We start from the raw sequence: 115,343 nt of genomic DNA, 5'->3' as shown, positions 1-115,343 counted from the left end.
TTAATTATAGTAGCCTGTAACACGGCAACTACAAATGCCATTTCCTATTTAAGACAACATTATAGCGTCCCTTTTATAGGTATTGAACCCGCCATAAAACCAGCCTCATTAAATTCGAAAACCAAAGCTGTAGGTATATTGGCTACTAAAGGCACTTTATCCAGCCAGTTATTTTATAATACAGCTAATATATATGGTTCTGATGTAAAAATAATAGAACAGATTGGAGAAGGGATAGTTCCGTTAATAGAATCGGGACAAACCTTGAGTGAAGAGATGAAAACCCTTTTAAAAGCCTATTTAAAGCCGATGCTACAGGCTAATATCGATTATCTTGTACTTGGTTGTACCCATTATCCTTATCTCCTCCCATTACTTCTGGAATTACTTCCTCCTCAAGTTAAAATTATCGATTCCGGAGAAGCAGTAGCACGACAAACCAAAACAGTTTTAGAACAGCAAAATCTATTAAATACCTCTCTAAAACAAGGAAAGCATCAGTTTTACACTAATGCTTCCGTTACCGTTATGGCTGACTTATTAGGAGCCGACTATAAAGTTGACTTTTTAAGGTTTTAAAAACCATAAAACCTACTCTTTAAACCACCCAGAATATTTTACGTAATTATCTGCAATTCTATTAATCTCTCCCGAGATTAATTCCTCACTAATATCTTTCACTTTCACTGCAGGCACACCGGCATAAATACTACCGGATTCGACATGAGTATTTTTTGTAACTACGGCCCCTGCTGCAATAATAGAATTACTTTCTATAACACAGTCATCCATAATTATACTTCCCATCCCTACAAGAACATTATCATGAATCGTACAACCATGTACAATGGCGTTATGACCTATAGAAACATTATTACCAATAGTAGTAGGCGATTTCTGGTAGGTAGCATGTATTACTGCCCCATCCTGAATATTTACTTTATTGCCCATTTTTATAAAATGAACATCACCTCGAATTACGGCATTAAACCATACACTACAGTTTTCGCCCATGCTTACCTCGCCGACTATTGTAGCGTTTTCCGCAACAAAACAATCCTCTGGAATCTGAGGCATATTTCCGTTTACTGCTTTTATAATCATAACATTAATTTTGTGAATTTTAATTTACCGAAGGACAATCACATTCGTACTTAACCTTTCTACAATTAAAATTAAATCCTAATGTAAATTGATGGAAACCACCATTATCGAAAACTATAGAATTGGCCTGATACATATAGGTATAAGCAAACATAAATTGTCCGTAATGTACTCCTAATACCGGAGACAAATACTGTGCTTTTTCATTCACAATTTCTGTGCCATCAAAGTAATCGGCACCATCAATACTTCTTCTGTATGACAATGCAAAAAACAATTCAGCCACGTCAAATTGCTGATACATTTTTACGTTCAAATCAAATAAAGACTCTTTAGTTCCTTCCTTGTACTGATATAATACAGAAGGCTCTATACTTAAACCGTCCCACCCAATTCGAAACACAGAACCAGCAGAAAACAAGTAACGTCTTAAATTATTGGTAATTTCTATATCATTATTTACGCCATCATTTTTTAATAAATTTTTCACGGTTAAATGAAAGTAAGTACTTAAATAATGGTAAGACGCCCCTATATCGACATTAAAATTAGTGGTGCTTTGCTCTATACCCGAGATAATAGGATCGTATCCGCCATTTACAAATGTAGTTTCATCCAGTTTATACTGAATAGCTCCGGCACTTAATCCAAAGGACAGCATTTCTAAATCCAGTTCATTTCTGGAAAACATAATGTGGTGCGCATAAGTAGCATAGCCCCCAACCTGAGAATGATAGCCGTTTTTATCGGTATAAAGGATTCCTCCCAGAGCAGAAGGCGATTCGCCTATACGTCCGTTGTAACTCAAAGTTAATAACTGCGGAGCACTATCTGTCCCCAACCATTGCTGTCTTCCTGTTGCTCTAACTTTTGCACATCGTGCCGCACCTGCCATGGACGGGTGAATCAGATAGTAATTATCGGTTAAATAATCGGAATAAATTGGAAGCCCTTCCTGGGCATTACAAAAAGAAATGGTTAGTATAAAAAAAAGGAAAAACCTAAATGTTTTAAATTTCATCTGAATGTTAATGTTAGCTTTTAGTAGGTATTAGGGGTTGAAGATAGGATTAATTTTATTCCCATCTTGTTTGTAAATATAAAAATTAATACCAATAGATTTCAGATATATTTTATCGATATTACGCAAATCCTAAAGCAAATTAAATATCCAACAAATCCTTACCCCCTTAATAACGAATTAATTGAACAAAAACTTACTTACTCCATTGTTATAATTAGAAACCTACCTATGAGACCAATAGTTTTCGTATTTTTGTGAAAAATTTTAAGTAATGAAAACATTTAGTGTTTCTGTACAGGAAACCACCAATCCAGCAATTATAAAATTTGAATTAAATCAATTCATAACTAAATATCAAAGTTTCGAATACAACAATATCGACGAAGCAAAATCGTCTCCACTAGCTCAGCAGTTATTTTATCTGCCTTTTGTAAAAAAGGTGTATATATCTGCCAATTTTATAGCTGTAGAACGTTATAATATTGTAAGCTGGCCAGATGTACAGGCTGAAGTAGCTACACAAATTGAAGACTATCTCAATACAGGTGGTGTTGTGGTTACCGAAACTGAGGCTCCTAAAAAAACGGCCGTTACGGTATATGCCGAAAGCACGCCAAATCCAGCCGTTCAAAAATTTGTAGCTAATAAAAAACTTGTTCCGGCGATGTTTGAATTCACCTCCATAGACGAGGCTAAATTATCGCCATTAGCTACAGAGTTGTTTCACTTTCCGTTTGTAAAAAGTGTTTTTATAGATCATAATTACGTATCTATTACTAAATATGATATGGCCGAGTGGCAGGATATTTCTATGGAACTGCGTGAATTTATAAGACAATTTATAGAACAAGGTAAAGACGTTGTTCGACCTGAAGCTTCGGAAAAATTAGAAAAAACCACGGCTCAGGTAGATCAAAAATTTGAAGCGTTAGATGATACATCGAAGGAGATTATAAATATTCTTGAAGAATATGTAAAACCTGCCGTTGCCAGTGATGGTGGAAATATAGAATTTCAGGATTACAATGCTGAAACCAAAACGGTAAAAGTAATACTCCAAGGGGCATGTAGCGGTTGTCCGTCATCGACATTCACGCTTAAAAATGGAATTGAAAACATGTTAAAAGAAATGTTGGCCGATAAGGTACAGACAGTAGAAGCCATTAACGGTTAATACGCTTTAACACTTCATTACCATCGAAGTATAGTTTTAATTTGTAACTTTAAGACAACCACTTAAAATTACATATTATGTCTATACTAAAAGTTATCGAAATACTTGCAAACTCAGGTAAAAGCTGGGAAGATGCCACGCAAAAAGCTGTTGCACAAGCGGCCGAAACTGTAAAAAACATTAAGTCTGTTTATGTAAAGGAACAGAGCGCAACAGTTAAAGATGGCAAATTAGATCAATTTCGGGTAAACGTAAAAATAACCTTCGAAGTGGATCAATAATTTAGCACCTTATAATATTCAACAAATCAGAGCCGATTAACATCTTGTTAATCGGCTTTAATTTTTACAAGTATTTTTATCCAGAATTAACTTTAATTCTTTAAACATTTAGAATTGTATTTTTTAGTTTTGTGATACATTTAAAATCAACACATATGGAAAATCTTGAATTTATTGATTCTTTTAAACATGCTTTGTTTCAATACGCCCCAAAAATAATTACGGCTTTAATTATTTTAGTTGTCGGTATATTTATTATCAACACGATAATACGACTGACTAAAAAAATAATGGAAAAACGCGATGTAGATATTACATTACGTAAATTCCTTTCCAATTTACTTAACTGGATTTTAAAAGCGCTTTTATTTATTGTAGTTGCCGCTAAGTTAGGTGTAGAAACCACTTCTTTCGCTGCAATAATAGCTTCAGCCGGTTTAGCCGTAGGTTTAGCACTACAAGGTTCTTTAGCCAACTTTGCCGGAGGTGTTTTAATTATGCTATTTAAACCCTTTAAAGTCGGTGATTATATAGAAGCCCAAGGTGAAGCTGGAACAGTTAAAGAAATACAAATATTCACCACCTTATTAAATACGCCTCAAAACAGACTTGTTATTGTTCCTAACGGACAATTATCTAATGGCAATATTACAAATTACAGTGCCGAAGAAAAAATTCGTCTGGACATGGTTGTAGGTGTAAGCTACGATGATGACATTAAGAAAACCAAAGAGGTTTTAATGAGTGTTTTAACAGGAAACAGCAAAGTTTTAAAGGAACCGGCTCCTATGGTTGCAGTAACCGAATTAGGCGATAGTTCTGTTAATTTTGCCGTTAGAGGTTGGGTAAAAACAGCCGATTACTGGGACGTGTATTTTGAAAACACCGAAAGTATTAAATTAGCTCTTGATGCTGCCGGAATAGAGATTCCTTATCCGCACTCGGTTGAAATTCAAAAACAAGCCTAATTTTATTTAGACTTAGGTTTTAAAGCCACAAAATCCTTTAAATAGTAAGGTTCAAAATAAGCGACATCTTCGATGTCGTTTTTTTTGTACTTTACCTCAGCTATTGTTCCCATTTCGCGAGCAGATGGCAGTTTATCCGCTATAAAAACAGCGTTAGGGTGCTGGATAACAGTTTTGGATTTTTCCACACCATTTCCAACAAAATAGACTTTACCCTGCTCTAAATATTCAATAAACGAGTTTTCGGTTAAAACTTCGGCCTGTATTCCTCTAACCGCGTCAAAACCGGTACTGAATACCGCTGAATACACTTCCATACGTCTGGCGTCTAACATGGCTACAATTACCCCGTCTTTACGATTTACCTGATGCGCTAGGGCTTCTAAAGTAGAAACCGCCACTAAAGGTTTATTCAAAGCATAACACAAGCCCTTAGCCGATGATACTCCAATACGCAATCCTGTATAAGACCCTGGGCCTTTACTTACTGCAACAGCATCCAAATGTTCGGGCTGCAAATTATTCTCTTTTAATATATCCTCAATATAGGTATGCAAACGTTCTGCATGAGAATAATTTTTATCGTTATCTTCTTTTAACGCAAAAGTCTCACCATCTTTAGATAATGAGACCGAACAGTTTGTTGTTGCCGTTTCTATATTTAAAATTAATGCCACCTGTCTTAATCTGCTTTAGTTTCCTCTACTTTTTCTTCTACTTTATCGCCACTGTTTAATGACTTTGTAACCGTATTGTAAGGTCCTATAATAACCTGCTCGCCTTCGTTTAAGCCCGATAAAATTTCAATATTAGAATTGTCCTGAATTCCGGTTTCAACTACTCTTATTTTTGCTACATCTCCTTCTTTAACAAATACACATTCGTATTTTTCATCAGAATCGGCAATTACGGGTTTTGGTGCCCCAGGTTTCACTGGCGTGGTATCGTTCTTAACTACTATGGCACTAATTGGTACTCCTATAACGTCCTTTCTTTTTTCTGTAATTATATCTACAGTAGCAGTCATTCCTGGTCGAAACGGAGAATAAGAAGCCGGTTTACCTTTAATCAAATCTGCATAGGACTCTTCCAGTATTCTAACCTTTACCTTAAAATTAGTAACCTGATCAGACGTTAATTCACCATCGGCTGAATTCGCAATCTCGGTAACTATTCCTTTAAACTGCTTTTTTAAATAGGCGTCTACTTCTACTATCGTTGAATCCCCAATTTCTACTTTAACAATATCATTTTCATTCACATCGACCTCAACCTCCATGTTGTTTAAATTGGCAACACGCATAATTTCGGTTCCCGCCATCTGCTGTGTTCCTACTACTCGCTCTCCTAGTTCTGCATCTAATTTAGAAATTGTACCACTCATTGGAGCATAAATAGTAGTTCTGTTTAAATTGTCGTTCGCCTCGGTTACTGTAGCTCCTGCACTTTGCACGCTATAATATGCCGCTGCCTTATTGGCTTCTGCGATTTCATAAGTAGAAACAGCCTTATCCCAGTCGGCTTTAGAGATTATCCCTTTATCAAACAATTGTTTATTACGCTGGTAATTGGCCTTTGCTTCTTTTAAAGATGCTTCAGCCTGATTTAAACCAGATTTAGCATTTTGAAGTGTAGCCTGAGAACGATTTACACTGGACTGATAAATATCCGGATTAATACGGACCAATAAATCTCCCTTTTTAATTTCCTGACCTTCGCGAACAGGTAACTCTATAATTTCCCCGGAAACCTCACTGGATAATTTAACCTCTACCTCGGGTTGAATTTTCCCTGTTGCCGATACGGTTTCGTTAATATCCAACTTGGTAAGTTTACTGGTTTCTACTGCTTTAAAATTACCTTGTTTACCAAACCAGCCTGCTTTTTTACCTACAATAAGTAAGGCAAGAATAACTGCAATAACTGCAATTAATACAATTAGTTTTTTCCTGTTCATAGTTTATGGTTAGTTAATCTGGTCGATTGGTATACCAAAATAAAATTCCAATACTTTTAATTTAAATATGTATTCGTATTTGGATCTTACCAAATCGGACTGTGCATTTTCGTATTGAATAGACGACTGATTAAAATCAAAAGCATTAGACAAGCCAACGGTATAACGCTCTTCGGCATACTCGTAAGCTAATTGTCTTGCCTCCACGGTTTGCTTTGCTGCTTCGAATGCTAATTTAGCAGATTTTGCGTCATTGTAGGCCTGATATACTGTAGATTCTAAATCTAAATTAGCCTGTTCTAATAAATACTTGGAACGCTCTACATTAACCTGACTGCGTTTTACATTATTACGCGTGGTTAAACGGTTAAAAATTGGCACATTTAACTGAATACCTAATGAGGTACCATCAAACGTATATAACTGCTCTATAAAAGGAATATCTTCTCCTGTAATAAAGTTTGTATTGGTACTAGACCATCTTGTATTATAACCCATAAATGCTGAAATTGTAGGATAATAGTTTGTTCTGGTGAGTTCCAGATCCTTTTGGGCAATTTCGTAATTTAATTCAGCAATTTTAATATCGTTTAATTCCTCTTTTGCTTTAGCAATAATCACAGAAGCGTCTTTATGTAATATCTCATCAGACAAAATTCCGTAATCTTCTTCTGCAACATCAAAACTCTGGTAGTCTTCTATCTGTAACAACTGTGCTAAACCAACTTTAGAAATAAACAAATCGTTTTCAGCTGCAATTATTTGCTGGTTTTGTGTAGCATCTGTCGCTTTAATTTCTAACAAATCGCCTTGCGGTAAAGATCCGGCATTAACAAGTTCCTGAGTACGATTTAAGTTTTCTTTGGTAATCTTATTTTGAGCTTGTAATACTTTTAACTGCTCTTTATTAAATAGAATCTGAACAAAAGCATTAGCTACAAAAATTGAAATATCATCTTTCATTTTATCTAACTGATACTGATTGGCAATGATATTTAATTTTGACCGTTGTAAATTCTTCCAGTTTTGCAAACCCGAAAACAAATTAACTCCAGAGCTTACACCCCCACTAACCGATTTAAAAGTCTGATTTTCGAACTGGTTAGTAGCCGGGTTAATGTTAGACCCCGTATTTATATTATAAGATGTATTGGCTGTTAAATTAGGCAGAAAATTCATGACTGCCTGGTTCTTATCTATTTCAGCCAGATTGCTATCTAATTCCGATTGTTTTATAGAGATATTATTTTCCAATGCGTAATCTACGCATTCTCTAATGGTCCATTTTTTATAGTCCTGGGCGTGTAAAGAAATTCCTAATAAAAGAAAAGCGCCTATTACAGTAGTTTTTTTCATATTCATGTTATATGTCTAAACAAGTTTTAAAGTGTTACACAAAAGCCTGATAATTATTGTGCATATTTTGGAGTTCCCTGAATCTGATTCCAAACTTTAATTTTGTCAGCTTTAGTAAGTCCGTCTTTAACTTCAACAAAAATGCCGTCGCTAATCCCTAAAGTAACATCCTTTCTTTTAAACTCCTGCTCTCCTACTTCTACCTCTACATACGGAGATTTTGTTTTATCATCGTATTGTACCAAAGCTTCATTTATTGCTAAAACATTTTCTGCTTTATCCAGAATTATAGATGCATTAGCACTTAAACCAGCACGTATAAAAGTACTGTCTATCTTTTTTAAACTTCCTTTTATTTCAAACTGAATCGCTCCATTTTCTTCAACACCTTTAGGAGCTATATAATCTAGAATTGCATCAAATTTTTCATTTTCTATGGCGCCTACGGTAATTTCTAATGGTAAATTTTCCTTAATTTTCCCTACTTCACTTTCATCAACCTTACCTTCAAAAATCATTTTATTCACATCGGCTAACGAAGCAATTGAAGTCCCCTCGTTAAAATTATTCGCTTCAATAACCTGATTCCCTTCTTTAACAGGCACGTCTAACACCATACCTGAAACCGTCGAACGAATTAAGGTCTGAGCAATATTACCTAGTCCCGTAGTTGTCCCTGTTTTAATAATATCGTAGTTCTGCTGCGCCGATTTTAAATTAATTTCGGCTTGAGACACGGCTTGCTTCGTCTGCAAATAGGTGTTTTTAATGCCTTCAAAGTCATTTTCTGAAATCACACCTTTTTCGTATAATGCTTTCTGACGCTGGTAATTTGATTCCTGAGTTCCCAAATTAATCTTAGCCGTTTGTAAAGCAGTTTCATTAGTAGAAATCGAGTTTTTGGCACTGGCTAAAGACGACACGTTAGGAATAACTCTGATTTTTGCAATAAGATCTCCAGTTTTTACATATTCACCAGCTTCAATATAAATTTCTTCGATAACCCCTGAAATATTGGGTTTGATTAATACTTCCTCCTTTGGAACAATATTTCCTGTTGCAACAGTTTTAACCACTATAGTCTGCTCTACAGGGGTTTCAGTTGTATACGTTATGGGATCCTGCTGATTCTTCTTCCACAAGTAGAATAAGGATACTCCAAATACTGCAACAATAAGTACTAATACGATAACGGTAGTTGTTCTTTTCATTTTATGATACTTCTTATTTTCTTTTAATCTAATCTTAAAGCGTCTACTGGTTTCATTTTTGTGGCGCTATTAGCCGGTATTAAGCCTGCTAATAATCCGGAAACCACTAATATTATTAAGGCTGTAAAAACCACAGACATCCCCACACTTGGATTTACAAAATTTTCTACAGGTCCCACTTTATCCAACATGTAATTCATAAGCCAGATTACTCCTGCAGCAAAGGAAATCCCCACCATTCCAGAAATAATAGTAAGTATTAAACTTTCCTGTAAGATCTGAGATTTAATAGTCCATGGAGATGCCCCTAAAGCGCGTCTTACACCAATTTCTTTGGTACGTTCTTTTACAACGATTAGCATAATATTACTAATTCCTATTATTCCCGACATAAGCACCAAGGCACCAACAAAATACCCAACAAAACTTAGGATCGAAAACAAGCCATTAACACGACCAAAAGCTTCTGACAAGTCGAAATGCCCTATAGCCCGATCGTCTTTGGGATCGATTTTATGCCTGGATTTTATTATTTCAAATACTTTAGGCTTAAGATCAGTTATACTAATTTCATCTTTTCCGGTAATAGCCATCCAGTCTACATTATCGCCACTATTAAACGCCTGTCCAAAAGACGTAAACGGAATAAATATTGTATTAGCATCTTCTTCCTGGTCGCCCTGATTATTAGCCGATTGAAATGTACCAACTACCATAAAGTTAACTCCGTTTATTTTTATATACGTCCCGATAGGATCTTCAAACTTATCGTACAACCCCTTTACAACATCTTTACCTATAACACAGGTTTTACGTTTTGCATTAATATCTGAATAACTAATAAAACGTCCGCTTGTAATATCCATAGGCTGCTGATTAATAAACTCGGGATAATCGCCATTAACCTGAAAAGCTCCTGTTTTTGTACCACGTGTTACATTATTATCACCATTAAACCCACCCAATTGACATCTTGGAGACACATACTTTAGTTCTGGAATTTGTGCCTTTAGAGCTTCAACATCGGCCAATTTGTAATTAAACGAACGCCCCTTAGGCAGCCCTTTATATGAAATTGAAGTGCGTTGAGCCCACATGAACATGGAATTGGTTGCAAAATTTCCAAAACCGGATGTCACACCATTCTTCAACCCATTAGTTAAAGCCAGTAATAGTACTAAAATTGTAATACCCCAGAACACGCCGAACGCTGTTAAAAAGGTTCTGAATTTATTAGCACTTAAGGCTTCTAATATTTCATTCCATCTATCTTTATTAAACATATTACTCGTCTCTTAAAGCTATTATTGGTTTTATCTGTGCTGCGCGGTAAGCTGGAAAAAATCCTGCTAAGGCCCCTGCAAATACCAAAATGAAAACTGTGGTTAAAGCGGTATTAAAATCTACCTGCGGATATTTTATAAAATCACTTTCTATAAGTGGTCCTACCAGTTCCAGTAAGCCAAGTCCCAGAATTAAACCGAATAATCCTGAAAACATGGTTACAAATACCGATTCCTGTAAAATCATACCAACGATAGACATTGGCTGAGCTCCTAAAGCCTTACGTATACCAATTTCTTTAGTTCGTTCTTTTACAATAATGAGCATAATATTCCCCACACCAACTACTCCGGCAATTATGGTCCCGATACCTACAAACCAGAAAACTGCAGAAATTGTACTTATCAGCGTGTAAATTTGTTTCGCTTCCTCCATGGTATTATACACCCGAATAGCGTTAGTATCATCGGGAGCCACAATGTGTCTTAACTTTAAATCGTTCTCTATCGCTTTTGTAATTTGCTCAGAAGCCGCTACCGCCTCATCAAAATTATCGGAGATATTTAAAGTAAACATCATATTTCTAATGTTATCGGCCCCATTAAAAGCTCTTTGCGCAGAAGACAAAGGCAAAAACACTTTACTTTCATCGCGTTCTCCTCCCGGATCGAAAAACACACCTACTACTTTATAACTAATACCATATAACGATATTTCTTTATTTATAGGATCCTCATCTTTAAACAAATCACGTTTAACTCTGTTTCCGATTACAGCCACTTTCTTAGCTCCTTCCACATCGGCATTATTAATAAACCGCCCCTGACCTATATCGGCATTTTCTATAAATTGATTCCCCGGAAGTATACCCTGAATCCGGTAATTTCCAGATTCATTTTTATAATTAACCAGACCACCCCAAATCGTGTAAAAGGACGACTTGTGCTCTATATTTGTTGCGTACTTTCGGGAAACCGCATCAAAATCGTTATTTTTAAAATGAATTTGTCGCCCCGGATTAAGGCCTTTATATTCCTTGGTTGTACTACCAGCCCAGATACTTATTAAGTTTGAAGCATCCCTTTGAAATTGCGACGTAACCCCATTCTGAATTCCGCGACTAAACCCCAAAAGTATAACCAAAATAAATATTCCGGATGCCACAGAAAGCCCCGTAAGAAAAGTTCTTAATTTATTTTTTCTTAAGGTCTCAAAAATTTCTTGCCAACGTTCAATATCAAACATTTGCCATTGCCCTTACTTGTTCTACTTTAGTATCGTTAATGATTAAACCGTCTTTAAGGTTTACAATCCGCTTTGTCATTTGCGCAATATCATGTTCATGCGTAACAATAAGAATGGTTTTACCTTCTTCATTAATCCCCTGAATCAGATCCATAACTTCATAAGAGGTTTTAGTATCTAAAGCTCCCGTAGGTTCATCGGCCAGTAACACTTTAGGATCGCTGGCTAAAGCTCTAGCAATAGCTACACGCTGTTTTTGCCCTCCAGACATTTCATTTGGTAAATGATGAGACCATTCTGCTAGCCCTACTTTTTCAAGATAATGAGCCGCTTTTTCCATACGTTCCTTTCTCTTAATCCCTTGATAATACAAAGGCATAGCAACATTATCTAATGCCGATTTATAATTAATAAGATTGAAGGACTGGAAAATAAAACCGAGAAATTTATTGCGATAGTTCGCTGCAATTTTTTCATTTAGGTTTTTAATAGAAACACCATCCAGCGTATAGGAACCAGAATCTGCTTCATCAAGCATACCAAGAATATTCAATAAGGTAGATTTACCCGAACCGGAAGACCCCATAATAGAAACGAGCTCTCCTTCTTTTACATTAAAATTTATACCTTTTAAAACATGAAGCGAATTACTGCCCATGTGATACGATTTGTGTAAATCTTTAATCTCTATCATTTCACTTGGTTATATATACAATGTTACACAAATCACATCTTAAAATATCCTAAAAATATGTTAAGACTTAATGAGTAACACTACTATTAAGACTGATAGATCACCAAGTTGTTACAAAAAAAATGTATTATTTTTTAGCAGCGTAAAATTTTCTGTAGAGCGCAAACCCTATTCCGGCAATAAGCAAGTACGGAATAGCCATTAAATACACAATGCCGTCATTAATTCCCTTTGCCGTACTTTGTCCTTCCTCCGACTCTAACACCGCACGACACATAGCGCACTGCGCATCTACAGGCAAAGTTAAAACCAACAATAAAACAAATAGAATATAATGCCTGCCTTTCATAACTACACGTAATAAGGAGAAATTAAAATATAAACCAAAACACCGGTAACAGCCACATACAACCACAACGGAAATGTAATTTTAGCTATTTTTCTGTGGCGAGCAATATCATTGGTTATCCCTCTAACATAAGTTATTAAAACAAACGGTATAACCACTATAGAAAGTATAATATGCGTAATTAAAATAAAGTAATATCCATATTTAATAAAACCTTCTCCCCCGAATTTAGTAGAATCGCTAGTCATATGGTAAGCGACATACATAACTAAAAACAATAATGAAAGTCCCATAGCCACCTTAATTAGAGTTTCGTGCAATTGCACGTTCTTTTTCTTTATAGCTAAAAACGCTCCAATAAGTATACAAGCTGTTAAAGCATTTGTTGCAGCATAAATTGGAGGTAAAAAACTTAAAGGTTCAACATTTGGTATACGTACACCAAATAAAACTGCTACAGCAATTGGGATTACTACCGATAAAACAATAATCCACTTGTTGTACTTTGCCGCCTTTACAGCATCTATAGATTGGTTTGCACTACTCATTTAATAGCTTTTTAATGTCTTCTTTTAATTGACTGATTTCTTCCTCTTCCCCTTCCTCGTTGAACTTGGCAGCCTCAGTAATGGTTCCGCGGTAATATATTTTTGGATTGCCATAGGCATCTTTGCGAGAGCGAATAAAGCCATTTTTATCCACTAAAGCAAAGTTTCCAGAGTGTTCAAATCCGCCTGCTGCCGAATCATCCTGTGCAGTATATAAATTAAAACCTAAATTGGCTAAATCGTAAATCGCATCACGATCTCCTGTTAACAGATTCCAGTTAGGATTGGTTATTTTATATTTTTCGGCATATTCTTTAAGGACTTCTGGCGTATCATGGCTCGGGTTTATGGTAAAAGAAGCCACACCAAAATCTTTAATTCCTTTAAAGCGTTCACTGACCTGAACAAGATTCTGATTCATAATCGGACAAATAGTAGGACAGGTTGTAAAGAAAAATTCGATAACATACACCTTTCCTAAATAATCTTTGTTAGTGATTACTTTTCCATCCTGATTTACAAAGCTAAAATCGGGTACCTTTTTTGGTTCACCGTTAATCTCCAGAAACGCTAATTTTTCTGTATTCGAAAAATTGTTATCCGGCACATTACTCATTCTGTCACTACGAGTTATATCGTTGTTCTTGATTCTATCCACAATTTTTGGAATAAATATGATACCAAAAACCAATATGATAAACGCTATCCCTACGTAAGAATAATTAGATTTATTACTCATGATTTCCTTTTAATTCGTTTTCTCTTCGCGAAGAAGAATCGAAATTTCCTTTACGTTTCTGACGATATTCAGTAAACAAAATTCGTACATCTTCACTCATTTTATTTTTAAGATCAGCTACTTTAATAATGTCATAAGAACGTTTTTCATAAACTGCGGCCTGTTTAGCCAGTTCATTATCGCTCCTGTCGTCTAAGCGCCCTCTTAAATTCCGTTCCTTATCTATTATAAATACAAAATCTGTAGCAAGATCGTCTCCCAAAGGGTTAGGTGAATTTAAACTGGAATACACCTCCTGAATGTCCTGTGGAGATCCGAAAGCAAAATGCCAGAATTTTAGTTCTTCATACTTCATTAACTCCCGCTTTAATTCTGCCGCATCGGCTCTTGCCGATTCTGGTAACAGAATTACAATCTGGAAGGTTTTAAACCCTTTAAATTTATCGTAGATTAATTCCTTAAGATTCGATGCTCCGGTAAGCGATTCTAAAGGCTGATATCCAAAAAAACCAAGAACTGTTAGATGGTCTTCCAGTTTTACAGGACTATCTTCTTCTGGAGAAAATTGAGTTAACTCTTCAACATCTTTACCAATAATATCTAAAGTATTGTAATTATGCTTTGCCGGATATAGTAGTAATAAAAACGTAACGGGTAAAAAAAACAGTATTCCTAATACTGCATATCTTTTTATTTTTTTACTATCCATAATGCTTTTGTGACCGCTCTGACTAAGTTACTGAGCTTGTTTAAATTTGCTGCAAAAATAAAAAAGACGGTTTAATAAACCGTCCTTATATATTGTTTTAACACTAGTATGTTATTAAAAATCGCGTGTAATATAACCAGAATTATATACATCGTTAATATAGCCTCCTTCTTGTAAAAGGATAAATACTAAATAACAAATTAAGAAGATTCCTGTCCAAACCACAGCTCTTCTTAAACCTGCAGTTTCATCACGCATATGCATAAAATCCCATGCAATATAATACGCTTTTACTACAGTTAAGATGATGAAAATCCAGTTTAAAATTTTCATTCCGAAAATGTGTCCTGCTAAAAATTCCGGTTTATAAATACCTAGAACAACTTCTACTGCTGTAATTACAGACAACAGAATTAATACACCCCAGATTTTCTGAGTATTAGACTTAAATTTTAATGTTCCTCTAAATATTTCTAATTTATGATCGTGTGCCATTTTTGTTTCGTTTTAAATCTAAAAATTAAACCAGGTAGAAGAATGTAAATACAAATACCCAAACTAAATCTACAAAGTGCCAGTAAAGACCAACTTTCTCAACCATTTCGTAGCTACCACGACGCTCATACGTTCCTAAAATAACATTAAAGAAAATAATGATATTAAGAACTATACCAGAGAATACGTGGAAACCGTGGAATCCTGTAATAAAGAAGAAAAAGTCTGCAAAAATTGGCGCGCCATATTCATTTACATGAAGATTAGCACCTTCTACTACTAATTTTCCGTTGTTCTTTAATTGTGCAATAGATTCGCTTCTAGACAATACTGTTTTATGTCCGTGTTCGTCTAAAAGTTCAGTTCTTACTAAAACGTTATCGTTAGCCTCTAAACCTTTAACAACTTCCTCAACAGTATAAGAAGGTAAAGACCCTTCGTTTACGAACCATAATCCGCTTTTACGCTCGTGTTGTGTTCTTTCAGCATGTGAATCTGCTACCGCAAAATCTCTGATTGCTACACGGTGTCCTTCTGCATCTACAAACTGTAATAAATTTCCAGCTTTTGTTTGAACAGCACCATAATCACCTTTAATAAAAGTAGCCCATTCCCAAGCCTGAGACCCAACGAAAATGATACCCCCGATAATGGTTAAGAACATATACCAGGTTACTTTCTTTTTATTTAAATGATGTCCTGCATCTACAGCCAATACCATAGTTACAGACGACATAATTAAAACAAACGTCATGAAAGCAACGTAAATCATAGGTAAATCCTGACCATGAAGAAACGGAACGTGAGTAAAAACCTCATCCGCAATTGGCCAAGTTTCCATAAATTTAAATCTTGAAAATCCATAGGCTGCAATAAAGCCTGAAAAAGTTAAAGCATCTGATAAGATGAAAAACCACATCATCATTTTACCATAACTTGCACGAAGTGGTTCGTTTCCACCTCCCCAAATTTTACCTTCGGTTCCAGTGTTTACAACTGTAGTACTCATATTAGGTGTTTAGTTTTTAATATTAGGCAAAAGTAAACAAATATTTTATCTAAAGAAATATAAAAACAAAAAGAGGTAAATCCAAAGCACATCGACAAAATGCCAAAAGGTACTTGCTAATTCAAAGCCTAGCATTTTGTTTGCATTATACTTTCCTCTTAAGTGATTATAAATAACTACCAGTAAACAAATTAAACCAACTACAACGTGTAGAATATGCATTAGTGCTATAACGTACACGTAAGACATCGTTATATTACTGGTAGGGCCGGTAAAATTATAACCTGCATCTATAATTTCCTTAAAACCGGCAAACTGATTATAAACAAACGCTATTCCTAAAGCAAAAGTTAACAGCAATAAGCCTGTAGTTGCCCCTCTATTACCTTTAACTAAAGCTTTTTTAGCGAAAAATATAGTTACACTACTAATTAAAATCAAAATAGTGCTAGCAATAAAAGCATTTGGAATGACAAAGTCACTTAACCAATCCGGACGCGAGCTACTTACAATAAAGGCACTGGTCCAACCTGCAAAAGTCATGATTAACGAAATAATCCCGAACCATAACATAATTTTTTTGGCACGTATTGTTTTCTCTTCTAAAGTTCCCTGAGTTAAATCCATCTCCTATCTTAAAAATTTATCCAGTACATAAATAATTTGCACCAGAGTAATGTACGACACACTTGCAAGCATTAATTGTCTGGCTGCTACCGCGGTCATTTTTTTAAATAACTGAAACGCATAATACAGCATAACCAAACCAAACAAGAATACAATTACAGCAGCTATAGGCGTTAAGTACAAACGTCCTGTAAATCCAAATACGGGTACTATTGAAACCAAAATGGTCCAGACCGTATACATAATTACCTGTACGGCCGTTCCACGATCCTGCTTTCCTGTTGGCAACATAAAAAAGCCCCCCTTCTTATAATCGTCGTATAAGAACCAACCAATGGCCCAAAAATGAGGGAACTGCCAGAAAAACTGCAACATAAAAAGTGTTCCAGGCTCTATGCCAAAGTTATTAGTAGCAGCTACCCAACCCAACATAAACGGAATTGCTCCCGGAATAGCCCCTACAAACACAGACAGTGGTGTCTTGGTTTTTAAAGGTGTATATACGCTGGTATATAAGAATATAGACACTGCTCCAAACATGGCCGTTTTAGGATTTATAGTATACAATACCACGATGCCTGAAACTGTAAAAATTGTAGCAATAATAAAAGCTGTATTTACAGACATACGTCCGGCAGGAATAGGACGATTTTTGGTACGCTGCATTAAGGCATCCAAATCCTTTTCAATAATCTGATTAAAGGCATTCGATGCCCCTACCATAAAATACCCGCCTAAAGCTAAAAGCACTAAAGTTTGAAGATTTACACTATCCACTCCCAGTAAATATCCTGCCAAAGAAGAAAACACGACACTTAAAGATAAGCGCATTTTAGTTATTTCTTTAAAATCTGAAACCAGGGAATGTGTTCTAACGGGCGTTTCTGTACTGCTCAATGTATCGATAACTTAACGCATTATTTTTTTGCGTGGGCAAATATACTTTGAAAAGTTAATTCTACAAATCAAAATACCAATTAAATAGGTCACTTCGCAATCCTAAATTAAACCAAAGCGTATGGTTTTCAAAGGTTGTAACAGTAGTAACTTCCGGATTAAAGTTACGATAACTAATCTGCCCGAATACTTTTAGATTAGAAGATGGATTAATTAAATATCCAGCCTGCAATTGGGCATTTATGGTTTTGGTTTTTATACCCTGACCTATTTTTACATTTGTATCGTAAGGTCGTTCGTTATAGTTTCTATAAATATCTCCACCATAACTATAATCATCGGCTTCAGTATTAAAATCCAGACCACGAACACCAAATATTAGTTTAGTATCGGCAAACCAGCGTTGGTAATTATATCGGCCTATTAGTACTAATTCTCTAAAATTAGACCCCCATAAATGCGCCATAGACTGATTATTATGCCCGTAATTTAGTATAATGGTATTATGAGAATAAGCATATGGCCTAACTTGATTATACTCTGCCTGTAACAACAGGTTATCCACATTAAAGGCATTATAATATTTATATCCCAACTGATACCCAAATTTATTCTTCCAGCTTTGTTCACCTCCAAACACATGACTTGATGAGAATTCATCTATTATAAACTGACCATACAAATTCATGGCGTTATTCAATTTATACTTCGCCGTAAACCCTATCAACGCATTTCCTGCACCCTGACCTGTTTGAAATTCTATTGCTCTTAAGAATATTAAAGGATTAAGATAGTTCACATCAAAGCCTCTATCGTTGGTATTATGCCATAATACAGATTCGAATAACCCAATATTTAATCGCTTACTCACATTTAAGCTGAGATAATGATTGGCCATGTATTTTGACAGATAGGTTTTATCTTCTACTACGTCGGCACGCACATCTTTCAACCATAACCAGGTACTCGTATATTTAATTTTCCAGAAGGATACATTTACTTTTAAATAAGGAGAAGGACTTGCAACATCGCTAACTAATAAAGAACGATATCCATCCCCAATAAAATTTTTACCATAGCCAAACTGAGCATTCACAAACTTTGCAGGAGAATAGGACATAAAAGCATCGGCAACCGGATAATCGAAAGCATCTGTTTTATAGCGTTTTGCGATTCCGCGCCCAGGAATAATTGCAGGATCAGAACCCCAGGCCGCAATACTCTCGGCATACCGATTGAAATATTCAGGAAAGCGCCCCTGACTCTCGTAAAATGAAGTCGAAAAGGTAAAATGTTTCCCTAATCCTCCTTGTACAACAATGCCTCTGGTATTATTGTAAGTTACACCAAAATCAGATTGAGTATCTTTTCCTAACTGTAAATCGGCAATAGGATCAAATAAAAACCAGTAATCCTTACCTTCCAGTTCAACAAAATGTTCATTCCAGAATTTACGTCCTAACCAGGTTCTTTTACTTTTTTCAAGTGCTTTATATTCTGTTTCGAAATCATAGTATTTTGATACATCTGTATACATTAACGGCTTTGAAGCAGTATGTGCATTCACACCGAGCTTATTCATATTCTGATCGAATTTCGCGTAGTAACTATGAGAAAACGGAATATTTAACGTACTGTTAAACTGCCTTTTTGTACGATGCTTAACTGAATTACTGATGCTATCTAACTCATTACTCACAGGGTCTACTAAAGCACTAACCTCTTGGACACCGCTATCTACGAATTGTTCTTGCAAAGGAATAGGAATGCTCACAGAATATTGTTTAAAAATTGGCTTACCGTTATAAGTAGCAGGTTTCACCTTTGGCATCAATCCAAAAACACGTCTTCCTTCCTCTTTTAAGTCATCGTAAAGAGCATCGGCATAAATAAATTTAAACTCCCCTGACGGATTAATCTCAAAAAGCACAACAACTGTACCCTGAAAATTATTTGTAGTTAAATATTCGGGAACTTTAAAATTGGAACTAACAACATGATAAACCTCACGATTAAAACAAGACTGAAGTGTTTCGGAATTGCCGGATTCGCACGCGGGAAACACAGGTGGATTTTCATAGAGCGAAACGTTTTGTGCAAACATGTTTATGGTTAAAACAAACAAAAACACGGCAATACAGTTCTTCATAAATTGGAGGCGGCGGTTAATTTTAAGTGTAATATAGCATTTTTTTAGTAACAGCTATAAAAAAACCGTTACATCTAAAGACATAACGGTTAACTGGTTAAGACATAACTTTAATTTTGAATTTTAAAGACTATTGGCATGGTATAAATCACACTCACATTTTTATCTCGCTGCTTCCCTGGTGTCATATCTGGAATTTTCCCTATAATGCGTTTGGCTTCACGCTCCAGACTTACATTAGGTGCTCTGGCTAAAACATCTGTAACCTGTCCTTTTGAGTCTATTTTAAATTGCACCTGTATTTTCTGAATTCCGGACAAACCATCCTCTGCACCTAAACTCGTATCAAATTCCCTTTGAATCAATCTGGAAATCTTTTCCGACATACACTGCTTACGCGCTTCATTTGAATTGTACTTTTCACAACCCGGATATACAGGTACAACTTCAACACCCAGCATATTAAAAACCTCATCGATATCTTCAGGACGGTCTTCAAGTTTTATATCAGAAGATTTAAGATTTGTGTTCGTTTCCGGCTCTGTAATAACGTCTTTTAAATCAGACTCCGATTCACTTGTATTAGGAACCACCTCTGGAATAGACGTAAGTAATTTAGGCTTTACAGTTTTCGATTTAGGTAGTTTAACCGGTTCTTTATATATAGTAATATCGGGCATTACATACTCCTCCTGCAATTCCTGTTGTGTATTCATCAAAGCACTAACTTCCAAAGTTTGCTTTTTAAAGCTGGATTCTAATAAAACATAGACTAAAAGCAAACACAATACCAGACCTATCTGAAAATAGATAAGGGTATTAAACTTACGGCGCTCGCCCGGATTTCGAATTTCTTTCTCCTTTAGAGCATTCAAAACAAACAAACTCTTAAATTTTCTTAATTTTTTCATGATTACTGATTTTTATTGTTAATATTTTATTAAAAATCAATAAACGTGCCGAAATTGAGCATAAAAAAAATCCGATGCCTAAACATCGGATTTTAATATCTTAAAACTTAAAAATTAATCTTGAACCTGGAATACTATTGGTAAAGAGTAAGGAACTATTACCGGCTTTCCTCTTTGCATACCTGGTTTCATTTTTGGTAATTTATTAATTACACGAGCAGCTTCCTCTTCTAATTTTGGATGCGGAGCTCTTGCACGTACACCTGTAATTTCTCCGTTTTTGTCAATTTTGAAAATTACGTTTATACGTTGTCTTCCTGATAATCCTAATTCTCCGGCTAGATCTGTATCGAAGTTTCTACCTACGAATTGAGAAATTTTATCAGACATACATTTCTTTTTATCAGCATTGCTTCCTTTTTCACAACCTGGAAAAACCGGAACGTTTTCAATAATAGAGAAAGGTACCTCTACATCTTCTTCTACTTCTTCTACCTCTACTTCTTCTACTTCAACAATCTCTTCTTCCTGACTCGTTTCTGTAGATTCAATTACAGTTTCTTCTACCTCTACCTCATCTTTTACAACTTCAATAACTTCTGGAGCTGCTGGTGGTGGTGGTGGCGGTGGCGGTGTTTGTAATTGCTCTGTAATTGGCACTTCTTCTTCCAATTCTGCATCCATACTTACCATACCAATATCGATTACCTCTTTATCGTATGTCTTATAATTAATTGCAAAATTAGTTAAAGCTAACATTAATGCTAAACCAATTGCAAAGTATAAAGCACTGTTGCGACCAACATTTGCTTTAGGATTTTTCTTCAGTTCCATAATATATAGTTTTCAGGATTGCTAAAATAACCATTTATTTGGCAAAAAAGCAAACGATTATATTTTTTTGTAATTAGTTTTTTGCTTGAACACTAATACTAAGAGGGTTAAAAACACTCCCGAAGTATTGGCTAAAACATCTAACATATCGAAATGTCGCGTTGCTGTAAATGTCCCTTGTAAAATTTCGACTAAAAGCCCAAAGGAAATCGAAAATACACTGGCATTTATTAAGGCCTTTTTGAATGACCAATTAAAACTCTTGGTAAAGGCCAGGTACCAAACTAACATCAACAAACAATATGCCAAAAAATGAAAGATTTTATCGCTGTTACTTGGCGCATGTTCTGTTATAGGCCCCAGTTTTATTAAGCACAGTGCTAATAATCCCAGGGTATAGAAAATCGCCAGCAGTATTGCGAAACCTTTTTTACGCACCTATTAAGGCTTTATAATCTTCGTCTGACAATAATGAATCCAATTCTTCCGGATTAGAAAACTTAATTTTAATCATCCATCCAGCTCCATAAGGATCGCTGTTTACAACTTCTGGTTCATCTTCCAAACCTTCGTTAAATTCAATAATCTCACCAGATAATGGTAAAAATAAATCTGAAACAGTTTTAACCGCTTCTACCGTACCAAACACTTCTTCTATATCTAAAGTTTCATCTACAGTTTCTACTTCTACATACACGATGTCTCCTAGCTCACTCTGTGCGAAATCTGTAATACCTACAGTGGCTACATCACCTTCAACTTTTACCCATTCGTGGTCTTTTGTGTATTTTAATTCTGATGGAATATTCATGCTATTTTGTTTTAAATTAGATTTAGCAAATGTATTTATTAGTGTTTTAAATTCAAACACTTATTTATTAATTACCAAAATTATATCTAATCGTTAATCCGGTACGTAAAGTCGTCTGTGGGAAAGCCGTAGAAATTGCATATTCAGAGAACGTATAATCGCAGTAGAATATAGCTGTCAGGTTTTTACTAAAGGCATAATCTGCGGTATATTTTAATCCCCAGATGGTTTGCCCGGAAGTCACCTGATTGTTCTCCAGATCTAAATATCGGATAATCGTTTTATTATCTCTAACCGATACATCTGCTTTCATATTAATATCGCTGACAATGGTTTTGTTAGGACCAGCCAGTTTCGATTTCATACGTACATCTTTTATACGATATCCTAAACCTAATACATATTCATTCCCCAGAATCTCCGTCATTAAGTTATTGTCGAAACTTAAGGATAACATACGATCTTTTCTTATCTCGGCTAATATCTTAACGGAGTTCTGCATTTCAAAATCCAATCTGATTAACGGACTGAACATCTCTGTTAAGTTTATATTACTATATACATTTTCATTTTTATAATCTCCGGACTGATTTAAAACATCGCTTGGCTGATCTACATAATCCTCACTAAAATCAATTGGGTTATAATCTAAATTTGTTCGGAACTGATTTATGGTATAAGCAGATCTATAACCATGACCAATGGAGAAGCGCTTAAAGTTCTTTTTAAACCAGGCCATTTTCATAAAACCGGTATATTTTAAATCCCAGTTTGGCAATGGTGTATTTCTAAACGCTCCAAGACTTACACCTTTGGCATCCTGACCGTGATAGGCTGCTAGAAACGATGGTAATAATACGCGCTGACTTGTTTTTCCAAATCCTAGCGGATAACTGGCCACATCTCCGTTTTCAAAATTATCTGGATTTGTCATATCTACCCCTGATTTTTCTGCCAGACGTCTTGCAATCACCAAACGATTCGCTCTAAACTCATCGAAAGCAGCAGAGCTTGTTTCATCGCTTTTCCCAAAAGCTGTCTTTAATAATACGGTTGATATATTAAAGTTACCATAGGTGTTTGGTGTTAACGACTGATATTCCAGATTAGACTGATCTACAAGGAAATTTTCCGTTAGTGTTTCTGAGTATAATCTATTAAAAATTAAATCGATTTTTAAATCGTTAATCGGCTCTAAATTGGCAGAAATATCTAACTGGCGATTATGCGTTTCTGTATACTGTTCGTTAAAACTCTGGTACGTAGTTAACCAGCCGTTTCTTGCAGCCAAATAACGAATATCGCTTTGACTTCCTAAAGTATATCCAAACGTTGGCTTAAGCGTTCCTATAAACCCTGGCGTTTGAAGATACCCCGGCAAATATGTTCCGTTGTTTTCCTGATAATTTACCTGAATACGCTTTACCATAGTTACCAGATCTATACCTGCGTTTAAAAGCGTATGCTTTTTTGGCTTGGCATCAGGAATTGCATCCTCACCATTATCCAGTCCGCTTTTACTTCTTGCCGGTGGAGTCCTTTTATCCGTCTTTTTAACCAGGCCTAAATATTTATATAACTTGGTCATATCCATAGAAGAATTTATGGTATGAGTATTTGCATTCTGTATGGTATTACCTAAGTCGTAAGTAACGCCATCAACCTCAAGATCGCCATATAAATCGGATCCTTTTTGCCACTGAAAATCCCCGGTATATGAATAAGTAGCCTGCAAAAAGCTTAACGTCGGAATTTTATACAATGGCAATTCGTAGTTAATTCCTAACTGCTGATATTGTCTGTTTGGATCTCCAAAATCAAGAAAACCATCCCAAACATCCAAAGTAGGATCCTGCTCACCATTGATAATATTATCTTTAAAATAATTTCTTACAATATTATTGTTTGATGCTGTAAAGTTAACCTGAAGTGCTTTTGTAATGTTATAGCTGAAATTATACTGAAAATCGAACGTATAGTTTCTTCTAAATAATTCCTCTATTTCAATATTACCTTCACCAAGTTCTACTTCTCTAAACTTTTGTTTGTTGTAATTTCTTAAAATATTAGAACTAACAGTAAAGGTCGTTGGCAAATAATTAAAGTTAAAATCTTTTAAAATTTTCCAGTATTTCCCTGTGAATAACGAATCGTTCTTTTTAAAAGGTTCTACCGGTTTAGGCGTAAAATTGTAAACATAGTTTGCCCCCAGTTTTACATTTTTATCCACAGAATTTTCTATTTCAAAATCGCGGTGTTCCGTTTTATTATAAGAATAATTAAAGGTAAAGTTTTCTACATCGTAAAAATGAGGTTTAGCTTCATTAGTTCTTATTTTCCTAACTCCTATAAAATTGATACTTTTTCTCTTGGTGTAATTCTCATTAACATTTAATACAGAGTCCTTGTTGGTTGTATTGTCTAATTGCTGATCCAGTTGAATATCTCTGTAATACTCGTCGTATTTCGGTGTAATGGTTTCTTCGCTTTGTCCGTAATTAAACGGAATTTGAACCCCCCAGTTTTTTGGTAATAATTGTCCAACATTTACATTGGTTACCACATCGTACTGTTGCACATCTTCCAGACTGCGCTCACTTGGTCCTTGTTCTATTGTTCCAAAACCGGAAGTACTTTGTCTACCTGTTGCACTCACATTGGCGAAATCGGCGATATTAGAATCCATACTTACCACTGCTGCCCAGCCTCCTTCGTTATCCATATCGGATAAACGCAACTCGTTAAACCAGAATTCACCACAGGATTCGGTGCCCGAAGCATTTTTAATACCGAGCATTAAAGTTCTGATATCTCCAAAGTTAGGATTTCCTTTAACCCCTATACGCTGTTGTCCCAACTCGTATCCGCTAAACGGATCTGACACTTCCTGCAATTCGCTTCCTAAAACATCGTAAAACGTAGGATCTTCGTTAGACAAACTTCCATTAGATAGCCCGATAGATTTAATTTCCTGAAGTAACTCCAAAGGCAAGTTAATTTCGTTCTCTTCCGGCCATAAAGCTGTTCTGGATGTTCCTTCGCTAACTTTTAACGGAATTTCTATCTGATAGTAATTCTGGGTTAAATCATTACCCATTCTTATAAATGCTACCGGATAATCTCGTAATCCCACAGCGCCTTCCTCTTCAGCATGTATAAACATTCTTAAACGTTTATACTGACGCATATCTACATTTATATTCTTATAAACAGCCCTTGAATCTTCAGGCTCTAGCCCACAAACATTCACCACTAAAGACTGCTCGTTCTGATCTATAACCGTGTTATTATTGAATAACTGCTCCGGCACCACACCTGGTGGCGATTCGTAAATGCCATTATTTTCAATAGTTCCGATAATTCCTACAGAAAGTTCAGTTTGAGGGTCGTCTGGAGTTACATCATCCTTATCTAAAGCCAGCGTATAACGTCTCCAGTCGCTACGCACTAAATCTAAAGTTCCAAAACGAAATACAGTTTGTTCTGTAAAATCTTTAACATACATACGTGCAAAACGTACCGAACGCAGATCTGTAATGCCATTTACTGCTTTTGCCTTAGATCCATTAACCGGAATTCTAATCTGATACCATCTTACATTGGCCGACTGTCCGTTTGGAAACTGTCTTGGTTCCACCTTAATATCCTTAATGTATTCCTTAAGCGGATTGGAATCCGGGATATTATTTAAATCGGAAGGATTTAATGGTAAATTCTGACGTGTTAATTCCAGTTCGTACTCGTAATAACTGTCTATGGTATTCATAGTATTATCACGATTTATATCTTCTACATCTGGTTGCGTCGTCGAACCGCGATTGGTATCGGTAAAGGTTTCCGGCGAGTTTCCATCAACCCCGTTGTATTGCTTATAACGATCAAAAATTCCTCCACTGGTATTTAAAAAATAGGTATAATTATCGTTTGCCGGATCCGGACCAAATTCAGATCCGAATATGGCGGCTTCCTCTTCATCATTAAATCCGTCATATCCAACATCCTGATTGGTTCGCTCCTGCCCCTGACTATCGAAAGCATATACCAAAGATTGATTTTGAGGCACTACTGTTCCCCATTCCGTAGTTGGTAATAAAGAAGAATTTCCGTCTCTAGGCAAGCCATTTTCATATTGCTTTCTTCCATCCTTTAAAATATCTTCAGAAATATTTCCTAAGTTGAACACCAGTTTCCCTCCAGGATTATTGGCATTTTCCTGAAATGGATCCTGTAACCAGAACTCAATATATTCCACATTAGCTTGCTCAAAATCTGTAGATGTTAAGGCTCTTGTTATCCCCGCCCAGCTATTCTGCGGATCTGGAATTACACCACTTGTCGTGTTAGGATCAAAATTATAAGGCCCTCTTTCCTGTGGATAATACACTAGATCTAAAGTATTCAATACTGTAGATTGCCCTTGAGCAATACCCTGATTCGGGAATAATTCCTTTATAAACACACGACTGGTATATAATCCAGACATTTCGTTATCTGATATTCCCGCTGGTCGCTGACTTGAATAAAAAATAGGGTCTATCATATACCAGTTTAACATGGCACGCTGATAGCCGTTTTGCATACCATTTTGATCTTCGTTCGGGTTTGAAACGACCCCAAGACCTACCGGTCTACTGGATAAAAACCAGGATTGCTGCGATTTTAATTCAATAGCATTTTGAGAGCCTTCAAAATCATCCACATAAGCTGTGGCCTCCCCGTTAAAATTAGTTCCTTTAGGAGCTCCGGGTTTTAAATACGCAAACTCCCCTCGCACAGAAACATTAGAAGCTACATCGGTATCTATATTCGGAAGTTTATTAACCAAACGGGTTAAAAATGGTACTTCGGTTGAATAGTTTCCGTTAAAGCCGAAAATACTGTTATTAATTGGCTCGGTACTATAATTTGCTTTTTGAGTAATCGGACGTTCATGAAGATTTAAAAAGGTTGCTCCCAATACAAACTTATCGCTAAACTGATGCTCGACATTCACCCCCATAAATCTTTTGGTTTGCTGACCAAAAACCGCATTGTTTTCGGTAGACACCTGAATTGGAGTATTAGAAGCTTTTAAGGCTTCATCTAAAATCTGAACCTGACCTAACTGATAATTCACGGTATAATCGATACCTTCTACCAGCACACGCCCTCCTGCTGTAACAGTAACAGAACCTCTTGGCACATTAAATGCTCCGATAGAAATACCTTCTCCTCCGGTAGACTTATAACGTCCTTTTAACTGGAACTTGTTTTTTTCGGTATAATCTAAAGCTTTCGTCTTGGTTACTTCGTAAAGCTCATTAAATACATATTTTTTCTGGTTCGGGTTATAGGTCGTCGGATCGTTGTAATCTTCATTTTCCGAAGGTATATCCAATACGTCAAATAAATATTCCCCAAAAGGCTCGGCTTTGGTAAAGATAATTTTACCGTTTTCGGGAATCACCGTTATGTTGCGAACAAAGTCGAAAAATCCATCTCCGTTAGCCTGTGGATCTCCGTTATAGTTCAGTTTATCTAAGTTGAATAATCGTAATAAAGGCACCTCCTGAATGGCCTGTCCGTTAAAAGTCGTACCAAAATCTCCACCAACCGGATTAATATAGTTTAAAGGCGAAGCTTCCGTATAAAAGATATTTAATTTAAACTCGTCCTGACTTAACTGATAAGCCCCCGTATCGTAGATGTTTTTCATCATTAACTTCCAGATTGGCTGAGCCACATTGGTAATCGGACTTTTTAACAATTTTAACACCAGGTTATTATTAGTCACTACCTGAGTATCCGTGTCAGTTCCGGAAATCCCGGTAGCATCCACACCATCGTTTGCAAACTCTCCTACCTGATACACTTTTCCTCCTACGGTATACTGGAAGGCTACTGCTAGAATTTCGTCGTTTGTTAAACGTTGATTTAAGGAAATATATCCCAACTGGGTGTGCAGTGTAAATTCTGTGCCCTGAGTCAGTTTTCTGGCATTTTCAAGTTTACCGTAATCTTTCCCTTCGGAAGTTCCCGATACCAAAATTCCGGTTTGTACGGTAGCAATATCCCTAACTGCACTTGTTAACTGCGAACCCGCACCTCCAATATTTGTCGGGTCGTAAGCATTGTTTTCGTTATCAGGAAATGCCCCCGCGCTGGCTAATACATTTACTGCAGAACCTATTAATTCGGGATTCGATTCTCCCAAATCCTGAAACGCCACAATGTTTCTTACATTATCGGTCGTATTATTTCTATTGGTAATCCAGGCTTCAATTCGGGTAATCTGAACATTCGTATTATAAAACGGATAATTTTCTAAAGCCTGGTCGTAATGCTCTCTAAAATACTGCGCCAGGAAAAAGTGACGATTCTCGTCGTAATCTCTTGCGAATAATTCGAATTCTTCTAAGGTACCTCCGCCCTGAGCCACAACTGTTCTGGTTTCAGATTTCTGTTCAGAAAAAATTCCTGTTACCGTTGTTTTACCAAACTGCAATTGCGTTTTTACCCCAAATAAACTCTGGGCACCTGTAATCAACGAGCTGTTTAAAGGCATACTTACATTACCAACTTCTATCTTCTGAATAATATCATCTTCGGTTGGCGTATACTCTAATTTTATTAAGTTTTGGAAATCGAAGGTCGATTGCGTGTCGTAATTGGCTGTTACCTGTAAACGCGTCCCCACTTTCCCCAGCAAACTTAAACTGATACGCTGATCGAAATCGAAACTGAAGTTGCTTCTATTTCTTGGTGAAAACGCCGGGTTATCTTGTTTGGAAAACAGAACGCCAAGATCCATTTCTACCGATCCCTGTGGAATAACCTCTATGGTATTCCCTCCGAAAATAGATTCGAAAAAGTTTGAATTCACATAAAACTCAGGCAACAAATTTTTACGCTCATCTTCTGTGCCTTTTTTCTTTCCTTCGAAAGCATCTATTTTTTGTTTGTAATACGATTTTACGGTTTCGGCTTCCACCAGAGCTTCGTACTCTGCCGGAGTTAAAATAATGGGATAATTAATATTAAAATCGCCCACAGACTCGGTATAAATATAACGGTCTGTAAATGCATCGTAAGTATATTTAGAAACAATACTACTTGGATTTGGCATATTTAAACGCCCTAAAGCATGTCCTGTTTTTACGGTATCCTGCTCTGTAGTTGGTACCACCTGAGCTAAACCAGCAAACGAAACAAAAAACAATAAAAGAAATACTATATATGGTTTAAAAGTAGTATTAAAAACTTTCGTATTGGTTGTACTCAAAATCGATTATAAATTTTTTAAAGCTAGTTTTATAATGGTTTCTACCGTGGCGTCTGGTTGGTTTGCCAAAATCTTATCGACCACACGCTCTGCCGGTTTCTTAACAAAACCAAGAACTTCTAATGCAGATAACGCTTCATCTTTGTTGGTATTGCCTGCAGTTAAAGAAACTTCATCAATATCGTAGATCTTTAAAACTTTATCTTTTAAATCGATAATAACACGTTGAGCAGTTTTAGCTCCAATCCCTTTAATAGACTGGATTAAAGCCACATCTTCTTTAGCAATACCTTCGCGCACCTGTTTAGGTGTTAATGAGGATAGCATGGTGCGAGCTGTACCTGCCCCAATACCGCTAACAGAGATTAACAGGTTGAACATATCACGCTCTGCAATAGAAGAAAACCCATACAAAGTATGGGAGTCTTCTTTTACCAAAAGTTGTGTATATAATTTTAAATGTTCCTGATCAGGAATTTGAGAATATGTATGCAGGGAAATATTTAAAAAATATCCAACGCCATTACAGTCTATTACAACACTGGTCGGATTTTTCTCTACCAATTTCCCTTGGATATGTGAAATCATTAGCTTGGGTAGTTAAGGTTTCAAATGTAATAAAATTATTCACATTTCAAATTACTCCACCCCTACCAATTCGTGTTCACGTTTTTCCTTTTGTTGTGCATCTACTACAGCAATAGCTGCCATGTTTACAATTTCGTCTACACTGGCACCTAACTGTAAAATATGTGCCGGTTTTCTTAACCCTAACATAATAGGTCCAATCGAATCGGCTTTATTTAATTCCTTTAAAAGTTTATAGGTAATATTGGCTGCATCCAGATTAGGGAAAATTAAGGTATTAACCTTTTTTCCTGCAAGTTTAGAAAACGGGAATATTTCCTGTAACATTTCGCTGTTTAAAGCAAAATCGGTTTGCACTTCCCCATCAACAATTAATTCCGGATTCTGACGGTGTAAAAAGCTTACCGCCTCTCTGATTTTTGCCGCATTTGGATTGTTAGACGACCCAAAGTTTGAATACGAGGTCATTGCTATTACAGGCTCCAGACCAAACATCTTAACCGCCGTAGCCGTCATTTTTGTTATTGTAGCCAGATCTTTTGCTGTTGGATCGATATTGATTGCAGTATCGCTCAAGAACATCGGTCCGCGTTGTGTCATCATTAAATTGGTTGTTGCCAATCGTGTTGCCCCTTTGGCCAGACCTATAAGTTCTAAAACCGGCTTTACCACAGTTGGGTATGCTCTGGAATATCCTGAAATTAAAGCATCGGCATCACCTTCATTAACCATCATAGCCGCAAAATAATTACGCTCACGCATGATACTTTGTGCGGAATACAGCGTTACTCCTCTCCTTTTTCTTTGTTCCCAGTATACTTTTGCATAACGGTTTTTACGCTCTAACTCGTGATCGGATTTCGGGTCAATAATTTCAACATCGGCATCAAATTCCAACTCTTCCATTAGGGCCTTTATCGCCTCACGACGGCCCAGTAAAATTGGAATGGCAATACCTTCTTCGTACGCAATTTGCGCGGCTTTTAATACATCCAGCTTATCTGCTTCGGCAAAAACCACTCGTTTCGGATTTAACTTAGCTCTGTTAATTAAAAGTTTCAGCAACTTATTGTCGGAGCCTAAACGCTCTAAAAGTTCGTTTTCATATTTTTCCCAGTCTGTAATAGGCGCTTTAGCCACGCCACTTTCCATCGCAGCTTTAGCTACCGCCGGAGGTACTTCTGCGATTAATCGCGGATCGAATGGTTTAGGAATGATATAATCTTTTCCAAACGTTAAACGTGTTTCGCCATAGGCAATATTTACCTGCTCTGGTACTGGTTCCTTTGCTAACTTAGCTAAGGCTACTACCGCAGCCATTTTCATCTCTTCGTTAATTTTTGTGGCACGGACATCTAAGGCACCTCGGAAAATAAACGGAAATCCTAAAACGTTATTCACCTGATTAGGATGATCGCTTCGTCCGGTTGCCATAATAATGTCGTCACGTGTATCAACAGCTAACTGATATGCAATTTCCGGATTAGGATTAGCCATAGCAAATACAATTGGATTATCGGCCATGGTAAGTAGCATATCCGGAGTTACAACATCGGCCATAGATAAACCAATAAATACATCGGCATTCTGCATGGCTTCTTCTAGTGTATCGATACGTTTATGCGTAGCGAATTCAGCTTTTTCTGGAGTTAGATTTTCACGATCATCTCGAATAACGCCTTTACTATCCAGCATAACCATATTTTCGCGTCTGGCTCCAAAAGCCTGATATAAACGCGAACAGGAAATCGCTGCTGCTCCAGCACCGCTAATTACAATCTGAACTTCTTCAATATTCTTTTCGATAAGTTCTAAAGCATTAATTAGGGCTGCAGCAGATATAATAGCTGTTCCATGCTGGTCGTCGTGCATTACCGGAATATCAAGCTCTTCTTTAAGTCGACGTTCAATTTCAAAAGCTTCGGGCGCTTTAATATCTTCCAGGTTAATTCCACCAAATGTCGGCGCAATCATTTTTACCGTTTGAATAAATTCTTCAACATTTTCTGTATCCACCTCAATGTCGAAAACATCAATATCGGCGAAAATCTTAAACAGTAAGCCTTTTCCTTCCATTACCGGTTTACCGGCTTCTGGCCCGATATTCCCCAGACCTAAAACGGCTGTTCCATTAGAAATCACAGCTACAAGGTTTCCTTTAGCCGTATATTTATAAACGTTTTCTGTATTTTTTGCAATTTCTAAACAAGGCTCTGCAACACCCGGAGAATAGGCTAAAGCTAAGTCTCTTTGCGTAGCATATTTTTTGGTAGGAACTACTGCAATTTTTCCTGGTTTTGGCTTAGCATGATATACTAAAGCTTCTCGTCTTTTGCTTTGTTTACTCATAAAAAAATTAGTTATGTACTGAGACAAAGATAGCAATAGTAAATTAGCTACACCCTTAAACTTTTAACTTTTTAACGGTACTTTTTAGCAAAAAACAATACAATATTAACAGTATTTATTCGGTTTTTAAAAAATCGATATTACGTTTAAGACCAGCTAATTTTGTGCGCTTAACAGCCGATTTCTTAAACACAGCTTTAAATACATCATCGGTAAGTTCTTCCCAATCGCCTTTGGTCATACTTAATAGCTCGGGATGCGGATTAAATAAAGGCTCACTATGAGCCTGCGAAAAGCGGTTCCAAGGACATACATCCTGGCACACATCGCAGCCAAACATCCAGTCGTCGAATTTTCCTTTAAACTCAGTGGGAATCTGATCTTTCAATTCAATAGTAAAGTAAGATATGCATTTACTGCCATCAACCACATAAGGTTCTGTTATGGCCTGTGTTGGACAAGCATCAATGCAAGCTCTACAGGTTCCACAATGCTCTGTGGTAATGCCGTCGTATTCCAGTTCCAGATCCACAATGAGTTCCGCTATAAAATAGAATGAGCCTACCTGCCGTGTTAGTAAGTTACTGTGTTTCCCTATCCAGCCTAAACCAGATTTAGCCGCCCATGCCTTATCTAATACCGGAGCAGAATCAACAAATGCGCGTCCGTGAACATCTCCGATTTCTTCCTGAATATAGTACAACAGGCGTTTTAATTTGTCTTTTATTACAAAATGATAATCGGTGCCATAGGCATATTTTGAAAGCTTGTAAGAATCTGTGTTTTGAAGATTTTCAGGATAATAATTCAACAACAAGGAGATAACAGATTTAGAACCTTCAACCAGTTTTGTAGGATCCAGCCGTTTATCAAAATGGTTTTCCATATAATGCATTTCGCCCTGCATATTATTCTTAAGCCAGGATTCCAGCCTTGGTGCCTCTACTTCTAAAAATTCAGCTTTACTAATACCACAAGATAAAAAGCCGAGGCGTTTAGCTTCGGCTTTAATTAAGTTGGTATAACGCTGTTTATTTCCCACAACCCAAAATTACAATTTAAATAGTATCAGTGCTTTTCTTCAGCCATTATTTTATTAATATCGGCTATGAGAGCTAACATTTCCGTTTGCGGACTAAAGTCTATAAACCTAGAATCTTCCTCTACTATTGCTGTATGTCCAGGCGGCATGTAAAATACCTCTCCTGCATTTACAATCTCAAAGGATTGATCTTTATGAACCAGTTTTACTTTTCCTTTTTCCAGATAGCCCCAATGTGGAACCTGACATAATCCATCTTTTTGTCCTTTAAAAACAGGAGTAAAATCTGCTCCTTTTGGAGCTTCATTAATAGCTACTACCATGCCGCCCCAATCTTTAATATAATTAACAGGATTCCCTTTTGGAAAATCGTCTTTAGAAATATGAAGGACGTCATCGGAGGTATCTTCTCCGGGAGCACTCATAGATTGTGTCTGGCCAAAACTTACATTTGCGCAAATGAGGCATAAGATTAAAAAACTACATAAGGTTTTCATAACTCAAACAATTTAGTGTTACACAATAATCCGGGTAATTAGAAAATCCCCAGAAATTTGAGCTATTAAAATGGTTTCAATCCACAATAGACCAACGAAACTATTTCTTAGGAAGAGATTTATAAAGTTATGAAAATTTAGCGGGAATTAAAACAGACCTCCCTGCACAGGGCCTTTGGTGCGTCCTAAATGTTTATAAGCCGCTGCGGTAACTTCCCGACCACGAGGGGTACGCATAATAAAACCTTCCTGAATTAAGAACGGTTCGTATACTTCCTCAATGGTTTCAGCACTTTCACTCACTGCTGTAGCCAAAGTTGTAAGTCCTACAGGTCCGCCTTTAAATTTATCGATGATTGTAGTTAATATTTTATTATCCATTTCATCAAGACCATGGGCATCAACATTTAAAGCTTTTAAACCGAATTTTGCAATGGCTAAATCAATTCGTCCATTCCCTTTAATTTCGGCAAAATCTCGAACACGTCTTAATAAAGCATTTGCAATACGCGGTGTACCACGGCTTCTTCCGGCAATTTCGATAGCTGCTTCCTGGTCTATAGGCACATTTAAAATCTCAGCACTTCGTTCTACAATAGTAGACAACAGTTCGGTGGAATAATATTGCAGACGACTACTAATACCAAAACGGGCACGCATAGGTGCTGTTAACAAACCGGAACGCGTTGTAGCTCCAATTAGTGTAAATGGATTAAGATGAATTTGAACCGTTCTTGCATTAGGCCCGGATTCGATCATAATATCAATTTTATAATCCTCCATAGCAGAATACAAATATTCTTCTACAATCGGACTTAAACGGTGAATCTCGTCTATAAACAACACATCGCGTTCGTCCAGATTGGTAAGTAACCCTGCCAAATCCCCAGGCTTATCTAAAACAGGACCAGAAGTGACTTTTATGCCAACACCAAGTTCGTTTGCAAGAATATGAGCCAAGGTTGTTTTTCCTAATCCAGGAGGACCGTGAAATAAGGTATGATCTAAGGCATCTCCACGACGATTTGCAGCTTCCACGAACACGCTTAGATTCTCCAAAACCTGATCCTGTCCAGCAAAATCGTTAAAAGATAAGGGTCTTAGTGCTTTTTCAACATCCATTTCCTCTGGAGAGAAACGCTCTTTATTTGGATTCAGGTTTTCGTTCATCGTTTAAATTAAAATACAAATAAAATCAATATTTAAGTAGGGTAAAAGAATTTTAGCGTTTATATAAATGGCCAGTTAGTATCGTCTTCCTGATTTTCCAATTCTGCTTCCAAACTATCTTCCAGGCCAGGAAAAAAGTCAATACCCGTTAATATTTCTAACTGGTCTACACTAACAATATAATGATTCAAATTAAATTGGGCATTCGGATTATTTGGAATTAAATAGGCAAGCATTCTGGAATTATTCCCGTTTGGGAAAAATACTATTTTATAAAAGTATTCCGGTACCGCCACCCCTTCTTTACCGATCTTAGGCAAGTTGTTATGAAGGACTCCACCAGTAACAATGATCAATTCATTAGCGTCTTTTACCCAATACCGTATTTTTTGCTCGAGACCGTTCCATAATCCGGCATTGAAATCATGATTTTGAGGCGCAATATTACTGGTTAAAAACGTCTCATTATAGGCTTCTTTGGAAAATCGTCTGTCACCTGCAGGACATAAATGTCCTTTATCAAACCCGGAATTTTTATAATTCCACCATCCGGCAGACACCGTTGTTACCTCTGGATCTAGTTCAAACAAAGGACGTTTCCTGTCTGCACGACTTAAATCAGATTTTTTCAGGCTGTAAGCCACCCATTCTGCCTGCTCATAAGCTTCGTTGTATGATAAGGTATAGTATTTATGTACCACGACCTGGCCAGTTGTCGATGTAGGTAAAAAAGACTCCAAATTCGCACGAGAATGAACAACCTTAGCCTCTTGTATGCCAGAGTCATCATTGAGTCTCTGTTCGTACAAGTAAACACCAATTATTACACAAATACCAAGAATACTTAAAAGTCTTTTCATATAAACCACAAGCCTTAATATAAAGAAAAAGCCTTTTCAAATATCATGAAAAGGCTTTTGTATATGTTTTAAACTACAATTAATGTTGTAATTCTTCTTCTCCTTCTTTTAAAGGCACATTCTGAGGTACGAAATCCACATCGTGCCCAGGCTTGCTGTAATCGTAAGCCCAACGGTGTACAGTTGGAATTTCTCCCGGCCAGTTACCGTGAATATGCTCTACTGGAGTAGTCCATTCTAAAGTAGTAGAACGCCATGGATTTTGCGTTGCTTTCTTACCAAAGAACATACTTGCGAAGAAATTGTATAAGAATACAATCTGGAATGCTCCACCAATTAAAGCAAAAATAGTAATTACCTTATTCACATCTGCTAAATCATCGAATAACGGGAAGTTAGAGTTGGTATAATAACGTCTTGGTAAACCAGCCATTCCGATAAAGTGCATTGGGAAGAATACCCCGTAAGCACAAACAGCTGTAACCCAGAAATGAATATATCCTAAATTCTTGTTCATCATTCGACCAAACATTTTTGGATACCAGTGATACACACCAGCAAACATTCCGTATAATGCTGAAATACCCATTACTAAGTGGAAGTGCGCAATTACGAAATACGTATCGTGAACGTTAATATCTAAAGCAGAATCTCCTAAGATAATCCCAGTTAAACCTCCGGTAATGAATGTTGACACAAAACCAATAGAGAATAACATCGCTACATTCATTTGAATATTACCTTTCCAGATTGTTGTAATCCAGTTAAAGGCTTTTACAGCAGATGGAATCGCAATTAATAAAGTTGTAAATGTAAACACAGAACCTAAGAACGGATTCATACCTGAGATAAACATATGGTGACCCCATACAATGGTCGATAAGAATGCGATTGCTAAAATAGAAGCAATCATTGCACGGTAACCGAAGATAGGCTTACGTGAATTCGCTGCCATAATTTCAGATACAAGTCCCATTGCTGGTAAGATTACGATATATACCTCTGGGTGACCTAAGAACCAGAATAAGTGTTCGAATAATACTGGTGAACCACCTTGATAGTGTAATACTTCCCCTTGAATGAATATATCTGATAAGAAGAATGACGTTCCAAAACTTCTGTCCATTATTAATAATAAGGCTGCAGATAATAATACAGGGAAAGATACGATACCAATAATTGCAGTTACAAAGAACGCCCAGATTGTTAATGGTAATCTGGTCATAGACATCCCTTTTGTACGTAAATTAAGTACAGTTACCACATAATTTAATGATCCTAATAACGACGAAGCGATAAATAAGGCCATAGATACTAACCATAAGGTCATTCCCATTCCTGAACCACCCTGTGCCATTGGTAAAGCACTTAAAGGAGGGTAAATTGTCCATCCTGCAGCTGCTGGTCCAGCCTCAACAAATAATGAAGAAATCATTACTATACTTGATAAGAAGAATAACCAATAAGACACCATGTTTAAGAATCCAGATGCCATATCTCTGGCACCGATCTGTAACGGAATTAACAGGTTACTAAAAGTACCACTCAAACCTGCAGTAAGTACAAAGAATACCATTATAGTACCGTGTATTGTAACTAATGCCAAATAAATATCGGCATCCATAACACCTTCTGGTGCCCACTTTCCTAATAAAGCCTCAAATAACACATTAGGTTCTTCTGGCCATGCAATTTGCAAACGGAACATTAAGGACATGATAATTCCAATAACTCCCATTATAGTACCCGTAATTAGATATTGTTTAGAGATCATTTTATGATCTGTACTAAAAATATATTTGGTAACGAAAGTCTCTTTATGATGATGATGTCCGTGGTCTTCGTGACCGTGAGTATCTGCGTGTGCTGACATAATCTTATATTAGTTTTTTAAAGTCTTATTGTGTTTAGTTAGTAACTAGGGAATTCTTGAATACTTTTTGCTCCTTTAACCAGGCATTGTACTCTTCTTCAGTTTCCACTATAATTTTCATTTGCATGTTGTAGTGCGATTTACCACAAATTTTATTACATAATAATAAGTAATCAAATTCGTAAGCATCTAAAGCTTCACCACCTTCTGCAACTAATTCTTTACTGTTCTCCTGACGGATTTTATTGATATGCGCAACTTTATCTACCATATCTGGATTCTGACGCATTTCGGCAGTAGTAATAGTTGGTGTAAAACTAAATTGCGTAATCATTCCAGGAACACAGTTCATCTGCGCTCTAAAGTGAGGCATGTAAGCAGAGTGTAAAACATCCTGAGAACGCATTTTAAATAATACAGGCTTTCCTACCGGTAAATGTAATTCTGAAGTGATAATATCATCCTGTGCATTAGGATCTGATTCATCTACACCTAAGATATTAGCTTTATCGATATCAATTAATCTCACATTAGCATTACCTAAAGTGTTATCCGCTCCAGCGTATCTCGCCTTCCAGTTAAACTGTTGTGCATATAACTCAACAACGATTGGATCGTCGTCTTCGTTAATATTCATAATACTAGTCCAAGTGAATAATCCGTAAATAATTAACCCGGCAAGCGTAATTACAGGAATAATAGTCCAAATAGCCTCTAATGTATTGTTATCGGCAAAGAATAAGGCTTTTTTACCTTTTTCTCCTTTGTATTTAAACGCAAAATAGTGTAATAAAAATTGCGTAATCGTTTGAACTATAAAAATAATTACTAGAGAGATAATCATTAAGTTATCAATTCCAGGTCCGTGCTCAGACGCAGCATTTGATAACAGCGGTAAATCTCCCCATTTAACAACAGATACGATAGTAATGATATAAATGAAAGCTAAAAAGCCAATCATTAAATATCCGTTTAAACTGTTGTCTTTATCTGTAGCCACCTGGTCATTCTCGCTTAATCCCACCTGAGATAAATCGAATATTTTAACCATTTGCCAAATGGCAACTAAAATAAATACTAAAACTAAAATTGTTAATAAAGCAGTCATTGTCGTTGTTCGTCTTTATATATTTCTTATTAATAATGGAAATGTTCGCTTTCTTTAAGGTAAGGGTTTCCTTTAGCTAATAAAGGCGCCTTAGACAATGCTGTAAAGACAACAAATATAAATAACCCTGCAAAAAGTAAAATAGCCCCTATTTCCGGAATTCCAATAAACCATCTATCTCCAACTGTAGCTGGCATGATCATATTGAAAATATCAATATAGTGTCCAAATAAAATTACAATACCTGCCATAACCACAAACCAAGGGATACGTTTAAAGTCGGTATTCATTAATATTAATAATGGGAAAATAAAGTTTAATACTAACATACCAAAGAATGGTAATTTATAATCTTCAATTCTAGTTACGAAGTACGTTACCTCTTCCGGAATATTAGAATACCAGATTAACATGAATTGAGAAAACCATAAGTACGTCCAGAATACACTGATACCAAACATGAATTTAGCTAAATCGTGTAAGTGGCTATCGTTTACAAATGGTAAAAGATCTTTTGATTTTAAGTAGATAGTAATTAAAGCAATTACTGTAATTCCACTTACAAACATACTGGCGAATACATACCAACCAAATAAGGTAGAGAACCAGTGTGGATCAACACTCATAATCCAGTCCCAGGACATCATAGATTCTGTATAAATAAAGAATACTAAAAATGCAGCTGAAATTCTGAAGTGTTTCTTAAAGTTTGAATTATCGCTAGCTTCATCCTGTGCTAAAGAGAATATACGTGCAAAATGACGATATGTTACCCAACCAGCAATAAAGATAATACCTCTTATAGCGAACGCAGGAATATTTAACCAACCTGATTTTCCCTGAATTAATTCGTCGTGAGCCACAACTTCAGGGTCCATCCAAACAAAGATATTAGCATGACCTATTGTACCCGATGCAATCGCAATTAATAAAACGATAACAGCTCCAGGTAATAAGTACGCTGTAATACCTTCCATTACTCTAAAAAGTACAGGCGACCATCCTGCCTGAGCTGCAAACTGAATGGCATAAAAAGCCAAAACACCTAAAGCAATCATCATAAAGAAAAATGCAGCTACATATAACGCAGACCAAGGTCTGTTCGCTAACTGATGTTGCACATGTTGTGCATGTTCATCGCCATGATGAGCATCAGCTTCTACATGTGCATCACTGCCGTGGTGCGCAGCAGCCTCACCGTGATTATCATGAGCTTCTACAGCATGTGTTGCAGCAGCTTCATGTCCTCCTCCGTGATGAGCCGATTCTTCAGCAAGCATTGTTTTTACTTCATCTAAAGATTTATGAGAAGACATAAAACCATATCCCACACCTAATATTCCTAAAATTATTAGTGCGAAAGAAAATGTCCTTAATTTATTTGAAAATGTGTACATATCTATATATAATCTTATCTTATCGACTTACTTTTCTAAATCCGCTTTTAACTGAAGTACATAAGCAACAACTTGCCAACGCTCCTCTTCGTTCAACTGATTTTTATACGAACCCATAGCATTTTTACCATAAAAAATAGTGTGATAAATACTACCAGCTGTGATTGCTCTACCAGCATCATCGTATTTAGGAACCCCTAAAATCTTCTCTCTTTTTACCAAGGTACCCTGACCATCACCTTTATTACCATGACAAATACCACAGTAAATGTTGTAAAGATCTTTACCTCTGTTTAAATCTATAGCAGTAGAATCTAAAGGGCTCATTAAAGTTTCTTTGGCTAAAGCAAATCCATCTGCATCGTTTGCGAAATCGAAAGGCAAATGCCCTCTGGCTACAGCACCGTCTGCAGGTAACTGAGCTTCTACTCCATTTCTAAACGCAGTAGACTCACTATACGCTTCATACCCTACAGATTCGTACATGTTAGGCATGAATTGATAGTTTGGTCTGCTATCTTTTTTACAAGACACTGCAGAAATTAAAACTACGGCTATTGCAATTATTTTTGTTAAGCTTTTCATTGGTCTGTTTTAATGCGCTTTATCTACTAAATTAATCTCTACGGCTCCTGTTTGTTTCAACAATTCTGACAATTCAGCCTCATTATTATGTACAGGGATCTCCATTAAAAAGTGATCATCCGTTGTTCTTGGATCCGGGTTTTCAGCACTTTTAAAAGGCCACATTCTACTTCTTAAATAAAAAGTAATAACCATTAAGTGGGCTGCAAAGAATACCGTTAATTCGAACATAATAGGCACGAATGCCGGCATATTCTCTAAGTAGCTAAAACTTGGTTTACCTCCAATATTTTGTGGCCAGTCTTCTATCATGATAAAATTCATCATAGTCGTTGCCACAGTTAATCCAATACATCCGTAAATAAACGCTGTGATTGCCAAACGCGTTGGCGCTAACCCCATCGCCTTATCTAGTCCGTGTACTGGAAAAGGTGTATATATTTCATCAATGTGATGTTTCGCTGATCTTACTTGTTTAACAGCCGACATTAAAACATCATCGTCGGTATAAATAGCGTGAATAACTTTTGAAGATTCCATATGCTACTCTTAATTATTTGAATTATTAGCTGAAGTTCCAGATGTTCTTGGATCTGCTCCAGTACCTACTAAACTTTCTCCTCTTTCTCTAATCTTCTTGTAACGCTCTCCTGAAGACTTTAAAATAGTCTTAACCTCTGCCTGAGCAATAACAGGGAATGTTCTAGAATATAATAAGAACAATACGAAGAAGAATCCTATAGTTCCGATAAATATCCCTATATCTACAAATGTTGGAGAGAACATAGTCCAAGACGAAGGTAAATAATCACGGTGTAATGATGTTACGATAATTACGAAACGCTCAAACCACATTCCTATGTTTACCACGATAGAGATAAAGAACGAGAACATAATACTTGTTCTAAGTTTCTTAAACCACATGAACTGTGGAGAGAATACGTTACAAGTCATCATAGCCCAATATGCCCACCAATAAGGTCCGGTTGCTCTGTTTAAGAACGCATATTGTTCGTACTCCACACCAGAGTACCAAGCAATGAATAACTCCGTAATATAAGCCACACCAACGATAGAACCAGTAATCATGATTACGATGTTCATTAATTCGATGTGCTGTACAGTAATATAGTCTTCAAGGTTACACACTTTTCTCATAATAATAAGTAAAGTATTTACCATGGCGAATCCAGAGAAAATCGCTCCAGCAACGAAGTATGGAGGGAAAATAGTTGTATGCCATCCAGGAATTACAGACGTTGCGAAGTCAAACGATACAATCGTGTGTACAGAAAGTACAAGTGGTGTAGCCAAACCAGCTAATACCAAAGATACTTCTTCAAAACGTTGCCAGTCCTTAGCACGACCAGACCAACCAAAACTTAAAATAGAATAAATTTGTTTTTGGAATGGCTTAATAGCTCTATCTCTTAACATTGCGAAGTCTGGTAATAAACCTGTCCACCAGAATACTAAGGATACAGATAAATAGGTAGAAATCGCAAATACGTCCCAAAGTAATGGTGAGTTAAAGTTAACCCATAACGAACCAAATTGGTTTGGTATAGGTAACACCCAATATCCCATCCATGGACGTCCCATGTGAATAATAGGGAATAAACCTGCCTGAACTACCGAGAAGATAGTCATCGCCTCTGCAGAACGGTTAATTGCCATTCTCCATTTTTGACGGAATAATAAAAGTACTGCCGAGATTAATGTTCCCGCGTGACCAATACCTACCCACCAAACAAAGTTTGTAATGTCCCAGGCCCAACCTACGGTTTTGTTTAAACCCCAGGTTCCAATACCTGTTGATACTGTGTATAAAATACATCCTAATCCCCATAGAAAGGCTACTAAGGCAATAGAGAAAACTATCCACCATTGTTTATTTGCTCTTCCTTCTACAGGTCTTGCTACATCCACAGATACATCGTGGTATGATTTTTCGCCTGTAACTAAAGGTCTTCTAATAGGTGCTTCGTAATGAGACGCCATATCCTTTTATAATTATTTCTTGATTCGTTATTATGCTTCTTTTGTATTTCTCACTTTCGTTTGATAGATCACGTTTGGTTTTGTACCTACATGCTCTAATAAGTGATACATACGATTATCTTCTTTAAGGTGTGCTACCTTACTGTCTTTATCGTTAATGTCTCCAAAAACCATAGCACCACTACTACAAGCTGCAGAACATGCTGTTTGGAATTCACCATCCTTAATTACACGACCATCGCGTTTAGCGTCTAGAATAGTTTTCTGTGTCATTTGAATACACATAGAACATTTTTCCATAACACCACGAGAACGTACAACAACATCCGGGTTTAATACCATACGACCTAAATCGTCGTTCATATGATAATCAAACTCATCGTTACCATTATAAAGGAACCAGTTAAAACGACGTACTTTATAAGGACAGTTGTTAGCACAATATCTAGTACCTACACAACGGTTATACGCCATATGGTTTTGTCCCTGACGACCATGTGATGTTGCCGCTACAGGACAAACAGTTTCACAAGGTGCGTGATTACAGTGCTGACACATTACCGGTTGGAAAGCGACCTGTGGATTTTCTGAAGCATGCTCCATTTCTCCAAACTCACTTAAGGAACTTCCTAAACCAGAAATATTATCTTTCTTCTCATCATCTTCAAGGAATGACTCCTCTGAAGAGTAATATCTGTCAATACGTAACCAGTGCATATCACGGCTACGACGAATTTCACTCTTTCCTACAACAGGAACGTTATTCTCTGCATGACAAGCGATAACACAAGCACCACAACCAGTACAAGCATTTAAATCGATAGATAAGTTAAAATGATGTCCTATTGAACGATCAAACTCATCCCATAAGTCTACATCCGGAGAAGTTACCGGAGTTTCAACGTGGTTTAAAGATACTACCGGCATAGCATTCCACACCGCCTTATCTTTAGTATTAAACACTTCTAAGGTTGTTTCCTTAATAATGTCTCCACGTCCCATTAATGTATTATGTAACTGTACACAGGCAAATTCATGCTCTCCTGCTACAGCGCTTACACTTACATTCTGAATTGTATTAAAATCCTGATATAATGCATATGCATTTACACCAGTTTTCATTTCGTCTTTTAAACCTGCAGTTCTACCGTATCCAAAAGATAAACCTACAGAGCCTTTAGCCTGACCTGGCTGAATTAATACAGGAACACGCTCTAAAGTAACACCATTAACTGTTACAGACGCATAGCTTCCGTTAAGACCTCCATTGGCAACATGCCAGTTTTTCAATCCTAGAGCCTCAGCATCTGCTTTAGAAACTGTTAAATAGTTATCCCAAGATGTTCTCGAAATTGGATCAGGGAATTCCTGTAACCAAGGGTTATTAGCCTGTTGACCATCACCCATACCAGTTTTAGTATATAACACTAATTCCAATCCTTCTGTCTTAGCAGAAGCAACTAGTTTAGACGCTGCTTCGGCACCAGAAATAGCAGCTAATGCCATTCCATCTGCACCTGTTCCAACTGTTTTAGAATTAGTACTTGTTACATAACCAGACTGATCTTCTTTTGAAAGTCCTACAGCAACAGCTGCATCGTGAAGCATTTCTCCAACCTTGGTTCTGTCTTTTTTGTCTTTCCAAACCGTAGTAGTTTCTTCAATAGTCTCAGTAGATATTCCATTTACTAAAGCTCCAACAGGACCTGCTATAAACGAACCATCATGTAAAGCCTGATTAAATGAAGCACCTCCTAAGACAGAACTGTTCCAGGTATCCTTAATATATTCGTGATATGAAACTGAACTTCCTGTCCACTTTAATAAAGCATCCTGGAATTGTCTTGTATCAAACAACGGACGGATAGTTGGCTGTGTTAAAGCGTAATGACCACGCTTTAGCTCTACATCTCCCCAAGCTTCTAAATAATGAGGAGCAGCAGCAATATATTGTGTTTTCGAAGACGTCTCATCTGATTTTAATGAGAACGTTACACTTAAAGTTGTTTTCTTTAATCCTTCAGCAAAAGCAGAAGCATTAGGTAAGGTATATAATGGATTTACACCACTCATGATAAGAGCTCCAACTTTACCAGCATTCATGTCTGATACTAATTGCGCTACAGCTTTATCGTTACCTTGTCTTGTTAAAATCGGAATTCTAGGTTGGAATGCCTTACTCTGTAGTGCTTCGTTAATTTCTAACACTAAAGCCTGAGCATTTACATCCTGTAAGCCTGTTACAACCACAGCATTTCTACCTGCTGATTTTAATTCGGCAGCTACAGCTTTTACAGTTGACTCTATTTGCTCTGGTAATTGGCCACCAACAGAACTTCCAACAACATAACTATACAATTTAGCAAGTGCTACTTTTTGTTGTGTTGGTGTTAAAGGCACACGTTTATCTGCATTAGCACCAGATAAAGACATATTAGACTCGAACTGAATATGACGAGACATTTTACCTTCGTGAGGCACACGTCCTTTAGCATAACCAGCATCAAATCCACCACCTTGCCAATCTCCTAAGAAATCAGCTCCAACAGAAACAATCGTACTGGCTTTAGCAAAGTTATACCCAGCTAAACCTCTACGACCATATTTTGCCTGATACGCGTCTAACGCAGCAGATTCAGAAACTGCATCGTATACTACGTGACGAACATTACCAAATTTTTCTTTGAATTGCGCAATTAATCTGCTTGTAGACGGGCTGGCAAAAGTTTGTGTTAATAACACAATTTCTTTTCCCGAACCTGCTATAGCGTTTAATTGTGAAGTAACTTCTGCATCAAAATCACTCCAAGAAATAGGACTACCGTCTTTTAACGGCCCTTGTACTCTTAAGCTATCATACAACCCTAAAACGGAAGCATTAACTCTGGCATTTGCGCTACCGTGAGTTTTTGCTAAGGCATTGTTTTCAATTTTAATAGGACGCCCTTCACGCGTTTTTACTAAAACACTTGCAAAATCGAAACCATCGGCAATAGTAGTTGCATAATAGTTGGCTACACCAGGAATTATTTGTTCCGGCTGCACCACATAAGGAATCGACTTGACTACTGGTCCTTCACAAGCTGCAAGCGAAGCGGCTGCTGTACTAAAACCAACATATTTTAAGAAATCACGACGACTTGTTGAAGATGACTCAAGCGAAGCTTTATCACCTAAAAACTCATCTGTAGGAATTTCTTCAACAAATTCGTTTTGTTTTAGCGCCTCAACAATAGAGCTATTTTGGTCTAGCTCCTCAACACTTTTCCAGTATTTCTTGTTTGATGACATATTGTATAATTGAATTACTTCTTGTTTAATATTTTAATAATGACATTTACCACACTCTAAAGCACCCATTTGCGCAGCTGTAAGCTCCTCTACTCCGTACTTCTTAGATAATTCTTCGTGAATTTTAGTATAGTAATCGTTGTCTTTAACTTTTACATTTGTTTCTCTGTGACAGTTAATACACCAACCCATAGTTAATGGCGCATGCTGATACATTACTTCCATTTCTTCAACCGGACCATGACATGTCTGACATTCTACACCTGCAACAGTTACGTGCTGAGAGTGGTTAAAGTAAACGAAATCTGGTAAGTTGTGGATACGCACCCATTTTACAGGCATAGTTTCTCCAGTATACTTTTGCTCTACATCGTCCCAACCTACAGCTTTATATAATTTTTTAATTTCACCATCATAGAACTCTTTACTATGTTCTGCAGTTGCAGTTTCAGGAGCTACCTCGTAGATAGATTTATGACAGTTCATACACACGTTTAATGATGGAATACCTGATTGCTTACTTACTCTTGCAGAAGAGTGACAGTATTTACAATCTATACCATTATCACCAGCGTGTATTCTGTGAGAATAGTGAATTGGCTGTACAGGCTGATATCCTTGATCCACACCAATCTGCATTAAATAACCGTAAGCAAAATAAGCTCCCACCAATAATAAGAAGATTGAAGACACTAAAACCAAAAATTGATTTTTAACAAAAGCCTTCCATAACGGCATACGTGCAGATTCTTCTACAACTACACCCTTAGCATCTGCAAAACGATTTAAGGTTTGACGCACTAAAATTAAGGCCATAGCCAATAAACCAAACAAAAGAACTAAAGCTCCTAAAATAATTTGGTTAGAAATTCCATCGTTTGAGTTAGCAGACGCAGCAGCACCTCCTACAGGCACAGCAGCTGCAACTGGCTCAGCTTTCTTTTCAGCAGTATAAGCTAAAATATTACTAATATCCTCGTCTGAAAGCTGTGGAAACGCTGTCATCGGAACACCATTATATTCATCAAAGATTTTATTCGCGTAAGCATCTCCAGATTTAATTAAACCTGAACTATTTCTTACCCATGAATGAATCCAGTCTCTATCCAAACCTTCATCTCCTAATCTTGCTTCCACATCTCTAAGAGCAGGACCAGTCATTTTCTTATCTAATTGGTGACAAGCCGCACAATTAGAATTAAACAACGCTTTTCCTTTTGCCGGATCACCTTCCTGTGCAGAAAGTGAGGTTGTAAATGCAAGTAAAATAATTAAACCTAAACGAAAAATGCCTTTGTTCAATTTACAGTGTATCACCTGTTTCATATTTTTAGCTGAGTTAACTTCTAAACTTTGGTACTCTTTTTCCATCTATAATTAAGAAAAATACAGTTATAAAAATTTCGAACAAAAGTAACATTTAAAGTCGATTTGAAAAATGTTACAGAAGTGTTAATACCTAATTTAGAGAAATTCTAAATAAAAAAATATAATAAAATTAAGGCATTTCCATTTACCTTTGTATTAAATTACTTGAAAATGAAATTATTGAAATTTAAGATAAGTACATTAGCACTTGCCGGTGTTTTGCTAATAAGTACTAAAACCTTTGCGCAAGAAGGTTCTGTTGCCCTGAAACAAGACAAGAAAATAACCCGATTGCTGGAAGTTAAGCAGCAAATGGATAAGGATGAGAACGCTTCTAACCGTTATAAGATTCAAATCTACTCGGGAAAACGTGCCGAAGCTGAAAAAGTACAAAAGGAATATAATCAGAAATTCGATAAGTGGAACAGTACTCTGGTTTACGAAACCCCAAACTACAAAATATGGGTCGGCAGTTTTAGAACCCGTCTGGAAGCCGATAGAGCATTATTGGAGATTAAAGAAAGCTTTAGCAATGGTTTTATATTTAAACCTAAAAAGACCATTTAAAACTACAAAAAACACAACAAAAAAAAGGCGACCAAATGGTCGCCTTTTCTATAATATAATAGTATCGAAATTTATTTCAATTTCTTTTTCACTTCTACTTCATGGAATGCTTCTATAATATCTCCTTCCTTGATGTCATTATAGTTTTTAATCTGCATACCACAATCGTATCCTTTAGACACTTCTTTAACATCGTCTTTAAAACGTTTCAACGATGCCAATTCTCCGGTATAAACGACTACACCCTCTCGAATTAAACGTACTCCAGAATTTCTATAAACCTTCCCGTTAGTAATCATACATCCGGCAATAGAACCAATTTTAGAAACTTTAAAGATTTCTCTAATTTCTGCCGTACCCGTAATCTCCTCTTTTAATTCTGGAGACAACATACCTTCCATCGCATCTTTAAGATCGTTAATCGCGTCGTAGATGATAGAATATGTTCTGATATCAATTTCTTCCTTATCAGCAATCATTCTGGCATTACCCATCGGACGTACATTAAATCCGATGATAATCGCATCCGAAGCTGAAGCCAATAAGACATCACTTTCGGTAATAGCACCTACTCCTTTATGAATAATGTTCACTTGAATTTCTTCTGTTGATAATTTCTGGAAGGAATCTGTTAAGGCTTCAACAGAACCATCAACATCACCTTTAAGAATAATATTTAATTCCTGGAAGTCACCTAATGCAATACGACGTCCGATTTCATCAAGTGTAATATGACGTTGTGTACGTACAGACTGCTCGCGTTGTAATTGCGCTCGTTTTGCTGCAATTTGCTTGGCTTCACGCTCATCTTCAAAAACACTAAACTTATCACCAGCCTGAGGCGCACCATCCAATCCTAAAATAGAGACTGGTGTTGATGGTCCAGCTTCAACAACATCGTGTCCGCGTTCGTCATGCATGGCTTTTACCTTACCACTATGCTGACCTGCCAACACATAATCACCAATTCTTAATGTACCGGCCTGTACTAATATAGTAGACACATAACCACGACCTTTATCTAAGAAAGCTTCTACTACAGTACCTAAAGCAGCTTTCTTCGGATTTGCTTTAAGCTCTAATAATTCAGCTTCTAATAATACTTTTTCTAATAATTCTTTAACCCCTGTTCCTTGTTTTGCTGAAATATCGTGAGATTGAATTTTTCCTCCCCAATCTTCAACCAACAAATTCATTTGTGCTAATCCTTCTTTAATCTTATCCGGATTCGCATGAGGCTTATCTATTTTGTTAATAGCAAATACGATTGGTACACCTGCAGCCTGAGCATGAGATATTGCCTCTTTTGTTTGCGGCATAATATCATCATCGGCAGCAACCACAATAATTGCTATATCGGTAACCTGTGCACCACGCGCACGCATAGCTGTAAAGGCCTCGTGACCTGGTGTATCTAAGAAGGCTATTTTTTGACCGCCATCTAATTCTACACCATAGGCTCCAATATGCTGCGTAATACCTCCGGATTCACCAGCGATTACATTTTCCTTACGGATATAATCTAGTAACGACGTTTTACCGTGGTCTACGTGCCCCATTACTGTAACGATAGGAGCTCTTAATTTTAAATCTTCCTCTTTATCTTCTACAACTTCAATCGCTTCTTCGATATCTGCTGTTACAAATTCTACCTGATATCCAAATTCTTCTGCTACTATAGATAAAGTTTCGGCATCTAGTCTTTGGTTCATGGTTACCATCATACCTAAAGACATACAGGCAGAAATAATTTGCGTAACAGAAACATCCATCATAGTAGCTACTTCGCTTGCGGTAACAAACTCTGTAACTTTAAGGATTTTACTTTCTGCTGCCTGTTGCTCGGCGTCCTTCTGACTTTGCTCTCTGTGAGAATCACGCTTGTCTCGACGGTACTTAGCTCCTTTTCCTTTATTAGATTTACCTTGAAGTTTTTCTAAGGTTTCTCTAACCTGCTTTTGTACTTCTTCTTCGCTAGGTTCCTCCTTAATAATAGGACGTCTTGGCTGACCTGGTCCTTTTTTACCTTTGAAACGATCGTTACCACCACGTCCCGGTCCATTATTCGCACCAGTGTTGGTGTTTTGGTTTTGATCTCCAGGTTTGCTAATACGACGACGTTTCTTTTTATTTTTATTGGCAGCATTATCCTGAGCTGTCTTTGCAACAGGTTTCTTTTTAGGCTTATTGAACTGAGAAAGGTCAATTTTTTCACCCGCAATTTTAGGCCCTGTAAGCTTTTGATACTGCGTTTTTAAATGCTCTTCTTCTGCCGGTTTTTCCGGTTCCGCTTTAGGCTGTTCTTTTTTAACAGGCTCAGCTTTTTTCTGTTCTACTGGAGGTGTAACCACTTTTGGCTGCTTAGGTTCCGGTTTTTCTTCCTTCGTTGGAGTTTCCACTTTAGGCGCTTCTTTCTTAACAGGCTCTGGAGCTGTTTCCTTTTCAGGCTCTGGAGTAACCGCTTTAGGCGCTTCAGCTTTAACTTCTTCCTTCTTGATTTCTACCGGTGCTTCCTTAGGAACTTCCTTTTCTACTTTTGGTTGTACAGGCTCTTCTTTCTTAACCTCTGGTTGCGCTGGTTTTGAAGATTTAGCTTCCAAATCTATTTTACCAACCTGCTTCGGACCTGAGAGTGTAGTTCTGGCTTTAACGATTTGCTCCTTCTTCGCTTCTTCTTCTTTCTGTTTTGCTTCAAGTTCACGCTCGCGTTCTTCTCTTAAGGCTTCCTTTTCTTTAAGTTTAGCTTCGCTTACCTCTTGAGATGCCACCTTTTTACTAGCGTCTGTTTGAAATTCACCAGAAAGCACATTATAAACTTCCTGAGAAATTTTTGTAGTAGGACGCTTATCGACACTAATGCCTTTAGAATCTAAAAAATCTACTGCACGATCGATAGAGATGTTTAACTCACGTAAAACTTTATTTAATCTAATTGTTTCAGCCATAAATTGCCTTTAATATACTCCAAATATAAGTTATTCTTCAAACTCTTCTCTAAGAATTCTAATAACTTCGTTAATTGTTTCTTCTTCTAAATCGGTTCTTTTCACAAGATCTTCTACATCTTGTTCTAAAACACTCTTTGCCGTGTCTAAACCAACCTTGCTTAGCTCTTCTATAATCCAAGCATCTATTTCGTCTGAGAATTCTGTTAATTCCACATCTTCTTCAGCACCTTCTCTAAACACATCAATCTCATAACCGGTTAACTGACCAGCTAGACGGATATTATGTCCGCCACGACCAATAGCTTTACTTACTTCTTCCGGCTTTAAAATAACCTCTGCACGTTTATTTTCTTCATCAATTTTAACTGACGTTACTTTTGCAGGACTTAAAGCTCTAGTAATAAACAACTGTAAGTTGGTTGTATAATTTATTACATCTATATTTTCATTACCTAACTCACGAACTATGCCATGAATTCTGGAACCTTTCATCCCAACACAAGCTCCAACAGGATCTATTCTGTCATCGTAAGAATCTACAGCTACTTTTGCCTTTTCACCAGGAATTCTAACTACATTTTTAACCGTAATTAAACCATCAAAAACTTCTGGAATTTCCTGTTCGAATAATTTTTCAAGGAATAAAGGCGATGTACGCGACATAATGATTGCCGGCTTACTTCCTTTTAACTCCACATTTTCTATAACTCCTCTTACGTTATCTCCTTTTCTAAAAAAGTCAGACGGAATTTGTTTTTCCTTAGGCAAAATAATTTCATTCCCTTCGTCATCCAACAAAATTACGGCTCTATGACGAATATGATGCACTTCTGCAGTATAAATATCTCCAATTAAGTCTTTAAACTGCTTGTATAGGTTTGTATTATCGTGTTCGTGAATTTTCGAAATTAAATTTTGACGTAATGCTAAAATTGCACGTCTACCTAAATCTATTAATTTCACTTCTTCAGACACATCTTCACCCACTTCAAAATCAGGCTCGATTTTACGTGCTTCACTTAATGAAATCTCCTGATTAGGCTCTTCAACTTCACCATCAGCTACTACTACACGATTTCTCCATATTTCCAAATCACCTTTATCCGGATTGATAATAATATCGAAATTATCATCATCTCCAAATTTTTTCTTTAAGGCATTTCTAAAAACATCCTCTAAAATCGCCATTAACGTTACACGATCTATTAATTTATCGTCTTTAAATTCTGAAAAAGAATCAATTAACGCTAGATTTTCCATAACTCACTTGAATTAAAATTTAATCAACACTTTTGCTTCTACTATATCGCTATAAGGAATGTTAGCCTTTTTTTGAACTGTAACCTTGCCTTTACCTACCGGCTTTGGCTCTCTCGCCTTCCATTCTAACACTATTTCTTCATCAGTCGCATCCGTCAATACTGCCTCTATAGTTTCCTTTTCAGTTTTCACTTCAAGGGTTCTACCTATATTCTTAACATATTGTCGCGTATGCGTTAACGGAGACGCTGCTCCGGCCGACATAACCTCCAGAGAAAAATCCTGTTCTTCTCTATCCAGATTATGTTCAATCGCTCTGCTTACAAACACACAATCATCAACATTCACACCCTGATCTCCATCAATTATAACTTTTATGGCATTATCACCAGAAATAGTTAAACTAATCAAAAACAAATCGCTTCGATCGCTTAAGGCGTTTTCCAATAAATTCTCTACAGTTGTTCTAAACATTTTTTAGTATAAAAAGAGGGGACCCTGTCCCCTCGCATTTTCTTTTTTCTTACAACGGGGCAAATATACAACTTTTTTATTGATAATCACAAGCTTTCAAATACCAAATTTTCTCCGTAAATTTACAGTACTAATAGAACCTTTAAACTTACAATCATGAAACGTATTTTAGTCCCAACTGATTTCTCCGACGAAGCACTTTATGCTGCTAAAATTGCAGCTCAATTTGCAAGAAAATTCGACTGCGAAATCCATCTGCTACACATGATAGAATTACCTATCCCACAATTAGACGCCGTAAACTCCTCATACAGTGCATTGCCTGAAGCTATGTTTTTTATGAAACTGGCCGGACAACGCTTCGAAAAACTTCTAGAAAGGGACTTTTTCGAAGGCATTAAAGTTCACGACATTGTTAAAACCAACAGCACTTTTGAAGGCATAAGCTCAACCTGCAAAGAACTTGACATAGACCTGATTATTATGGGTTCTCATGGCGCTACCGGTTTTAAAGAAATGTTTATAGGATCGAACGCAGAAAAAGTAGTGCGTACTTCACACATTCCGGTTTTAGTGATTAAAAGCTCAGACGAAGACTTCCAGGTAAACGACCTGGTTTTCGCTTCCGATTTTAAACTGGACCACAAAGAAACCTACAAGCAAGCCATTAAATTCGCCGAGTTATTCGACTCTAAAATTCACTTGCTTTTGGTTAATACGCCAAACAACTTTTTAACAACTAACGAGGCCAACAATCGCATGAATGCTTTTGTAAAAGACACAAACTTTAAAAATTACACAGTAAACATTTACAACGACGAAAGTGTAGAAAAAGGCATCCTTAATTTCGCTTACAAAATTAACGCCGACGTCATTGGTATCAGCACTCATGGCAGACAAGGTATAGCCCACTTTTTAAATGGCAGCATCAGCGAAGACGTGGTTAACCACGCTAAACGTCCGATTTTGACTTTCAAAATTTAAGTTACGAAGACACAAAAGCGCCTTAACACATAGCATTAAGGCGCTTTTTATATCTAAAAAATACCTAACTTCTACTTAAACTAATTACGTTCTCTTCTTTTATCTGAAACAATCATACCTTCGGCCTGAAAATACTTCTCAGACTTTATAATGTTTAACAACCAATCGTAGTGATTCTTAGAACGTCGCTGAAATCTGTATCGTAAAATTTGATCCATAAGAAAATGATTTAGGAAGCAGGCTAAAGCATTCCATAGCAGAACTTTAAGGCCTATTAAAAATACAATTCTTATACATACACTTTGAACAAATTAGTTAAACCGCACAATTGTTCGACAATTAAAATAAATCTTAACCAATAATCCTACAATTTTACTTTTAACAGACTGAATACCAAAGCACATCAGCTAAATTTTAGACATAAAAAAAGCCTGATAAATCAGACTTGTATGATTTCAATATTATTCTCAACACCTACTGCCCAATTAAAGGAAGTGCCGATTGCAACTGCACATCGATAGAGGTTTGCACATAACGTTCAAACTGAACAAACTTAGATGCCGTAACAGCCCCTAACTCCTTTTTTATCTTTTTGTAATACTTTTTCTGAATTTTATCACTCTTCGCTCGTATAGAAAATGATTCCTCTACAATATCATCAGCCTGATCGTTTGTTATGCCATTATATTCTGCCACATATTCTTTTAAAAGCGCCATTCTTTGATTAGCCACCTCTTTCCGTTCTTCTGAATAATCATCATAAATTTCCCAGAACACCATGGCCTGAGTAGCATCCAAATCGAGAAATTCACCTAAGGCTATTTTCTTTTCAGAATTAAACATATCCTTAAACGCCTCCAGTTCGGCTGTCTGAGCAGAAAGCTGAATTCCGCACAAAACAAGAAAAATTAGTATTATTTTTTTCATGATATAATTTATTTACAAAATAACTCCCTCTAAAATAAAACATAATCACCACAAAACGAAACTCATACTAAAAATCACACTAACTCTAACCCATAAAAAATGCCTTCAAAAAGCTTTTAAACTCTTGAAGGCATTTCTTAAAAATTCTCTATTAAACTATGTCTTAATACGCATAAATTTTAGAAGACACTTCTTCTAATAAGGTATTATACTTCTTTAAAACACGGTCCCACTCATCGAAACGCTCGTCATGCTTACTACTTGCATTACTTGACGCACGTTCAGTAACGATTTTTAATTTAAATTCTTGCGGACTTTCATTTGTCAATCTAAAGATAACACGAGTTCTTACAACATAACCTGCAAAATTATCTACCACCCAGGCACTTCTTAAGTATTTCACATCAGAATCACTCACTTCTAAAGCATCAAAATAGTCTGTAATACTTCTAATAGCGCTTTTCCAGTTATCAGACACATCACCTTTTTTAGGCTTTAATACCACATCTACATTTGCAATATCACTTTTAGAAGACGCCTCATAAGACTCATCATTCTTCAATTGTAAATGATCGGTGTTAGGTATTTTAGGCATACCTTTTTGATTACAATACTCTTTAATTAAAGTTAGATAACCTTCGCGTACAATTTGAATGTTTACACAATCGTTTTTCTTAATGTCAATTTCAATAGCACCAATACCTACTTTTTTTCCGTTTAGCCAGATTTCGGCATCAGCTGGACTAGCTGAAATTTCAACTTTTTTCGCAAACATCATTAATGGTAACGCGAAGAACATTACCAGAACGGTAAGTTTTTTACTCATAATATTATTATTTTTTAATGGTTAAGGACTGCAAATATAGCGTTTTAACCGATTAATCAAAATCAACGTATTTTAAACGATTATTAGCAATAAATAACACCAAGAAACAAAGCATTTCTATATAACAAAACCTGCATACACACCAATATACATATAGAAGGAAATTATTAAAAATCATGTTTTTCAAGAAAATGCACAGAAGAACGCAATTAAAAAAGAAAAAAACACCTTATGCAGCTAAATCTAAGCCAAGCAGGCTAAATGAAGGCATAAAAAAAGCCCTAACATAAATGTTAGGGCTTTAAATTTGCTTGTTGGCCTACTAGGGCTCGAACCTAGACTCTTCTGGACCAAAACCAGACGTGTTGCCAATTACACCATAGGCCAATAGCTCAATGCGGGTGCAAATTTAGAACAACTTTCCATATTCACAAACTTTTTTTGAAAAAAAATTTCAAAAAATATTAAGCTTATCTAAAAAGCCTTCACTGTTACATATTTATTATTAAATTCGCCTACCATATAAACTACGATTTTCATGACACAATTCAACTTTAAAAAGTGGAATACCATTCTGGGCTGGATAACTTTTGCAATTGCCTTATTAACTTACAGCTTAACTGTAGAACCTACAGTTAGTTTTTGGGATGCCGGAGAATATATTTTAACCTCATCGAAATTACAGGTAGGTCACCCACCTGGAGCCCCTTTATTTCAGATGCTGGGTGCTTTTTTCTCCATGTTCGCTTTTAGTCCTTCACAAATTGGAGTCATGTTGAATTTAATGAGTGCGGTATCGAGTGCATTTACCATCTTATTTATGTTCTGGACTATTACACTTCTATTAAAAAAACTTATTATAAAAGATCAGGCATTAACCAAACCCAGTGCTATGGCCATACTTGGAAGTGGTCTTGTAGGAAGTTTAGCATTTACTTTTACTGATTCATTCTGGTTTAATGCGGTTGAGACCGAAGTATACGCCATGGCCACTTTAATCATGTCGGTTATGTTCTGGTTGGGACTGCGTTGGGAACAGGACATGGACACTCCAAGAGGGAACCGATGGCTTGTTTTAATTGCCTTTTTAATTGGTTTATCCTTTGGGGTACACTTCATGGGACTTTTAACCATTCCAGCCATTGGTTTGGTTTACTTCTTTAAACATTACAAAACAGTTACAGTTAAAAACTTCATTATTGCTAATACTGTAGCCGTAGCCATCTTATTATTCATATTTAAATTATTATTACCTAATGCCCTGAAATTTTTCAGTGCATCGGAAATCTTTTTTGTGAATTCTTTTGGCTTACCATTTAATTCAGGAACTATAATAGCAGCCATACTTTTAATTGCAGCGTTCTACTTTGCATTAAAATACACCAGAGAAAAAGGATACGTTCATTTAAACACTTTGGCTTTATGTTTACTTTTTATCTTTATAGGGTTTTCCTCCTGGATGATGCTGCCCATTCGTGCCAATGCCAATGTGGTAATAAATGAAAACAACCCCTCTGATGCCCGCGAGCTTCTTGCATATTATAATCTGGAACAATACCCGGAAACCCATTTGTTTTACGGGCCGCAGTTTACAGATCAGTATGCAGGACTGGACGAAAACAATCCGTATATAGACGATAAACCTAATTACGAAAAAGATGAAGCTTTAGGAAAATATGTTATTGTAAACGACTACAAACGCGCCAAGCAAAATTACAACTCCAAACAAGCTTCTATACTTCCGCGAATGTGGAGTACCGAACATGCCGAAAACTACATGCTTTTCACCGGTTATTTGAATTTCAAATTAAAACCGGATTACCAGATGGAAAACCAGTTAAGAAAAGCGGTAAGCGATTTTAAAAATGATGTTGCCCAGGGTCAGGTAGATTATCAGGATTATAACACGTTTTTAAAACAATTCGGGCAATATATAGACATTGAAAAACCCTCTTTTACCAGCAACCTTATGTACATGTTCCAATTTCAACTGGGTTATATGTACTGGCGCTACTTTATGTGGAATTATGTTGGAAGACAAGACGATATTCAAGGAAAATACGATAATCATGGCAACTGGTTAAGTGGTATCAATTTTATAGACGAATGGCACTTAGGACTTCCTCAAACCAATTTACCTAGCGATGTAAAAAATAACAAAGCAAGAAACACCTATTATTTCCTGCCTCTGATTTTAGGACTAATCGGATTGTTTTATCTGTTTAACACAGACAAAAAACGATTTTGGGTCTTACTGGTATTCTTCCTGTTTACAGGTGTTGCCATTCAGGTTTACACCAACGTTAGACCTTTTGAACCAAGAGAACGCGACTACTCTGTTGTAGGATCCTTTTATGTGTTTGCTCTCTGGATTGGTTTCGGCGTTTACGCCCTTTTTGAAACACTAAAAAAATACATTAAAACGCCATTACTGGCACCGGCCTTAACTTTAGCCTGTCTTGTTTTAGTACCTGGCATTATGGCCGCAAACAACTGGGACGACCATGACCGTTCTGGAAAATACACAGCACAGTCCATGGCCAAAATGTATCTGGACTCCTGTGCCGAAAACGCTATTTTATTTACTATTGGAGACAACGACACCTTTGCTCTTTGGTATGCTCAGGAAATCGAAGGCTACAGAACCGATGTTCGAATAGTTAATACCAGCCTATTCCAGACCGACTGGTATATAGATCAGATGAAACGCAAAGCCTACGAGAGCGATCCTATTCCGTCTCAACTTAAACACGAACAATACAGATACGGTACACGCGATTTTACCATGAAACGATTAGGTTTAGTATCAAGAGACACTATGACCATCCAAGAATTCATGAATTTTGTTAGTAGCGATAATCCTAAAACCAAATTTAAATACTGGTTACAGATGAATGGCGAAGATCCGAGCTACTACCCTACACAATTCCTAAACTCGAACTACTTCCCCGTAGAAAACATAAGCATCCCGGTAAACAAGGAAACCGTATTAAACAATGGTATTGTACAACCAAAGGATGCCGATAAAATTGTATCAGAAATCAATGTTAAAATCAAGGATAATGCTTTATACAAAAACAGACTCCTGATGCTGGACATTGTAGCCAATAACAATTGGGAACGCCCAATCTATTTCACCGGAGGTAGTTTTGGAGACGATGATTATTTATGGATGAAAGACTATCTGCAATTAGATGGTATGTGTTATAAACTGGTACCAATACAAACACCAATAAACAGAAATAACCCATTTGATATGGGCCGCGTAGACAGCGATCTGATGTACGAAAAAGTTAAAAACTGGTATTGGGGTAACAGCGGAAGTCCGGACATCTACCACGACCCGGAAACACGTAAAAATGCAATTTCTTACCGCGGTAATCTGGCGCGCTTAATGGAACAGCTCATTAACGAAAAGAAATTAGACAAAGCCGAAGATGTAGCCGATATTGCAATGAAAAACATGCCGGTAGACTACTTTGGATATTATACGCTTCTTGAACCTTATATAAGTGGGTATTACGAAGTAGGCGCTAAAGATAAAGCCAGAAAACTGTTTAAGGATGTTTCAGCTAAATACCAGGAGTACTTGGCCTATTACAGTACCGTATCTATAGAAAAACAGTACGAATATGCAGAAGATATTATTACAAACATAGAACGTTATAAAGCCATTGTTGATGTTCTACTTCAGTACGATGACGATTTTGCAGATCAGGAAATGAACACATTTACAAACAACTTAAAGTTATTTGAGCATTTCTACACCGAAAGACCTTCAGAAGTACCTCAGCAACCTAAAGATATCATATCAGGACCTGATAGCACTCTGGACGATCCTATAGTGCCAATTGAATAAAGTTATGATGTTAATTCCAGTTAAACTACCAAAATTTATAAAAGGCATATTTCCAAATTACATTTGGGATATGCCTTTATCGCATAATAAAACATTATATTTAACTTTCGACGATGGTCCAAACCCGGAAATCACCCCCTGGGTTTTAAAAACCCTTGATACCTATAAAGCCAAAGCCACTTTTTTTTGCATAGGAGATAATGTTAGAAAGTATTCGGAAATATTAACTCAGGTACAGGCTCAAGGCCATGCCATAGGCAATCACACCTACAATCATTTAAAAGGTTGGAAAACCGAAACTGAAACCTACATCAAAAATGTAGAACTAGCTGCTTCGATACTCCCTTCTAAACTATTCAGACCTCCTTATGGCAAAATAAAAACCAGTCAGGCTAACATCTTAAAAAAACAAGGTTACAGTATAATAATGTGGAGTATTATCGCTTATGACTGGGAAAAGCATTTAAACGGAGAAGAATGCTTGAATAATGTAATAAAAAACGCTAAAGACGGAGATATTATCGTGTTTCACGACAGCTATAAAGCAGCCAAAAACATGCAATATGCACTACCCAGAGTTTTAGAGCACTTTAGTAAACTGGGCTTTCAGTTTAAAGCTATCTCGCTTTAAATCAAATATACTTTTGCACTATTCCAATAAGAGTATTAGCATCCTGTTCGCCACTCTGGCGCCATTTCATTTCGCCGTCCTTATAAATAATTAAAGTAGGCAGACCTTTTACGCGAAGTGCCTCGGCAAGCTCTTTATTTTTATCTACGTCAATTTTAATAACTTTAGCTTTATCGCCAAGCGCTGCGGCAACATCTCTCAAAACCGGATGCATGGCACTGGATTGCTCGTTCCATTCGGTGAAGAAATTTAATAACACCGGAATATTAACATCTATTAATTCCCCAAATTTTGACATATCTTCTGTTTTCTGAGTGCATTTTGCTTCAATAAACCTGCCTTATCCGATTAAAGATTTATCGCAATTCAGGCTTAAACTCATGTTACGTATTATAAAAGTACATAATTCTATAATAAAAATAACATTATAAGAAAATTATGACAATTCAGCGTTCTTTTTAAGCTCTATAACGGTAATTTCAGGCCAGATACCAACGCGTCCCGGATATCCAAGATACCCAAATCCACGATTTACATTAATATACTGCCCTTTTTCTTTATAAATCCCAGCCCAGTATTTATACCTCCATTTTATTGGACTCCACTTAACCCAACCGGGAATTTCTATACCAAACTGCATTCCATGAGTATGTCCGCTTAAGGTTAAATGATAATGGTAATCATCATCTATCACTTGGTCTTCCCAATGCGACGGATCATGGCTCATTAAAATTTTAAAATCATCTGCGTGAACCTGAGAAACAGCCTGCTTTAAATCGCCTGCTTTTTTAAAATGACCTCTCCCCCAGTTTTCTACCCCAACAAGAGCAATACGCGATCCGTTTTTCTCCAGATATCGACTTTCATTTAAAAGTAAATCGAAACCTATTTCCTTTTGTAGCGCTTTTAAATCGTTTAAATTCTGAGCTTTTTCGTCCTCGGAATTCCACTCTACATAATCGCCGTAATCATGATTCCCTAACACCGAGAACTTCCCATCTTTAGCCTTAAGTTTAGTAAAAGTAGATTTCCAAGGTAACATTTCAGTAGCCACGTTATTCACCATATCACCGGTAAACAAAATAGCATCGGATTCCTGCTCGTTAATAAGGTCTATCGCATAGTTTATTTTATCTCTATCATCGAAACTTCCACTATGAATATCACTAATCTGAGTAATTTTATACCCATCAAAAGCATCTGGCAAATCATCAAAACTCAAAGTGTATTTTAAAACTCTGAAGTTATACCTCCCCTGCACCATTCCGTAAATTAATCCGCTAAATGGAATCGCCGCCAACGCCAATGCCACTTTACTTACAAAGCTCCTACGGGATGGCATATGTTCTGCCGTATCTTTTTCTTTAGTGAAATAGCTATAAACAGCTTGAGGAATTCTGAATATATCTTCGGAGAACAAAATAAAAAGCAAAACGAGCTTAGGAACCATTAAGGCTATCAACATCCCAAAGGCATAACTTTTAGCATGAGTAAGCACCTTCATGTTACTTGGATTAAATGCTAACTGATAAACAAAATTACCAAGTACCAATATACTTGCAGCCCAGAATAACCAGTATAACCAAGTCTTTTTCGTCACCGATTTAACCGACTGAAAAGCATACCAATCCAGTAAAATATAAATAATAAAAAATATAATCCAGCGTAACATAGAATAGAATTAACAGGTAAAATTAATAATTACCTTCGCAATCTGTCTTATTATTGTGTTAAAGCTTACATTGCAATTCTTTTACTACGTTACAATTATGTAATTTTAACTCATTGTTTTAATAACTAATCTCCAACAAACCGCATTGCAATGCAAAAACACGTATTTGCCTTTTTCTGTATTTTATCACTTATTACCTCATCATCTTCTCAAACAAAACAGATTACAAGCTCAGCACAACTTACAAGCTATGTCAACCCTTTTATAGGCACCAGTAAAATGGGTCACACATTTCCGGGAGCCACAGCACCGTTTGGCATGGTGCAGCTTAGTCCGCAAACCAATTTTCAACCCTTGTTTAAAGATGAAACATACAACGCTGCTACTTACGAGTACTGTGCAGGCTACCAACATAAAGACACTACCATTATAGGTTTTTCGCATACCAATTTTAGCGGTACTGGCCACTCAGACCTGGGAGACTTTCTTATTATGCCTACTACAGGCGCATTGGTTTTAAATCCGCTACCGGATAAGGAAAACAACACCGGTTTCTATTCTTCATTTTCTCATGATAAGGAAACTGCAACACCTGGATATTACAAAGTACAATTAGACAGCCACAACATTACAGCAGAACTTACTGCCAGCGAACGTGTTGGTTTTCATCAATACACCTTCCCAAAAACAAATAACGCGCACATAATCCTGGATCTGGTTTACAATATTTACAATTACGATGGCAAAAACGTGTGGACGTCCATTCGCGTTGAAAACGACTCCACTATTACTGGCTACAGACAAACGAATGGCTGGGCAAGAGACCGAAAAGTATTTTTCGCTATGAAATTCTCGAAACCCTTTAAAAGTTACGGGCATAAAAAATACGACCAGATAAAATATAATGGCTTTTACCGAAAGTTTAACGAATTTGAAAACTTTCCTGAAATGGCCGGACATAATTTAAGAGCCTTTTTTAATTTCGACACGGAAGACTCAGAAAAAATCCAGATTAAGTTTGCACTTTCCTCTGTGAGTACTGCAGGGGCCTTACGGAATATGGAAACTGAAATTCCGCATTGGGATTTCGACAAGACTAAAAAGCACACCGAAACCAAATGGGAAAAAGAACTCTCTAAAATTACAGTTGAAACCATTACCGAAGCCGATAAAACCACATTTTACACAGCCCTTTACCATACCATGTTAAGCCCGATTCTTTACGAAGACACAGACGGACAATATCGTGGATTAGACCAAAACATACACAGTTCAGACGGGTTCACGAATTACACTATATTTTCACTTTGGGACACCTACCGGGCACTTCACCCCTTATTCAATCTTATTCAACCGGAACGTAATAACGACATGATTAAATCGATGTTATCCCATCACGACCAAAGCGTTCACAACATGCTTCCTATATGGAGTCATTATGCCAATGAAAACTGGTGTATGATAGGGTACCACGCCACTTCGGTAATTGCAGACGCCATGGCAAAACAGGTTGGTGATTTCAATAAAGAAGAAGCATTAACAGCTGCTACCAATACAGCTAATGTAGATTACTTTGATGGCATAGGCCATTACAAACAGTATAACTATATCCCTGAAGACCAAAGTGGTTCTTCGGTTTCTAAAACTTTAGAATACGCCTATAACGACTGGTGTATTGCGCAAATGGCGGCACAGCTTCAAGACGAAAACACAAAAAACACGTATTTAAACCGCTCTACTGCATATAAAAATGTATTCGACAGCACTACGGGATTTATGCGACCAAAACTTTCCAACGGTTCCTTTAAAAAAGAATTCGATCCACTGGACACACACGGACAAGGATTTATAGAAGGCAATGCATGGAACTACAGTCTGTATGTACCACACAATATTGAAGATATGATTCGCTTACGTGGCAGCAAGGCTGAATTTTCCAAACATTTAGACTCTTTGTTCACCATGACACTGGATGATAAATACATTGAAAAAAACGAAGATATTACCCGAGACGGCATTATTGGTAATTATGTTCACGGTAACGAACCTTCGCATCATGTTCCTTACTTATACAACTGGACAGACAAACCGTATAAAACACAGGAACGTGTTAGACATATTCTATCTACTATGTACGGTCCAACAGTCGAAGGCCTTTGCGGCAATGATGATGCCGGACAAATGAGTGCCTGGTATATTTTTAGCAGTCTGGGCTTTTATCCCGTATTACCAGGATCCCCAGATTATGCTTTGGGCAGCCCCTTAGTAAAAGCTGCTGAAATTCATTTTGAGAATGGTAATACTTTAAAAATCATAGCTAAGAGACAGAGTAAAAATCACATTTACGTATCTAAAGTTAAATTTAACGGCAAGACAATATCCGACTTTACCTTAAATCATAACGATATTGTACAAGGCGGTGAATTAATTTTTGAAATGAGTAAAACACCTAAAAATTAGTTAAAACCATTTCAAAGTTAAATCAACCAGTTTTTGTTTTAAATCGGTATACGGCGGGAATAACAATTCTATACTCCCTCTTGTAAATTGTTTTAATACCGATTTTCTATTGGAAAACTCCTGAAAACCAAACAAACCATGAGCTTTTCCTATACCGCTATTATTCACTCCGCCAAACGGCAGGTTATGATTACTGTATTGTAATACATTGGTATTAACACACATGCTTCCTGCCCTTGTATTGGCCGAAATATATTTAATCTGGGATTTATTTTTACTGTAAATATATAAAGCCAGAGGGCGTGGTTTACTGTTTATATAGGATACAACTTCAGATATTTCCTTAAATACTTTTAATGGCAACACAGGCCCGAATATTTCCTCCTGAAGCAAGGTCGCCTCTTCCGGCAAATTAGAAATTACTGTGGGTGAAATATAGTTTTCATCAGCATTAAAGTGACCACCAAGTTCTACTGTTCCCTGCAAATCTTTAGCATTCTGAATATGCTTCTGTAGTCTCCCTGTATGTTTCGCATTAACAATTCGCCCATACGAAGCTGATGTTTCGGCATTAGCACCGTAAAACTCAGAAACAACTAATTTCATTTCTTTAATAAAATCAGCTTTTATTGCTTCATGAACAAAAACATAATCTGGCGACACACATATTTGTCCGCTATTTACAAATTTCCCCCAGGCAATTCGTTTGGCTGCCTCTTTTAGATCAGCCGACTTATCAACTATAGTTGGCGATTTCCCTCCCAACTCCAGAGTCACCGAAGTAAGATGCTTCGCAGCAGCCTGCATGACCAGTTTACCAATTTGTGGTGAGCCGGTAAAAAAGATATGATTAAAAGGCAATTGCAATAAAGCAGTAGTTTCTGCTACCGCTCCCTGCACTACTTTTACTTCATTCGGTTTAAATATAGACGTAATAATATCCTCCATAACACGAGCAATATGCGGCGTTAATTCCGAAGGTTTTAAAATTACTGTATTACCTGCTGCCAAAGCCGAAACCAATGGCCCAAAAGTTAAATTCAGTGGAAAATTCCAGGGCGAAATAATTAAACACACACCTTTAGGTTCGTACACATAATACGACGAACTCCCGACAAGAACCAATGGTGATTTTACTTTCTGCGGTTTTAACCAGCCTTTTAAACGCTGCTTTACAAATTTAATCTCGCTAATAACGGGATAGATTTCTGTTAAATCGGTTTCTAAATGCGGCTTTTTAAAATCTTTATATAACGCTTCCCGAATCTGCTGTTTATACCCATGTTCTAAAGCCTGTTTTAATTTTTCGAGTTTTTCTATGCGCTCCCGAAAAGTACTATTACCTAAGGCATACTGATTCTCCTTTTGACTATCGAACAGCTCCTGATATTGATTATTCATACTATAATTGCTTTGGTGAACCACTAAATCCTTCTAATCCACTAGCGAAAAGTTCTGCTAAAAAATGTGCCATCTTTTCTTTAGACGTATCGAAATACCCCAGATGCAAACAAATAAACAGTTCCGATGCCGAAGAAATAGCAACCAGACTAAACATTTTATAAAACTCAGGATCTGAGAATGAAATATGATGAAATTTCTTAATCTCTTCCTTTAGGTTATTCACCACATTTATTATACTGTTACTACTGTAGGAAAGCGTTCTAATCTTATTTTGATTGTGCATATGAAACAGCACCATATCTTCTGTACTTACCAGATCGAAATACGCTTTAAACGACACGTATAAAAACTGATACACATCGGTTACGCCCTGTTGCGCTTCTTTAATCTTTAAATCAATTTCTGCATTCAACCCCTCTAAAATTTCACAAAACACTTCCATAGACGTTTTAAAATAATTGTAAAACGTACCACGGCCTATTTCACTGGCTTCCACTATATCACTAATAGACGTATTCTCTAAACCTTTTTCCGAAAACAGTTTTAAAGACGAATACAAAATACGTTCTCGCATTTCCATCTTTTTTTTATCACGCCAGTTCACAAGCTCCATAAGTCTGAATATAATTAAGTAACTGCTGCTAAAAATACACATTAAAGCCTAAACCGCTTAAAATTGATGAAACATTTGATTTAAACACTACAGAAAACAGAAATCAAAACACCATAAGACACCACCTTTTTAATTCCCATTAACAATCATTTTTCGTAGTTTTGACATTCCTTCAAACTAAAAAACATGTCAGAAAAAAAACGTCTATTTCTTGTTGATGCCTATGCACTCATTTTTCGCGGATATTATGCCTTTATAAAAAATCCGAGAATCAATTCTAAAGGACTAGACACCTCGGCCATTTTAGGTTTTACCAATTCATTATTAGATGTTATTAAACGCGAACGTCCAGACCATTTAGCAGTATGCTTTGATAAAGGCGGAAGCGCAGAACGCACAGAAATGTTTGAAGCTTATAAAGCCAATCGCGACGAAACTCCGGAAGCTATTAAAATTGCCGTTCCTTACATTTGCGAGATTTTAAAAGCCATGCATATTCCAATTATAGAAAAAGCTGGTTTTGAAGCTGATGATATTATAGGCACACTTTCTGTACAAGCTGAAAAAGCAGGCTACCAAACGTTTATGGTTACACCAGATAAAGATTTTGCACAATTAGTAACCGAAAACGTATTTATGTACCGTCCTAAATCGTTTGGAGGCGGTTATGAAACCTGGGGACTAGACGAAGTAAAAGCAAAATTTGAAGTAGAACGTCCAGAACAGGTAATTGACTTTTTAGGTATGATGGGAGATTCGGCCGATAATATTCCCGGACTTCCAGGCGTGGGTGAAAAAACAGCCAAAAAATTCATAAAAGAATTTGGAAGTATGGAAGGTCTTTTAGAAAACACCGATCAGCTAAAAGGTAAAATGAAAGAAAAAGTTGAAGCCAACAAAGAGCTTGGCTTATTATCTAAAAAACTGGCGCGTATCATGCTGGATGTTCCGGTTGAATTTCACGAAGAAGATTTTGAAATGTCGCAACCAGACACCGAAGCTGTAAAAACCATTTTTCAGGAGCTGGAATTCAGACGTCTTATAGACAATTTCATAAAAACCTTTACCGCTGAATCTGCAGAGAAAATAGAACCTGCCGCCACGACAACTTCTAAACCAACATCTACTGCAGGTGCGGGTCAATTCTCGTTATTTGGCGGAGGGGATGAGAACAATTCAAGCGATAGCACTACCAGTTCCAACGAGCGAAAAACGGCAGAAAACACCAGTCACTTTTATCAAAGCGTTACGACACCTTTGGCAACCAAACTGTTCATTAATAACTTAATGAAACAATCTAGCGTATGTTTCGATACCGAAACAACAGGCCTGAACCCGATTACTGCAGAATTAGTTGGGATTGCCTTTTCCTGGGAGACCGGCAAAGGATTCTATCTGCCATTTCCTGAAGATAAAACAGAAGCTCAGACCTTAATAGAGCATTTGCGTCCGTTTTTCGAATCTGAGGAAATTCAAAAAATCGGTCAGAATTTAAAATACGACATTAAGGTATTAAGCAAATACAATATTACAGTTAGAGGCAAATTGTTCGATACTATGTTAGCGCATTACCTTATTAACCCGGATATGCGTCACAATATGGATGTGCTGGCCGAAACCTATTTAAACTACACCCCAATTTCCATAGAAACTTTAATAGGCAAAAAAGGAAAAAATCAGCTTTCCATGCGTCAGGTTCCGGTAGACAAACAAACGGAATATGCTGTAGAAGATGCTGATATTACCCTGCAGCTTAAAGAGCATTTTGAAAACGAACTGGGACAGGCCAACACCCAACAATTATTTGACGATATTGAAATTCCACTACTACGAGTTCTGGGAGATATGGAACTGGAAGGTATAAATCTGGATATTCCGTTTTTAAACGAACTCGCAGAAGCTTTAAATAACGATATTGCATTACTTCAGGATAAAATATTCAGTCTTGCCGGAGAAGAATTCAACATTGCATCTCCAAAGCAACTGGGAGATATATTATTTGACAAGCTTAAACTGGTTGACAAACCTAAGAAAACCAAAACGGGGCAGTACGCTACTTCCGAAGACATCCTGTCTTACCTTGCAAAAGACCATGACATTATTCAGCATATTCTGGACTATCGCGGTCTTACAAAACTAAAAAGCACCTATGTAGACGCTTTACCGCTACAGGTAGAACCTTCTACAGGTCGTGTGCATACAGACTACATGCAAACTGTTGCTGCAACCGGACGCTTAAGTAGCAATAACCCGAACCTTCAAAATATACCAATCAGAACGGAGCGCGGACGTCAGGTTAGGAAAGCCTTTATCCCAAGAAACGAGGATTACACGCTACTGGCTGCCGATTATTCTCAGATAGAACTTCGCATTATCGCTGCACTAAGCAAGGAAGAAACCATGATTGATGCTTTTAAACATGGAGAAGATATTCATGCCTCTACTGCGGCAAAAGTCTTTAACGTACCAATTGAAGAGGTAACTCGGGAACAACGTAGTAATGCCAAAACGGTTAATTTTGGAATCGTTTACGGGGTGTCGGCATTTGGTTTAAGTAATCAAACCGACTTATCGCGTACTGAAGCCAAAGAGCTTATAGACACTTATTACAAGACTTATCCAAAACTAAGAAATTATATCAGTGAACAAGTAGACTATGCACGAGATCACGGCTATGTACAAACCGTTTTAGGTCGTCGCAGATACTTAAAGGATATCAACTCCAGAAATGCAGTAGTACGCGGTGCTGCAGAACGAAATGCTGTTAATGCTCCAATTCAAGGTAGTGCTGCTGATATTATCAAACTAGCCATGATTAATATTCACAAAAAACTAACCGAAGGCAAGTTTAAAACCAAAATGCTTTTACAGGTACACGATGAATTAGTATTCGATGTTTACAAACCAGAACTGGAAACCATTAAAGACATTATAAAAACCGAAATGGAAAATGCTTACGTGCTGGATGTCCCGCTTGTAGTGGAAATAGACACCGGACACAACTGGCTGGAGGCCCATTAAAACATAAAAAAGCGATTCATTATTTTGAATCGCTTTTTTTATTTATCGTTTTTTACTCTTATTCTTAGATTTAAACTTCGCTTTATTTTTACGCTGATTAAATGGTACGGCATCGTTAAACGTATGCTTTGGTTTGCCCGGTTTATTTTTACGCCAGGAATCATTTTCCGGAAGCAGTACTTTTAATAAATCCTGTCTGCCTAACTTATTTAAAGTATTTTTTATCCAGGCTTTATTTTCATCCTTATACCAAAAGAAGAAACGATGTTGTTCGTCCTTTTCTTTTCTGGTTTTTGGCGTTCTCACTTTCTTCAAAGTATAAGGGTGATAGCCACTGTAATAAATTACCGTAGCCACCGTCATAGGTGTTGGCGTAAATCCCTGAACCTGCTCCAACTGAAAGCCCATATCTTTGGTCTCAGCAGCCAGATTTGCCATGTCTTCAGCTTCACACGCCGGGTGGTTTGAAATAAAATACGGAATCAGTTGTAACTTTAGTTTGTTCTTTGCATTTATCTTATCGAAACGTTCTTTAAACTTGTGAAAGTAACTAAAAGACGGTTTACGCATCAATTTCAATACCGGATCACTGGTGTGCTCAGGCGCAACTTTTAATCGGCCAGAAACATGCTTGGTCATTACCTCTTCGGTGTAAGCATCAAGTTCCTTTGGATCGGCATTCTTATTGAATTCCGGCACCAGCATATCATGACGAATTCCACTACCTATAAACGACTTCTTTACTTTAGGATGACTATCTACCGCCTGATATAATTCGGTTAACGGCTTGTGTGACGTATCCAGATTACTACAAATTACCGGTGAGATACATGAAGGCGCCACACACTTATCGCATATAGACTGTATTTTACCCTTCATTTTGTACATATTCGCACTAGGTCCACCAATATCAGACAAGTATCCTTTAAAGTCAGGCATATTAGCCACAGTATCGACTTCTTTTAAAATAGATTCCTGACTACGAGACGCTATAAACTTACCCTGATGTGCCGAAATGGTACAGAAACTGCAACCTCCAAAACATCCGCGGTGGATGTTAATCGAGAACTTTATCATTTCGAAAGCAGGAATTGGTCCGCGCTTATTGTATTTGGGGTGTGGCAATCGGGTATATGGCAAATCGAAAGAGGCATCAATTTCCTCTTCTGTCATAGTAGGATACGGCGGATTAATCATTAAAGTTTTAGTTCCAACCTTCTGAAAAATACGTCTTGCAGCCAGTTTATTACTCTCCTGCTCTATGACTTTAAAGTTAGATGCATAGGCTTTTTTATCCTTCAGACAAGTTTCATGCGAAGCAATTTCTACATCTTCCCAATTACTGTTTTTAGGAATAGTATCGTTAGCATGTACAAAAACCGCGGTCTGACTTATGGTATTTAAACTACTAAAAGGCACGCCTTTTAATAACAAACGCACGATTTCACGAAGTGGCTGTTCCCCCATTCCATACACCAGCATATCGGCTTTAGAAGACTCTAAAATGGAAGGCATTAATTTATCGCTCCAGTAATCGTAATGCGTTACACGACGTAAAGACGCTTCAATACCACCTATTAAAACCGGAACATCCGGCCATTTCTCTTTTAATATATTAGAATATACAGTTGTGGCATAATCTGGGCGAAAACCTATATCGCCATTTGGTGTATACGCATCCTTATCCCGGCGCTTTTTATTCGCGTTGTAGTTACTAATCATAGGATCCATACAACCTCCGGTAACCCCGAAAAACAATCGAGGTTTTCCTAACTTAACGAAATCCTGAAGATTATCATTAACATTAGGTTGTGGCACTATAGCGACTTTTAAACCATAGCTTTCTAAAGTACGTCCAATTACGGCTGTACCAAATGTTGGATGATCTACATAAGCATCGCCGCTAAACAGGATAACATCGAGTTCTTCCCATCCGCGTATCTTCACCTCTTTATTCGTGGTAGGCAACCAATCTGAAAGTTGTAATTCTTGCATAATGCTGCAAAATTAATCAAATTTCAACTCTCACCCTTTATTTATTAAAGCTTTATGATTTTTTTAGACTGAACCCGTTGTTCACATAAAAACAAATAAATCAAATATTTAGATCTAACAAAAAAGCTTCGACCATAAAAAAAGCTACCAAATAATATTGATAGCTTCTTAAATATTTACTATTTATTATATCTGATTAATTTAAAGCTTCGGCAACCAGATAATAAAACGCCGGCCTGCTTTTCATTTTAAAATCAGACATTTTAGTTACTACAGCATTAATAGCTGCCATAGCCTTATCTTTATCTGTTATACCCAACTTTTTCTCTACAAAATTACGACGAACGGTTTCCAGTTCAGACTCATCAGAACCTGCCACTAAAAGGGCATCCTGATTTTCAATCATAGTTTTTAAACTATTTACATAAGCATCCAGCTTATCATGGTCTATACTACTCACGCCACATTCGGTTAATTGCTTTACGGCAGTATCTTTAAGTTGAGCTAATTTAGATTCTTGATCACTCATTGTTCTAAAATTTAAAAAATTATTAATTAATTCGAATTGAACCTTGAAGGTAAAGCTTTTCTTATTCACCCTCAATGGCTTTAACGGAAATTTAATATTAGAAAGAAGATGATTCCGGAAACATTCCAGCCTTATTAAATACTATTATAATTGTAAATTGAAATGTTTTCGATTTGGGTTTAGCGTATTACTATCTTTCGCGATTAACGAAATTGAAATCCACTGGTTTCGCTATTAATGCTGACATCTTCGACTAGTTGAACACAGACATCCAACCAACACTAATTCTGGCAATTTATTGTTGGTCTGTAAGTTCCATTCCTAAATCAGAAATTAAAAAGTTCCATTTAATAAGAGTCTTCAAATTTTCAATCCCCGATTCGGGAATTTAAGTCCCAAAATTTCGTCCTGTGAATTCAAAAAAAAGCACTCTAATTAAATTAAAAATTAATCAACTGACTTTCAGGAAATAAAATTTACGTCATACTATTTGGTAATCAAATAGATTATCGTAAATTTGCAAACTCTTTTTAAGAGAGGAATGTTTAATTTGAAAATTTAAAAAGTGTGGATACATTAAGCTACAAAACGATTTCAGCCAATAAAGCTACTGCAAAAAAAGAGTGGGTTTTAGTTGATGCTGAAGGTCAAAGTTTAGGTCGTTTAGCTTCTAAAGTTGCAAAACTTTTAAGAGGAAAACACAAACCTAATTTCACACCACACGTTGATTGCGGTGATAACGTAATTGTTATTAATGCTGAGAAAATCAACTTAACAGGAAACAAGTGGAACGATAAAACTTACATTCGTCACACAGGTTACCCAGGTGGTCAAAGAAGTTTAACTGCTACAGAAATGTTCGCTAAAGATCCGGCGAGAATTGTAGAGAAATCAGTAAAAGGAATGTTACCTAAAAACAAATTAGGTGCAGATTTATTCCGTAATTTAAACGTTGTTGTTGGTTCGGCTCATACTCATGACGCTCAAAAGCCAAAAGCAATTAACTTAAACGAATTCAACTAATGGAAGTAATTCACAAAATTGGCCGTAGAAAAACGGCTGTTGCTCGTGTTTATGTTGCTCAAGGGCAAGGAAACATAACAATTAACAAAAAAGACATAGCGGATTATTTTACTACTGCTACATTACAGTATAAAGTAAACCAACCTATAGCTATGACTAACAATGATGGCAACTTTGATATTACCGTAAATGTATATGGAGGTGGTATTACTGGTCAGGCAGAAGCTATCCGTTTAGCAATATCTCGTGCTTTATGCGAGTTAGATGCAGAAAACAGAGGCATCTTAAAACCAGAAGGTTTATTAACAAGAGACCCAAGAATGGTAGAGCGTAAGAAATTCGGTCAGAAGAAAGCGCGTAAGAAATTCCAGTTCTCTAAACGTTAATATTGTAAAAAATTTAATCCAGTTTTTGTTGTCCAAGATTTATTTTAAATCTGGATTTAGTTTAGCATCTAAATGGTTAAGGCCATTCGTTTCGAAGCCACTTAATCATTGCTAATTCAACAGAACGTAAACTATCACAAAATGGCAAAAGTAGAAGTAAAAGAATTACTTGAAGCAGGTGTACACTTTGGACACTTGACACGTAAGTGGGATCCAAACATGGCCCCTTATGTATATATGGAGCGTAATGGTATCCATATTATCAACTTATATAAAACTGCAGCTAAAATAGATGAAGCCGGTGAAGCATTAAGCAAAATTGCTGCTTCTGGACGTAAAATCCTTTTCGTTGCAACAAAAAAACAAGCTAAAGACATCGTAGCAGAAAAAGCTGGGGCAATTAACATGCCTTACATTACTGAAAGATGGCCTGGTGGAATGTTAACAAACTTCGTAACTATTAGAAAAGCGGTTAAGAAAATGGCTTCTATCGATAGAATGAAGAAAGACGGAACATTCAACACTTTATCTAAAAAAGAGCGTTTACAAGTAGATCGTTTAAGAGCTAAGTTAGAGAAAAACTTAGGTTCTATCAGCGACATGACACGTTTACCAGGAGCTTTATTTGTAGTAGATATTAAGCGTGAGCACATCGCGATTAAAGAAGCACAAAAATTAAACATTCCTATCTTTGCAATGGTAGATACGAACTCTGACCCACGTCAGGTAGATTACGTAATCCCTGCAAACGACGATGCTTCTAAATCTATCGATAAAGTATTATCTCATGTAACTGGAGCTATTGCTGGTGGATTAGCTGAGCGTAAAGCTGATAAAGATTCAGCTAAAGCTGAGAAAACTTCTCCTTCTAAGAAAAAAGCAACTGCTACAGAAGAAGAGGAATAAACTACATATAATCATTACATAACATAAATAAGTCGTTTAGTTCTTTTCTTTGTAGAAAATTAATTGAACGACTTTTTTTAACTCATATTACATAGAAATTATGGTAAAAGTAACAGCCGCAGAGGTAAACAAACTAAGACAAGCTACTGGTGCAGGTATGATGGACTGTAAAAAAGCATTGGTAGAAGCTGAAGGAGATTTCGATAAAGCAATCGACGTATTACGTAAAAAAGGTCAAAAAGTAGCAGCTAACAGAGCAGACAGAGATTCTAGTGAAGGTGCTGCAGTTGCTAAAGTAAATGCAGATAACACTGTAGGTGTATCTATTGTTTTAGGTTGTGAAACTGACTTCGTAGGTAAAAACGAAAACTTCGTTGCCTTAGCTAACAAATTAGCTGATTTAGCAATGACTGTGAATTCTAAAGAAGAATTATTAGCTGCTGACTTCGATGGTATCACTGTTGAAGAAAAATTAGTTGAACAAACTGGTGTTATTGGTGAAAAATTAGAGATTAAAGAATATTCTAAATTAGAAGCTGCTTATGTTGGTTCTTACGTTCACATTAACAAAATTGCTGCTTTAGTAGGATTATCTTCTGCAGTTGAAAACGCTGACGTATTAGCTAAAGATTTAGCAATGCAAGTTGCTTCTATGGGTGCTACTACTCTATCTTACAAAGATTTCGATCCTGCTTATGTAGCTGCAGAAACTGAAGCTCGTATTGCAGTAATCGAAAAAGATAACGAAGAATTAGCACGTTTAGGAAAAACATTAAAGAATGTACCTAAATACATCTCTATGGCACAATTAACTCCAGAAGTTATGGCTCAGGCTGAAGAAGATGCTAAAGCTGAATTAAAAGCTGAAGGTAAACCAGAACAAATCTGGGATAAAATTATTCCTGGTAAAATGGATCGTTTTGTATCAGACAACACGACTTTAGACCAAGAACAATGTTTATTAGATCAAAAATTCATCAAGGACGAAAAAGTTACTGTTGCTAAATACGTTGAGTCTTTCGACGGTGTTACTGTAACAGGATTTACTCGTGTTGCCTTAGGATAAGAATACTATACTGATTTTTTTCAGTACAACATATAAAAGCCATTATTTCTACATTGAAATAATGGCTTTTTTCATGCTCAAAACTCACACATAACAGTAAATTCAGGGTACATTTATCACATCCTATTTTAAAAAATTATGTAGTTTTGCAAAACTTCTATAAATAAACTATGAAATTTAAACGCATCCTTTTAAAATTATCAGGCGAAGCTTTAATGGGCGAACGTCAATACGGAATAGACCCAGTAAGACTGGCCGAATACGCCAAAGACATTAAAGCCATAACCGATTTAGGTGTAGAAGTTGCCATTGTAATTGGAGGTGGTAACATATTTAGAGGTGTTGCCGGGGCCAGTAACGGTATGGACCGTGTACAAGGCGACCATATGGGTATGTTGGCGACAGTAATTAATGGTTTGGCCTTGCAAAGTGCATTAGAAGATGCCGATATCCCTACCCGATTACAAACAGCTATTAAAATAAACGAAGTGGCAGAGCCTTTCATTCGCAGAAAAGCCATGCGCCATCTAGAAAAAGGCCGAGTAGTAATCTTTGGTGGTGGTACAGGAAACCCTTATTTTACAACCGATTCTGCTGCCGTATTACGCGCGATAGAAATTGAAGCCGATGTTATTCTGAAAGGTACCCGAGTAGATGGTATTTATAATGCCGATCCGGAAAAAGACAGTAACGCTGTAAAATTCGACCATATTACTTTTGAAGAAGTTCTTAAAAAAGGATTAAAGGTTATGGACACCACAGCATTTACTTTAAGTCAGGAAAACAATCTGCCAATTATTGTATTCGATATGAATAAAAAAGGAAATCTGCTTAAAGTCATTTCCGGAGAAAACATTGGTACAGAAGTAAACCTTTAATTTAATTTGATTTTTTACATTTACAACGTCTAAAGTATAACACCATGAATGAAGATATTCAATTTATAATAGATTCTACAAAAGAAGCCATGGAGGCTGCTATTAAGCATTTAGAAAAACAATTGGTAAACATTAGAGCAGGTAAAGCCAGTCCTGCAATGCTAGGTAGTGTTTTGGTAGACTATTACGGTTCTCAAACTCCTTTAAGCCAGGTAGCGAATGTAAATACACCGGATGGTAGAACCATAACCGTTCAACCATGGGAAAAAAATATGCTTCAGGAAATTGAAAAAGGAATTATGATTGCCAACCTGGGCTTTAACCCTATGAATAATGGTGATACAATTATAATTAACGTTCCACCATTAACCGAAGAACGCAGACGCGACTTGGCAAAACAAGCTAAAGCTGAAGCTGAAGACGGTAAAATAGGAATAAGAAACGCCAGAAAAGATGCTAACAACGACATTAAAAAGTTAGATGACGCTTCTGAAGATGTTAAGAAAAATGCCGAGGTAGACGTTCAAACCTTAACCGATAAATACGTTAAAAAGATTGATGAAATCCTTGCCGTAAAGGAAAAGGAAATCATGACAGTATAATTTGAAAGCGACTTTTAAGTCGCTTTTTTTTATAGCAAAAACAGCAGCTTAATTTCTAAAAAGAATACACTACCTTTGCTGCCTGAAATTTACCCGTTATAAATGTTTAAATACTGTCTCGGATTTTTACTTCTGTTTTCCATATACTCCAGTCGGGCACAGATTATTGTTTCCGAAATAAAACAAGCTAAAGACAGTGTTAAAATAGCTGAACGAAAACAAAAAAAAGCTGAATTAATTCATAATGTGGGGAATGGATACATTCCCTTAAAATATTTTAATCTCGATTTAAGATATCTTTTTAAATTCAACCAATACGAAGGAATTCGAACTGGTCTTGGCGGCACTACCAGCAACAAACTTTCAGAAAAATTCCGAATTAATGCCTATACCGTTTACGGTTTTAAAGACGGCCGATATAAATATAGTTTTGGAGGCGGTCTCCGTTTAGACCCCACACATAACACCTGGATTAATGCATCGTATACCGACGATTTACAGGAAACAGCAAGTACCCGATTTTTAACAGATAAACGAATTTTTCAATTCTTCGAACCTCGTTTATTAAATATCAGTTTGTTTTATCGCCATATTACCAAAGCGATTTCTTTGCAACACGACTTTTATCCTAACCTGTCTTCCGAAACCCAGTTTTCAGTAAGTAACATAGACCCGAAATTTAATTACATTTTTGCGGTTAATGACAACACCTATACTGCCTACGAATTAACTATTGCCAAGATTGCACTCCACTGGAGCCCTTTCGACATTTATAAATCTACAACGTCCGGTTATAAAAAAACACAAAACAGCTACCCAAAATTTACACTACAATATACACAAGGTATAAACAGAGCATTTAAAGGTGATTTTAATTTTCAGAAACTGGATTTTAAAGGCGCTTACCACTGGGTTCACAACAAAGATTCACATACTGAATTTAATCTTGCAACAGGTATTGCTTTTGGAGATGCGCCACTTACACATCTGTATCACGCTTATCCTAATAATATCAATAAAGCCACTATTATGCAGCGTTTTTCGGTGGCGGGATTAAACAGTTTCGAGACTATGTTTTTCAATGAGTTCTTCTCAGACGTATTTTCGGTAATACAGGCCAAACATTATTTTCCGCCATTTTACACTTCCACCTATTCCAAGCCACAAATTGTGCTTATTTCAAGATTTGCTTATGGCGATATGCAGCATAAAGAGCGACACCAGGGTATTAACTTTAACACCCTGGACAAAGGTTACCTGGAATCTGGTTTCGAACTGAACAAATTAGTCTTTGGTTTTGGCTTGAGTGCAACATACAGATACGGCGCTTATCATTTACCTAAACTGGAAGATAATATTGCCTTAAAATTCACTTTTAACGTTACATTATAAGGCTTTAGGTTTAAGTAATACGCAGCTTTTTTCTACATTTGCGGTTCTTTAACAAACTTATGCTTAAACTATTTACAACAGGGTTCTGGGAACGCATTGCCCGACTTATTTTACGTAATAAAATTGCTATTTTAATTGCTATTGTGATAGCAACTGTTTTTTTAAGTACGCAATGGAAATACATGCGCTTCACCTATACCGAAGCTAACCTATTACCGGACGACCATGAGGTAAACCAGACGTACAATGATTTTTTACGTGTTTTTGGTGAAGAAGGAAATCTTGTGGTAATAGGCATTAAAGACAGTACTATTTTTAGTGTCGATAAATTAAACGCTTGGAACAAACTTTCGCAATCCTTTAAAGACAATGAAGCTGTAGAAGCCGTAGTCGATTTAAAGGATCTTCAGAAATTAGTTAAAAACGACAGCCTTCAGCAATTTACTTTAGAACCGTTTATTAAAGATTCTTTATCCTCAACACAACAGGTTAAAACTTTAGAAGACGAACTATTTAATAAATATCCGTTTTACGATAACTTTTTGTTTAATACAGAAACAAAAACCATAAGAACGGCTATTTACCTGAAAAAAGACATTGTAAATACACCTGCCCGAAAAGATTTTGTAACAGATGTCCTAATTCCAAAAGTAGATGCTTTTGAAAAGGACACCCAAATGAATGTACATATTTCGGGTATGCCATATGTTAGAACATTAAACGCACAGAATATAGTAGACGAAATCGGATTATTTGTAGGAGCTGCTTTACTGGTTACCTCTGTGATTTTCTTTTTCTTTTTCCGATCGTTCAGAGCAACCTTTATTTCACTAATAGTGGTTTCCATTGGGGTTATGTGGACACTAGGTATACTTGGACTTTTAAAGTACGAAATAACCGTTTTAACAGCCTTAATTCCTCCGTTAATTATCGTTATAGGAATTCCAAACTGTATATTTTTAATTAATAAATATCAGCAGGAAGTTAAATCGCATGGAAATAAAGTAAAGTCTTTACAACGCGTTATTACCAAAGTAGGAAACGCGACGTTAATGACGAATGTAACTACCGCTTCTGGTTTTGCGACCTTTATTTTAACCGAAAGTACACTGTTAAAAGAATTTGGTGTTGTAGCCTCTTTAAGCATACTCGCCATTTTTATACTGTGCTTGTTAATCATACCTATACTTTACACCTTTTTACCATTCCCAAAAGATCGCCATCTAGAACATTTAAATAAGCGCTGGATAAGTGCTTTTGTTGGTTGGATGGAACGTATGGTAAGAGATCATCGCATTGCTATTTTCATTACATCTGTTATTTTACTCGCTGCAAGTATTATTGGTATTTATCAGATAAAAATTTCGGGAAGCTTACTGGAAGACATGCCTCAAAAAGCACCGTTTTTTAAAGACATCGAGTTTTTCGAAACCGAATTTGATGGTATTATGCCATTGGAAATTATGGTGGATACCAAACGTAAAAAAGGGGTAATGAAACTGAGTACTCTTAAACGTATGGATGAACTGGAAGACCTTATTCGTGATATTCCGGAACTCTCAAGACCTATTTCGGTAGTCAGTCTGGTAAAATATTCCAAGCAGGCGTATTATAACGGTAATCCAAAATATTACCAATTACCAACCTCTCAGGAAAACAGTTTCATTTTATCTTACGCTAAAAACTCGTCTTCTAATACCGATTTGCTTCAGAGTTTTGTTGATAGTACCGGACAATATGCCCGTATTACAACCTTTATGAAAGATATAGGTACGGATAAAATGCAGGAGATTGAAGACGATTTACAGACCAAAATCGATAAAGTGTTTCCAGAAGACCGATATACTGTTACTATGACAGGAAAAGCGCTGGTATTTCAGAAAGGAACAACTTATCTCGTAAAAAATCTGGCAATTTCCTTAACCTTAGCCATCCTTTTAATTTCATTATTTATGGCTTACATGTTCAGGTCGTTTAAGATGATTTTAATTTCTCTTATCCCTAACCTGCTCCCACTTCTAGTAACGGCCGGACTTATGGGATACTTAGGTGTACCTATTAAACCGTCGACCATTTTAGTATTTAGTATTGCTTTTGGTATTTCGGTAGATGACACGATTCATTTCCTTGCCAAATACCGACAAGAGTTACAAGCCCATAACTGGAAAATAAAACGCTCTGTTTACGGTGCGTTAAGAGAAACCGGAGTAAGTATGTTTTATACTTCTACAGTATTATTCTTTGGTTTTTCGGTATTTATCATCTCCAGTTTTGGAGGCACTGTTGCCTTGGGAGCATTAGTTTCGGTAACGCTTTTATTTGCCATGCTTTCCAATTTATTATTATTGCCTTCGTTATTACTGTCGCTGGAGCGTAATATTGCTAATAAAGCGGTTTTAAAAGAACCGGCTATAAATATTATTCCGGAGGAAGATGACGAAGAACAGGAAGACGAAAACAACACAATCAATTAAAATAAACCGTGCATAAACAATTATATTTGCAGAGTTAAACTTATTAGAAAATGAAACCAAGTACTATTTCAGAATTATTATCTAAAGACATAACACTACATGAGGTAGAAGTAAAAGGTTGGGTAAGAACCTTTAGAGCAAACCGTTTTATTGCTCTAAACGATGGTTCTTCATTACAAAATATCCAGTGCGTTGTCGATTTTGAAAATACAGACGAAAATACATTAAAGCGCATCACCACTGGTGCAGCTGTTCACATAAAAGGCGAATTAACCGAAAGTCAGGGTAAAGGTCAGAGTGTAGAAATTCAAGTGAGTTCTATTACTATTCTAGGAGATTCAGATCCTGAGACCTACCCTATTCAGCCAAAAAAACACTCGTTTGAGTTTTTACGCGAGCAGGCGCATTTAAGAACCAGAACAAACACGTTTAGTGCTGTTATGCGTTTAAGATCGGCCTTATCGTTTGCCATCCATCAATATTTCAACACTAATGGCTTTCATTATGTACACACACCTATTATTACAGGAAGTGATGCAGAAGGTGCAGGAGAAATGTTTCGCGTAACGAATTTAGATGCTAAAAACCCGCCTTTAACAGAAAATGGAGAGGTAGATTATACGAAAGATTTCTTTGGAAAAGAAACCAATCTTACCGTATCCGGGCAGTTAGAAGCAGAAACCTATGCCATGTCTTTAGGTAAGGTTTATACTTTTGGACCTACATTTAGAGCCGAAAATTCTAATACATCTAGACACTTATCTGAATTCTGGATGATAGAACCGGAAGTGGCTTTTATGGACCTTGCAGGCAACATGGATCTTGCAGAAGACTTTATGAAGTATGTTATTAATTACGTACTTACCAATAACCACGACGACCTTGTATTCTTAGATCAGCGTTTACAGGACGAAGACAAGAAAAAACCTCAGGCTGAGCGTAACGAAATGACACTTTTAGAAAAACTGCGTTTTGTTGTAGATAATAACTTTAAACGTGTTAGTTATACCGAAGCTATCGATATTTTAAGAAACTCCAAGCCGAACAAGAAAAAGAAATTCAACTATCTTATTGAAGAGTGGGGCGCCGATTTACAAAGTGAACACGAGCGTTTCCTTGTTGAAAAACATTTTAAATGTCCGGTAATTCTGTTCGATTACCCAGCCAACATTAAAGCCTTTTATATGCGCTTAAATGAAGACGGAAAAACCGTACGTGCTATGGACATCCTATTCCCTGGAATTGGAGAAATAGTTGGTGGTGCACAACGTGAAGAACGTTTGGATGTACTAAAACAAAAAATGGCCGTTTTAGGTATAGATGAAGAAGAGCTTTGGTGGTATCTGGATTTAAGAAAATATGGTACAGCCGTACATTCTGGCTTTGGTCTTGGTTTTGAGAGACTGGTAATGTTTACTACAGGAATGACTAATATTAGAGACGTGATTCCGTTCCCGAGAACACCGCAGAACGCCGAATTTTAATCTCTTAAAATACTCACAAAAACAATCTATATGCTTCTAGTATATAGATTGTTTTTTTTATTTTTATGATAAATCGCATCAACCTATATGCTAAAACAAAACTTACAGTTTAAATTATCGCAGAAATTATCGCCGCAACAAATTCAGTTAATGAAATTGATACAGTTGCCAACGCAAGCATTTGAACAACGCCTAAAACAGGAACTCGAAGAAAACCCTGCTCTTGAAGGTGGTAAGGAAGAACCCATTAACGAATACGATGATGCTTTTGATAACCCTAACGACGACTATAACGACGATTCCGAGACCATCAATTCAGACGACATTAATGTAGATGATTATTTGAGTGATGATGAGATTCCCGATTATAGAACGCAAGCCAACAACTATAGTAGCGACGACGAAGAGAAGACTATGCCATATGCTGCAGGAACGTCTTTCACTCAACATCTCATAAATCAGTTAAACACCTTTAGGTTAAGTGATGAAGAACGGGATATCGCAGAATTTCTTGTAGGTAGTGTGGACGAAAGTGGTTATATACGCCGATCGACACCAGATATTATGGACGATTTGGCATTTACACAAAATGTATACACAGACGAAGCCACAATCAATAAAGTTTTTCATACAGTCCACCAATTAGATCCTGCAGGTGTTGGTGCCCGAGATTTACAAGAGTGTTTAAGTATACAGTTACACCGTAAAGAAAAATTAGCCGATATTGTTCTGGCTACTCAGATTATAGACGAAGCCTTCGATCAATTCACTAAAAAGCATTACGAAAAATTAATGCAGAAATTCAATGTTAGCGAAGCCCAGCTTAAAGATGCCATTGAAGAAATTGAACGCTTAAATCCTAAACCAGGTGGTTCGTATTCCGGTAATAACCGAATTGTGGAACACGTTGTACCCGATTTTGCCATTCGTATAATAGATGGCGAATTAGAGCTGACCCTTAACGGTAGAAATGCTCCAGAACTACATGTATCCCGAGAATATAACGAGATGCTTAAAGGGTATAAAGACACGAAAGAAAAATCACAGTCTCAAAAAGATGCTGTTAGCTTTATAAAACAAAAATTAGACGCGGCAAAATGGTTTATAGAAGCCATTAAACAAAGACAACAAACTTTATTTGTAACCATGAGTGCCATTATGCACTATCAGAAAGACTATTTTTTAAGCGGTGACGAACGTAAATTAAAACCGATGATCTTAAAAGATATTGCTGACGAAATTAACATGGATGTCTCAACCGTTTCAAGAGTTGCAAACAGTAAATATGTAGACACCCCTTATGGCACAAAATTAATCAAGGAATTCTTCTCAGAATCCATGAAAAACGATCAGGGGGAAGATGTTTCCACACGGGAAATAAAGAAAATACTGGAAACCGTTATTGAGGAAGAAGATAAACGAAAACCACTAACCGACGAAACTTTAGCGTCCATTTTAAAGGAAAAAGGCTATCCTATTGCAAGAAGAACGGTAGCCAAATACAGAGAGCAATTAGATTTTCCTGTGGCCAGGCTCCGGAAGAAAATTTAAATCGGCTTAATTCAATCATCACTTACCTACAATACATGATAAAAAGTATATCTTATATTTTCCACCCTTTATTTATGCCTTTTGCCTGCGTATTGTTCTATTTTTCAAAATCACCTCGATATATCCCCTTCGAACTTATAAAATATAAGGTCTTCAGCCTTTTTATCCTAACCATTATTATCCCTCTTTTAAGCACGCTTGTTTTAAAATTGCTAGGGCGTGTAGACACTATACAATTAAGTCGCGCAAAAGAGCGCATATTGCCTTTATTAATATATACAGCCCTACTATTTATTATAATAAAACGAGTAATACTTCCTGAAGATTTTATAGAACTATACTACTTCTTTATTGGCATAATTTTTTCTACACTTACGTGTGTTATATTACTTCTGGTGAATTATAAGGCAAGCATACACATTATGGCTTTATCTGGGTTGTTTATGTTTTTTATTGCACTAAGTGTACATTTTCATATAAACATAATAGGAAGCATTGCATTAATCAGCATATTGCTGGGTGCCACAGCGACATCTAGATTACAATTAAGAGCGCATACTCCACAAGAACTTGTAATGGGCTTCTTTATCGGATTACTCCCACAGCTCCTGTTAGTGCCTTACTGGTTATAGCAGGTAAAAAATGAGACCTAACTTAATAGACTTCATATCGATATGCTCTTGTGTTAAAAACGTATTGGCATCTTCAAACAAAGTATTTAACGGGTAATATACATAAAAATTCCAGGTATTATAACCGGCACTTAATGTAAGCCCGTATTGCAACTTATTAAAGCCCTCGGTATTACGCAATCGCTCCTTACCTATTTCGCCTTTAAATTTGGTTATACTATGAAACACATAACCGACATTAAAGCCTGTATAAATCCTCCAAAACCGATAATCTGAAGCTGTAGACGTTCGCCAACGAATCTGAAAGGGCACTTCCACCATATGCAGAAAATAACTGTTTCTGCTATATTCCAATTCGTAAGAAGCATCCAGAACAATGTAACTCAAGTCATTTTCAGGCCCCTCAAAAACTCCCAGATTTTGATTGAATAAATTATATGAATAGCCTATTCCAAGCCCTAAGGCTAGGTTTCTACGCTTATTTAAAGGCATATCCTTGATAAAACCAGCCTGCAAGCCTAAAGAAAATCCCGTTTGAGACACTCCTCCAGGACGATTAACAAGTATGTTATAAGTTAGTCCGGCATAAAACTGATCTTCCTTATAAAGGGAATCTACAACCTGTACAGGCTTCTCCGGGGTTTGGGCATAGGCAAGGTTAAATACCAATAAAACAAACCAAAGTAAAACAAGCTTTATCTTCATATCAATCAAAGTATCCTAATGCTCTTATAACAGCACCTCTTTAAAACAGTAAAGGTGCTTTGAAAATATCAAAACACCTTTACAAAATAAAATTAAGAATATTCTTATTTCTTTACACCAGCAATGGCATCACCCTTTCTGGTTGTATAATTAATTTTTAAAGCATTTACTTTACGTAGCTCTTGCTTAATATCGGAAACTAATCCCATATTAGCATCCTGGTCTACTTTTAATGCTGTAGTTAAGAAAGGAACTAATTCCTCACGTTTCGAAGCGCGCTCAGCCGCGATAAAAGCTGCAATTTCACTTACGTCTGCAAACTTATCATTTAACTGAATTCTAGACTCTGTTCCGTACTGGCTTTGAAATCTCTGACTCGGTTTACCAGCGTAGATATACATTACCAAATCCTTTTTATCAAGCTTTTCAACCTGATCGGCAGCCGGTAATTTATTCTCTACCATTAAGGTAGTTTCACGCATAGTAGTAGCCACCATGAAAAAGAATAATAACATAAATACAATATCAGGTAATGATGCTGTAGATATCGCAGGTAAATCGCCTCCTTTTTTCTTTTTAAATTTAGACATAAATTTTTGTTTTATCTAATTAGACTTTCTTGGCTCTGCTTCAGAGAATTTCTGAGGAATCATAACTTTGATTGCTTCGATTTTCTCTTTTAAACTTTCTTTTTCAGATGGTGAAGTTCGTGGATCAGAATATCTTCTATCTGCTTCTACAAAACTCATATCAAGATTAGGATAAGCATTTTTAAACTCTCTATCTCGTAATTGATTGTAAGCTGCTAAAATTTCGTTTTGTACGGCTATGTACGTATCGTATTTCGTCGCTCTATCGTTTTGTAAGGAGATAATGGCCTTATCGAAATTATCGGAAGATTTTGGATCTCTTTTACCGCGACAGTTTTGACAAGCATCCTTACCAGTACCACCACCATTATCTAAGAACTTTACTGCTGCTGAACGCAAATCTTTTAATTCGATTTGCTCTTCATTACCTCCAGTTTTCAATAACAAGTCATTGTTCTTATTCACTGTTAATTGAAAAATATTCTTTTCTTTAATAACTACGTTATCCTGTTGATTTTCATCTAAAGGAGGTAATTTTCTATTTAATCCAGAGTCTGTTTCAATAGTTGTAGTTACCAAGAAAAAGATTAAAAGTAAGAAAGCAATGTCAGCCATAGAGCCCGCATTAACTTCTGGTGCTGATCTTTTTGCCATAGGTTCTTAGTTTAATATTTTTTTAATTGATGACATCACCATAGATCCGATAGCTATAAAAGCTAAAGCGTAGAAAGCATATAAACCGGCACCTACATACTTAGATGTAGATTCTGTAACGTCCATACCTTTATTAATAAATGGTGTTAAATCTAAATCTGTTCCAGAAGACATTGCATAAGAGATAAATAATATCACTAAAAATGCTCCTACAGAGATTAACGTCTTTTTGATGTTACCTTTGAACAACCCAACCACAACATATACTAACACTAAGGCTAATATAAGAGCTAGGGTTACATAAGTAACATACATCATATTGTCAACCATATCATTGTTTCCAGACATAATCATTAAAGCGAAAATGGCTCCTAAAACAGATAATATAGCAACAATAATTGTAAGTATTTTATGTAAACTCATGTTAAATGTGTTTTTAATTATTACTAACTATTATTACTTCTTGTTTCTAATTAACAAGTCCATTAATGTAATTGAAGCATCTTCCATGTCATTAACGATACTGTCAATTTTTGCAATAATATAGTTGTAAAAAATCTGAAGGATAATCGCAACAATTAAACCGAATACAGTTGTTAAAAGTGCTACTTTAATACCACCAGCAACAAGAGAAGGTTGCATATCTCCGGCAGCTTCAATTTTATCGAAGGCCTCGATCATACCAATTACCGTACCCATGAATCCTAACATCGGTGCTAATGCGATGAATAAAGAAATCCAAGAAACGTTTTTCTCTAATTGTCCCATTTGTACACCTCCGTAAGCTACAACAGCTTTTTCTACAGCGTCTAATCCTTCATCAGTTCTATCTAAACCTTGATAGAAGATAGAAGCTACAGGACCACTTGTATTTCTACATACTTCTTTAGCAGACTCTACACCACCAGACTGTAATGCATCTTCTACTTTTTGAGTTAATTTTTTAGTGTTTGTTGAAGATAAGTTTAAAAAGATAATTCTCTCAATAGCAATTGCTAAACCTAGAATTAAACATAATAAAACGATTCCCATGAATCCAGCGCCACCTTCTATAAAACGCTTTTTTAATTCTTGGTGAAAACCTAAACTTTCTGTTGCAGTTGCATCTGCATCGTCTTGAATTGAAGAAACTACAGTTGAAGCTACAGTAGCCGCATTAGTAGTTGCATTAACAGTTCCGAATGCCACCATAAAGGTAATGGCTAGGATAGAAAATAATCTTTTCATTGTTCTTGATCTTAATTTTATTAGTTAAAGTGTTAAAGATAAAAAAATTTTATAATTAAAAAACAAAAATATCTGCAGAGAGGAAGGGATTCGAACCCTCGATACGCTTTTGGCGTATACACACTTTCCAGGCGTGCGCCTTCGACCACTCGGCCACCTCTCTGTATATTTCTAATTAATTTAAAGTACGGCAAATAACAAAAAATCTTTAAGACCTAAAAATTTTAACAGTTAATTTTAAACCAATTCTCCACGCAAAGATGTTTCATATATGGTTTTGAACACTTTAGCTGAAACATTTTGTCCAAGCAAATACATTAATTTACAAATTGCAGCCTCTGTGGTAATATCTTTTCCTGATATTAAGCCCATTCGTTTTAGTTTTTCACTGGTTTCGTACTGGCCCATTAACACACTTCCTCCTGCACACTGGGTTATATTAATAATATGTATACCACGGTGTATAGCATCTTTAATTAAATTTAAAAACCATTCTTCTGTTGTACAGTTACCAGCACCATACGTTTCCATAACCACTCCTCTCAAGCCAGGTGTATTTAAAACACTTCGAATTACAGTTTCTGTAATCCCGGGAAACAACTTTATAATAGTCACATTCGTATCTAAATTTTTATGAACTATTAAATCCTTTCGTCGTTTTGGTTTAAGTAAATAATCATGATTCACTTTTAAATGCACTCCTGAAGTCACTAGTTCGGGGTAATTCATAGAAGCAAATGCTTCAAAATGCTCAGCACTAAGCTTAGTCGTTCGGTTTCCTCTGTACAATTTATACTCAAAATACAGTGTTACTTCACGAATTACAGGCTTATTATAACGCTGCAAAGAAGCGACGTGAATGGAAGTAATCAAATTCTCTTTAGCATCTGTGCGCAAATCTCCAATAGGCAATTGCGACCCGGTTAACACCACGGGCTTATCTAAATTCTCCAGCATAAAACTCAAAGCCGATGCAGTATAACTCATCGTATCACTGCCGTGTAATACAACAAAACCATCGAAAGCAGCGTAATGCTTTTCTATAATTTCTGCAATTTGTACCCAGTATACCGGATTCATATTACTGGAATCTATAGGTTCCTTAAACGAAATGGTCTCGATATCACAATCCAGTTGTTTAAGCTCTGGTATACGCTTAAGCAGATTTTTAAAATCGAAGGCTTTTAAAGCTCCGGTTTCGAAGTCTTTAACCATCCCAATGGTCCCTCCTGTATATATTAACAGTATGTTTGGTCTCACCTTAGTCATATTATATTCCGAAAATGTGTTTAGAATTTTCTGTTGTAACAGCAGCAACTTCTTCCTGAGAAACTCCGTAAAGTTCAGCTAATTTTTCCAGCACTCGAGTTATATAAGCACTTTCATTGCGCTTTCCACGATACGGCGTTGGAGACAAATAAGGCGCATCGGTTTCTAAAACAATATCTTTTAAATCTATCTGATTTAAAAACTGATCGATCTTTCCATTTTTAAAGGTAACCACTCCTCCTATTCCTAATTTCATATTATAAGACAAAGCCTGATGTGCCTGCTCCAGATTACCCGTAAAGCAGTGAAAAATACCGAACAAATCATCGGATTTTTCAGATTCCAGAACTTCAAAAACCTCATCGAAGGCATCTCGGCAGTGAATTACTATGGGCAATTTATACTGCTTTGCCAATTTAATCTGATGATTAAACGCTTCCTTTTGAATCTCTAAAGTAGATTTATCCCAATACAAATCGACACCTATTTCTCCAATAGCATAAAATTTTCGTGATTTAAGCAAACCTTCTATATGCTCTAATTCGCCTTTAAAATTATCCTTCACGTGTGTTGGATGCAAGCCTGTCATTAAAAACATATGCTCGGGAAAATCTTTTTCCAGTTGCAGCATACGCTCGGTATAAGTAGAATCAATCGCCGGAATGAAGAAACGTGAAACTCCAGCTGCTATTGCACGAGTAATCATATCATGTCTGTCTTCATCAAAAGCTTCGCTATATAAATGTGTATGGGTATCTGTTATAATCATGGCGCAAAATTAATGGATTTACATCATTATATTTGCCTAAATTACATTAAGATGGAAACACTTCAAGAATTTCTTCTGAAACGGGATTATGTTAAGATTAAGCTGAAACTCACTAAAACCAATCACTTTGAAATTAAAGCCACGATTAACGGTGTAATCGGTTTATTCATTCTGGACACCGGAGCTTCCAGTTCCTGCGTTGGCTTTGAGGCCATAGACACCTTTAAACTTAAGGTTAAAGATTCCGAAATAAAAGCTGCTGGAGCAGGCGCCATAGATATGAGCACTCAATTATCTAAAAAAAACAAACTAAAAATAGGAAAGTGGAAACGCGATAAAGTCTCTCTTATCTTATTTAACATGACACACGTAAACACGGCACTAATTAGCCACAACTCTAAGCCTGTAGATGGTATCATTGGTGCTGATATCCTGAAAAAAGGAAAAGCTATAATCGATTACGACCGTAAATATCTCTATCTGAAAAGATTTTTGGTTAGATAAGATTTATGTAACTTTATATCCCTAACCCTTACTAATTAGCGACTAATATGAAAAGTTCCATCGTTATTGCAGACGATCATCCCCTCATGCTAAAGGGTATGACCAATTACCTGACATCTTTAAATTATAACATTGTAGGTAGTGCAACAGATGGACGATCGGCATACAACCTCATCGTAAAACTTAAACCCAAGATTGCCATATTAGACATAAGAATGCCTCATATGACGGGTTTGGAAATCGCCGCAGAGTGCAAAAAAAATGACATCTACACAAAAATAATCCTGATTACGTTCGACAAACGACAGGACGTTTACGAAAAAGCAAAGGAATTAAATATCTACGGCTATATCTTAAAAGAATTTGCGGTGGAAGAAATAGAAAACTGCATAGAAAGTGTAACAAACAACGAACCTTATTTAAGTAAGGAGCTACTTCCTAATTTAGAAAAATCATACACAAAATCGGATATTACCGCGCTGAATAAACTTACTAAAACAGAAATTAAAATAATTAAATACATCGCCGAGAATAAAACCAGTCCTGAAATTGCCGATGAACTATTAATTTCTTCTCGAACTGTAGACAAGCACCGAAGTAATATTGTAAATAAATTAAAGCTAAACGGAAAGCACAACGGCCTTTTTATATGGGCTACTGAAAATAAAGATATCTTTTAAAAAATACGTAAAAGCACGTATTTTACTCACCCTATTTATACCCTATCTTTACTAAGCTATTAATTAGTTCTTAGGGAGAATTATTAAGGAAGCGCTGCACTGTAATGGTGCAGCGTTTTTGTTTTAGAACCATAGTATTTTAAATTAAAACCTTGTAATCAATTCTAAACATAAGGCCTCAAATTTGTATTCAAACAAAAAATACGCATACCTACGTATTTCAAAACACTCCGATTATAAATACCTTTACCATGCTATTAATTAGTTCTTAGGGAGAATTATTAAGGGAACGCTGCACTGTTATGGTGCAGCGTTTTTCGTTTTAGAACCACAGTATTTTAAATTAAAACCTTCTGATTAATTCCAACCGTAAGGCCTCAAATTTGTATTGAAACAAAAAATACGCATACCTACGTATTTCAAAACACTCCGATTATAAATACCTTTACTATGCTATTAATTAGTTCTTAGGGAGAATTATTAAGGAAGCGCTGCACTGTAATGGTGCAGCGTTTTTCGTTTACAAATTACACAATCATTTATATCACACTCTAAGACAAAAGTTTAATCCTTAAAAAAACAACACCCCTATTATTATTTTAAACAAAAATTTAACACATATCCCTATTCACAAATTGACAAATTATTCTTACATTTCTTATAGTTAAATTATTCAAACAAAAGCACTTGCCCTAAAACTGCTTTTTTAAAAACGCTGCTTATGGAAAAACAACCCAAATCAACCCATTCGTTTTTTTTATACGGTTTAATATGTATTGCCATAATTATTATCGCTATTAACATTATAACTCATTTTGTTATATAACGAAATCGTGACCTTTAACTGTTTAAATAACAGATTTGAATACAAAAAAAAGCCCAATATTAATTGTAATATTGGGCTTTTATATTTCGAATTAAACAGCTACTACAACTCCAGCGCTTTCTTAATGTCGTTATTCATTAATAATTCTACAGGGTTCTCGATAGCTTCTTTCACAGCTACTAAGAAACCTACACTCTCTTTACCATCGATAATTCTATGATCGTAAGATAAAGCAACATACATCATCGGATGAATCTCTACATTACCATTTACAGCAATAGGTCGCTCGATAATATTATGCATTCCTAGAATTCCACTTTGCGGCGGATTGATAATAGGTGTAGATAACATACTTCCAAATACACCACCATTAGTAATAGTAAATGTACCACCAGTCATTTCATCAACTGTAATCTGTCCGTCACGAGCACGAAGTGCTAAACGTTTCACTTCAGATTCTACACCTCTAAAACTTAAGTTTTCAGCATTACGAATTACAGGAACCATTAAACCTTTAGGTCCTGAAACGGCGATACTGATATCACAGAAATCGTAAGACACCATTTCCTTATCATCAATCATAGAGTTTACTGCAGGATACAGCTCTAAAGCTCTAACTACAGCAAGGGTAAAGAAACTCATAAATCCTAATCCAACGCCATGCTTTGCTTTAAAAGCATCTTTGTATTCATTTCTTAACTGAAAGATAGGTGTCATATTAACCTCGTTAAACGTCGTTAACATAGCGGTAGTGTTTTTAGCTTCCACTAAACGCTCTGCTACTTTACGACGCAACATAGACATTTTACTTCTTGAAGTACCTCTGTTTCCTCCTGTAGGAGTTCCCATAGAAGGTACTGCCTTAACAGCATCATCCTTGGTAACTCGACCAGCTTTTCCAGTTCCCTGAATAGCTGAAGCCTCAATACCTTTCTCGGCTAAAATTTTCTTAGCTGCCGGACTTGCAGCTCCCGATGCGTAAGTTTTTTCTTCAACTGGTGCTGCTTTAGGTGCCTCAGCTTTCGGCGCTTCTTCTTTTTTCTCTTCTTTAGCCGGAGCATCGCCTTCCGGTTTAGTTGCACTAGTATCTATTAAACATACTACCTCTCCTACAGCAACAGCGTCTCCTTCTTCTGCTTTAAGCGTTATAGTTCCGCTCACTTCTGCCGGAAGTTCTAAAGTCGCTTTATCACTATCAACCTCAGCAATTGCCTGGTCTTTTTCAACATAATCGCCATCCTGTACTAACCAAGTTGCTATTTCAACTTCTGTGATAGACTCACCCGGAGAAGGCACTTTCATTTCTAAAATCATCGTTCAATATTTTAGTTTAATCTTAAATTTTATTTTTTTTATCGTTGGTTGTTTTTTGTTTTATCGAAAACATAATCGATTACTTCTTTATGACGGCGTTTAGACCTAGTCGAACTACCAGCTGCCGGCGCACCATAGGCTCTTCTAGAAGCAACTCTAAACGTTTTAACTTCGTCTAAATGCATTAGCATATGACCATATGCCCCCATATTTCTAGGTTCTTCCTGAGCCCAGACAAATTCTTCGGCGTTAGAATACTTAGCCATAGCTGCTCTGATTTCATTGGCAGGTAATGGGAACAACTGCTCTATTCTTACTAAAGCTACATCTTCTCGGTTTTCCGTTTCCTTAACTTCTAATAAATCGTAATAGAATTTACCGGTTACAAAAACCACAGATTTTACTTTATCCACATTAGCCGTAGCATCGTCTATCACCATTTGGAAACTTCCGTTAGCAAATTCATCTACAGTAGATACTACTTTTGGATGACGCAATAAACTTTTTGGAGTAAACACGATTAAAGGCTTTCTGTATTTGGCCTTCATTTGTTTACGCAACAAATGGTAAATATTAGCTGGTGTTGTACAGTCGGCCACAAACATATTGTCTTTCGCACAAAGCTGTAAGTAACGCTCCATACGAGCAGAAGAGTGCTCAGCCCCCTGCCCTTCGTAACCATGAGGCAACAACATTACCAAACCATTTTGAAGCTTCCATTTATCTTCGGCTGCCGAAATATACTGATCCAGCATAATTTGGGCTCCGTTACTAAAATCACCAAACTGCGCTTCCCAGATGGTTAAAGTTTCCGGACTCGCCATAGCATAACCGTAATCGAAACCTACAACACCATATTCTGATAGTAATGAGTTAAATATGTAAAAATGCCCTTGTTTATCACTTAAATGATTTAACAATACCACTTCTTCTTCACTATCTTCAACCTTTACAACAGCATGACGGTGTGAGAACGTACCTCGCTCTACATCCTGACCTGAAATTCTAATATCATAACCTTCTTGCAATAAGGTTCCATAAGCCAGGTGCTCACCCATAGCCCAATCCAGCTTATCTTCTTCAAACATGGTTTTTCTAGACTGTACCAAACGCTCTATCTTCCTGATAAACTTCTTATCTGAAGGTAAAGTAGAAATAACATTTACAATGTCTTCTAATTTCTCTTTAGGAAAAGTCGTATCGATATCGGCCATCATTTCGTGTTCGGTAACACGCTCAAAATTCAACCACTCATCCTGCATAAACGGTGTAATTACCGTTTTATCTTCTTTTCTGGAGTCTTCTAACTCTTCTTCAAGTCCGGCCTTATAATCCTCTTCCAGTTTTTTAACATAATCCTTATCGATAACGCCTTCATTAATTAATTTTTCAGCGTAAATATCTCTTGGGTTTTTATGCTTGGCAATTGCTTTGTAAAGTTTAGGCTGAGTAAAACGCGGCTCATCACCTTCGTTATGCCCGTATTTTCTATATCCTAATAAATCGATAAAAACATCGCGTTTAAACTGCATTCTGAAGTCTAATGCAAACAACACGGCGTGTACCACAGCCTCTACATCGTCTGCATTAACGTGCATAACCGGAGATAAGGTTACTTTACCTACATCTGTACAATAGGTACTGGAACGCGCATCTAAATAGTTAGTTGTAAACCCAATCTGGTTGTTCACCACAATATGCAGGGTTCCATTGGTCTTGTAACCGTCTAACTGTGCCATTTGCACAATTTCGTAAACCAGACCTTGTCCTGCTATGGCAGCATCTCCATGCACCACAATTGGTAGGACCTGAGATGGGTCATCTCCATATTTATCGTCCTGCTTAGCTCTTGCAATCCCCTCAACAACCGCACCAACAGTTTCAAGGTGCGAAGGGTTAGGCGCTATATTCAGGTTAATTTTCTTTCCGTTTTCGGTTTCTCGATTACTGGTCCACCCTAAATGGTATTTTACATCACCATCGAAAATTTCTTCTTCGTAATCTTTACCATCAAACTCACTAAATATATCTTTAGCCGATTTACCAAAAATATTAGTTAGGGTACTTAAACGCCCACGGTGAGCCATCCCCATTACAAACTCCTTAACCCCGTAATCGGCCGCTTTTTCTATTACAGCATCCAGAGCAGGAATTAAAGACTCTCCACCTTCTAAAGAGAAACGCTTTTGCCCCACGTATTTGGTATGCAAGAAGCTCTCGAAAGTAACGGCATCGTTTAACTTTTTTAAGATATGCTTTTTCTGATCAACCGAAAAGCTAGGCTGATTATCGTTAACATTTAATTTATTCTGAATCCACAACTTACGCTCCGGATTTCTTACATACATATATTCTATACCAATAGAACTACAATAAATCTTTTCGAGGTGAACAATAATTTCTCGTAAGGTTTGCGACCCTATGCCTAAAATTTCACCTGCAGAAAACACGGTATCCAAATCGCTTTGAGACAATCCGAAATTTTCAATTGCTAAAGACGGTTCGTATGTTCTACGAGCCCTAACCGGGTTAGTTTTGGTAAATAAATGCCCACGTGTTCTGTAGCCATCTATTAATCTTACAACCTGAAATTCTTTAGTAAGGTTCTCCGAAACATGATCGCAATTAAGCCCTTCCATGAGTTCCTCAGTAACATCATTACTTTCCACACCAAAATCGTAGCCTTGAAAAAAGGCTCTCCAACTTGGTTCAACGGAATCGGGATTTTGTAAATATTGATCGTATAAATCAGCAAAATATGCTGTATGCGCTGCGTTTAAAAAGGAATATTTATCCATTATATTATTTGAGACATTCTCTCTTTGACAAAATTTTGTCAAAAATACAATTTTTAGGAAAATGAGTTATGATTTTACTATATTTATAATACCATTTTAACGAAACCTTTTCCGAAATATGAAACGAATCTGCCACAAAGCAATAAAAACGTTAATTTTCACCTCACTACTTTGGATCCCTATCAATATTTTATCGGCTCAACAATCTGATTTCATGAGTAAAGTACGTTTTGGAGGCGGTATTGGATTAGGTTTCGCAAACGATTTCTTTAGTGCCTCATTAGAACCTTCGGCAATTTATCAATTTAACCAGCAATTTGCATTTGGCGCAGGTCTTAATTTTACCTACAACAGCCAAAAAGATTTTTACAAATCAACCATATTTGGAGGGACGCTTACCGCGCTTTACAATCCTATTCCTTATTTACAACTTTCTGCTGATTTTCAGGAATTACATGTAAGCAGAAAATTTGACAACAATTTTTTCTATCAGGATGATGATTATTGGTATCCGGCACTACTTCTTGGACTAGGGTTTCAAACCAACCATGTAACCATGGGCGTACGTTACGATGTACTTTATGATGACAATAAAAGTATTTACGGCTCGGCCTGGGTACCGTTTGTACGTGTGTATTTTTAAATTTAACACACTCAAGTCCTAGAACATATTCGCTATAATTGCTTATATTTGCCGCCGAAAAAAGGCTAGGTGGCTTCAAAAACAACCCATATTATTATTGCTTCTTTGCTAACATTAATGCTTTGCATGCATAATGTTACCAATATAGTCACCATTTCCACCTTCTTAATTAATCAGGATTTTATTGCTAAGACCCTTTGTATTCAAAAAGACAACCAGAAGGGATGTAACGGTAAATGTCATTTAAGACAGGAACTGGCTAAAAACAACTCAGAATCCAACCAGGAATTACCAGCAGAGAGCAGTAAGCGCTTAGCCTTAGATGTGTTTCAGGTAACACAAATTAACACCCTGGAATACATAAATCTACAAGATTTTACAGAAAAACCAATTACGGGATTTTATCCTGCAATTCTCCCAAATTTATATTTCGATATAGATACGCCTCCTCCAATCTCAGTTTAATTTTTAGTATCAGCAACGTACGCATACCATACCATAAATAACCGATTCTAAAAAAAAGAAACGCGTTAAAACATACCCAATACGCAATAAAAATTAAACAAATAAAAAATGAAATCATATTATTTTTTAACCCTTTTCATATACGCTATATTTTCTTTAAGCTCTTGTTCTTCCAGCGATGACAACTCAGATAACATACAAGACGATCTTGGCGAATTAATTAAAATTCAGGATATAACAACAAACAATCACACCTTAGAGTTATATAACAAGTCCGGAATGTTCTACACAGGCTACAATTCAATTATCCTAAGAGTTAAAGACAACGCGACTGAAACCTATTTTGAAAATATTAGCATCGACTGGACACCTGTTATGGATATGATTACCATGAAACATTCCTGTCCATACTCGACCTTTAGTAAATTAGAGAACAGCAACACGCTTTACCAAGCCAGTGTAATTTATCAAATGACAAACAGCGACAGTTCCGGATGGACTTTAAATTTTAACTACACCATTAATGGGGACGAATATGTTGCATCGGACATCATTACTGTCCACCAGGCTTCAGTACAAAACGTCACTTCCTTTCAGGGATCAGACGATTCCAGATATGTTTTTGCTCTGTTAGCACCCCAGGAACCTAAAATAGGCATAAACGCGATTACCGTTGGTGTATTTAAAATGGAAAGCATGATGAAGTTTCCTCCGGTTGAAGATTTTAAAATTGAATTAGATCCAAGAATGCCTGGCATGGGCAACCACAGTTCCCCAAACAATATAAACCCCGAATATTCCAATCTGGACAACTTATATCATGGCGATTTATCTTTAACTATGAGTGGATATTGGAAATTAAATTTCAAACTGTTTAATACCGAAGACAGCTTAATAAAAGGCGAAGATATTACTGACACAAACGAATCCAGCAGCCTCTATCTGGAAATAGAATTTTAAGCCTCCCGTTTGTACAACATATTAAAATGAAATCAATCACATCGCTTAATTATGAGGTGATTGATTTCCCTCTATTAATTCATTTTCGCAATGAAAAACATCCTTATATTTTGCTTTTGGCTATTAACTTCATTGCACTTAAGCGCCCAGATAAGCGAAACCATAAAAACACAAAACGACACTACCGTTTTAAACGAAATTATAATCCGTGGCGAGGGCCGGCTTAACCATTATAAACAGGAAAAATCTATGGCAACCATAGATGATTATTTGGAAAAGTCAGACAGAGCTACCATGATTAAGCGCGGTAATTACGCCTGGGAACCAACTTTAAACAATATGACCAGCGAACGTCTTGCTGTTACTATCGATGGCATGCAAATTTTTGGTGCCTGTACAGATAAAATGGACCCCGTAACATCTTATGTAGACGTATCGAATATAAATAAGATTACGGTAAACTCAGGACAGGCAGGCACAGAAGACGGCCACAGCATTGGCGGTGGAATTAACCTGCAGTTACCCAAGCCCAAATTTTATAAAAAAGAACTAAAAAGCAGTCTGGACACCGGATACGAAACCAACGGAAATTATTTTTCTTCGGGTTTAGATCTCAGCTATTCTGATAATAGATTTTTTATAAATGCCGATGCCATTTACAGACATTCAGATAATTATAAAGCGGGCAACAATAAAGAAATAATGTATTCTCAGTTTGAAAAATACAACATTTCACTACAAGCTGCTTATAAAATAAACACTAACAACACCTTAGACACTAAAATAATTTACGACCAGGCTAATAACATTGGTTATCCAGCTCTACCTATGGATGTCTCTTTAGCAAAAGCCATTATAGGTTCGGCTTCTCATATATACACCAACAAAGAAACTTTAATTAATAATTGGGAAACCAAGCTTTATTTTAATACCATCACCCATATTATGGACGACAGTCAGCGTCCTGATGTTTCCATTAGAATGGACATGCCCGGCTGGAGCGACACCTACGGATTTTACTCCAAAGCCAAGCTAAATTTTAAAGACAATCATCACTCCCTTATTAATTTAAACGGCTATTACAATCGTTCTTTGGCCGAAATGACCATGTACCCGAATAATCCCAGCGAAGCCGATATGTTTATGTACACCTGGCCTGATATTCGCACACTATATTCCGGTATCTTTTTCAAAGATCATTGGACAATGTCCGAAACCCAAAGCCTGACCTCCAGTGTCCGTCTTGGATTTCACAACAACAGAATTGCCAACCTGACAGGGTTGGAAAGTTTAAGTATATTCTACCCCACCTTACAAGATTCTAAAAGCCGATTTTTAACAAGTATAAACACCAAATATCAGGCAAACACAGATAAATCCAGTTATAGTTTTAGTTTAGGTTATGGAGAACGAGCACCTTCTGTTAGTGAAGGCTATGGTTTCTTTTTATTTAATAGTTTCGACAATTACGATTACATTGGAAACCCTAATCTTAAAAACGAAAAGTCTATTGAACTAAACGCTTCTTACAAACGCTCTTTTAATAGATTAAACCTTAACATTGAGAGTTCCTGGTTTTACATCTTAGATTATATAATTGGCGAAACAAACACTGAACTTAGTGCTATGACAATTGGAGCAAATGGAGTTCGCATTTATTCCGCCTTAGACTATGCCACCATTTTCAACACCTATGCAACGGCTGAGTATAAGTTTAACAATCAATTTTCTTTTAATGCCGGTTTGGGCTATAATTACGGCATAGGCAGCAATGACGAAAACCTGCCATTAATAAAACCGTTTTCGTACCATGGTGAATTCATTTATAATACCAACAAATTTAATGCTGCTTTACAAATAACAGGAAACGGAAATCAAAATCGATATAGTAGTTATTATGGTGAAACCAAAACTGCCGATTATGCCATATTAAATCTGAATTTCGGACATAACATACCGCTGAAGCAGAATAGAATAATATTAAAATACGGGATAGAAAATCTTTTAGACACTTATTATTCCACTTATGCCAACTGGAATAACATAGCACAGCAAGGACGCAATTTTTACACCAATATATCTTATAGTTTCAAATAACTCTTATTTATACTGATGCTTAAACCACACCTTTTGCCATTCGCGTTTTAAAATTAAAAACGCCACCTGTTCAGATAACAGTAAGGTATCACTACCGTCCAGCTGCTTTATTTTATCTTCAGGCACATCTATAATATAAAGCAGATTTAAATAGTCGGCAAAAGCGTTTTGAATAAGACCATAAACGGTTTCATGAAGTTGCAGTTTTAATTGCTCCGGAGTAAGTTCTGGAGCAATTTCAATGTGGATATTAGCAAACCTGAAATCTTTATCGAGTTGCGCAATTAATTTTCCATACAATTCGTATTGTAAGGAAGCATTAATAATATCCTGTGTGCTTTGCAATTCCATAAGTTAATTATACGCTTCGGTTCATTAAATTCTCACCAAAGTCTTTCAATATTGTTTTTTTATCTGCATCTATACCCAGTGCGTTTAAAACCGAAAATGCTTTTTGAGTATAAACCAGAATTTCCTGTTTGGTTGCTTCAGCAGCACCACTGGACACAAACATCTGTTTTACCGACTGTATTTTATCTGTACTATCGCTCGGATTTATACTAAATAAATGACGAATTTCTTGTTGCTGTTCAGCGTCAGAATATTCAAGTGCTTTTAAATATAAGTAGGTTTTTTTATTTTCAATAATATCGCCTCCAACTTGCTTACCAAAGGTTTTCGGATCTCCGAATGCATCTAAATAATCGTCCTGTAACTGAAATGCTATGCCCAGATTCTTTCCAAATTCATAGATTAAGCGTTGTTCTTCCTCAGTTGCCTTAGCCACTATAGCGCCCATTTGCATGGCTGCACCAACTAAAACCGCAGTTTTATACTCAATCATTTTTAAATATTCAGGAATGGTAACATCGTCGCGAGTTTCAAAATCCACATCGTACTGCTGTCCTTCGCAAACTTCTAAAGCTGTTTTACTAAATAACTTTGCCAGATCGCGAAATACCTGAGGCTCGTAACGTTCAAACAACTGGTACGCCATAATCAACATCGCGTCACCAGATAAAATACCGGTATTTACATCCCATTTTTCATGCACCGTTACATTTCCACGTCGCAAAGGTGCATCATCCATAATATCATCATGAATCAAAGAAAAGTTATGAAACACTTCGATACTCAAAGCCGCATTCAAAGCCTCTTTATAATCGGCATTAAAAACTTCTGCAGTCATTAAAGTTAAAATTGGTCGTAAACGTTTACCACCCAAACCTAGAATATAAGTAATGGGCTCGTACAGATTCTTAGGTTCCTTTTCTGTATGAAATTGCTCTAAACAAGCAACAAATGCGTCTTGATAAAATGGAATATTTTGCATGACGCAAAAATAGGAGTTTAATTCAATTTTTACATCGCTCTTTTAAAATCCGTATTAATTTATCTTTAAACTTAGGAAACTATTTTTGTTTTTAAAGTTTCCAGCCTTATATTTGCACCGCATTTACAATACCTATGAAAGACAAAATAATAGAAAAATCTACGGAACTCTTTTCTAATCTGGGATTTAAAAGCGTTACTATGGACGATATTGCGCAGGAAATGGGCATATCAAAAAAAACCATATACCAGTATTTCGAAACAAAAACCAAACTGGTAGAAGCAACGGCTAAATTTAAATTTCAGTGTGTAAACCAATCGCTGGATGCCATTTGCGTATTAGACAAGAATCCGATAGATGAAATATTCAAAATGAAGGAATTCGTAACTGATTTTCTGAGTACCGAAAAAAGCTCGTCTCAGTTCCAACTAAAAAAATACTACCCATTAATTTACGATAACCTTATGCAAAAACAGTTTAATGCCATGCAGCATATGGTTACCGAAAACTTAAGTCGCGGTATTAAATCTGGGCTTTATCGGGATAATATCGATATTGATTTTATATCCAGATTACATTTTAGCTCAATGGGAATTTTTAAAGACAACGACATGTTTCCGCCACAACTATTCTCATACAAATACCTCCTCGATAATTACATAGATTACCACCTTAGAGGTATCTGCACGCCAAAAGGCATAGACTATTTAAACACCAAACACATCAATTAATAAACACTAATGAAACACAAATTAATTTTTATACTATGCGTTTTCATGACCTTTTCCGGGTTTTCTCAAGAACAAGAAGTCATGCAATTCAGCTTGCAGGAAGCCATAGATTACGCATTAATTAACAACAGGAAAGCTAAAAATGCCTCCAGAGACATTGAAGCAGCTAAAAAGCAAAAATGGGAAACCACTGCAACAGGTTTACCTCAAATAGACATTGCTGTAGACTATCAGAACTGGATTAAACAACAGGTATCTTTACTTCCTGCCGAGCTTACCGGCGGACCGGCGGGCACATTCGTACCGGTAGAATTCAGTCCGAAACAAAACATTGGCGCAATGGCTACTATGCGTCAATTACTATTTGACGGGTCCTACCTTGTAGGTTTACAGGCTGCAAAAGTCTATCTGGAAATTTCCGAAAATGCCAAAGTAAAAACCGACCTGGAAGTTAGAAAAGCAGTAATAAACGCCTACGGTAACGTATTACTTGCAGAGGAAAGCCTGGTAATTTTAGCCAGTAACAGACAACTTTTAGAATCTAACCTAAACGAAATTCAGAAAACGTACGAATCTGGTTTAGAAGAAGAAGAAAGTGTCGAGCAAATGAAAATTACACTGTCCAGTTTAATTAGCGACCAAAACAATGTTAAGCGCCTTAAAGACCTGGCATATAAAATGCTGAACATTACACTTGGACTGGATTACGAAACCAATACGGTTTTAACAGATAAACTGGAAATTCTAAGTTCAGAATACACGTCTTTAGCTGCCTTAGAAGCCGATGATAGTGTAGAAAACACCATAGACTATTTAATTGCCGAAAACGAAGTGGCCAGTAAAGAACTTCTGGTTAAACTGGAACAATCTAAAGGTGTTCCAACCTTAAGCGCTTTTGTTAACGGCGGCTATAGCGGATTTGGTCAGAAATTTGAATTCTTCACCATTAATCAGGACTGGTACGGTTCGTCCATGTTTGGGGTAAGTTTAAACATTCCTGTGTTTAGCTCGTTAGGCCGAACTGCAGCAACCCAGCGTACAAAAATAGAACTGGAGCAGGCTAACGAAAACTTAACACAGATAGAAGAAGAACTAAAACTTCAAATAGCTACTGCTAAAAGCGAGTATCAATTCGCCATAGAAGATTTCGAAAACAAAAAACAAAATCTCGATTTAGCAGAGCGTATCGAAAAGAAAAACGAAACCAAATTTTTTGAAGGCATCTCTTCCAGCTTCGATTTAAGACAGGCACAAACACAATTGTATTCTGCACAGCAGGAATATTTACAGGCCATGTTAGACATTATCAACAAAAAGGCAGAATTAGATGCCGTTTTAAGTACAATCAATTAAAAACAAAATTCCATGAAACATATATTTACAATAGCAACTATATCCTGTCTTTTAATTGCATGCAGCAGCAAGGAAAAATCTTTAGACGAAGTTTTACAGGAAGGTAACCTGGAACAGATAAGAGAACGACGCGACAAAATTGAAACTGAACAAATTGCTATTAGCGAACAGTTAAAGCGTATTGATGAAAAACTGGACGAGCTGGACACCACTAAAAAACTACCTTTAGTGACTACTGTAATTGCCAGTAAAGAAAACTTTACACATTATCTGGAAGTACAGGGTAGTGTACAAACCAAGCAAAACATTGTAATTCATCCTGAAGTTTCCGGGATCCTGACTAAAATTTTCGTTAAAGAGGGACAAAGTGTTAGCAAAGGACAATTATTAGCAAAAATTGACGATGGAGGTTTAGAGCAACAGGTTGCCCAGATGGAAATCCAGCTGGCATTGGCAAAAACCACTTTCGAACGCCAGAAACGTTTATGGGATCAGCAGATAGGTAGCGAAATTCAATTCCTTCAAGCTAAATCAACCTACGAAGCCCAGGAGCAATCTGTAAACCAGTTAAAAACGCAATTGGCAAAAACCAATATAATAGCTCCTTTTAACGGCGTAATAGACGATATTATTACAGACGAAGGTAGCGTAGTAATGCCGGGACAATCTCAGCTTATTCGTATAGTAAACCTAAAAGACATGTATATAGAGACCGAAGTTCCGGAAAGCTACATTACAGATGTTGTGGCTGGAAAAAACGTTTTGGTGGAATTCCCGGTTTTAGGCACAACTATAGAAACTAAGGTACGCCAAGCCAGTAATTACATCAATCCGGCAAACAGAACATTTAAAGTAGAAGTTCCTGTTCCAAACAAATCGGGTAATGTAAAACCTAACCTTACAGCCAAATTAAAAATTAACGACTATTCCAGCGAAGAGGCCATTTTAATTCCGTTAAGCATCATTTCTGAAAACGCAAATGGAGAACAATATATCTATGTTGTAAAAAACAAGAACAGCGAAAACGAAGCTACCGCAGAACGTGTAATTATTAAAACCGGAAAAACTCAGGGCGATATTATAGAAGTATTAAGCGGAATAGAAAACGGGGCTGAAATTATTAAAGAAGGCGCTCGAAGTGTAAGAAGCGGACAAACTATAAAAGTGATAAAATATTAATCCCGACCTTATGACAAAACAAAAAAAACAAATAGATAAGGAATTTGGCATGTCGTCGTGGGCCATACATAATAAAACCACGATTTATGTGCTAATGATTCTGGTGCTCTTTTTAGGGGTTTCTGCATACTACAGTATGCCTCGAGAAAATTTCCCTGAGGTAAAAGAAACAAAAATTTATGTTAGCTCGCTATATCCGGGAAACACCGCAGAGGATATTGAGAAATTAATTACAGATCCTTTAGAAGACCGCTTAAAAACAATAAGTAATGTCGTAGAAATTACATCGACCTCTCAGGAAGATTACTCGATGATTATTGTTGAATTTGATGAAAAAATTTCTGTAGATCAGGCAAAGCAAAAAGTAAAAGATGAAATAGATTCTGAAACTGCCGGAGAAGACTGGCCTACTTTTAACGGAGCCAAAGTTGAGCCTTCCGCTTTCGATTTAAATCTTTCGGAAGAAATGCCTATTCTTAACATTAATATCTCCGGAGATTACCCGGTAACCAAACTTAAAGAATTTGGAGAATACTTACAGGACGAAATTGAAGACCTGCAGGAAATAAAACAGGTTGACATTCGAGGTGCTCAGGAAAAGGAGGTTGAAGTTGCTGTAGACATCTTTAAAATGATGGCTGCCCAGGTAAGCTTCGACGATGTTATTAATGCCATAAAAGGAGGTAATGTTACCATGTCTGCAGGAAACTTAATTTCCAGTGGACAGCGTAGAACTATTCGTATACTAGGCGAAATTGACGATCCGAAACAACTGAACAACTTCGTTATTAAATCGGAACACAACAATCCAATTTACCTAAAAGATATCGCCAAGGTAACGTTCAAAGAGAAAGACAGAACCACTTATGCCCGCGAATTTGGTCATCGCGTTGTGATGCTGGACGTAAAAAAACGCGCCGGAAAGAACATGGTAAATGCAGCTGAACAAATTCAGCAAATCGTAAAAGACACTAAAGAAAATGTTTTTCCTAAAGATCTTACAGTTACTATAGCTAACGACCAGTCATCGGTAACCATTGGCCAGGTAGACGATTTGGTAAACAACATTATATTCGGTATAATACTGGTTGTGACTGTTTTAATGTTCTTCTTAGGCTTTAAAAATGCATTGTTTGTTGGTTTTGCTATTCCAATGTCTATGTTTATGTCTTTAATGATTCTGAATCTATTAGGTTATACTTTAAACACCATGATACTCTTCGGACTTATTATGGGACTGGGAATGCTGGTAGACAATGGTATTGTAGTTGTGGAAAACGTGTACCGTTTAATGGACGAAGAAGGCATGTCTCGTAAAGAAGCTGCTAAAATGGGTATTGGAGAAATTGCTTTTCCAATTATCATTTCTACTGCTACAACAGTAGCAGCGTTTATTCCGCTAGGGATGTGGCCGGGTGTTATGGGAGAATTCATGATGTTACTACCTATAACCCTGTCTACTGTTCTGGGATCATCTTTATTTGTTGCTATTTTCTTTAATTCTGTTCTGGTGTCACAATTCATGACCACAGAAGATAAAGACATGCCACTAAAAAACATCATTGCTATTACAGGAATTATTTCTGTATTTGGTATTATCATTTTAATATTTGGTGGTGCTTACCGTGGCTTAGGTGGCCTAATGATATTCACAGCTATACTACTCTGGATTTACAGACTGTTTTTAAGAAAACTAGCAAACACCTTCCAGAACAACTTACTGGTTAAGCTCGAAAACTTATACGAGCTCACCTTAAGATTAGCTTTGAGTAAAAAATGGCCGGCTTTTGTCACTATTACTACATTTGCCATGTTAATTATAGCGTTTATGGCTTTTGGAGCCTCTCTACAGTCGCAACGTACCAAAGTGGAGTTTTTCCCGGATAATAAACCAAACCAGATTATTGTTTACATTGAATATCCGGAAGGTACCGACATCGAGAAAACCAATGCTATTACCAAGGAAATTGAGAAAAAAGTGTATGCCGTTATCGACAACGAAATATACAAAGACGGTGATTATAACTTTTTAGTGGAAAGTGCAGTGTCTCAGGTTGGTGAAGGTGCCGGAAATCCGCAAACCGATGGTGGTTCTTCGGCAGAAATGCCACATAAAGCAAAAATTACAGCTTCTATGAGAGAGTTTAAATACCGTCGCGGAGCAGATAGTGAGGTTTTACGTCAAAAAGTACAAACAGCTTTGGTGGGTATCTATCCGGGAGTATTAATTTCGGTTGAAAAAGACCAGAATGGTCCACCGGCAGGATCTCCAATTAATATTGAAATTGAAGGTGATGATTACGCAGAACTGATCAGTATTGCCGAAGACATGCGTAACTTTATTAACGAAAAGAACATTGCTGGTATCGACGAATTAAAGATCGACGTTAACAAGGCAAAACCAGCCATGCAGGTTGTAGTAGATCGTGAAAAAGCTGGAGAACTTGGGGTAAGTGCTAGTCAGGTCGGTCAGCAGTTACGTAACTCTATTTTTGGTAGTAAAGCAGGCGTTTATAAAGAAGGAGGAGACGACTTCGATATTTATGTCCGTTTTAATGAAGATAACAGATACAACACCAGCGCAATTTTTAACCAGACTATTACCTTTAGAGACATGGCCTCCGGACAAATTAAGGAAATACCTGTATCGGCAGTAGCGAAGCAAAACAATACCTCTGGATTTAACGCAATTAAACACAAGGACACCAGACGTGTAGTTACCGTGTATTCTGCTTTATCCCCGGGATATACCGATGCTGGAGCCATAGTTACTCAAATTCAGAGAGAGATGAAGACATTTAAAGATCTTCCTCAAAATATTAAAATAGACTACACCGGACAGATTGAAGAACAAAACAAACAAATGGCCTTTTTGGTTAGCGCGTTCTTTATTGGTTTAGGTTTAATTTTCTTCATTTTAATTTTCCAGTTTAACTCCATTTCAAAACCCGGAATTATAATGCTTGCCATCTTCCTTAGTTTTATTGGTGTATTTGGTGGTCTTGTAATTACCGGAGACGCCTTCGTAATTATGATGACCATGATGGGAATTATATCCTTAGCAGGTATCGTGGTAAATAATGGTGTGGTGCTTTTAGATTACGCTCAGTTGTTAATAGACAGAAAGAAAAATAATCTAGATCTGGACGAGGACGATTACTTAGAGAAAAACGAATTATTAGAGTCTATAGTTAAAGCGGGGAAAGCGCGTTTAAGACCCGTATTACTTACGGCAATAACAACAATTTTAGGACTTATACCTCTTGCAATTGGTTTAAACATTAACTTTTTTACTCTGGTTAGCGATTTTAATCCTAACATTTACATCGGAGGAGATAACGTAGTATTCTGGGGTCCATTGGCCTGGACCGTAATTTATGGTTTATTTATTGCTACATTCCTTACGCTTATCGTGGTACCGGTATTTTTCTTCCTGATAACACAATTTAAAATGTGGTTAGCCCAAAAGCGCATTACGCGTGTGGCAACATAACGAAAACCTTATAATTTAAAGAATAAAAAATCCGGAGTATAATGCTCCGGATTTTTTGTTTTATAATCATTTAACTTCCTTAAATTTGCACAGCAAAAAATTAGATATGTATAGAAGTCACAATTGTGGTGAGCTAAGAGCATCACACATCAATACCGAGGTAACACTTTCTGGTTGGGTACAAAAGGTTCGCGATAAAGGATTTATGATTTGGGTAGACCTTCGCGATCGCTACGGCATAACACAACTTATTTTTGACGCCGAGCGCACGCCAAAAGCCATTATGGACCAGGCCCAGAAATTAGGTCGTGAATTTGTTATTCAGGTTAAAGGAACTGTAATTGAACGTGCTTCTAAAAACCCGAATATTGCAACCGGGGATATCGAAATTTTAGTATCCGAATTATCAATTTTAAACAGTGCGGTTTTACCGCCTTTTACTATTGAAGATGAAACCGATGGTGGAGAAGAATTACGTATGAAATATCGCTATCTGGATATCCGTCGTAATCCTGTAAAAAACAGTTTAATTTTCCGTCATAAAGTAACTCAGGAAGTTAGAAACTACTTATCTAAAGAAGGCTTTATTGAAGTTGAAACGCCATATTTAATAAAATCTACGCCAGAAGGTGCCCGTGATTTCGTTGTACCATCGCGTATGAACGAAGGGCAATTCTACGCTTTACCACAATCGCCACAAACCTTTAAGCAATTGCTTATGGTTGGTGGTATGGACAAATACTTCCAGATCGTAAAATGTTTTAGAGACGAAGATTTACGTGCCGACAGACAGCCGGAGTTTACACAAATAGACTGCGAAATGGCCTTTGTTGAGCAGGAAGATATTTTAAATGCTTTTGAAGGACTTACACGCCACTTGTTAAAAGAAGTAAACGGTGTAGAGATTGATGAGTTCCCAAGAATGTTATACGATGACGCTATGCGTTTATATGGTAACGATAAACCAGACATCCGTTTCGGAATGGAATTTGGAGAACTAAATGCAGTAGCTCAGCATAAAGACTTCAAAGTATTTAACGATGCCGAATTAGTTGTAGGTATTGCAGTACCAGGCGGTAATGCATACACCAGAAAAGAAATAGACAAATTAATCGACTGGGTTAAACGACCACAGGTTGGGGCTTTAGGTATGGTTTACTGTCGTTGTAACGAAGACGGCACATTTAAATCGTCTGTAGATAAATTCTATAACGAAGAAGATTTAGCTAAATGGGCAGAAGTTACCGGAGCTAAGGCTGGTGATTTAATTTGCATTCTATCCGGAGCCACAAATAAAGTACGTGCTCAATTAAGTGCCTTACGTATGGAACTTGCAGAGCGTTTAGGATTAAGAGATCCTAAAGTATTTGCGCCGTTATGGGTCATGGACTTCCCGCTTTTAGAATGGGACGAAGAAACTGAGCGTTACCACGCCATGCACCACCCATTTACATCTCCTAAACCAGGACAACTGGAATTATTAGAGACCAATCCGGGAGAAGTAAAAGCTAATGCTTACGATTTAGTATTAAACGGAAACGAAATCGGTGGTGGTTCTATCAGAATTCACGATAAGAAAACACAGTCTTTAATGTTCGATTATTTAGGGTTTACTCCGGAAGAAGCTAAAGCGCAGTTCGGGTTCCTTATGAATGCCTTCGAATACGGAGCACCTCCTCACGGTGGATTAGCATTTGGTTTAGATCGACTGGTAGCTATCCTTGGCGGACAGGAAACTATTCGTGATTTTATTGCCTTCCCTAAAAACAATTCAGGACGAGACGTCATGATAGATGCTCCTGCTCCTATAGACGACAGTCAACTGGAAGAATTATCCTTAAAACTGAACTTACAATCATAAAAACAAAAATCCTGCAAATGCAGGATTTTTTAGTAGCTTTATATTATGCCTAAAAATACCGTCTTAAAGCGTTTTTTGATCTGGAGAGCGAAACACATTTCGCAAAGACAATTTGTATATATCCTTAGTATCCTTTTAGGATTTACTTCTGGTTTGGGCGCAGTAACCCTAAAAAACTTAACGCACTTTATTCAGCACTTTTTAGAAGGGAATCTGGTAAAATATTACCACCATGCCTTTTATTTTGTTTTCCCTATTATCGGGTTTACACTGGTATATCTTATTATAAAATATGTTATCAGAAACAAGGTAAGTCATGGTATTCCTTCTACCTTATATGCCATTGCCAAACGCAAGGGTATAATGCGCCAATATCAAATGTTTGGGTCTATTTTAACAGCTCCAATAACTGTTGGTTTTGGAGGATCTGTAGGACTAGAGGGCCCGACGGTTGCCACAGGAGCAGCAATTGGATCTAACATTTCCAGAATGTTCCACATGAACCAGACCACAAGAAATCTTCTGGTGGGTTGTGCTGCTGCAGGAGCCATGTCATCAATATTTAAAGCACCTATTGCTGCTATTATTTTTGCGATTGAAGTCTTTAGTCTGGACTTAACCCTGGCTTCGATGCTCCCTTTACTTTTAGCATCATTGTCGGCCATCTTAACTTCGTACTTCTTTTTTGGTGACGATATCATTCTGCCTTTTAAAATAGAAGATGAATTTCACTTATCCGACGCACCTTTCTATATGATTTTAGGCGTTATCGCTGCTTTAATATCAATTTACTTTACCGAGGTATACGACCGTATTCAGAGTTTCTTCGATAAGATCAGCTCTCCTATGCGACGGGTTTTAATTGGAGGTATTGGTATTGGAATTCTGGTCTATTTTATTCCGCCGCTATATGGAGAAGGATTCGACGTTATAAACAATTTAATTGCAGGAAGCCCGGAAAAAGCCTTGGTTAATAATTTTCTGGGGCTGGATACAGATAATTTCTGGATTGTAATTATGTTACTTTGCGGATTAATTTTCTTTAAAATTATAGCCAGTGCCTTAACTTTTGGTGCCGGAGGTGTTGGGGGAATATTCGCACCTACACTTTTCATGGGTAGTTTAATGGGCCACTGTTTTGCCAAACTCATCAACTACACCGATTGGCTAAGCAAACCCATTTCTGAAAGCAACTTTACGTTAGTTGGTATGGCAGGGCTTATGGCCGGAGTATTACAAGCTCCGTTAACCGCAATATTCTTAATTGCGGAACTGACGGGAGGTTACGATTTATTTATTCCGCTCATGCTCACTGCTGCGATTTCCTTCAGTATTGCAAAATCCTTCCTGCCACACTCAGTATATACTATGGAACTGGGGAGAAAAGGCGAACTTATTACACATGATAAAGATCATGCCGTATTGACTTTAATGGATATTACCAAGATTATTGAAACCAATTTTATCCCTATTAATCCTAAAATGACTTTAGGAGAAATTGTGCATGAAGCCGTGGTAAAATCCAATAGAAATATCTTCCCCGTAATCGGTCAAAAAACCGATAAATTAGTTGGAATTATGCTGCTGGATGACATACGCCCAATTATGTTTGACCAAAGTCTTTACAAGGAAGTTCTGGCACGAGACGTGATGCAAAACCCTCCGGAGATTATCGATTTAAACACCGATAAAATGACCGATATTATGAAAAAATTCCAGGATAGCGGAGCCTGGAATCTGCCGGTAATTAAGGATGAGAGATATGTTGGATTTATTTCGAAATCCAAACTATTAACAGCCTACCGCAGACAATTAATAAACATTACCAATTAAATTCAGCCGCATGAAATATGTCATTTACACATTATTTATCGTGACTTTAGGCAGTATAATCGCTGGCTTTATTTTTGATCTGCCCTATTCTGAAAAACTTATTGGTTTTGGTGTTTTAGGGCTGTTCCTGATAGCTTTTCCTGTATTTTCTTACTACCGATGGAAAGATAAAGACCTGAAAGATTACATGCTTACGAAAGAAAACCTGAAAAAGATGAGAGAACAGGAAGGCGACGACCGAAACCTCTAATTTAAATTCCGTTTTTCTATAAAAAAGCGTTTCATTAGTTGTGCGGCTTCAGCTTCCATTATACCACCACGCATTTCGGTTTTAGGGTGCAGTTTGGTTTGCAGATTGATACAACCTCTGGCTTCATCTCTCGCGCCATAAACTATATTGGAAATCTGACTCCAGTAAAGCGCTCCCGCACACATCTGGCAAGGTTCCAGGGTAACATATAGCGTACATTTTTTAAGATACTTTCCCCCCAGATAATTGGCCGCCGCAGTAATGGCCTGCATTTCGGCATGGGCGGTAACATCATTCAGCGTTTCAGTTAAATTATGAGCCCGGGCAATTACTTTATTATCTATCACTATAACTGCCCCAACAGGAATTTCGCCTTTTTCAAAAGCTATTTCCGCCTCCTGAAGCGCTTTTTTCATAAAATAAGTATCGTCAAAAATTTTTTCCATACCGTAAAAATACAATTTCAAAACGTACATTTGTAACCGCATGAAACATTTACTTCAACAAATAAATTCGCCTGAAGATCTTCGGAAATTAACGCCCGAAGACCTACCGCTTTTAGCTAAAGAATTACGTGAATTCATCATTGAAATCGTAGCAACAAAAGAAGGCCATTTAGGTGCTAGTTTAGGAGTTGTAGAACTTACCATAGCCTTACATTATGTGTACAATACTCCGGAAGATCTTTTAATCTGGGATGTGGGCCATCAGGCTTATGTACACAAAATTTTAACCGAACGCAAGGCAAAATTTGATACTAACAGACAGCTCGATGGTTTAAGCGGATTCCCTAAACGCGACGAAAGTATTTACGATGCATTTGGAGTTGGTCATTCTTCAACCTCCATTTCAGCAGCTTTAGGAATGGCCATCGCTTCTAAATTAAAAGGCGACTTAAAAAAACAACATATCGCTGTAATTGGAGACGCCTCTATTGCAAGCGGAATGGCTTTTGAAGGCCTTAATCACGCCGGAGTAACAAAAGCTAATATTCTGGTTATTTTAAATGATAATGCCATAGGCATAGACCCGAGTGTAGGGGCCCTTAAAATGTATCTTACAAATGTTAAAAAAGGGACTCAAAAACAGGACAATATTTTTGAGGCTTTAAACTTTAATTACTCCGGTCCTATAGACGGACATGATTTACCCAGAGTAATTGAAGAATTAGAGCGCTTAAAAACTGTTCCAGGCCCAAAATTTCTACATCTTATTACCACAAAAGGAAAGGGCTTAAAACAGGCAGAAGAAGACCAGGTTAAATATCATGCACCGGGAAAATTTGACGCTAAAACCGGAGATCTTATAGTAAAAGCAAACACGGTTCAGCCACCAAAATTTCAGGATGTCTTTGGACACACTATAGTCGAATTGGCCGAATCAAACCCTAATATTATTGGAATTACGCCTGCTATGCCTACAGGAAGCTCATTAAAGTATATGATGAAAGCCTTTCCTGATCGCGCTTTTGACGTTGGTATTGCAGAACAACATGCCGTAACACTAGCCGCCGGAATGGCTACTCAGGGTCTCATTCCCTTTTGTAATGTATATTCCACCTTTTTACAGCGCGCTTACGACCAGATTATTCATGACGTCGCCATACAGAATTTACCCGTAATATTTTGTCTGGATCGCGCTGGTTTAGTAGGAGAAGACGGTGCTACCCATCATGGGGTTTTCGATTTAGCTTACCTAAGATGCGTACCAAACCTCATTGTATTTGCACCGAGAAACGAAGCAGAATTACGAAACATCCTGTATACAGCACAACTGGGAATATCCCAACCTATTGCTATACGCTATCCACGCGGAAGAGGCCGTGAAATAGACTGGAAAAAACCATTCAATAAGGTTGAACTAGGAAAAGCAGAACAACTCAAAGCAGGAAACAAAATAGCCATTTTAAGTATCGGTAGTATGGCTTATAATACTGAAAATGCCATTAGCCTACTTACACCTGAATTACAGGAACAAATTGCGCATTACGATATGCGATTTGTAAAACCACTTGACGAAAACCTACTGCATGATATTTGTAAAACATATACCCATATTCTTACTATTGAAGATCATGTGATTTCCGGTGGATTTGGAAGTGCAATAGCCGAATTTATGGCACTACACAAGTATACTACGCCATTGGAAATTTTAGGTATTCCAGATCAATTTATAGAACAAGGAAGCGTGACTGAACTTCAGCAACAACTTGGTTTAGATCCTGAAAGTTTTGCCACTTTGCTAAAACAGATTTTAACCAACTAAACTTATTATATACCTAATAAAAAATGCCGCAAATTACATTTGCGGCATTTTCTTTTCTATCTAAATTTTCATCTTAAAACTAAACGCGTTTAATCACATTAGTGACTATACCCCAGATAACAAAATCATTTTCAGAGGTAACCTGAATTGGTTCGTATTTCGGATTTTCAGGCATAAGCCAAACTTCTCCTGCTTTTACCTTTAGTCGCTTAACGGTAAATTCACCATCTAAAAAACATACTGCTATTTTACCGTCTCTAGCCTCCAGACTGCGATCAATCACCAATAAATCATTATCATCCAAACCAGCACCAATCATACTTTGCCCACTAACTCTCGCAAAAAAGGTAGCATCCTTGTTACGAACCAGTTCTTCATCCAGGGATAATTTTGTTTGATTTACATCGCCTGCGGAAACCGGAACTCCTGCTGAAATTCCAGCATCTACCAATACGGCACCCGAATTAGGTATAAATTCTGGTTTAAAAAATGTTAAACTTGGAGCAGAATGCATCATGATAATGATCTTTTAAAAATATTACAATACGATATTAAGGTTTGAAAAATAATAAATTTTATGATGCGATAATGTATCTCCATGTAATTTTCCTTTCATTCCTTAAACCTTAATAAAAATTTTCTTTTTGTATAAATAATATCCTAAACCTAAATAACCTAACACTACGGCTAAAGCATAAACTAAAGAAGACAATTTAGCAGGCATGTCATGATACACAAAACCATGCTGATATAGCCAGGAATGTATATTATAAGCATTACCTACTGGGATGACATAAAAGATTTTACTTATAAGACTGGATAAAAAATATACGGTAATTGCATTCATCCCGGCATATTTAAATACAGCTCCAAAATGCCATTGTTTTACATCTACTATAAAATAAATAACGCCAAGTATAACAGTACCAATACCAGCAGTGACCAGCACAAAACTACTATTCCAAAGCGCCTTATTTATAGGAAAAACAAAATGCCATAAGTACCCTAAAATTATTAACACCCCTCCAATTCCTAATAATTTTACAGTCTTAAACCCGCCTCGGGAATCCAAAATTTTAGCTATTAACACGCCTAAGATACAGGTGGCAATAGCAGGAAAGGTTCCCATAAAGCCTTCCGGATCGTAATCGGCCTGCCACATGTGCTTTCCAAACAACTTTAAATCGATATAATTAGACCAGTTATTCGGTGCT

General features: G+C 36.7%; 97 protein-coding genes, 2 tRNA genes and 1 pseudogene (2 of these 100 running past the window's edge). 35 read left to right on the top strand and 65 right to left on the bottom strand.

What is annotated here, in order from left to right; genetic code table 11:
- On the top strand, positions 1–579 hold the 3' portion of the coding sequence (gene murI, locus I3217_RS06735; RefSeq protein WP_435048987.1) for a glutamate racemase. 201 nt of this gene lie to the left of the window's left edge; the window shows 579 of its 780 coding nt (coding positions 202–780); its start codon lies off the left edge, out of view; its stop codon occupies positions 577–579.
- Positions 580–591: 12 nt separating this feature from the next.
- On the opposite strand, the gene I3217_RS06730 is transcribed toward murI, so the two are convergent.
- On the bottom strand, positions 592–1,104 hold the full coding sequence (locus I3217_RS06730) for a gamma carbonic anhydrase family protein (protein ID WP_435048986.1): 513 nt from the start codon (positions 1,102–1,104) through the stop codon (positions 592–594).
- 19 nt (positions 1,105–1,123) lie between these two features.
- Positions 1,124–2,125: a PorP/SprF family type IX secretion system membrane protein gene (locus I3217_RS06725; protein WP_435048985.1), complete on the bottom strand. Its 1,002-nt coding sequence runs from the start codon at positions 2,123–2,125 to the stop codon at positions 1,124–1,126.
- 274 nt (positions 2,126–2,399) lie between these two features.
- Here I3217_RS06725 and I3217_RS06720 point away from each other — a divergent pair, with 274 nt between their 5' ends.
- From I3217_RS06720 to I3217_RS06710, 3 genes are all read left to right on the top strand, one after another.
- A complete protein-coding gene (locus tag I3217_RS06720; RefSeq protein WP_435048984.1) occupies positions 2,400–3,302 on the top strand; it encodes a NifU family protein in 903 nt (300 codons plus the stop codon).
- A gap of 77 nt (positions 3,303–3,379) precedes the next feature.
- Positions 3,380–3,583, top strand: a complete 204-nt coding sequence (locus tag I3217_RS06715) for a dodecin family protein (RefSeq protein ID WP_435048983.1) — start codon at positions 3,380–3,382, stop codon at positions 3,581–3,583.
- A 155-nt stretch (positions 3,584–3,738) separates the two neighbouring features.
- Positions 3,739–4,551 carry a mechanosensitive ion channel family protein gene (locus tag I3217_RS06710; RefSeq protein ID WP_435048982.1) on the top strand — a complete coding sequence of 271 codons (813 nt, stop codon included), beginning with the start codon at positions 3,739–3,741 and terminating at the stop codon, positions 4,549–4,551.
- A 2-nt stretch (positions 4,552–4,553) separates the two neighbouring features.
- On the opposite strand, the gene tsaB is transcribed toward I3217_RS06710, so the two are convergent.
- The 35 genes and pseudogenes from tsaB to I3217_RS06535 form a co-directional block, all read right to left on the bottom strand.
- A complete protein-coding gene (gene tsaB, locus I3217_RS06705; RefSeq protein ID WP_435048981.1) occupies positions 4,554–5,228 on the bottom strand; it encodes a tRNA (adenosine(37)-N6)-threonylcarbamoyltransferase complex dimerization subunit type 1 TsaB in 675 nt (224 codons plus the stop codon).
- Between the two features lie 5 nt (positions 5,229–5,233).
- On the bottom strand, positions 5,234–6,508 hold the full coding sequence (locus I3217_RS06700) for an efflux RND transporter periplasmic adaptor subunit (RefSeq protein WP_435048980.1): 1,275 nt from the start codon (positions 6,506–6,508) through the stop codon (positions 5,234–5,236).
- A gap of 9 nt (positions 6,509–6,517) precedes the next feature.
- Positions 6,518–7,864 (bottom strand): TolC family protein, encoded by a 1,347-nt coding sequence (locus tag I3217_RS06695; protein ID WP_435048979.1) that lies wholly within the window; start codon positions 7,862–7,864, stop codon positions 6,518–6,520.
- Positions 7,865–7,917: 53 nt separating this feature from the next.
- Positions 7,918–9,075: an efflux RND transporter periplasmic adaptor subunit gene (locus I3217_RS06690; RefSeq protein ID WP_435048978.1), complete on the bottom strand. Its 1,158-nt coding sequence runs from the start codon at positions 9,073–9,075 to the stop codon at positions 7,918–7,920.
- A 23-nt stretch (positions 9,076–9,098) separates the two neighbouring features.
- The gene (locus tag I3217_RS06685) at positions 9,099–10,358 is read right to left on the bottom strand and encodes an ABC transporter permease (RefSeq protein WP_435048977.1); all 1,260 of its coding nucleotides are present in this window, start codon (positions 10,356–10,358) and stop codon (positions 9,099–9,101) included.
- Position 10,359: 1 nt separating this feature from the next.
- Positions 10,360–11,604: an ABC transporter permease gene (locus I3217_RS06680; protein ID WP_435048976.1), complete on the bottom strand. Its 1,245-nt coding sequence runs from the start codon at positions 11,602–11,604 to the stop codon at positions 10,360–10,362.
- Positions 11,597–12,298: an ABC transporter ATP-binding protein gene (locus I3217_RS06675; RefSeq protein ID WP_435048975.1), complete on the bottom strand. Its 702-nt coding sequence runs from the start codon at positions 12,296–12,298 to the stop codon at positions 11,597–11,599. The genes I3217_RS06680 and I3217_RS06675 overlap by 8 nt, the downstream gene beginning before the upstream one ends.
- 127 nt (positions 12,299–12,425) lie before the next feature.
- Positions 12,426–12,647 carry a hypothetical protein gene (locus I3217_RS06670; protein ID WP_435048974.1) on the bottom strand — a complete coding sequence of 74 codons (222 nt, stop codon included), beginning with the start codon at positions 12,645–12,647 and terminating at the stop codon, positions 12,426–12,428.
- Positions 12,648–12,649: 2 nt separating this feature from the next.
- On the bottom strand, positions 12,650–13,195 hold the full coding sequence (locus I3217_RS06665; RefSeq protein ID WP_435048973.1) for a DUF420 domain-containing protein: 546 nt from the start codon (positions 13,193–13,195) through the stop codon (positions 12,650–12,652).
- Positions 13,188–13,934, bottom strand: a complete 747-nt coding sequence (locus I3217_RS06660) for an SCO family protein (protein WP_435048972.1) — start codon at positions 13,932–13,934, stop codon at positions 13,188–13,190. The genes I3217_RS06665 and I3217_RS06660 overlap by 8 nt, the downstream gene beginning before the upstream one ends.
- Positions 13,927–14,643: a hypothetical protein gene (locus I3217_RS06655; RefSeq protein WP_435048971.1), complete on the bottom strand. Its 717-nt coding sequence runs from the start codon at positions 14,641–14,643 to the stop codon at positions 13,927–13,929. Before I3217_RS06655 ends, I3217_RS06660 begins: the two co-directional genes overlap by 8 nt.
- A 114-nt stretch (positions 14,644–14,757) precedes the next feature.
- The gene (locus I3217_RS06650; RefSeq protein WP_435048970.1) at positions 14,758–15,138 is read right to left on the bottom strand and encodes a cytochrome C oxidase subunit IV family protein; all 381 of its coding nucleotides are present in this window, start codon (positions 15,136–15,138) and stop codon (positions 14,758–14,760) included.
- A 25-nt stretch (positions 15,139–15,163) separates the two neighbouring features.
- Positions 15,164–16,147 (bottom strand): cytochrome c oxidase subunit 3, encoded by a 984-nt coding sequence (locus tag I3217_RS06645; protein WP_435048969.1) that lies wholly within the window; start codon positions 16,145–16,147, stop codon positions 15,164–15,166.
- 45 nt (positions 16,148–16,192) lie between these two features.
- On the bottom strand, positions 16,193–16,774 hold the full coding sequence (locus I3217_RS06640; RefSeq protein WP_435048968.1) for a cytochrome c oxidase subunit 3: 582 nt from the start codon (positions 16,772–16,774) through the stop codon (positions 16,193–16,195).
- A gap of 3 nt (positions 16,775–16,777) precedes the next feature.
- A complete protein-coding gene (gene cyoE / locus I3217_RS06635; protein ID WP_435048967.1) occupies positions 16,778–17,671 on the bottom strand; it encodes a heme o synthase in 894 nt (297 codons plus the stop codon).
- A 61-nt stretch (positions 17,672–17,732) separates the two neighbouring features.
- A complete protein-coding gene (locus I3217_RS06630; RefSeq protein WP_435048966.1) occupies positions 17,733–19,820 on the bottom strand; it encodes a gliding motility protein RemB in 2,088 nt (695 codons plus the stop codon).
- Positions 19,821–19,930: 110 nt separating this feature from the next.
- A complete protein-coding gene (locus I3217_RS06625; RefSeq protein ID WP_435048965.1) occupies positions 19,931–20,731 on the bottom strand; it encodes an energy transducer TonB in 801 nt (266 codons plus the stop codon).
- A 114-nt stretch (positions 20,732–20,845) separates the two neighbouring features.
- Complete coding sequence (locus tag I3217_RS06620) at positions 20,846–21,565, bottom strand: energy transducer TonB (protein WP_435048964.1); 720 nt, start codon at positions 21,563–21,565, stop codon at positions 20,846–20,848.
- A 57-nt stretch (positions 21,566–21,622) separates the two neighbouring features.
- Complete coding sequence (locus I3217_RS06615; protein ID WP_435048963.1) at positions 21,623–22,003, bottom strand: VanZ family protein; 381 nt, start codon at positions 22,001–22,003, stop codon at positions 21,623–21,625.
- Positions 21,996–22,376: a glycine cleavage system protein GcvH gene (gene gcvH / locus I3217_RS06610; protein WP_435048962.1), complete on the bottom strand. Its 381-nt coding sequence runs from the start codon at positions 22,374–22,376 to the stop codon at positions 21,996–21,998. The genes I3217_RS06615 and gcvH overlap by 8 nt, the downstream gene beginning before the upstream one ends.
- 67 nt (positions 22,377–22,443) lie before the next feature.
- Entirely contained in the window at positions 22,444–29,637 is a 7,194-nt protein-coding gene (gene sprA / locus I3217_RS06605; protein WP_435048961.1) for a cell surface protein SprA, read from the bottom strand.
- 6 nt (positions 29,638–29,643) lie between these two features.
- Entirely contained in the window at positions 29,644–30,225 is a 582-nt protein-coding gene (gene ruvA / locus I3217_RS06600) for a Holliday junction branch migration protein RuvA (protein ID WP_435048960.1), read from the bottom strand.
- Between the two features lie 51 nt (positions 30,226–30,276).
- Positions 30,277–32,574, bottom strand: coding sequence for an NADP-dependent malic enzyme (locus I3217_RS06595; RefSeq protein ID WP_435048959.1), 2,298 nt, complete (start codon positions 32,572–32,574; stop codon positions 30,277–30,279).
- Between the two features lie 115 nt (positions 32,575–32,689).
- Positions 32,690–33,616 carry a tRNA epoxyqueuosine(34) reductase QueG gene (gene queG, locus I3217_RS06590; protein ID WP_435048958.1) on the bottom strand — a complete coding sequence of 309 codons (927 nt, stop codon included), beginning with the start codon at positions 33,614–33,616 and terminating at the stop codon, positions 32,690–32,692.
- Between the two features lie 26 nt (positions 33,617–33,642).
- Positions 33,643–34,113, bottom strand: a complete 471-nt coding sequence (locus I3217_RS06585; protein ID WP_435048957.1) for a hypothetical protein — start codon at positions 34,111–34,113, stop codon at positions 33,643–33,645.
- Between the two features lie 147 nt (positions 34,114–34,260).
- Positions 34,261–35,283 (bottom strand): Holliday junction branch migration DNA helicase RuvB, encoded by a 1,023-nt coding sequence (gene ruvB, locus I3217_RS06580; protein ID WP_435048956.1) that lies wholly within the window; start codon positions 35,281–35,283, stop codon positions 34,261–34,263.
- A gap of 59 nt (positions 35,284–35,342) precedes the next feature.
- Positions 35,343–36,143 (bottom strand): DNA/RNA non-specific endonuclease, encoded by an 801-nt coding sequence (locus I3217_RS06575; protein WP_435048955.1) that lies wholly within the window; start codon positions 36,141–36,143, stop codon positions 35,343–35,345.
- Between the two features lie 79 nt (positions 36,144–36,222).
- The gene (locus I3217_RS06570; RefSeq protein WP_435048954.1) at positions 36,223–38,016 is read right to left on the bottom strand and encodes a cytochrome c oxidase subunit I; all 1,794 of its coding nucleotides are present in this window, start codon (positions 38,014–38,016) and stop codon (positions 36,223–36,225) included.
- A 34-nt stretch (positions 38,017–38,050) separates the two neighbouring features.
- The gene (locus I3217_RS06565) at positions 38,051–39,124 is read right to left on the bottom strand and encodes a cytochrome c oxidase subunit II (RefSeq protein WP_435048953.1); all 1,074 of its coding nucleotides are present in this window, start codon (positions 39,122–39,124) and stop codon (positions 38,051–38,053) included.
- A 29-nt stretch (positions 39,125–39,153) separates the two neighbouring features.
- Complete coding sequence (locus tag I3217_RS06560) at positions 39,154–40,521, bottom strand: quinol:cytochrome C oxidoreductase (protein WP_435048952.1); 1,368 nt, start codon at positions 40,519–40,521, stop codon at positions 39,154–39,156.
- A gap of 27 nt (positions 40,522–40,548) precedes the next feature.
- Complete coding sequence (locus I3217_RS06555) at positions 40,549–41,106, bottom strand: c-type cytochrome (protein ID WP_435048951.1); 558 nt, start codon at positions 41,104–41,106, stop codon at positions 40,549–40,551.
- Positions 41,107–41,115: 9 nt separating this feature from the next.
- Positions 41,116–41,646: a DUF3341 domain-containing protein gene (locus tag I3217_RS06550; protein WP_435048950.1), complete on the bottom strand. Its 531-nt coding sequence runs from the start codon at positions 41,644–41,646 to the stop codon at positions 41,116–41,118.
- Between the two features lie 39 nt (positions 41,647–41,685).
- A pseudogene (nrfD, locus tag I3217_RS06545) lies at positions 41,686–43,107 on the bottom strand (NrfD/PsrC family molybdoenzyme membrane anchor subunit); the annotation flags it as partial.
- 30 nt (positions 43,108–43,137) lie between these two features.
- Positions 43,138–46,398, bottom strand: coding sequence for a TAT-variant-translocated molybdopterin oxidoreductase (locus tag I3217_RS06540; protein WP_435048949.1), 3,261 nt, complete (start codon positions 46,396–46,398; stop codon positions 43,138–43,140).
- A 33-nt stretch (positions 46,399–46,431) separates the two neighbouring features.
- Positions 46,432–47,724 carry a cytochrome c3 family protein gene (locus tag I3217_RS06535; RefSeq protein WP_435049140.1) on the bottom strand — a complete coding sequence of 431 codons (1,293 nt, stop codon included), beginning with the start codon at positions 47,722–47,724 and terminating at the stop codon, positions 46,432–46,434.
- Between the two features lie 213 nt (positions 47,725–47,937).
- On the opposite strand from I3217_RS06535, the gene I3217_RS06530 reads away from it, so the two are divergent.
- Positions 47,938–48,333: an SPOR domain-containing protein gene (locus tag I3217_RS06530; RefSeq protein WP_435048948.1), complete on the top strand. Its 396-nt coding sequence runs from the start codon at positions 47,938–47,940 to the stop codon at positions 48,331–48,333.
- A gap of 71 nt (positions 48,334–48,404) precedes the next feature.
- On the opposite strand, the gene infB is transcribed toward I3217_RS06530, so the two are convergent.
- From infB to rimP, 3 genes are read right to left on the bottom strand one after another with little or no spacing between them, the layout of a single operon-like run.
- On the bottom strand, positions 48,405–51,278 hold the full coding sequence (gene infB / locus I3217_RS06525; RefSeq protein WP_435048947.1) for a translation initiation factor IF-2: 2,874 nt from the start codon (positions 51,276–51,278) through the stop codon (positions 48,405–48,407).
- Between the two features lie 30 nt (positions 51,279–51,308).
- The gene (gene nusA, locus I3217_RS06520) at positions 51,309–52,541 is read right to left on the bottom strand and encodes a transcription termination factor NusA (protein ID WP_435048946.1); all 1,233 of its coding nucleotides are present in this window, start codon (positions 52,539–52,541) and stop codon (positions 51,309–51,311) included.
- A 12-nt stretch (positions 52,542–52,553) separates the two neighbouring features.
- The gene (rimP, locus tag I3217_RS06515) at positions 52,554–53,015 is read right to left on the bottom strand and encodes a ribosome assembly cofactor RimP (RefSeq protein ID WP_435048945.1); all 462 of its coding nucleotides are present in this window, start codon (positions 53,013–53,015) and stop codon (positions 52,554–52,556) included.
- Positions 53,016–53,171: 156 nt separating this feature from the next.
- Between rimP and I3217_RS06510 the strand changes: the two genes are divergently transcribed.
- The gene (locus I3217_RS06510; protein ID WP_435048944.1) at positions 53,172–53,999 is read left to right on the top strand and encodes a universal stress protein; all 828 of its coding nucleotides are present in this window, start codon (positions 53,172–53,174) and stop codon (positions 53,997–53,999) included.
- An 80-nt stretch (positions 54,000–54,079) separates the two neighbouring features.
- Here I3217_RS06510 and I3217_RS06505 read toward each other — a convergent pair whose 3' ends face one another.
- From I3217_RS06505 to I3217_RS06490, 4 genes are all read right to left on the bottom strand, one after another.
- Complete coding sequence (locus tag I3217_RS06505; protein ID WP_435048943.1) at positions 54,080–54,217, bottom strand: hypothetical protein; 138 nt, start codon at positions 54,215–54,217, stop codon at positions 54,080–54,082.
- Positions 54,218–54,473: 256 nt separating this feature from the next.
- Entirely contained in the window at positions 54,474–54,926 is a 453-nt protein-coding gene (locus I3217_RS06500) for a hypothetical protein (protein WP_435048942.1), read from the bottom strand.
- Between the two features lie 163 nt (positions 54,927–55,089).
- Positions 55,090–55,752: a hypothetical protein gene (locus tag I3217_RS06495; RefSeq protein WP_435048941.1), complete on the bottom strand. Its 663-nt coding sequence runs from the start codon at positions 55,750–55,752 to the stop codon at positions 55,090–55,092.
- A 314-nt stretch (positions 55,753–56,066) separates the two neighbouring features.
- Positions 56,067–56,139 (bottom strand) — tRNA-Gln (locus tag I3217_RS06490).
- A 151-nt stretch (positions 56,140–56,290) separates the two neighbouring features.
- Between I3217_RS06490 and I3217_RS06485 the strand changes: the two genes are divergently transcribed.
- Positions 56,291–59,611: a glycosyltransferase family 117 protein gene (locus I3217_RS06485; protein WP_435048940.1), complete on the top strand. Its 3,321-nt coding sequence runs from the start codon at positions 56,291–56,293 to the stop codon at positions 59,609–59,611.
- Positions 59,612–59,615: 4 nt separating this feature from the next.
- Entirely contained in the window at positions 59,616–60,242 is a 627-nt protein-coding gene (locus I3217_RS06480; RefSeq protein WP_435048939.1) for a polysaccharide deacetylase family protein, read from the top strand.
- A 1-nt stretch (position 60,243) separates the two neighbouring features.
- On the opposite strand, the gene I3217_RS06475 is transcribed toward I3217_RS06480, so the two are convergent.
- Positions 60,244–60,573 (bottom strand): thioredoxin family protein, encoded by a 330-nt coding sequence (locus tag I3217_RS06475; RefSeq protein WP_435049139.1) that lies wholly within the window; start codon positions 60,571–60,573, stop codon positions 60,244–60,246.
- Positions 60,574–60,678: 105 nt separating this feature from the next.
- Positions 60,679–61,914, bottom strand: coding sequence for a metallophosphoesterase (locus I3217_RS06470; RefSeq protein ID WP_435048938.1), 1,236 nt, complete (start codon positions 61,912–61,914; stop codon positions 60,679–60,681).
- A 150-nt stretch (positions 61,915–62,064) separates the two neighbouring features.
- On the opposite strand from I3217_RS06470, the gene I3217_RS06465 reads away from it, so the two are divergent.
- Positions 62,065–64,374 (top strand): GH92 family glycosyl hydrolase, encoded by a 2,310-nt coding sequence (locus I3217_RS06465; RefSeq protein ID WP_435048937.1) that lies wholly within the window; start codon positions 62,065–62,067, stop codon positions 64,372–64,374.
- On the opposite strand, the gene I3217_RS06460 is transcribed toward I3217_RS06465, so the two are convergent.
- Positions 64,375–65,775, bottom strand: a complete 1,401-nt coding sequence (locus I3217_RS06460; protein WP_435048936.1) for an aldehyde dehydrogenase family protein — start codon at positions 65,773–65,775, stop codon at positions 64,375–64,377. It lies immediately after the preceding gene.
- Between the two features lies 1 nt (position 65,776).
- Positions 65,777–66,352, bottom strand: a complete 576-nt coding sequence (locus I3217_RS06455; protein ID WP_435048935.1) for a TetR/AcrR family transcriptional regulator — start codon at positions 66,350–66,352, stop codon at positions 65,777–65,779.
- Between the two features lie 225 nt (positions 66,353–66,577).
- Here I3217_RS06455 and polA point away from each other — a divergent pair, with 225 nt between their 5' ends.
- Positions 66,578–69,412, top strand: coding sequence for a DNA polymerase I (gene polA, locus I3217_RS06450; RefSeq protein WP_435048934.1), 2,835 nt, complete (start codon positions 66,578–66,580; stop codon positions 69,410–69,412).
- 42 nt (positions 69,413–69,454) lie between these two features.
- Here polA and I3217_RS06445 read toward each other — a convergent pair whose 3' ends face one another.
- Together I3217_RS06445 and I3217_RS06440 are read right to left on the bottom strand one after the other, a co-directional pair.
- The gene (locus tag I3217_RS06445; RefSeq protein WP_435048933.1) at positions 69,455–71,407 is read right to left on the bottom strand and encodes a YgiQ family radical SAM protein; all 1,953 of its coding nucleotides are present in this window, start codon (positions 71,405–71,407) and stop codon (positions 69,455–69,457) included.
- A gap of 196 nt (positions 71,408–71,603) precedes the next feature.
- Complete coding sequence (locus I3217_RS06440; RefSeq protein WP_435048932.1) at positions 71,604–71,936, bottom strand: DUF2853 family protein; 333 nt, start codon at positions 71,934–71,936, stop codon at positions 71,604–71,606.
- Positions 71,937–72,503: 567 nt separating this feature from the next.
- Here I3217_RS06440 and rplM point away from each other — a divergent pair.
- The 11 genes from rplM (at position 72,504) to I3217_RS06385 (ending at position 84,330) form a co-directional block, all read left to right on the top strand.
- Positions 72,504–72,959 carry a 50S ribosomal protein L13 gene (gene rplM, locus I3217_RS06435; RefSeq protein ID WP_435048931.1) on the top strand — a complete coding sequence of 152 codons (456 nt, stop codon included), beginning with the start codon at positions 72,504–72,506 and terminating at the stop codon, positions 72,957–72,959.
- Positions 72,959–73,345 carry a 30S ribosomal protein S9 gene (gene rpsI / locus I3217_RS06430; RefSeq protein ID WP_435048930.1) on the top strand — a complete coding sequence of 129 codons (387 nt, stop codon included), beginning with the start codon at positions 72,959–72,961 and terminating at the stop codon, positions 73,343–73,345. The genes rplM and rpsI overlap by 1 nt, the downstream gene beginning before the upstream one ends.
- Positions 73,346–73,486: 141 nt before the next feature.
- Positions 73,487–74,251, top strand: coding sequence for a 30S ribosomal protein S2 (gene rpsB, locus I3217_RS06425; protein ID WP_435048929.1), 765 nt, complete (start codon positions 73,487–73,489; stop codon positions 74,249–74,251).
- A 100-nt stretch (positions 74,252–74,351) separates the two neighbouring features.
- Positions 74,352–75,317: a translation elongation factor Ts gene (gene tsf / locus I3217_RS06420; RefSeq protein ID WP_435048928.1), complete on the top strand. Its 966-nt coding sequence runs from the start codon at positions 74,352–74,354 to the stop codon at positions 75,315–75,317.
- Positions 75,318–75,487: 170 nt separating this feature from the next.
- On the top strand, positions 75,488–76,195 hold the full coding sequence (pyrH, locus tag I3217_RS06415) for a UMP kinase (RefSeq protein ID WP_435048927.1): 708 nt from the start codon (positions 75,488–75,490) through the stop codon (positions 76,193–76,195).
- A 44-nt stretch (positions 76,196–76,239) separates the two neighbouring features.
- Positions 76,240–76,797 (top strand): ribosome recycling factor, encoded by a 558-nt coding sequence (frr, locus tag I3217_RS06410; RefSeq protein WP_435048926.1) that lies wholly within the window; start codon positions 76,240–76,242, stop codon positions 76,795–76,797.
- A 102-nt stretch (positions 76,798–76,899) separates the two neighbouring features.
- Positions 76,900–78,189, top strand: coding sequence for a DUF5686 family protein (locus I3217_RS06405; protein WP_435048925.1), 1,290 nt, complete (start codon positions 76,900–76,902; stop codon positions 78,187–78,189).
- 59 nt (positions 78,190–78,248) lie between these two features.
- Entirely contained in the window at positions 78,249–80,663 is a 2,415-nt protein-coding gene (locus I3217_RS06400) for an efflux RND transporter permease subunit (protein WP_435048924.1), read from the top strand.
- Positions 80,664–80,713: 50 nt separating this feature from the next.
- A complete protein-coding gene (asnS, locus tag I3217_RS06395) occupies positions 80,714–82,147 on the top strand; it encodes an asparagine--tRNA ligase (RefSeq protein WP_435048923.1) in 1,434 nt (477 codons plus the stop codon).
- 87 nt (positions 82,148–82,234) lie between these two features.
- Positions 82,235–83,698, top strand: coding sequence for an RNA polymerase factor sigma-54 (gene rpoN, locus I3217_RS06390; RefSeq protein ID WP_435048922.1), 1,464 nt, complete (start codon positions 82,235–82,237; stop codon positions 83,696–83,698).
- 35 nt (positions 83,699–83,733) lie between these two features.
- Complete coding sequence (locus I3217_RS06385; RefSeq protein ID WP_435048921.1) at positions 83,734–84,330, top strand: hypothetical protein; 597 nt, start codon at positions 83,734–83,736, stop codon at positions 84,328–84,330.
- On the opposite strand, the gene I3217_RS06380 is transcribed toward I3217_RS06385, so the two are convergent.
- From I3217_RS06380 to I3217_RS06345, 8 genes are all read right to left on the bottom strand, one after another.
- Positions 84,325–85,035, bottom strand: a complete 711-nt coding sequence (locus I3217_RS06380) for a porin family protein (RefSeq protein WP_435048920.1) — start codon at positions 85,033–85,035, stop codon at positions 84,325–84,327. The genes I3217_RS06385 and I3217_RS06380 overlap by 6 nt on opposite strands.
- Before the next feature lie 104 nt (positions 85,036–85,139).
- Positions 85,140–85,625: an ExbD/TolR family protein gene (locus I3217_RS06375; RefSeq protein WP_435048919.1), complete on the bottom strand. Its 486-nt coding sequence runs from the start codon at positions 85,623–85,625 to the stop codon at positions 85,140–85,142.
- A 15-nt stretch (positions 85,626–85,640) separates the two neighbouring features.
- Positions 85,641–86,279 (bottom strand): ExbD/TolR family protein, encoded by a 639-nt coding sequence (locus I3217_RS06370; RefSeq protein WP_435048918.1) that lies wholly within the window; start codon positions 86,277–86,279, stop codon positions 85,641–85,643.
- 6 nt (positions 86,280–86,285) lie between these two features.
- Positions 86,286–86,702: a hypothetical protein gene (locus I3217_RS06365; protein WP_435048917.1), complete on the bottom strand. Its 417-nt coding sequence runs from the start codon at positions 86,700–86,702 to the stop codon at positions 86,286–86,288.
- 33 nt (positions 86,703–86,735) lie between these two features.
- Positions 86,736–87,506, bottom strand: coding sequence for a MotA/TolQ/ExbB proton channel family protein (locus tag I3217_RS06360; protein ID WP_435048916.1), 771 nt, complete (start codon positions 87,504–87,506; stop codon positions 86,736–86,738).
- A 75-nt stretch (positions 87,507–87,581) separates the two neighbouring features.
- Positions 87,582–87,669: transfer RNA gene (locus I3217_RS06355), tRNA-Ser, on the bottom strand.
- Positions 87,670–87,743: 74 nt separating this feature from the next.
- A complete protein-coding gene (locus I3217_RS06350) occupies positions 87,744–88,775 on the bottom strand; it encodes an asparaginase (protein ID WP_435048915.1) in 1,032 nt (343 codons plus the stop codon).
- 1 nt (position 88,776) lies between these two features.
- A complete protein-coding gene (locus I3217_RS06345; protein WP_435048914.1) occupies positions 88,777–89,544 on the bottom strand; it encodes a TatD family hydrolase in 768 nt (255 codons plus the stop codon).
- Between the two features lie 51 nt (positions 89,545–89,595).
- Between I3217_RS06345 and I3217_RS06340 the strand changes: the two genes are divergently transcribed.
- A complete protein-coding gene (locus I3217_RS06340; RefSeq protein WP_435048913.1) occupies positions 89,596–90,048 on the top strand; it encodes a retropepsin-like aspartic protease family protein in 453 nt (150 codons plus the stop codon).
- A gap of 47 nt (positions 90,049–90,095) precedes the next feature.
- Complete coding sequence (locus tag I3217_RS06335) at positions 90,096–90,728, top strand: DNA-binding response regulator (RefSeq protein WP_435048912.1); 633 nt, start codon at positions 90,096–90,098, stop codon at positions 90,726–90,728.
- A 928-nt stretch (positions 90,729–91,656) separates the two neighbouring features.
- Here I3217_RS06335 and odhB read toward each other — a convergent pair.
- Positions 91,657–92,868 carry a 2-oxoglutarate dehydrogenase complex dihydrolipoyllysine-residue succinyltransferase gene (gene odhB / locus I3217_RS06330; protein ID WP_435048911.1) on the bottom strand — a complete coding sequence of 404 codons (1,212 nt, stop codon included), beginning with the start codon at positions 92,866–92,868 and terminating at the stop codon, positions 91,657–91,659.
- Positions 92,869–92,906: 38 nt separating this feature from the next.
- Positions 92,907–95,666 carry a 2-oxoglutarate dehydrogenase E1 component gene (locus tag I3217_RS06325; protein WP_435049138.1) on the bottom strand — a complete coding sequence of 920 codons (2,760 nt, stop codon included), beginning with the start codon at positions 95,664–95,666 and terminating at the stop codon, positions 92,907–92,909.
- Positions 95,667–95,784: 118 nt separating this feature from the next.
- On the opposite strand from I3217_RS06325, the gene I3217_RS06320 reads away from it, so the two are divergent.
- The 4 genes from I3217_RS06320 (at position 95,785) to I3217_RS06305 (ending at position 99,831) form a co-directional block, all read left to right on the top strand.
- Positions 95,785–96,309 (top strand): alpha-ketoglutarate decarboxylase, encoded by a 525-nt coding sequence (locus I3217_RS06320; RefSeq protein WP_435048910.1) that lies wholly within the window; start codon positions 95,785–95,787, stop codon positions 96,307–96,309.
- Positions 96,310–96,378: 69 nt separating this feature from the next.
- Positions 96,379–96,774 carry a hypothetical protein gene (locus I3217_RS06315; RefSeq protein ID WP_435048909.1) on the top strand — a complete coding sequence of 132 codons (396 nt, stop codon included), beginning with the start codon at positions 96,379–96,381 and terminating at the stop codon, positions 96,772–96,774.
- Positions 96,775–96,882: 108 nt separating this feature from the next.
- A complete protein-coding gene (locus I3217_RS06310) occupies positions 96,883–97,734 on the top strand; it encodes a hypothetical protein (RefSeq protein WP_435048908.1) in 852 nt (283 codons plus the stop codon).
- Between the two features lie 90 nt (positions 97,735–97,824).
- Positions 97,825–99,831 (top strand): TonB-dependent receptor plug domain-containing protein, encoded by a 2,007-nt coding sequence (locus tag I3217_RS06305; protein ID WP_435048907.1) that lies wholly within the window; start codon positions 97,825–97,827, stop codon positions 99,829–99,831.
- Between the two features lie 3 nt (positions 99,832–99,834).
- On the opposite strand, the gene I3217_RS06300 is transcribed toward I3217_RS06305, so the two are convergent.
- Positions 99,835–100,182 (bottom strand): hypothetical protein, encoded by a 348-nt coding sequence (locus tag I3217_RS06300; protein WP_435048906.1) that lies wholly within the window; start codon positions 100,180–100,182, stop codon positions 99,835–99,837.
- 7 nt (positions 100,183–100,189) lie between these two features.
- A complete protein-coding gene (locus I3217_RS06295) occupies positions 100,190–101,164 on the bottom strand; it encodes a polyprenyl synthetase family protein (protein ID WP_435048905.1) in 975 nt (324 codons plus the stop codon).
- A 134-nt stretch (positions 101,165–101,298) separates the two neighbouring features.
- On the opposite strand from I3217_RS06295, the gene I3217_RS06290 reads away from it, so the two are divergent.
- From I3217_RS06290 to I3217_RS06260, 7 genes are all read left to right on the top strand, one after another.
- On the top strand, positions 101,299–101,895 hold the full coding sequence (locus tag I3217_RS06290; protein ID WP_435048904.1) for a TetR/AcrR family transcriptional regulator: 597 nt from the start codon (positions 101,299–101,301) through the stop codon (positions 101,893–101,895).
- A 9-nt stretch (positions 101,896–101,904) separates the two neighbouring features.
- Positions 101,905–103,248: a TolC family protein gene (locus I3217_RS06285; protein ID WP_435048903.1), complete on the top strand. Its 1,344-nt coding sequence runs from the start codon at positions 101,905–101,907 to the stop codon at positions 103,246–103,248.
- Positions 103,249–103,260: 12 nt separating this feature from the next.
- Positions 103,261–104,427 carry an efflux RND transporter periplasmic adaptor subunit gene (locus tag I3217_RS06280; protein WP_435048902.1) on the top strand — a complete coding sequence of 389 codons (1,167 nt, stop codon included), beginning with the start codon at positions 103,261–103,263 and terminating at the stop codon, positions 104,425–104,427.
- Between the two features lie 10 nt (positions 104,428–104,437).
- Complete coding sequence (locus I3217_RS06275) at positions 104,438–107,920, top strand: efflux RND transporter permease subunit (RefSeq protein ID WP_435048901.1); 3,483 nt, start codon at positions 104,438–104,440, stop codon at positions 107,918–107,920.
- A 106-nt stretch (positions 107,921–108,026) separates the two neighbouring features.
- Positions 108,027–109,781: an aspartate--tRNA ligase gene (gene aspS / locus I3217_RS06270; protein ID WP_435048900.1), complete on the top strand. Its 1,755-nt coding sequence runs from the start codon at positions 108,027–108,029 to the stop codon at positions 109,779–109,781.
- Positions 109,782–109,826: 45 nt separating this feature from the next.
- Positions 109,827–111,614, top strand: a complete 1,788-nt coding sequence (locus tag I3217_RS06265; protein ID WP_435048899.1) for a chloride channel protein — start codon at positions 109,827–109,829, stop codon at positions 111,612–111,614.
- 10 nt (positions 111,615–111,624) lie between these two features.
- The gene (locus I3217_RS06260; RefSeq protein ID WP_435048898.1) at positions 111,625–111,864 is read left to right on the top strand and encodes a hypothetical protein; all 240 of its coding nucleotides are present in this window, start codon (positions 111,625–111,627) and stop codon (positions 111,862–111,864) included.
- Here I3217_RS06260 and I3217_RS06255 read toward each other — a convergent pair.
- Positions 111,861–112,310 (bottom strand): nucleoside deaminase, encoded by a 450-nt coding sequence (locus I3217_RS06255; protein WP_435048897.1) that lies wholly within the window; start codon positions 112,308–112,310, stop codon positions 111,861–111,863. The genes I3217_RS06260 and I3217_RS06255 overlap by 4 nt on opposite strands.
- Positions 112,311–112,350: 40 nt before the next feature.
- Here I3217_RS06255 and dxs point away from each other — a divergent pair, with 40 nt between their 5' ends.
- Positions 112,351–114,129 (top strand): 1-deoxy-D-xylulose-5-phosphate synthase, encoded by a 1,779-nt coding sequence (dxs, locus tag I3217_RS06250; RefSeq protein WP_435048896.1) that lies wholly within the window; start codon positions 112,351–112,353, stop codon positions 114,127–114,129.
- Positions 114,130–114,208: 79 nt separating this feature from the next.
- Here the strand turns inward: dxs and I3217_RS06245 are convergent, their stop codons facing one another.
- A complete protein-coding gene (locus I3217_RS06245; RefSeq protein ID WP_435049137.1) occupies positions 114,209–114,643 on the bottom strand; it encodes a LexA family protein in 435 nt (144 codons plus the stop codon).
- 105 nt (positions 114,644–114,748) lie between these two features.
- Positions 114,749–115,343 carry the 3' portion of an acyltransferase family protein gene (locus I3217_RS06240; protein WP_435048895.1) on the bottom strand. 497 nt of this gene lie beyond the right edge of the window, so only the last 595 of its 1,092 coding nucleotides appear in the window; the start codon falls outside the window, past its right edge — the gene reads right to left on this strand; its stop codon occupies positions 114,749–114,751.

The sequence above is a fragment of the Formosa sp. S-31 genome, assembly GCF_051172795.1.
In the GTDB taxonomy this organism is placed as follows: Bacteria; Bacteroidota; Bacteroidia; order Flavobacteriales; family Flavobacteriaceae; genus Formosa.
Note: the sequence above shows the minus strand (reverse complement) of the source record. Positions and strands in the feature narration are given on the sequence as shown.

Coding starts and splice junctions, on each gene's coding strand:
- I3217_RS06730 (WP_435048986.1), bottom strand. CDS start 1,104: ATGATTATAAAAGCAGTAAACGGAAATATGCCTCAGATTCCAGAGGAT.
- I3217_RS06725 (WP_435048985.1), bottom strand. CDS start 2,125: ATGAAATTTAAAACATTTAGGTTTTTCCTTTTTTTTATACTAACCATT.
- I3217_RS06720 (WP_435048984.1), top strand. CDS start 2,400: ATGAAAACATTTAGTGTTTCTGTACAGGAAACCACCAATCCAGCAATT.
- I3217_RS06715 (WP_435048983.1), top strand. CDS start 3,380: ATGTCTATACTAAAAGTTATCGAAATACTTGCAAACTCAGGTAAAAGC.
- I3217_RS06710 (WP_435048982.1), top strand. CDS start 3,739: ATGGAAAATCTTGAATTTATTGATTCTTTTAAACATGCTTTGTTTCAA.
- I3217_RS06700 (WP_435048980.1), bottom strand. CDS start 6,508: ATGAACAGGAAAAAACTAATTGTATTAATTGCAGTTATTGCAGTTATT.
- I3217_RS06695 (WP_435048979.1), bottom strand. CDS start 7,864: ATGAAAAAAACTACTGTAATAGGCGCTTTTCTTTTATTAGGAATTTCT.
- I3217_RS06690 (WP_435048978.1), bottom strand. CDS start 9,075: ATGAAAAGAACAACTACCGTTATCGTATTAGTACTTATTGTTGCAGTA.
- I3217_RS06685 (WP_435048977.1), bottom strand. CDS start 10,358: ATGTTTAATAAAGATAGATGGAATGAAATATTAGAAGCCTTAAGTGCT.
- I3217_RS06680 (WP_435048976.1), bottom strand. CDS start 11,604: ATGTTTGATATTGAACGTTGGCAAGAAATTTTTGAGACCTTAAGAAAA.
- I3217_RS06675 (WP_435048975.1), bottom strand. CDS start 12,298: ATGATAGAGATTAAAGATTTACACAAATCGTATCACATGGGCAGTAAT.
- I3217_RS06670 (WP_435048974.1), bottom strand. CDS start 12,647: ATGAAAGGCAGGCATTATATTCTATTTGTTTTATTGTTGGTTTTAACT.
- I3217_RS06665 (WP_435048973.1), bottom strand. CDS start 13,195: ATGAGTAGTGCAAACCAATCTATAGATGCTGTAAAGGCGGCAAAGTAC.
- I3217_RS06660 (WP_435048972.1), bottom strand. CDS start 13,934: ATGAGTAATAAATCTAATTATTCTTACGTAGGGATAGCGTTTATCATA.
- I3217_RS06655 (WP_435048971.1), bottom strand. CDS start 14,643: ATGGATAGTAAAAAAATAAAAAGATATGCAGTATTAGGAATACTGTTT.
- I3217_RS06650 (WP_435048970.1), bottom strand. CDS start 15,138: ATGGCACACGATCATAAATTAGAAATATTTAGAGGAACATTAAAATTT.
- I3217_RS06645 (WP_435048969.1), bottom strand. CDS start 16,147: ATGAGTACTACAGTTGTAAACACTGGAACCGAAGGTAAAATTTGGGGA.
- I3217_RS06640 (WP_435048968.1), bottom strand. CDS start 16,774: ATGGATTTAACTCAGGGAACTTTAGAAGAGAAAACAATACGTGCCAAA.
- I3217_RS06630 (WP_435048966.1), bottom strand. CDS start 19,820: ATGAAGAACTGTATTGCCGTGTTTTTGTTTGTTTTAACCATAAACATG.
- I3217_RS06625 (WP_435048965.1), bottom strand. CDS start 20,731: ATGAAAAAATTAAGAAAATTTAAGAGTTTGTTTGTTTTGAATGCTCTA.
- I3217_RS06620 (WP_435048964.1), bottom strand. CDS start 21,565: ATGGAACTGAAGAAAAATCCTAAAGCAAATGTTGGTCGCAACAGTGCT.
- gcvH (WP_435048962.1), bottom strand. CDS start 22,376: ATGAATATTCCATCAGAATTAAAATACACAAAAGACCACGAATGGGTA.
- ruvA (WP_435048960.1), bottom strand. CDS start 30,225: ATGATTTCACATATCCAAGGGAAATTGGTAGAGAAAAATCCGACCAGT.
- I3217_RS06595 (WP_435048959.1), bottom strand. CDS start 32,574: ATGAGTAAACAAAGCAAAAGACGAGAAGCTTTAGTATATCATGCTAAG.
- I3217_RS06585 (WP_435048957.1), bottom strand. CDS start 34,113: ATGAAAACCTTATGTAGTTTTTTAATCTTATGCCTCATTTGCGCAAAT.
- ruvB (WP_435048956.1), bottom strand. CDS start 35,283: ATGAACGAAAACCTGAATCCAAATAAAGAGCGTTTCTCTCCAGAGGAA.
- I3217_RS06575 (WP_435048955.1), bottom strand. CDS start 36,143: ATGAAAAGACTTTTAAGTATTCTTGGTATTTGTGTAATAATTGGTGTT.
- I3217_RS06570 (WP_435048954.1), bottom strand. CDS start 38,016: ATGTCAGCACACGCAGATACTCACGGTCACGAAGACCACGGACATCAT.
- I3217_RS06565 (WP_435048953.1), bottom strand. CDS start 39,124: ATGACTGCTTTATTAACAATTTTAGTTTTAGTATTTATTTTAGTTGCC.
- I3217_RS06560 (WP_435048952.1), bottom strand. CDS start 40,521: ATGTACACATTTTCAAATAAATTAAGGACATTTTCTTTCGCACTAATA.
- I3217_RS06555 (WP_435048951.1), bottom strand. CDS start 41,106: ATGAAAAGCTTAACAAAAATAATTGCAATAGCCGTAGTTTTAATTTCT.
- I3217_RS06550 (WP_435048950.1), bottom strand. CDS start 41,646: ATGGAATCTTCAAAAGTTATTCACGCTATTTATACCGACGATGATGTT.
- I3217_RS06540 (WP_435048949.1), bottom strand. CDS start 46,398: ATGTCATCAAACAAGAAATACTGGAAAAGTGTTGAGGAGCTAGACCAA.
- I3217_RS06535 (WP_435049140.1), bottom strand. CDS start 47,724: ATGAAACAGGTGATACACTGTAAATTGAACAAAGGCATTTTTCGTTTA.
- I3217_RS06530 (WP_435048948.1), top strand. CDS start 47,938: ATGAAATTATTGAAATTTAAGATAAGTACATTAGCACTTGCCGGTGTT.
- infB (WP_435048947.1), bottom strand. CDS start 51,278: ATGGCTGAAACAATTAGATTAAATAAAGTTTTACGTGAGTTAAACATC.
- nusA (WP_435048946.1), bottom strand. CDS start 52,541: ATGGAAAATCTAGCGTTAATTGATTCTTTTTCAGAATTTAAAGACGAT.
- rimP (WP_435048945.1), bottom strand. CDS start 53,015: ATGTTTAGAACAACTGTAGAGAATTTATTGGAAAACGCCTTAAGCGAT.
- I3217_RS06510 (WP_435048944.1), top strand. CDS start 53,172: ATGAAACGTATTTTAGTCCCAACTGATTTCTCCGACGAAGCACTTTAT.
- I3217_RS06505 (WP_435048943.1), bottom strand. CDS start 54,217: ATGGATCAAATTTTACGATACAGATTTCAGCGACGTTCTAAGAATCAC.
- I3217_RS06500 (WP_435048942.1), bottom strand. CDS start 54,926: ATGAAAAAAATAATACTAATTTTTCTTGTTTTGTGCGGAATTCAGCTT.
- I3217_RS06495 (WP_435048941.1), bottom strand. CDS start 55,752: ATGAGTAAAAAACTTACCGTTCTGGTAATGTTCTTCGCGTTACCATTA.
- I3217_RS06485 (WP_435048940.1), top strand. CDS start 56,291: ATGACACAATTCAACTTTAAAAAGTGGAATACCATTCTGGGCTGGATA.
- I3217_RS06480 (WP_435048939.1), top strand. CDS start 59,616: ATGATGTTAATTCCAGTTAAACTACCAAAATTTATAAAAGGCATATTT.
- I3217_RS06470 (WP_435048938.1), bottom strand. CDS start 61,914: ATGTTACGCTGGATTATATTTTTTATTATTTATATTTTACTGGATTGG.
- I3217_RS06465 (WP_435048937.1), top strand. CDS start 62,065: ATGCAAAAACACGTATTTGCCTTTTTCTGTATTTTATCACTTATTACC.
- I3217_RS06460 (WP_435048936.1), bottom strand. CDS start 65,775: ATGAATAATCAATATCAGGAGCTGTTCGATAGTCAAAAGGAGAATCAG.
- I3217_RS06455 (WP_435048935.1), bottom strand. CDS start 66,352: ATGCGAGAACGTATTTTGTATTCGTCTTTAAAACTGTTTTCGGAAAAA.
- polA (WP_435048934.1), top strand. CDS start 66,578: ATGTCAGAAAAAAAACGTCTATTTCTTGTTGATGCCTATGCACTCATT.
- I3217_RS06445 (WP_435048933.1), bottom strand. CDS start 71,407: ATGCAAGAATTACAACTTTCAGATTGGTTGCCTACCACGAATAAAGAG.
- I3217_RS06440 (WP_435048932.1), bottom strand. CDS start 71,936: ATGAGTGATCAAGAATCTAAATTAGCTCAACTTAAAGATACTGCCGTA.
- rpsI (WP_435048930.1), top strand. CDS start 72,959: ATGGAAGTAATTCACAAAATTGGCCGTAGAAAAACGGCTGTTGCTCGT.
- rpsB (WP_435048929.1), top strand. CDS start 73,487: ATGGCAAAAGTAGAAGTAAAAGAATTACTTGAAGCAGGTGTACACTTT.
- tsf (WP_435048928.1), top strand. CDS start 74,352: ATGGTAAAAGTAACAGCCGCAGAGGTAAACAAACTAAGACAAGCTACT.
- pyrH (WP_435048927.1), top strand. CDS start 75,488: ATGAAATTTAAACGCATCCTTTTAAAATTATCAGGCGAAGCTTTAATG.
- frr (WP_435048926.1), top strand. CDS start 76,240: ATGAATGAAGATATTCAATTTATAATAGATTCTACAAAAGAAGCCATG.
- I3217_RS06405 (WP_435048925.1), top strand. CDS start 76,900: ATGTTTAAATACTGTCTCGGATTTTTACTTCTGTTTTCCATATACTCC.
- I3217_RS06400 (WP_435048924.1), top strand. CDS start 78,249: ATGCTTAAACTATTTACAACAGGGTTCTGGGAACGCATTGCCCGACTT.
- asnS (WP_435048923.1), top strand. CDS start 80,714: ATGAAACCAAGTACTATTTCAGAATTATTATCTAAAGACATAACACTA.
- rpoN (WP_435048922.1), top strand. CDS start 82,235: ATGCTAAAACAAAACTTACAGTTTAAATTATCGCAGAAATTATCGCCG.
- I3217_RS06385 (WP_435048921.1), top strand. CDS start 83,734: ATGATAAAAAGTATATCTTATATTTTCCACCCTTTATTTATGCCTTTT.
- I3217_RS06380 (WP_435048920.1), bottom strand. CDS start 85,035: ATGAAGATAAAGCTTGTTTTACTTTGGTTTGTTTTATTGGTATTTAAC.
- I3217_RS06375 (WP_435048919.1), bottom strand. CDS start 85,625: ATGTCTAAATTTAAAAAGAAAAAAGGAGGCGATTTACCTGCGATATCT.
- I3217_RS06370 (WP_435048918.1), bottom strand. CDS start 86,279: ATGGCAAAAAGATCAGCACCAGAAGTTAATGCGGGCTCTATGGCTGAC.
- I3217_RS06365 (WP_435048917.1), bottom strand. CDS start 86,702: ATGAGTTTACATAAAATACTTACAATTATTGTTGCTATATTATCTGTT.
- I3217_RS06360 (WP_435048916.1), bottom strand. CDS start 87,506: ATGAAAAGATTATTTTCTATCCTAGCCATTACCTTTATGGTGGCATTC.
- I3217_RS06350 (WP_435048915.1), bottom strand. CDS start 88,775: ATGACTAAGGTGAGACCAAACATACTGTTAATATATACAGGAGGGACC.
- I3217_RS06345 (WP_435048914.1), bottom strand. CDS start 89,544: ATGATTATAACAGATACCCATACACATTTATATAGCGAAGCTTTTGAT.
- I3217_RS06340 (WP_435048913.1), top strand. CDS start 89,596: ATGGAAACACTTCAAGAATTTCTTCTGAAACGGGATTATGTTAAGATT.
- I3217_RS06335 (WP_435048912.1), top strand. CDS start 90,096: ATGAAAAGTTCCATCGTTATTGCAGACGATCATCCCCTCATGCTAAAG.
- odhB (WP_435048911.1), bottom strand. CDS start 92,868: ATGATTTTAGAAATGAAAGTGCCTTCTCCGGGTGAGTCTATCACAGAA.
- I3217_RS06325 (WP_435049138.1), bottom strand. CDS start 95,666: ATGGATAAATATTCCTTTTTAAACGCAGCGCATACAGCATATTTTGCT.
- I3217_RS06320 (WP_435048910.1), top strand. CDS start 95,785: ATGAAACGAATCTGCCACAAAGCAATAAAAACGTTAATTTTCACCTCA.
- I3217_RS06310 (WP_435048908.1), top strand. CDS start 96,883: ATGAAATCATATTATTTTTTAACCCTTTTCATATACGCTATATTTTCT.
- I3217_RS06305 (WP_435048907.1), top strand. CDS start 97,825: ATGAAAAACATCCTTATATTTTGCTTTTGGCTATTAACTTCATTGCAC.
- I3217_RS06300 (WP_435048906.1), bottom strand. CDS start 100,182: ATGGAATTGCAAAGCACACAGGATATTATTAATGCTTCCTTACAATAC.
- I3217_RS06295 (WP_435048905.1), bottom strand. CDS start 101,164: ATGCAAAATATTCCATTTTATCAAGACGCATTTGTTGCTTGTTTAGAG.
- I3217_RS06290 (WP_435048904.1), top strand. CDS start 101,299: ATGAAAGACAAAATAATAGAAAAATCTACGGAACTCTTTTCTAATCTG.
- I3217_RS06285 (WP_435048903.1), top strand. CDS start 101,905: ATGAAACACAAATTAATTTTTATACTATGCGTTTTCATGACCTTTTCC.
- I3217_RS06280 (WP_435048902.1), top strand. CDS start 103,261: ATGAAACATATATTTACAATAGCAACTATATCCTGTCTTTTAATTGCA.
- I3217_RS06275 (WP_435048901.1), top strand. CDS start 104,438: ATGACAAAACAAAAAAAACAAATAGATAAGGAATTTGGCATGTCGTCG.
- aspS (WP_435048900.1), top strand. CDS start 108,027: ATGTATAGAAGTCACAATTGTGGTGAGCTAAGAGCATCACACATCAAT.
- I3217_RS06265 (WP_435048899.1), top strand. CDS start 109,827: ATGCCTAAAAATACCGTCTTAAAGCGTTTTTTGATCTGGAGAGCGAAA.
- I3217_RS06260 (WP_435048898.1), top strand. CDS start 111,625: ATGAAATATGTCATTTACACATTATTTATCGTGACTTTAGGCAGTATA.
- I3217_RS06255 (WP_435048897.1), bottom strand. CDS start 112,310: ATGGAAAAAATTTTTGACGATACTTATTTTATGAAAAAAGCGCTTCAG.
- dxs (WP_435048896.1), top strand. CDS start 112,351: ATGAAACATTTACTTCAACAAATAAATTCGCCTGAAGATCTTCGGAAA.
- I3217_RS06245 (WP_435049137.1), bottom strand. CDS start 114,643: ATGCATTCTGCTCCAAGTTTAACATTTTTTAAACCAGAATTTATACCT.